Source organism: Caulobacter sp. LARHSG274 (assembly GCF_052871235.1).
On sequence record NZ_JBIXJO010000020.1, the window covers coordinates 1 to 97,947 of the forward strand.

Annotated in this window: 94 protein-coding genes and 1 pseudogene; 52 read left to right on the forward strand and 43 right to left on the reverse strand. The window is 69.3% G+C overall.

The annotated features are described in order from the left end of the window. Nucleotides 1-224 (forward strand): transposase (locus tag ACIPQB_RS22095; RefSeq protein ID WP_446483963.1); only part of this gene is annotated, 224 nt, incomplete at its 5' end. Nucleotides 225-299: 75 nt separating this feature from the next. On the opposite strand, the gene ACIPQB_RS22100 is transcribed toward ACIPQB_RS22095, so the two are convergent. The 7 genes and pseudogenes from ACIPQB_RS22100 to ACIPQB_RS22130 form a co-directional block, all read right to left on the reverse strand. After that, nucleotides 300-785: a hypothetical protein gene (locus ACIPQB_RS22100; protein ID WP_446487402.1), complete on the reverse strand. Its 486-nt coding sequence runs from the start codon at nucleotides 783-785 to the stop codon at nucleotides 300-302. Nucleotides 786-869: 84 nt separating this feature from the next. Next, on the reverse strand, nucleotides 870-1,148 hold the full coding sequence (locus ACIPQB_RS22105; protein WP_446487403.1) for an HU family DNA-binding protein: 279 nt from the start codon (nucleotides 1,146-1,148) through the stop codon (nucleotides 870-872). Nucleotides 1,149-3,041: 1,893 nt separating this feature from the next. Beyond that, nucleotides 3,042-3,245, reverse strand: a pseudogene (locus ACIPQB_RS22110) (patatin-like phospholipase family protein); the annotation flags it as partial. A gap of 70 nt (nucleotides 3,246-3,315) precedes the next feature. After that, nucleotides 3,316-3,735, reverse strand: a complete 420-nt coding sequence (locus tag ACIPQB_RS22115; protein WP_446487404.1) for a response regulator — start codon at nucleotides 3,733-3,735, stop codon at nucleotides 3,316-3,318. Between the two features lie 88 nt (nucleotides 3,736-3,823). Further along, nucleotides 3,824-4,432, reverse strand: coding sequence for a response regulator FixJ (fixJ, locus tag ACIPQB_RS22120; protein WP_446487405.1), 609 nt, complete (start codon nucleotides 4,430-4,432; stop codon nucleotides 3,824-3,826). Continuing rightward, on the reverse strand, nucleotides 4,422-5,906 hold the full coding sequence (locus ACIPQB_RS22125) for a PAS domain S-box protein (RefSeq protein ID WP_446487406.1): 1,485 nt from the start codon (nucleotides 5,904-5,906) through the stop codon (nucleotides 4,422-4,424). The genes fixJ and ACIPQB_RS22125 overlap by 11 nt, the downstream gene beginning before the upstream one ends. Nucleotides 5,907-5,975: 69 nt before the next feature. Further along, nucleotides 5,976-6,635, reverse strand: coding sequence for a helix-turn-helix domain-containing protein (locus tag ACIPQB_RS22130; protein WP_446487407.1), 660 nt, complete (start codon nucleotides 6,633-6,635; stop codon nucleotides 5,976-5,978). A gap of 209 nt (nucleotides 6,636-6,844) precedes the next feature. Here ACIPQB_RS22130 and ACIPQB_RS22135 point away from each other — a divergent pair, with 209 nt between their 5' ends. Further along, nucleotides 6,845-7,255 carry a c-type cytochrome gene (locus ACIPQB_RS22135; RefSeq protein WP_446487408.1) on the forward strand — a complete coding sequence of 137 codons (411 nt, stop codon included), beginning with the start codon at nucleotides 6,845-6,847 and terminating at the stop codon, nucleotides 7,253-7,255. Nucleotides 7,256-7,343: 88 nt separating this feature from the next. After that, on the forward strand, nucleotides 7,344-7,913 hold the full coding sequence (locus ACIPQB_RS22140; protein WP_446487409.1) for a 2'-5' RNA ligase family protein: 570 nt from the start codon (nucleotides 7,344-7,346) through the stop codon (nucleotides 7,911-7,913). Between the two features lies 1 nt (nucleotide 7,914). Here the strand turns inward: ACIPQB_RS22140 and ACIPQB_RS22145 are convergent, their stop codons facing one another. Next, nucleotides 7,915-9,285 carry an aminotransferase-like domain-containing protein gene (locus ACIPQB_RS22145; protein ID WP_446487410.1) on the reverse strand — a complete coding sequence of 457 codons (1,371 nt, stop codon included), beginning with the start codon at nucleotides 9,283-9,285 and terminating at the stop codon, nucleotides 7,915-7,917. 78 nt (nucleotides 9,286-9,363) lie between these two features. On the opposite strand from ACIPQB_RS22145, the gene ACIPQB_RS22150 reads away from it, so the two are divergent. Beyond that, nucleotides 9,364-9,747 carry a DUF983 domain-containing protein gene (locus tag ACIPQB_RS22150; RefSeq protein WP_446487411.1) on the forward strand — a complete coding sequence of 128 codons (384 nt, stop codon included), beginning with the start codon at nucleotides 9,364-9,366 and terminating at the stop codon, nucleotides 9,745-9,747. Between the two features lie 15 nt (nucleotides 9,748-9,762). On the opposite strand, the gene manD is transcribed toward ACIPQB_RS22150, so the two are convergent. From manD to ACIPQB_RS22165, 3 genes are all read right to left on the reverse strand, one after another. After that, the gene (gene manD, locus ACIPQB_RS22155) at nucleotides 9,763-10,974 is read right to left on the reverse strand and encodes a D-mannonate dehydratase ManD (protein ID WP_446487412.1); all 1,212 of its coding nucleotides are present in this window, start codon (nucleotides 10,972-10,974) and stop codon (nucleotides 9,763-9,765) included. A gap of 373 nt (nucleotides 10,975-11,347) precedes the next feature. After that, nucleotides 11,348-11,584: a hypothetical protein gene (locus tag ACIPQB_RS22160; protein ID WP_446487413.1), complete on the reverse strand. Its 237-nt coding sequence runs from the start codon at nucleotides 11,582-11,584 to the stop codon at nucleotides 11,348-11,350. A gap of 9 nt (nucleotides 11,585-11,593) precedes the next feature. Beyond that, entirely contained in the window at nucleotides 11,594-12,334 is a 741-nt protein-coding gene (locus tag ACIPQB_RS22165; RefSeq protein WP_446487414.1) for a DUF899 domain-containing protein, read from the reverse strand. A 76-nt stretch (nucleotides 12,335-12,410) separates the two neighbouring features. On the opposite strand from ACIPQB_RS22165, the gene ACIPQB_RS22170 reads away from it, so the two are divergent. The 14 genes from ACIPQB_RS22170 (at nucleotide 12,411) to der (ending at nucleotide 22,339) form a co-directional block, all read left to right on the forward strand. Further along, complete coding sequence (locus tag ACIPQB_RS22170; RefSeq protein ID WP_446487415.1) at nucleotides 12,411-12,857, forward strand: MarR family winged helix-turn-helix transcriptional regulator; 447 nt, start codon at nucleotides 12,411-12,413, stop codon at nucleotides 12,855-12,857. 107 nt (nucleotides 12,858-12,964) lie between these two features. Then, nucleotides 12,965-13,321, forward strand: coding sequence for an ArsC family reductase (locus tag ACIPQB_RS22175; RefSeq protein ID WP_446487416.1), 357 nt, complete (start codon nucleotides 12,965-12,967; stop codon nucleotides 13,319-13,321). Continuing rightward, nucleotides 13,322-14,017 carry an HAD hydrolase-like protein gene (locus ACIPQB_RS22180; protein WP_446487417.1) on the forward strand — a complete coding sequence of 232 codons (696 nt, stop codon included), beginning with the start codon at nucleotides 13,322-13,324 and terminating at the stop codon, nucleotides 14,015-14,017. A gap of 47 nt (nucleotides 14,018-14,064) precedes the next feature. Then, nucleotides 14,065-14,247, forward strand: coding sequence for a hypothetical protein (locus ACIPQB_RS22185; protein ID WP_446487418.1), 183 nt, complete (start codon nucleotides 14,065-14,067; stop codon nucleotides 14,245-14,247). 48 nt (nucleotides 14,248-14,295) lie between these two features. Next, nucleotides 14,296-14,712: a hypothetical protein gene (locus ACIPQB_RS22190; RefSeq protein WP_446487419.1), complete on the forward strand. Its 417-nt coding sequence runs from the start codon at nucleotides 14,296-14,298 to the stop codon at nucleotides 14,710-14,712. Beyond that, nucleotides 14,712-15,227, forward strand: coding sequence for an RNA polymerase sigma factor (locus ACIPQB_RS22195; protein ID WP_446487420.1), 516 nt, complete (start codon nucleotides 14,712-14,714; stop codon nucleotides 15,225-15,227). Before ACIPQB_RS22190 ends, ACIPQB_RS22195 begins: the two co-directional genes overlap by 1 nt. Continuing rightward, nucleotides 15,224-15,523, forward strand: coding sequence for a hypothetical protein (locus ACIPQB_RS22200; RefSeq protein WP_446487421.1), 300 nt, complete (start codon nucleotides 15,224-15,226; stop codon nucleotides 15,521-15,523). The genes ACIPQB_RS22195 and ACIPQB_RS22200 overlap by 4 nt, the downstream gene beginning before the upstream one ends. 126 nt (nucleotides 15,524-15,649) lie before the next feature. Further along, nucleotides 15,650-16,030, forward strand: a complete 381-nt coding sequence (locus tag ACIPQB_RS22205; protein ID WP_446487422.1) for a DUF6249 domain-containing protein — start codon at nucleotides 15,650-15,652, stop codon at nucleotides 16,028-16,030. Between the two features lie 31 nt (nucleotides 16,031-16,061). After that, nucleotides 16,062-16,649: an RNA polymerase sigma factor gene (locus ACIPQB_RS22210; protein ID WP_446487423.1), complete on the forward strand. Its 588-nt coding sequence runs from the start codon at nucleotides 16,062-16,064 to the stop codon at nucleotides 16,647-16,649. Then, nucleotides 16,642-17,019 (forward strand): hypothetical protein, encoded by a 378-nt coding sequence (locus ACIPQB_RS22215; RefSeq protein WP_446487424.1) that lies wholly within the window; start codon nucleotides 16,642-16,644, stop codon nucleotides 17,017-17,019. The genes ACIPQB_RS22210 and ACIPQB_RS22215 overlap by 8 nt, the downstream gene beginning before the upstream one ends. An 89-nt stretch (nucleotides 17,020-17,108) precedes the next feature. Next, nucleotides 17,109-17,936, forward strand: a complete 828-nt coding sequence (gene panB, locus ACIPQB_RS22220; RefSeq protein ID WP_446487490.1) for a 3-methyl-2-oxobutanoate hydroxymethyltransferase — start codon at nucleotides 17,109-17,111, stop codon at nucleotides 17,934-17,936. 125 nt (nucleotides 17,937-18,061) lie between these two features. Next, nucleotides 18,062-18,982, forward strand: a complete 921-nt coding sequence (locus ACIPQB_RS22225) for a tetratricopeptide repeat protein (RefSeq protein ID WP_446487425.1) — start codon at nucleotides 18,062-18,064, stop codon at nucleotides 18,980-18,982. A gap of 11 nt (nucleotides 18,983-18,993) precedes the next feature. After that, a complete protein-coding gene (locus ACIPQB_RS22230; protein WP_446487426.1) occupies nucleotides 18,994-20,409 on the forward strand; it encodes a PQQ-binding-like beta-propeller repeat protein in 1,416 nt (471 codons plus the stop codon). Nucleotides 20,410-20,530: 121 nt separating this feature from the next. Further along, entirely contained in the window at nucleotides 20,531-22,339 is a 1,809-nt protein-coding gene (gene der / locus ACIPQB_RS22235; protein WP_446487427.1) for a ribosome biogenesis GTPase Der, read from the forward strand. Between the two features lie 35 nt (nucleotides 22,340-22,374). On the opposite strand, the gene ACIPQB_RS22240 is transcribed toward der, so the two are convergent. The 5 genes from ACIPQB_RS22240 to radA all read right to left on the reverse strand — a co-directional run bounded on the left by ACIPQB_RS22240 (nucleotide 22,375) and on the right by radA (nucleotide 27,800). Further along, nucleotides 22,375-23,127, reverse strand: coding sequence for an SDR family NAD(P)-dependent oxidoreductase (locus ACIPQB_RS22240; protein ID WP_446487428.1), 753 nt, complete (start codon nucleotides 23,125-23,127; stop codon nucleotides 22,375-22,377). 40 nt (nucleotides 23,128-23,167) lie between these two features. Beyond that, nucleotides 23,168-24,142, reverse strand: a complete 975-nt coding sequence (locus tag ACIPQB_RS22245) for a bile acid:sodium symporter family protein (protein WP_446487429.1) — start codon at nucleotides 24,140-24,142, stop codon at nucleotides 23,168-23,170. 141 nt (nucleotides 24,143-24,283) lie between these two features. Then, nucleotides 24,284-25,786 carry an amidophosphoribosyltransferase gene (gene purF, locus ACIPQB_RS22250; protein WP_446487430.1) on the reverse strand — a complete coding sequence of 501 codons (1,503 nt, stop codon included), beginning with the start codon at nucleotides 25,784-25,786 and terminating at the stop codon, nucleotides 24,284-24,286. Then, nucleotides 25,783-26,421, reverse strand: coding sequence for a CvpA family protein (locus ACIPQB_RS22255; RefSeq protein ID WP_446487431.1), 639 nt, complete (start codon nucleotides 26,419-26,421; stop codon nucleotides 25,783-25,785). The genes purF and ACIPQB_RS22255 overlap by 4 nt, the downstream gene beginning before the upstream one ends. Then, on the reverse strand, nucleotides 26,418-27,800 hold the full coding sequence (gene radA / locus ACIPQB_RS22260; protein ID WP_446487432.1) for a DNA repair protein RadA: 1,383 nt from the start codon (nucleotides 27,798-27,800) through the stop codon (nucleotides 26,418-26,420). The genes ACIPQB_RS22255 and radA overlap by 4 nt, the downstream gene beginning before the upstream one ends. Before the next feature lie 159 nt (nucleotides 27,801-27,959). Between radA and ACIPQB_RS22265 the strand changes: the two genes are divergently transcribed. Beyond that, nucleotides 27,960-29,147 carry a Yip1 family protein gene (locus tag ACIPQB_RS22265; protein ID WP_446487433.1) on the forward strand — a complete coding sequence of 396 codons (1,188 nt, stop codon included), beginning with the start codon at nucleotides 27,960-27,962 and terminating at the stop codon, nucleotides 29,145-29,147. Nucleotides 29,148-29,209: 62 nt separating this feature from the next. Here the strand turns inward: ACIPQB_RS22265 and ACIPQB_RS22270 are convergent, their stop codons facing one another. Together ACIPQB_RS22270 and ACIPQB_RS22275 are read right to left on the reverse strand one after the other, a co-directional pair. Then, on the reverse strand, nucleotides 29,210-30,208 hold the full coding sequence (locus ACIPQB_RS22270) for a 4-hydroxyproline epimerase (protein ID WP_446487434.1): 999 nt from the start codon (nucleotides 30,206-30,208) through the stop codon (nucleotides 29,210-29,212). A gap of 17 nt (nucleotides 30,209-30,225) precedes the next feature. Further along, the gene (locus ACIPQB_RS22275) at nucleotides 30,226-31,143 is read right to left on the reverse strand and encodes a dihydrodipicolinate synthase family protein (protein WP_446487435.1); all 918 of its coding nucleotides are present in this window, start codon (nucleotides 31,141-31,143) and stop codon (nucleotides 30,226-30,228) included. A gap of 89 nt (nucleotides 31,144-31,232) precedes the next feature. On the opposite strand from ACIPQB_RS22275, the gene ACIPQB_RS22280 reads away from it, so the two are divergent. From ACIPQB_RS22280 to ACIPQB_RS22290, 3 genes are read left to right on the forward strand one after another with little or no spacing between them, the layout of a single operon-like run. Next, on the forward strand, nucleotides 31,233-32,474 hold the full coding sequence (locus ACIPQB_RS22280; protein WP_446487436.1) for an NAD(P)/FAD-dependent oxidoreductase: 1,242 nt from the start codon (nucleotides 31,233-31,235) through the stop codon (nucleotides 32,472-32,474). Further along, nucleotides 32,471-33,679 carry a M24 family metallopeptidase gene (locus tag ACIPQB_RS22285; protein WP_446487437.1) on the forward strand — a complete coding sequence of 403 codons (1,209 nt, stop codon included), beginning with the start codon at nucleotides 32,471-32,473 and terminating at the stop codon, nucleotides 33,677-33,679. The genes ACIPQB_RS22280 and ACIPQB_RS22285 overlap by 4 nt, the downstream gene beginning before the upstream one ends. Before the next feature lie 37 nt (nucleotides 33,680-33,716). Beyond that, nucleotides 33,717-35,168, forward strand: coding sequence for an amino acid permease (locus ACIPQB_RS22290; RefSeq protein WP_446487438.1), 1,452 nt, complete (start codon nucleotides 33,717-33,719; stop codon nucleotides 35,166-35,168). A 7-nt stretch (nucleotides 35,169-35,175) separates the two neighbouring features. On the opposite strand, the gene ACIPQB_RS22295 is transcribed toward ACIPQB_RS22290, so the two are convergent. Next, nucleotides 35,176-35,805 carry a TetR/AcrR family transcriptional regulator gene (locus ACIPQB_RS22295; protein ID WP_446487439.1) on the reverse strand — a complete coding sequence of 210 codons (630 nt, stop codon included), beginning with the start codon at nucleotides 35,803-35,805 and terminating at the stop codon, nucleotides 35,176-35,178. 117 nt (nucleotides 35,806-35,922) lie between these two features. Here ACIPQB_RS22295 and ACIPQB_RS22300 point away from each other — a divergent pair, with 117 nt between their 5' ends. Genes ACIPQB_RS22300 through ACIPQB_RS22315 form a run of 4 tightly spaced genes read left to right on the forward strand, consistent with a single transcriptional unit; the run spans nucleotide 35,923 to nucleotide 39,799 of the window. Then, complete coding sequence (locus ACIPQB_RS22300) at nucleotides 35,923-36,951, forward strand: phosphotransferase family protein (protein WP_446487440.1); 1,029 nt, start codon at nucleotides 35,923-35,925, stop codon at nucleotides 36,949-36,951. A gap of 12 nt (nucleotides 36,952-36,963) precedes the next feature. After that, nucleotides 36,964-38,262, forward strand: coding sequence for an acyl-CoA dehydrogenase family protein (locus ACIPQB_RS22305; RefSeq protein ID WP_446487441.1), 1,299 nt, complete (start codon nucleotides 36,964-36,966; stop codon nucleotides 38,260-38,262). Then, nucleotides 38,259-39,026 carry an SDR family NAD(P)-dependent oxidoreductase gene (locus ACIPQB_RS22310; protein WP_446487442.1) on the forward strand — a complete coding sequence of 256 codons (768 nt, stop codon included), beginning with the start codon at nucleotides 38,259-38,261 and terminating at the stop codon, nucleotides 39,024-39,026. The genes ACIPQB_RS22305 and ACIPQB_RS22310 overlap by 4 nt, the downstream gene beginning before the upstream one ends. Then, nucleotides 39,023-39,799 (forward strand): SDR family NAD(P)-dependent oxidoreductase, encoded by a 777-nt coding sequence (locus tag ACIPQB_RS22315; protein ID WP_446487443.1) that lies wholly within the window; start codon nucleotides 39,023-39,025, stop codon nucleotides 39,797-39,799. The genes ACIPQB_RS22310 and ACIPQB_RS22315 overlap by 4 nt, the downstream gene beginning before the upstream one ends. Here ACIPQB_RS22315 and ACIPQB_RS22320 read toward each other — a convergent pair. Then, complete coding sequence (locus ACIPQB_RS22320) at nucleotides 39,775-40,347, reverse strand: MarR family winged helix-turn-helix transcriptional regulator (RefSeq protein ID WP_446487444.1); 573 nt, start codon at nucleotides 40,345-40,347, stop codon at nucleotides 39,775-39,777. The genes ACIPQB_RS22315 and ACIPQB_RS22320 overlap by 25 nt on opposite strands. Before the next feature lie 186 nt (nucleotides 40,348-40,533). On the opposite strand from ACIPQB_RS22320, the gene ACIPQB_RS22325 reads away from it, so the two are divergent. The 4 genes from ACIPQB_RS22325 to ACIPQB_RS22340 are packed head-to-tail and all read left to right on the forward strand — an operon-like array spanning nucleotide 40,534 to nucleotide 45,735. Continuing rightward, nucleotides 40,534-41,790 carry a hypothetical protein gene (locus tag ACIPQB_RS22325; protein WP_446487445.1) on the forward strand — a complete coding sequence of 419 codons (1,257 nt, stop codon included), beginning with the start codon at nucleotides 40,534-40,536 and terminating at the stop codon, nucleotides 41,788-41,790. Between the two features lie 15 nt (nucleotides 41,791-41,805). Next, nucleotides 41,806-43,044, forward strand: a complete 1,239-nt coding sequence (locus ACIPQB_RS22330; RefSeq protein WP_446487446.1) for a cytochrome P450 — start codon at nucleotides 41,806-41,808, stop codon at nucleotides 43,042-43,044. 5 nt (nucleotides 43,045-43,049) lie between these two features. Beyond that, nucleotides 43,050-44,345, forward strand: a complete 1,296-nt coding sequence (locus ACIPQB_RS22335; protein WP_446487447.1) for a sulfotransferase family protein — start codon at nucleotides 43,050-43,052, stop codon at nucleotides 44,343-44,345. A 10-nt stretch (nucleotides 44,346-44,355) separates the two neighbouring features. Further along, nucleotides 44,356-45,735, forward strand: a complete 1,380-nt coding sequence (locus ACIPQB_RS22340; protein ID WP_446487448.1) for a DUF1254 domain-containing protein — start codon at nucleotides 44,356-44,358, stop codon at nucleotides 45,733-45,735. Between the two features lie 163 nt (nucleotides 45,736-45,898). Here ACIPQB_RS22340 and ACIPQB_RS22345 read toward each other — a convergent pair whose 3' ends face one another. Next, entirely contained in the window at nucleotides 45,899-46,741 is an 843-nt protein-coding gene (locus ACIPQB_RS22345; protein WP_446487449.1) for an oxidoreductase, read from the reverse strand. Nucleotides 46,742-46,984: 243 nt separating this feature from the next. On the opposite strand from ACIPQB_RS22345, the gene ACIPQB_RS22350 reads away from it, so the two are divergent. After that, nucleotides 46,985-49,336, forward strand: coding sequence for a TonB-dependent receptor (locus tag ACIPQB_RS22350; protein ID WP_446487450.1), 2,352 nt, complete (start codon nucleotides 46,985-46,987; stop codon nucleotides 49,334-49,336). Between the two features lie 116 nt (nucleotides 49,337-49,452). Here ACIPQB_RS22350 and ACIPQB_RS22355 read toward each other — a convergent pair whose 3' ends face one another. Genes ACIPQB_RS22355 through ACIPQB_RS22365 form a run of 3 tightly spaced genes read right to left on the reverse strand, consistent with a single transcriptional unit; the run spans nucleotide 49,453 to nucleotide 52,072 of the window. Beyond that, a complete protein-coding gene (locus ACIPQB_RS22355) occupies nucleotides 49,453-50,007 on the reverse strand; it encodes a nuclear transport factor 2 family protein (protein ID WP_446487451.1) in 555 nt (184 codons plus the stop codon). Nucleotides 50,008-50,018: 11 nt separating this feature from the next. Then, entirely contained in the window at nucleotides 50,019-50,882 is an 864-nt protein-coding gene (locus ACIPQB_RS22360) for an SDR family NAD(P)-dependent oxidoreductase (protein WP_446487452.1), read from the reverse strand. Next, entirely contained in the window at nucleotides 50,879-52,072 is a 1,194-nt protein-coding gene (locus ACIPQB_RS22365) for a CaiB/BaiF CoA transferase family protein (RefSeq protein WP_446487453.1), read from the reverse strand. Before ACIPQB_RS22365 ends, ACIPQB_RS22360 begins: the two co-directional genes overlap by 4 nt. A 273-nt stretch (nucleotides 52,073-52,345) precedes the next feature. Here ACIPQB_RS22365 and ACIPQB_RS22370 point away from each other — a divergent pair, with 273 nt between their 5' ends. From ACIPQB_RS22370 to ACIPQB_RS22390, 5 genes are read left to right on the forward strand one after another with little or no spacing between them, the layout of a single operon-like run. Beyond that, entirely contained in the window at nucleotides 52,346-53,515 is a 1,170-nt protein-coding gene (locus ACIPQB_RS22370; RefSeq protein ID WP_446487491.1) for an acyl-CoA dehydrogenase family protein, read from the forward strand. Nucleotides 53,516-53,538: 23 nt separating this feature from the next. Continuing rightward, nucleotides 53,539-54,432 (forward strand): HpcH/HpaI aldolase/citrate lyase family protein, encoded by an 894-nt coding sequence (locus ACIPQB_RS22375; protein ID WP_446487454.1) that lies wholly within the window; start codon nucleotides 53,539-53,541, stop codon nucleotides 54,430-54,432. Continuing rightward, nucleotides 54,429-55,700 (forward strand): acetyl-CoA hydrolase/transferase family protein, encoded by a 1,272-nt coding sequence (locus ACIPQB_RS22380; protein ID WP_446487455.1) that lies wholly within the window; start codon nucleotides 54,429-54,431, stop codon nucleotides 55,698-55,700. The genes ACIPQB_RS22375 and ACIPQB_RS22380 overlap by 4 nt, the downstream gene beginning before the upstream one ends. Next, nucleotides 55,700-56,467 carry an enoyl-CoA hydratase/isomerase family protein gene (locus ACIPQB_RS22385; RefSeq protein WP_446487456.1) on the forward strand — a complete coding sequence of 256 codons (768 nt, stop codon included), beginning with the start codon at nucleotides 55,700-55,702 and terminating at the stop codon, nucleotides 56,465-56,467. Before ACIPQB_RS22380 ends, ACIPQB_RS22385 begins: the two co-directional genes overlap by 1 nt. Nucleotides 56,468-56,526: 59 nt before the next feature. Further along, the gene (locus ACIPQB_RS22390) at nucleotides 56,527-57,888 is read left to right on the forward strand and encodes an aromatic ring-hydroxylating oxygenase subunit alpha (protein ID WP_446487457.1); all 1,362 of its coding nucleotides are present in this window, start codon (nucleotides 56,527-56,529) and stop codon (nucleotides 57,886-57,888) included. A 261-nt stretch (nucleotides 57,889-58,149) separates the two neighbouring features. On the opposite strand, the gene ACIPQB_RS22395 is transcribed toward ACIPQB_RS22390, so the two are convergent. From ACIPQB_RS22395 to ACIPQB_RS22415, 5 genes are all read right to left on the reverse strand, one after another. Next, complete coding sequence (locus ACIPQB_RS22395) at nucleotides 58,150-58,989, reverse strand: TauD/TfdA dioxygenase family protein (RefSeq protein ID WP_446487458.1); 840 nt, start codon at nucleotides 58,987-58,989, stop codon at nucleotides 58,150-58,152. Nucleotides 58,990-59,053: 64 nt separating this feature from the next. Then, entirely contained in the window at nucleotides 59,054-59,656 is a 603-nt protein-coding gene (locus ACIPQB_RS22400; protein ID WP_446487459.1) for a TetR/AcrR family transcriptional regulator, read from the reverse strand. 62 nt (nucleotides 59,657-59,718) lie between these two features. Then, nucleotides 59,719-60,519, reverse strand: coding sequence for an SDR family NAD(P)-dependent oxidoreductase (locus ACIPQB_RS22405; RefSeq protein WP_446487460.1), 801 nt, complete (start codon nucleotides 60,517-60,519; stop codon nucleotides 59,719-59,721). 16 nt (nucleotides 60,520-60,535) lie between these two features. Then, nucleotides 60,536-61,282: an SDR family NAD(P)-dependent oxidoreductase gene (locus tag ACIPQB_RS22410; protein ID WP_446487461.1), complete on the reverse strand. Its 747-nt coding sequence runs from the start codon at nucleotides 61,280-61,282 to the stop codon at nucleotides 60,536-60,538. A 10-nt stretch (nucleotides 61,283-61,292) separates the two neighbouring features. Further along, a complete protein-coding gene (locus ACIPQB_RS22415; RefSeq protein ID WP_446487462.1) occupies nucleotides 61,293-61,682 on the reverse strand; it encodes a hypothetical protein in 390 nt (129 codons plus the stop codon). Between ACIPQB_RS22415 and ACIPQB_RS22420 the strand changes: the two genes are divergently transcribed. Beyond that, nucleotides 61,681-63,147, forward strand: a complete 1,467-nt coding sequence (locus ACIPQB_RS22420; RefSeq protein ID WP_446487463.1) for a carboxylesterase/lipase family protein — start codon at nucleotides 61,681-61,683, stop codon at nucleotides 63,145-63,147. The genes ACIPQB_RS22415 and ACIPQB_RS22420 overlap by 2 nt on opposite strands. A gap of 209 nt (nucleotides 63,148-63,356) precedes the next feature. Here the strand turns inward: ACIPQB_RS22420 and ACIPQB_RS22425 are convergent, their stop codons facing one another. Then, nucleotides 63,357-64,139, reverse strand: a complete 783-nt coding sequence (locus ACIPQB_RS22425) for an SDR family NAD(P)-dependent oxidoreductase (protein WP_446487464.1) — start codon at nucleotides 64,137-64,139, stop codon at nucleotides 63,357-63,359. 205 nt (nucleotides 64,140-64,344) lie between these two features. Between ACIPQB_RS22425 and ACIPQB_RS22430 the strand changes: the two genes are divergently transcribed. Next, nucleotides 64,345-65,256, forward strand: a complete 912-nt coding sequence (locus ACIPQB_RS22430; RefSeq protein ID WP_446487465.1) for an SDR family NAD(P)-dependent oxidoreductase — start codon at nucleotides 64,345-64,347, stop codon at nucleotides 65,254-65,256. A 123-nt stretch (nucleotides 65,257-65,379) separates the two neighbouring features. On the opposite strand, the gene ACIPQB_RS22435 is transcribed toward ACIPQB_RS22430, so the two are convergent. Then, nucleotides 65,380-66,987: an AMP-binding protein gene (locus ACIPQB_RS22435; RefSeq protein WP_446487466.1), complete on the reverse strand. Its 1,608-nt coding sequence runs from the start codon at nucleotides 66,985-66,987 to the stop codon at nucleotides 65,380-65,382. Between the two features lie 286 nt (nucleotides 66,988-67,273). Between ACIPQB_RS22435 and ACIPQB_RS22440 the strand changes: the two genes are divergently transcribed. Continuing rightward, complete coding sequence (locus tag ACIPQB_RS22440) at nucleotides 67,274-70,219, forward strand: TonB-dependent receptor domain-containing protein (RefSeq protein WP_446487467.1); 2,946 nt, start codon at nucleotides 67,274-67,276, stop codon at nucleotides 70,217-70,219. A gap of 588 nt (nucleotides 70,220-70,807) precedes the next feature. Here the strand turns inward: ACIPQB_RS22440 and ACIPQB_RS22445 are convergent. After that, complete coding sequence (locus tag ACIPQB_RS22445; RefSeq protein WP_446487468.1) at nucleotides 70,808-72,709, reverse strand: peptide MFS transporter; 1,902 nt, start codon at nucleotides 72,707-72,709, stop codon at nucleotides 70,808-70,810. 25 nt (nucleotides 72,710-72,734) lie between these two features. Then, entirely contained in the window at nucleotides 72,735-75,494 is a 2,760-nt protein-coding gene (locus ACIPQB_RS22450; protein WP_446487469.1) for a DUF5695 domain-containing protein, read from the reverse strand. A 218-nt stretch (nucleotides 75,495-75,712) separates the two neighbouring features. Here ACIPQB_RS22450 and ACIPQB_RS22455 point away from each other — a divergent pair, with 218 nt between their 5' ends. After that, nucleotides 75,713-78,085, forward strand: a complete 2,373-nt coding sequence (locus tag ACIPQB_RS22455) for a beta-L-arabinofuranosidase domain-containing protein (protein WP_446487470.1) — start codon at nucleotides 75,713-75,715, stop codon at nucleotides 78,083-78,085. Between the two features lie 11 nt (nucleotides 78,086-78,096). Then, nucleotides 78,097-79,857, forward strand: a complete 1,761-nt coding sequence (locus ACIPQB_RS22460) for a DUF885 domain-containing protein (RefSeq protein ID WP_446487471.1) — start codon at nucleotides 78,097-78,099, stop codon at nucleotides 79,855-79,857. Between the two features lie 31 nt (nucleotides 79,858-79,888). Here ACIPQB_RS22460 and ACIPQB_RS22465 read toward each other — a convergent pair whose 3' ends face one another. The 7 genes from ACIPQB_RS22465 to rpsF form a co-directional block, all read right to left on the reverse strand. Beyond that, nucleotides 79,889-80,530 carry a GntR family transcriptional regulator gene (locus ACIPQB_RS22465; protein WP_446487472.1) on the reverse strand — a complete coding sequence of 214 codons (642 nt, stop codon included), beginning with the start codon at nucleotides 80,528-80,530 and terminating at the stop codon, nucleotides 79,889-79,891. Between the two features lie 191 nt (nucleotides 80,531-80,721). Further along, nucleotides 80,722-81,825, reverse strand: a complete 1,104-nt coding sequence (gene alr / locus ACIPQB_RS22470) for an alanine racemase (RefSeq protein ID WP_446487473.1) — start codon at nucleotides 81,823-81,825, stop codon at nucleotides 80,722-80,724. Nucleotides 81,826-81,992: 167 nt separating this feature from the next. After that, nucleotides 81,993-83,510: a replicative DNA helicase gene (locus tag ACIPQB_RS22475; RefSeq protein ID WP_446487474.1), complete on the reverse strand. Its 1,518-nt coding sequence runs from the start codon at nucleotides 83,508-83,510 to the stop codon at nucleotides 81,993-81,995. Between the two features lie 166 nt (nucleotides 83,511-83,676). Further along, nucleotides 83,677-86,094 carry a TonB-dependent receptor plug domain-containing protein gene (locus tag ACIPQB_RS22480; protein ID WP_446487475.1) on the reverse strand — a complete coding sequence of 806 codons (2,418 nt, stop codon included), beginning with the start codon at nucleotides 86,092-86,094 and terminating at the stop codon, nucleotides 83,677-83,679. Nucleotides 86,095-86,268: 174 nt separating this feature from the next. After that, nucleotides 86,269-86,853 (reverse strand): 50S ribosomal protein L9, encoded by a 585-nt coding sequence (gene rplI, locus ACIPQB_RS22485; RefSeq protein WP_446487476.1) that lies wholly within the window; start codon nucleotides 86,851-86,853, stop codon nucleotides 86,269-86,271. 13 nt (nucleotides 86,854-86,866) lie between these two features. After that, entirely contained in the window at nucleotides 86,867-87,139 is a 273-nt protein-coding gene (rpsR, locus tag ACIPQB_RS22490; protein ID WP_446487477.1) for a 30S ribosomal protein S18, read from the reverse strand. A gap of 15 nt (nucleotides 87,140-87,154) precedes the next feature. After that, the gene (rpsF, locus tag ACIPQB_RS22495; protein ID WP_012286543.1) at nucleotides 87,155-87,535 is read right to left on the reverse strand and encodes a 30S ribosomal protein S6; all 381 of its coding nucleotides are present in this window, start codon (nucleotides 87,533-87,535) and stop codon (nucleotides 87,155-87,157) included. Nucleotides 87,536-87,766: 231 nt separating this feature from the next. On the opposite strand from rpsF, the gene ACIPQB_RS22500 reads away from it, so the two are divergent. Both ACIPQB_RS22500 and ACIPQB_RS22505 read left to right on the forward strand, forming a co-directional pair. After that, nucleotides 87,767-88,306, forward strand: a complete 540-nt coding sequence (locus tag ACIPQB_RS22500) for a DUF2059 domain-containing protein (protein WP_446487478.1) — start codon at nucleotides 87,767-87,769, stop codon at nucleotides 88,304-88,306. Nucleotides 88,307-88,362: 56 nt separating this feature from the next. Next, the gene (locus ACIPQB_RS22505; protein ID WP_446487479.1) at nucleotides 88,363-89,019 is read left to right on the forward strand and encodes a hypothetical protein; all 657 of its coding nucleotides are present in this window, start codon (nucleotides 88,363-88,365) and stop codon (nucleotides 89,017-89,019) included. A gap of 37 nt (nucleotides 89,020-89,056) precedes the next feature. On the opposite strand, the gene ACIPQB_RS22510 is transcribed toward ACIPQB_RS22505, so the two are convergent. Beyond that, complete coding sequence (locus ACIPQB_RS22510; protein WP_446487480.1) at nucleotides 89,057-89,602, reverse strand: peroxiredoxin; 546 nt, start codon at nucleotides 89,600-89,602, stop codon at nucleotides 89,057-89,059. A 119-nt stretch (nucleotides 89,603-89,721) separates the two neighbouring features. Between ACIPQB_RS22510 and ACIPQB_RS22515 the strand changes: the two genes are divergently transcribed. The 9 genes from ACIPQB_RS22515 (at nucleotide 89,722) to gmk (ending at nucleotide 97,147) form a co-directional block, all read left to right on the forward strand. After that, nucleotides 89,722-90,201, forward strand: a complete 480-nt coding sequence (locus ACIPQB_RS22515) for a group II truncated hemoglobin (protein ID WP_446487481.1) — start codon at nucleotides 89,722-89,724, stop codon at nucleotides 90,199-90,201. A gap of 69 nt (nucleotides 90,202-90,270) precedes the next feature. After that, on the forward strand, nucleotides 90,271-90,747 hold the full coding sequence (locus tag ACIPQB_RS22520) for a hypothetical protein (RefSeq protein WP_446487482.1): 477 nt from the start codon (nucleotides 90,271-90,273) through the stop codon (nucleotides 90,745-90,747). 66 nt (nucleotides 90,748-90,813) lie between these two features. Then, nucleotides 90,814-91,758, forward strand: a complete 945-nt coding sequence (fabD, locus tag ACIPQB_RS22525; protein WP_446487483.1) for an ACP S-malonyltransferase — start codon at nucleotides 90,814-90,816, stop codon at nucleotides 91,756-91,758. A 142-nt stretch (nucleotides 91,759-91,900) separates the two neighbouring features. Beyond that, the gene (fabG, locus tag ACIPQB_RS22530) at nucleotides 91,901-92,641 is read left to right on the forward strand and encodes a 3-oxoacyl-[acyl-carrier-protein] reductase (protein ID WP_446487484.1); all 741 of its coding nucleotides are present in this window, start codon (nucleotides 91,901-91,903) and stop codon (nucleotides 92,639-92,641) included. A gap of 190 nt (nucleotides 92,642-92,831) precedes the next feature. Beyond that, nucleotides 92,832-93,071 carry an acyl carrier protein gene (locus ACIPQB_RS22535; protein WP_007672577.1) on the forward strand — a complete coding sequence of 80 codons (240 nt, stop codon included), beginning with the start codon at nucleotides 92,832-92,834 and terminating at the stop codon, nucleotides 93,069-93,071. Between the two features lie 174 nt (nucleotides 93,072-93,245). Continuing rightward, nucleotides 93,246-94,526, forward strand: a complete 1,281-nt coding sequence (gene fabF / locus ACIPQB_RS22540; RefSeq protein ID WP_446487485.1) for a beta-ketoacyl-ACP synthase II — start codon at nucleotides 93,246-93,248, stop codon at nucleotides 94,524-94,526. Next, on the forward strand, nucleotides 94,523-95,623 hold the full coding sequence (gene mltG, locus ACIPQB_RS22545) for an endolytic transglycosylase MltG (protein ID WP_446487486.1): 1,101 nt from the start codon (nucleotides 94,523-94,525) through the stop codon (nucleotides 95,621-95,623). Before fabF ends, mltG begins: the two co-directional genes overlap by 4 nt. 2 nt (nucleotides 95,624-95,625) lie before the next feature. After that, complete coding sequence (locus tag ACIPQB_RS22550) at nucleotides 95,626-96,507, forward strand: YicC/YloC family endoribonuclease (RefSeq protein ID WP_446487487.1); 882 nt, start codon at nucleotides 95,626-95,628, stop codon at nucleotides 96,505-96,507. Continuing rightward, complete coding sequence (gmk, locus tag ACIPQB_RS22555; protein WP_446487488.1) at nucleotides 96,497-97,147, forward strand: guanylate kinase; 651 nt, start codon at nucleotides 96,497-96,499, stop codon at nucleotides 97,145-97,147. Before ACIPQB_RS22550 ends, gmk begins: the two co-directional genes overlap by 11 nt. A gap of 106 nt (nucleotides 97,148-97,253) precedes the next feature. Here gmk and ACIPQB_RS22560 read toward each other — a convergent pair whose 3' ends face one another. Together ACIPQB_RS22560 and ACIPQB_RS22565 are read right to left on the reverse strand one after the other, a co-directional pair. Continuing rightward, nucleotides 97,254-97,766: a hypothetical protein gene (locus tag ACIPQB_RS22560; protein WP_446487489.1), complete on the reverse strand. Its 513-nt coding sequence runs from the start codon at nucleotides 97,764-97,766 to the stop codon at nucleotides 97,254-97,256. After that, nucleotides 97,724-97,947: transposase (locus ACIPQB_RS22565; RefSeq protein WP_446483963.1), on the reverse strand; the 224-nt coding region annotated here is incomplete at its 5' end. The genes ACIPQB_RS22560 and ACIPQB_RS22565, both read right to left, overlap by 43 nt.

Here is a 97,947-nt window from a genome sequence, read left to right on the forward strand (position 1 = left end):
GGCTGGCCATCGAGGCCAGGGGCGCCCAGTTGGTCTTCCTGCCGCCCTACTCGCCCGATCTCAACCCCATCGAGATGGCGTTTTCCAAGCTCAAGACCCTGCTGCGCAAGGCCGCCGAACGAACCCGGGACAATCTGTGGGACCGCATCGGGCTGGTCCTCGACGCCTTCACCCCCGACGAATGCGCCAACTATTTTCGGCATGCCGGATATGTGTCAACTTAAGCGACGAATGCTCTAGGCGCGGACTTTATGAGCCGGGCGCAACGGCGCTGAAACGCTTGCGCCCGAAGGCGAGCCCTACCGCGCCGCCGCGAACCGCGCGCGAGCGGCGAATAGGGCGATCGGCAGGCCGACCCCGAACATATGGATCGCCACGCCGCCGAGCAGGATGTCGAGGGCGGGAGGCGGACTGGGGCCGAACCTCAGGGCCAGGACTACATAGTTCATGACTAGGTAGCAGCCGATCCCATAGGCCGGGCCCCACAGCCACGGTCGGCGGTTCAGGGCTGGGAGAAACCGGCTGGCGGCCACATAGACCGCGGCCATGACCACGGCGATGGCCGCGTGCAGCAGGCCGCCCAGGGCCGCCGTCGCCAGACCGCCGTGATAGCTGGCCTTGCCGAGCAGGCCGCTGGCGACCGATTGCAGGATCTTGACGGGGCCGACGCCGCGCAGGCCGAAGGCGATGAAGGCGTAGCTGATGTCCAGCGCCGCGGCGGTGAGGCCTCCGGCGAGGATGGCGGTCAGCGGGCTCAATCTGCGAGAGGAGGCTTGCGGGGTCATGGGGTCTCGCCGCCATGCCGGACGCCGCAGGGGCGGTCCGGGAAGATGAGCGGCCGGCTGGGAGGCCGGCCGCTCGCCTCGGGATCAGCCGTTGACGGCGTCCTTCAGCTGCTTGGCCGGCGTGAAGGCGACCTTCTTGCTGGCGGCGATTTCGATGGTCGCGCCGGTCGACGGGTTGCGGCCGGTGCGGGCCGGCTTGGCCTGAACCTTGAACTTGCCGAAGCCCGGGATCGAGACTTCCTCGCCCTTTACGGCCGCCTCGGTCAGCGACTTGAAGACGCCGTCGATGATGGCCTTGGCCTGAGTCTTGGTCAGCTTGTCGTCGGCGGCCACGGCGGCGTCGACCAGATCAGAAACGTTCATAAGTCAGCTCATCTGCTGGGAATCAAAAGAGAGCCAAGCCTGCCGGGCCGGACGCGCTTTGTCACCTCATGTTGAAGAGGATCGTCGATGCGCCCGATGACGAAACTTTGGCGCGCCTTGGGTCGTTGAAAAGATATGTTCTGTCAAATGCTTATCGCCGCAACCTGACCCGCATGCACGGGTCGCCCGAGGCGCGGCGCCCGAGTTTGCACTGCAGCGCGCCCGAAAGTCCCGAGCCGGAATCCGCGGAATCGACCGATCTCGCCGCCGGCTGACCCGTCAAACGTCAGGCGAAATCCGCAGTCGGCCGCGGGGCTTGGGAAAGCTGATCCGGTGGCGCAGCGGCGGGACGATGTCGGCGGCGCGGCCGTCCAGGGCCGCGAACCGGCGGGCGATCTCCGCCCGGTCGGCCGGCCTGACCCGGTTGGCGTAGCTCTTCACCCGGGGTGCATAGTCGTCGTACCAGGCGCCGAACCCGGGCCAGATGGCGTGCAGCCCCTCCAGGGTGATCTCCATCTGCTCATAGGCGACCAGGGTCCGCCGCCAGCGATGCTCGTCGAAGTCGAAGTCGGCGACGATGGTCCGCCCGGCCTGGCCGCCATAGGCCATCAGCTTGCGCGACACCGCCGGCGGCATGGCCAGGTTGAGGCCGCCCTCGTCGGGCGTCAGGGCGATCCGCACCACCCGCTCGCGCTGGCCGGGCATGGCGCTGAGCATCTGGTCCTGCCAGTCCTTTGCGGCCCCGAACAGGCTGGCGGCGAAGCCGGCCAGGGTGGTGATCGGCTTGACCGGGGTGAAGCTGCCGGCCGAGGCGTTCTGGGGCATGGTCACCCGCTCGGCCCGGTCCTCGGCGATGGCGTCCAGGCTCAGGGCGAAGGTCGGACGGACCGGCAGCAGGGTGTCGAAGAAGTGGATCGGGAAGTTGCTGCTTAGGCCGCCGTCGGAGAACAGCAGCGGCGCGATCGGCGGCGCGGCGCCGGCTTCCAGCTCGCCCCGGGCCCGCGCCCCGACGTCGCGCATGGCCAGCGGGATGGCCTGGATGAGGATCGGGAAGCTCAGGCTCATCCGCACGCAGACCACCACCGGCAGGTCGCGGGCCTCGGGCAGCGCCCGATGGCGGCCGTCCTCGTCGGGGGCGCCGACCGGCGCGCCGGCCGATGTCTCGCCCAGCAGATAGGTCATGACCTGGGCCGGGAACAGGCTTCGCCAGCGGTCCGGGTCGAACAGCAGCGCCATGTCGAAGGTCGGGGCGACATGCGGGCGCGACAGCGACAGGTTGGTGGTCATCATCCGCAGGTCGATCGCCTGGTGGCCGTCGGCGATCTCGGCCGGGCTGAGGCCGATGTCGGCCAGGTCGCCGAAGGTCAGCGGGCGCTGGCGGCCGGCGGGCCCGAAGGCGATGTCCTGCAGCGACTGGTGGATCCAGTCGGTCAGGGCCGGCGGCTCGCCCGCCGCGCTTTCTGCGGAGAGGCCGCTGCACAGGCCGAAGTTCTGCTCGGGCAGGCGCCGGGCGATCAGCGCTGTCAGCCGCAGCGCCAGGCCGGCGGCGGCCGCGACCACCACCGCCAGCAGGGCGCCGGGCAGCAGTGACCACCAGGACGGCCAGGCCGCGCCGTGGAACAGTCCGGCCGGCAGGCCCACCAGCGCCACCGCCAGCAGATAGGCCGCCAGTCCGATCGCGCCGCCCACCGTCAGCGACGGGGTGAAATTGCCCAGGGCGGCCAGGAACCGCAGCGGCCCCTTGTCCTTGGCGGCGACCTGCCGGAGCGCCGTCATCAACGGCTTGAACCCGTCGCTCGGCTGGAACAGTCCGGCCAGGATCGTCGGCAGCTCAGCGCAGCGCCGCTCGAAACGGGTGAAGCCCTCCAGGTCGCCGGCCTGGCGGGCGTATTCGGCGGCGGCCGCGAAGGCCGCGGCGATCGCCCCCGCCGAGGCCCCGCCGATCGAGCGGAACCGGTAGCGCCTGGCCAGCTCCAGTATGGCGTAAGGATAGACCACGCCTGAGGTGATGCCGCCCTTCATCACCAGGTCGCACTCACGGTCGGGCGCCGCGAAATCCGCGGGCCTGAAGGTAGGGTTCGCGCCCGCATCGGCCATGGGGTCTCTCCGTCTTCGAACGGAGCTTGCCCTTAGGTTGTGCGTCAGGCAACTGCGCCTGGGCGCCAGGTCAATGAATCTGCGCCTCGCCCGGACCGCCGTCGCGGCGCGCCAGCAGCCGTCCCAGGACGTTGAACAGCCGCTCGCCCAGCAGCGGCTTCTCGACGATCGTGGCCGCCAGCCGGGCCGCCGCCAGCTGGATCTCGCTTGAGGGGCCGGTGGTGATCAGGATGGCCGGGGAGGCGATCCCCGCCGCGCGCAGCCGATGCAGCAGGGTCAGGCCGGTTTCCCCGGGCATAAGCTGGTCGATCACGAAACAGCCGGTCGCCGCCAGGTCCGCCGCCTTGGGCAGCAGACCCGGACGGGCATAGGCGCGCACCCGGAAGCCCTGGGCCTCCAGGGCGAAGGTCATGGCCTCCCGCAGGGCGTCGTCATCATCGAGCAGGACGATGGTGGCCGGACTGGGGATGGCCAGACTGGGGGAAGACACGTCGACTCCGTGCGGTGGCCGGCGGGGCGTCGCCATGGGTCACCTTGCCCGGCGGCGCGCGCCCGCGCCTTGACCTGGCGCAAACCGGTCAGAGGCCGGCGGCCAGGGCCATGCGAACGAGATCGGCGACCGTGCGGGCCTCGGTCTTGGCCATCAGATTGGCCCGATAGACCTCGACCGTGCGCGGGCTGATGTCGAGGTCGGCGGCGATGGCCTTGTTGGACTTGCCCGCCGCCACGCCCACCAGCACGTCCCGCTCGCGCGGCGACAGTTCGGCGATCCTGCGCTCGGCCTCGACCCGCGCCTGGGCCTGTTCGTCGTCGCCGGGGCGCAGGGCCAGGGCGGCGCGCACGGCGTTCAGGAAGGTCTCGTCCGAGAACGGCTTTTCGATGAAGTCGACGACCCCGGCCTTCATCGCCTCCACGGCTAGGGGCACGTCGCCGTGACCGGTCATGACGATCACCGGATAGCGGACCTTTTGCCGGTTGAGCTGGCGGACCAGGTCCAGGCCCGACAGTCCCGGCATCCGGATGTCGGTGACCAGGCAGCCTTCGACCGGCTCGGGACGGGCCTCCAGGAAGGCCGTGGCGGAGTCGTGCAGGCGGGCGGTGAAACCGTTGACGTCGAGGACGAAGGCCAGGGAGTGGCGCATGGCCTCGTCGTCGTCGACGACATGGACGATCGGCCTAGACGGCATGGTCCTGCTCCGTGCGGGCGAAGGGAAGGGTGAAGGCGAAGGTCGCGCCGCCGCGCGCGTTCGACTGCGCCCAGATGCGGCCGCCATGGGCGTCGACGATGGTCCGGCAGATCGACAGACCGACGCCCAGGCCCGTGTCCTTGCTGCTGATGAACGGCTGGAAAAGCCGTTCGGCGATCTCCGGCGCCAGGCCTGGCCCGGTGTCGGAGACGGTGACCTGGGCCATGTCGTCCGCCGCGGTCGAAATGGCGATCGTCAGTTCCTTGATCGCGCCGCCGCGCATGGCTTCGACGGCGTTGCGGATCAGGTTGAGGGCTACCTGCTGGACCTGCACCCGATCGACGATCACCGGCTCGACGCGCGTAAAGCGCAGCGACACCCGCAGCCCGGCCTCCTTGGCGCCGACCAGGGCCAGGGCGCTGGCCTCCTCCATCAGCTTGCCCAGGTCCTCGATGGTGTGCTCGGTCTCGCCCTTGGCGACGAACTCGCGCAGGCGCTTGATGATCTCGCCGGCCCGCAGCGCCTGGTCGCCGGCCCGGTCGAGGGCGTCGCCGAGCCGGACGAGGTCCGGGTCCTTGGCCTTGAGCAGGGTGACCGAACCCTTCATGTAGTTGGCGATCGCCGACAGCGGCTGGTTGAGCTCGTGGGCCAGGGCCGCGGCCATGCCGCCCATGGCCGTCAGCCGCGAGGCGTGGACCAGCTCGGACTGCAGGGCCTGCAGGCGCAGATCCTGGTCCTGGCGCTCGGTGAGATCGCGGATAAAGCCGGTGAAGAACCGCTCGCGCCCGGCCTGGGCCTCGCCGACGGCCAGCTCCATCGGGAAGGTCGAGCCGTCCTTGCGCTCGCCGACCACGATGCGGCCGATGCCGATGATCCGCCGCTCGCCGGTCGCGGCGTAGCGCGACAGGTAGCCGTCATGCTCCTCGCGATAGGGCGAGGGCATCAGGAACTTGATGTTGCGGCCGACCGCCTCGTCGGCGCTCCAGGCGAACAGCCGCACGGCCGCGGCCGAGAACGAGCGGATGATCCCCTTTTCGTCGATGACGATCATCGCCTCGGGCACGGTGTCGAGGATCGACTGCAGGTGGGACTGCTTGGCCGCCGCCTCTACGCTATTGCGGCGCAGCTGGTCGCCCGCCAGGCCGACGACCGGGCCCAGCAGCAGGAAGAAGGCCGAGTCGATCAGGTTGGCGGGGTTGTCGCGAAACTGCGGCCCCAGCAGCGCCACGCTGGCGACGAAGCACAGGGCCGTGGCCAGCAGGGCCGGCTTCAGCCCGCCCAGGCCGGCCGCCAGCAGCACCGCCGGCACGGCGACGACCAGCAGGGCCCGCTCCTGCAGATAGGGCCGCAGGACCAGCCAGAGGGCCAGCGCCGCCAGCGATCCCAGCACGGCCGCCGCATATCCCGGCGCGGCCGCCAGCAGCGGTCGCGTCCTGGTCCACGGTCCGCCCGCAACACTTCGCTGATCGCGCATCGAGTCGTCACCCGCCTTGCCGGCAGGCTAGCACGCGGCGGGCGACGTTCGGAAAGCACAACCTGCCGGTCAGCAGGCGACCAGCCTGGCCAGGCCGGCCTGCCGGCGGATGTGGAAGCGCCGGTTGCCGAAGAACTCGACCAGGCCCTCGGCCTGCAACTGGGTCAGCATCCGCGAGACGGTCTCGATGGTCAGGCCCAGATAGTCGGCCATGTCCTGGCGGCCCATGGGCAGGACGGTGAGCTCTCCGCGGCCGCGATCGGCCAGGTCGAGCAGGAAGCTGGCGACCTTTTCGCAGGCGGTCTTGCGGCCCAGCAGCAGCAGATGTTCCTGGGTCCGCACCAGTTCCCGCGCCGTCGCTGCCCAGATCAGCCGCTCCAGGGCTAGGCCCTCGTCGCCATAGCGCTTCAGCGTCGCGCGCTTGACCACCAGGATGTCGCTGTCGATCAGGGCCTCGGCGGTGAAGCGGTGGAGCGGGCCGGGTTCGAGGCCGAAAATGTCGCCCTCGTAGTAGAAGTCGCCGATCTGGCGGCGGCCGTCGCTGAGCAGGCGGCTGGTGCGCACCGCGCCGCGGACCACGCGATAGACCAGGTCGCTCGCCTCGTCCTGGGCGAAGATTTCGTCGCCGGGCTCGAAAGCCATGCGCACGCCGATCGGTTGGAAGGGATCCACCGCAGCGCCCGTCGCAGGACGTGCGCTCAGCGGCGAAGCAAAACCCTGCGAGTACATCGGCGATCTCCTGGCCCGAACTTGAGGCAAGGCTAGGCTTGAACGCCAAGGCGCGACATTCGGGAGCGCCGCTTACGATGGGTCCCCTAGGGAACTCTACGGAGGCGCTCGGAGCGCCGCCTTGATCCTGATCGCAGGCTCGCTTGAGCAGGATCAAAGCGGATGGACCGGCGGGGCGCGATGATTGCTGGACCAGAGGGAGGCCGCTGATGGTCCGCATAGGTCGCTGGGTCGCCGTCCTTGGCGCGGCCGCCGTTCTCGCCGTCTCGGCTCCCGGAGCGGACGCTGCGCAAACCCAAGGCCAGGCCCAGGCCGGTCGGCGCCTGGCCCAGCGCCATTGCGGCGGCTGCCACGCTGTCGCAGCGGGGGCGAGCCCCCTGGCCGATGCGCCGCCGTTCCGGGACATCCACCGCCGCTATGGTTCCGACGGCCTGCGCGGCCTGCTGGCCGAAGGCATGATCAAGCCCGACCCCATGCCCGAGGAGGGCTCGGTCCGCACCCATCCCCGCATGCCCATGGCCGAGCTGGGCGAGGACGAGACCGCCGACCTCGTGGCCTATCTGCGCAGCCTGGAGCCGGCGCCGGCCGAAGGCTGTCATGGCGCCGGAGGATGTCGCTGACAGCGCGGCGGACTTGCCAGGATGCGGCCCGACGGGGCTAGGATGGCGAATCTCCGTCGCCCCCAGGGGCCGCTGCCAGGCCCGTATCGTGCCCGATCAATTTTCCCTGTTCGCGCCCGAGCCGGCCACCGACCGGTTGTTCTTCGCGATCTTCCCCGACCCGGCGACCGCCGGCGCCATCGCCGAACAGGCCGGCCGCCTGCGGACCGCCCACCAACTGACCGGCAGGTCGCTGGCGGCCGAGCGTTTCCACATCACCCTGCATCACCTGGGCGACCATGCCGGCCTGCGGCGCGACCTCGTGGCCATGGCCGGGGAGGCGGCCCAGGCGCTGGCGGCGACGCCGTTCCAGGTGACCTTCGACCGGGCGGTCAGCTTCCACAACGGCGGCAACAATCCCCTGGTGCTGCGGGGCGACGCCGGGCTCGAGGCCCTGAAGACCTTCCAGCGGGACCTCGGCCTGGCCATGGCCCGGGCCGGACTTGGCCGGTGGGTGGACAAGGCGTTCACGCCGCATGTGACCCTGCTCTACGACCGGCGCGTCGTCGCCGAAGTCCCGGCGGAGTCCGTGACCTGGACCGTGAACGGCTTCACCCTGGTCCGCAGCCTCCTGGGTCGCACCGAGCACGTGCCGCTCGCCCGCTGGGCGTTGGACTGAGTCAGGCCGGCGGGGCCTCCGCCAGCAGGGCCGCCAACTGGACCAGGGCGCCGCGCAGCACCGGTCGCTGGGTCGGGCCGCCCAGGGAGATGCGCAGGCCGTTGGGATGGTCCGGCCCGGCGGCGAAGGCGTCGGCGGCGACCAGGGCCAGGCCGCGGCTGGCGGCCTGGGCGCGCAACCGGTCGGGATTCCAGCCGACGGGCAGGTCGAGCCAGACATGGACGCCTTCCGCCGCGCCCCGGGCCGCCGGGAGGATCGTCGCGGCCAGGGCCCGGCGGGCCCGCGCCTCCCGCCGCACCCCGCCCAGCACCCGTTCGGCCGCGCCGTCGCGGATCCAGCGGACCGCGATCGCCGTGGTGAGGGGCGAACCCATCAGGGCCGTGGCCCGCAGGCTGGCCGTCACCTGCTCGGCCCACTCGGCGCTCGGCGCGACCAGGAAGGCGGTCCTCAGGCCGGGCGACAGGGTCTTGGACAGGGTGGCGATGTGGAAGGTCCGGTCGGGGGCGAGGGCGGCCAGGGCGGGCGGGGGCGCGTCGAACAGCCGGCTGTAGGGGTCGTCCTCGATCAGCCAGGTCCCGGCGTCGCGAACCACCGTCGCCAGCTCGTCGCGCCGCTGCCGGTCGAGGGTGGCGGCGACCGGATTGGAAGTGGTCGGGACGATATAGATCGCCGCCGGCCGCTGCTGGGCGCACAGCCGCGCCAGGGCCTCGGGCATGAACCCCCGGTCGTCGACCGGGCAGACCAGCAGTTTCAGGTCCAGCCGTCGGGCCAGGGCGATCAGGCCGGGATAGGTGAGGGGCTCGACGACGACGCCGGCGCCGGGGCGGGCGAGGGTGGCCAGCACCGCGGTCAGGGCCGACTGCGCGCCGGGGCAGACCACGATGCGGTCGAGGGCGACCTCGCCCAGGCACGGCTCCAGCCAGGCGGCGCCGGCGGCGCGCTGGCCCGGCGCGCCCGGTCCGGCATGGTAGGCCATCAGGGTGGCCACGTCGGTGCGGTCGAGGATGGCGGCGGTCGTCTCCTTCAGCAGGGCGGCCAGCGACACGTCCTGCGGCGGGGGCGGCAGGTTCATGCTCAGGTCCACCAGGCCGGCCTCGTCCTCGATCGCCCCTCGGCGCACGAAGGTGCCGCGCCCGACCGCGCCCTCGACCAGGCCCCGGGTCCGGGCCGCGCCATAGGCGCGGGTGACGGTGGTGAAGTCGATGTCCAGATGGTCGGCCACGGCCCGCTGTGGCGGCAACTGGTCGCCGGGCTGCAACTCGCCCGCGCGGATGGCGGTTTCCAAGGCGTCGACCAGGGCCAGGTAGATCGGCTGGTCGCCCCGCTGGGCGACGCGCCGCAGCCAGCCGGCGGCGGGTTGGTCACGAGCCATGCTTGCGTCCCTGAGGTCGAATACATACATTTAATGCAGAATGTATGTATCTCAAGTCCGATTGTAGGGAAAGAGCCCATGACCAGCCCCGTCCACGCGCCGTCGAGCCTGCGTTCCGGCCTGCTGTGCCGCTGCCCGCGCTGCGGCGAGGGGCGGCTCTATGCGGGTTTCCTGAGACTGGCCAAACGCTGCGACCGCTGCGGCCTGGACTACAGCTTCGCCGACCCGGCCGACGGCCCGGCCTTCTTCGTGATGACCGGCGTCGGGATCCTGGTCATCGCCGTCTGGGCCTGGGCGGTGGTGGCGGCCCAGCCGCCGCTCTGGCTGCAGTTCGCGACGGTGTTCCCGGCCCTGCTGGCCGGCTGCCTGGGCACGCTGCGGCCGGTCAAGGCCTGGCTGGTGGCCGAGCAGTACATCCACAAGGCCAGCGAGGGCGGGGCGTCGAGCGTCCAGAAATCCTGAGCCAGGCCCGCCGCCTCACCAGTTGAACAGGGTGCCGTCCTCGAGCCGGTTCACCGGCAGGTAGGCGGGGCGGTAGGGGTATTTGGCGGCCAGGGCCTCGTCGATGTCGACCCCGTGGCCGGGGGCCTCGCCGGGGTGCAGCTCGCCGTCCTTGAACGTGTAGGCGTGCGGGAACACCGCATCGGTCTCGGCGGTGTGGCGCATATATTCCTGGATCCCGAAGTTGGGCACCCAGAGGTCGAAGTGCAGGGCCGCGCCCATGCACACCGGCGACAGGTCGGTGGCGCCATGGAAGCCGGTGCGCACGTTGTTGATCTCGGCCAGGGCGGCGATGCGCTTCAGATGCGAGACCCCGCCGGCATGGACGATCGTGGTGCGGATATAGTCGATCAGCTGCTCCTCGATCAGCTGCTTGCAGTCCCAGATCGAGCTGAACACCTCGCCGACCGCCAGGGGGGTGGTGGTGTGCTGGCGGATCAGCCGGAAGCTGGCCTGGTTCTCGGCCGGGGTGACGTCCTCCAGCCAGAACGGGCGGCAGGGCTCCAGGTCCTTGCCCAGGCGGCCGGCCTCGATCGGGGTCAGGCGGTGGTGGCTGTCGTGCAGCAGGTGGACGTCCCAACCCAGGGCCTCGCGGGCGGCGGCGAACAGCTTGGGCACGGTCGGCAGGTACTTGCTGGTCGACCAGACGTTCTCGGTGGGCAGGGCCGCGTCGGCCGGCTCGTAGAACAGCTTGTCCTTGGAGACGCCGTAGGTGCTGGCCAGGCCGGGCACGCCGGTCTGCAGGCGTATGGCCTTGTAGCCCATCGCCTGGTAGCGCAGCGCCTCGTCGACCGTCTCCTCGATGGTCGCGCCGTTGGCGTGGCCATAGACCATCACCCCGGTCCGGCTGGCGCCGCCCAGCAGCTGGTAGAGCGGCAGGCCTGCGACCTTGGCCTTGATGTCCCACAGGGCCATGTCGACCGCGGCGATCGCCGACATGGTCACCGGCCCCCGACGCCAGTAGGCGCCCTTGTACAGGTACTGCCAGATGTCCTCGATCTGGTGGGCGTCGCGGCCGATCAGGCAGGGGACGACGTGGTCGGCCAGATAGCTGACCACCGAAAGCTCGCGGCCGTTCAACGTCGCGTCGCCGATGCCGTAGACGCCGTCCTCCGTGGTGATCTTCAGGGTGACGAAGTTGCGGCCGGGGCAGGTGACGATGACGCGCGCGTCGGTGATCTTCAGCATTCGGGCGTTCCGTGAATCCAATAACTGGCGCGATGGCGGCTGCCGTCGGCCCTGGCGTCGCGCGACTTCGCCAAGGCAAGTGGTCTGGCCAATTGCGATGCTTCCGTTCGACTTGTCAAGGGAGTCCCGAGGCAGTCCCTCGGGTGACCTTTTGGCGACAGGGTTTTGGAGGGGTGCGGCTAATGGAGACCCCGCTTGGATGGGGCCGCGGGTTGAACAGGGTCGACTCAGGGCCACGTGCCATCCGTCTACGTCATAGCGGTAGGCAGATTTATAAGTGGCCAGGCCAATTCCAAAGCCATTCCGGAGCGCCGAAACAGACCGGGGGACGCGAGGGCGGGCGCATTCTACATGGCCACGGACTCAGCCCGGGTCACCCCCGGGGCGCGCCCTTGCAGAGCGGCGCGGCGACGATCTCGGCGATGACCGTGCGGCCATGGGCCTGGGCCCGCTGGCGGTAGTGATCCAGGTGCAGCGGCAGCAGCACCGCCAGGCTCGCCGCCGCCGTGGCGGCGACGGCGAGCGCCGGCCAGGCGCCGAGCAGCGCCCTGAGCCCCCGCGCCGAGGCGCCGGTCATCAGGGCCAGCAGTCCCAGGGCGCAGCACAGCATGGCGCGGCCCTAGGCGGGAACCGGGTCGCCTTGCCGGGCCTGGGCCGGGGCGGCGTCGTCATATTCGTCATGGCGGCGCATCCAGTCGCCCATGCTGGTCTCGTTGCGGCCCAGAGGCGCGCGGTCGAGGAGCATGTAGGTCCCGATCATCTCCTCGCCGCCGCGGCCGTAGCTGGAATAGGTGTGGAACACCTGGCCGGCCTCGTCCTTGTAGAAGGCGCTCAGCCCCGGCAGCTCGGTCGGCTGGCCCTCTACGGGTTCGAAATTGTAGGTCGCGGTTCCGGACGCCAGGATCTCCGGCGTGAACGAGACCCCGTAGTCGTAGTTGAAGTCGCCGCCGAACGACGAGGCCCAGGGGAAGCGCCAGCCCATGCGGACCTTGTAGGCCTCGATCCGCTCCAGCGGCGCGCGCGACACGGCGATCAGGGTGACGTCGTGATGGTTCAGGTGGGGCAGGGTCCCGTCGAGGTGATCGGCCAGGAACGAGCAGCCCGGGCAGCCGGCCTCCCATTCGGGCGGCAGCATGAAGTGATAGACCATCAGCTGGCTGCGGCCGTCGAACAGTTCGGCCAGGCTCTTGCGGCCGTCCGGCGTGTCGAAGCTGTAGGCCTTGTCGACCTTGACCCAGGGCAGGGCCAGGCGCTCGGCGGCGTTGCGGTCGCGCAGACGGGTCTCTTCCTTTTCGTGGGCCAGCAGGGCCTTGCGGGCTTCGAGCCATTCGGCGCGCGAGGCGATCTTGTGGTTCGGCATCGGACTCTCCCTTTGGGTTGTGGCCCCCCGACCTTTGCGGTCTTGACTTTAACGTTGATATCAACACAATCTCAAGATGTCAAAGCCGCCGTCGACGCCTTTCGAGACCACCCTCCTTGTTCGCGACGCCTGCCTCTGCCTGCACGTGCAGCGGGCGGCGCGGGCCCTGGCGCGGCGGTTCGACGAGGCGTTCCGGCCACTGGGGATCACCAGCGGCCAGTTCTCGCTGCTGATGTCGCTCAATCGGCCGGAGCCGCCCGGCATCGGCGCGGTCTCGACCTTGCTGGCCATGGATCGCACCACCCTGACGGCCAATCTGAAACCGCTGGAGCGGCGCGGCCTGGTGACGGTGACCGTCGACCCGAAAGATCGGCGCGGACGGCGGCTGTCCCTGACCGCGGCCGGCCACGCCCTGCTGGCCCACGCGACGCCGATCTGGATGGCGACCCATGAAGCGGTCGAGCGGCGATTGCCGGACGCTAATCCGGACGGCCTGCGGGCCGCGCTGCTCGCCCTGGCCTGAACAGTCGACGACAGGGCGAGGCCGGTCTTTTTTCCAGTTTGCCGCGCGGCGGGCGCGCCTTACGGTGGTGGGACGAGAGAATCTGACCGCCCACGGAGCGTTCGCGCGTGACGACCACGATCTACGGCATCAAGGCCTGCGACACGATAAAGAAGGCGCGGGACTGGCTGGACGGTCACGGCGTCGCCTATGGCTTCCACGATTACAAGACCGCGGGCGTCGATCGCGCCCGCCTGGAAGGCTGGAGCCGCGTCGTGGGCTGGGAAACCCTGCTCAATCGGGCCGGCACGACCTTCCGCAAGCTGCCCGAGGCCGACAAGCAGGACCTTGACGAGGCCAAGGCCATCGCCCTGATGCTGGCCCAACCGTCGATGATCAAGCGTCCGGTGCTCGACCTCGACGGCCGGCTGCTGGTCGGCTTCAAGCCCGACCAGTACCAGCGCGCCGTCGCGGCGGACGGCTAGATGGACGCCCGGCTCACGCCAGCGCCGACCCGGCCGGTCCCCGCGCGGATCGAGCTGGTGATCTTCGACTTCGACGGCACCCTGGCCGACAGCACGGCCTGGGCGATCCGGGCGGTGCGGCCCCTGGCCGAGCGCTTCAAGTTCAAGGCGGTGACCGAGGACGAGATCGCCATGCTGCGCGGCCGCAACAGCCGCGAGATCATGGCCTATCTGGGCCTGCCGTTCTGGAAGGTGCCGCTGGTCGCCGCCCACGGCAAAAAGATGATGGCCGCCGAGGCCCACACCATCTCGCTGTTCGCGGGGGCGGCCGACCTGCTGCGCGGCCTGTCGGCGGCGGGCCTGAAGCTGGCCATCGTCAGCTCCAATTCCGAGGCGACGATCCGGGCGATCCTGGGTCCGGACCTGGCCGAGCTAATCGACCACTACGGCTGCGGCGCGGCGATCTTCGGCAAGGCCGCCAAGTTCCGGGCCGTGGTCAAGGCTGCCCGGATCGCCAAGGACCGGGTGCTGTGCATCGGCGACGAGACCCGCGACATCGAGGCGGCCAACGAGGCGGGCCTGGCCTGCGGCGCGGTCGAATGGGGTTACGCCACCCGCGGGGCCTTGGCCGACCACGGCCCGACGATGATCTTTTCGGCCATGGACGAAATTATTTCGCGGGTCGCCGCATCCAATTGCCGGCTCGGCGCCGACTAGCTTCCAGAAACGGTGCGAAAGCTCGCATCGATCTGGAGACGAGACGGATGGAAGAGCTGTTCCACGCCTACTGGTGGCTGGTGTTTCCCGTGAGCGGGATCGTGGTCGGCGCCTTCCGGAGCTGGCTGGCCTACCAGGCTCGTCGCGACGCCCTTGAGGTGCTGCGGTCCTACGCCGCCGCCGGTCGGGAGCCGCCCGCGGCGCTGATGGCCCGCCTGGACATCGGCTGACCCCGTGACATTCCGGCGCGCGCGGCGCGCCTCTGGAGATTTGTTGTGATGGAAGACCTTTTTCGATCCTTCTGGTGGCTGATCTTTCCGCTGAGCTGGTTCGTGTTCGGCGGCTATCAGAGCTGGTTGTCCTACAAGGCCAATCGCGACACGCTCGACCTGATCAAGTCCTACGCCCAGGCCGGACGGGATCCGCCGCCAGAACTGCTGGCCAGGCTGAACAGGCGTTGGAGCGAGGACGATGCGGAGGACGACGATCGTCACCGCTACCGCCGCCGCCGTCCTCGCGAACGCAGCTGGTACCAGGTGGTGCTGTTCGCCTGCCTGGGCGCCGGCTTCGCCTATGCGGCCGCGACCGATCTTTACCAGGCGGGGTCCGCCTTCGTCATCGTGGCCTTCGTCATGGGCGCCCTGAGCGTGGCGTCCGTGGTGTCGATCCTGGTGGACCGCGGACCTCGGCTCTGATGGACGCGCCGCTTGTCCGGGCGGCGCGGAGCGGATCGCAGTCGGCCTTCGCGCGCCTGGTGGCGACTCACGAGCGGCCCCTGCGCGGGTTCCTGCGCAAGAGCGGCTTCGGCGACGCCGACGACATTGCCCAGGAAGCCTTCCTGGCGGCCTGGTCGGGCCTGGCGCGGTTGAAGGACGACGACGGTTTTCGCGCCTGGCTGTTCGGCGTGGCCTGGCGCAAGGCGATCGACCACGGCCGGACCGCCCGCCGCTCGGCGCGCCGCGACCAGGCCTGGCGACAGGAGCAGGCCGACGACACGCCGCGCGAGGCCGATCCGGCCGACCGGATGGCGCTGCAGGCGGCCCTGGCCGATCTGCCCGCCGACCAGAGGGCCTGCGTCACCCTGTGTCTCGGCCAGGGCTGGTCGCATGGCGAGGCGGCGCAGGCGCTGAACCTGCCGCTGGGCACCGTGAAGTCGCATGTGAACCGCGGACGTGAGAGACTGCTGGTCCTGTTGGGAGACGCCTCATGAGCCCGGAAGATCGTCTGGCCGCTTTCCTGTCTGAGGACGCCGTCCCGGTTCGCCCCTCGGTGGACGCGGTGTTCGTCGCCGAGGTCATGCAAAGGGTGGCGCGGCGCGAATTGTACGCCAAGCTGATGTCCGGGGCCGTGACCGCCGCCGCCGCGGGGGTGGTGCTCTGGGCCTGCGCGCCGGTGCTGAACCTGGCCGTCCAGACCCTGGCCCCGGCCCTGGCGCCGGCCGCGGGCATCCTCTGCCTGGCGGCCGCGGCGACCCTGCTGAGCGGCCAGATGCTGGTCCGTCGCTAAGCTTACGAAAGTTTCATCTGGCCCGGCGCCTCCAAACGCACCGGTTCAGGTCTCTTCCCTACAGAGGTCGGAAGCGTCACGCTTCCCGCCAAGCATTGAGGGGAATGACTCATGAACGAAGAAATTATGGTCCCGTTTTTTTTCTTCGCGATGATCGTCGCTGTCGTCGTCCTGCCGAACTGGCTGAAGAGCCGCGACCGTCGGGAGATGCAGGCGACCGTCCGCGCGGCGATCGAGAAGGGGCAGCCGCTTCCGCCCGAGTTGATCGAGGCGATGACCAAGGGCATCAAGCCGGTCGGCGTCTCGTCGGCGCAGCGTGACCTGCGGATCGGCGTCATCCTGCTGGCCGTCGCCGCGGGCGTCGCCCTGACAGGGGTCGCCCTGGGTCAGATCAACGGCAACGCCATGTTCGGCACCGTCAGCGGCGCGGCGATCCCGGGCATGATCGGCCTGGCCTTCATCATTCTCAGCTTCTTCAACCCCAACAAGACCCCCCCGCAAGCCTAGGCGCGGATAAGGGGAGGAGGGGACCGATCTCATGGGCACTGAACGCCCACCCACCGGCCACGACGTCGAGCTGGCCGCCCTGGCGGCGGCCGGCGACCGCAAGGCCTTCGGCGAGCTGGTGCGCCGGCACGGCTCGGCGGTGCGCGGCCTGCTGCGCCGGCTGGGGGCCGATCCGGCCACCGCCGACGACGTCGCCCAGGACGCCTTCCTGGTCGGCTTCGAGCAGATCGCCGACTATCGCGGCGAGGGGTCTTTCGGCGGCTGGATCAAGAAGACCGCCGCCCGGCTCTATCTGCGCAAGGTCAAGCGCGACTCGCGTTTCGTGCTGAGCGAGAGCGCCGAGGAGTCGGCGCCGATCGCCCTGGACGGCCCGGGCGCGACCGCCGACCGGATGGACCTGGACGAGGCGCTGAAGATCCTGTCGAAGGCCGAGCGCCTGTGCGTATCGCTTTGCTACGGGGCCGACTGGTCGCACACCGAGGCGGCCGAGGCCTTGAACATCCCCCTTGGGACGGTCAAATCCCATGTCAAACGTGGTCTGGATAAACTCAGGGCCCGGATGGCCCCGCCGTCCGCAGGCGCGTCGAACGACTCCGCGAGGAGAGAAAACCATGGCTGATCCGGATTTCGAAACCCAGCTCTCGCGTCTCTACGCCCAGCCGCCGGCGTTCGGCGACGCCGAACCGTTCGCCCAGCGGGTGACCGACCGGCTCGATCGCGGCTGGGCCCTGCGGCGGCTGGTGATCGGGGCGACCGGCGTGGTCGCAGGCCTGGCGGCGGCGGCCCAGCTGATCGGCAGCCGGTTCGCAAGCGAGTTCTCGACCATGTCGCGCGACGGCGCCCAGACGCTGGACCTGGGCCTGGACAAGCTGATGGCCCGCTACGACCAGGTGCTCACCCTGGGCAGCGCCCAGACCCTGTGGCTGGCGGCGGCCCTGGCCGCCGTGGCCCTGGCCTTCGCGGTGACGCGGCTGGTGGACGAGGTCTAGCCGGACCTCGCGCTGGCCTTTCACGGATATGTTGCGGCGCGAGAGGATCTGGCGGAAAACGGCGCACGCCTTCGCCTGGAGCACTCGCCCTGTCCGCCCATCGTGAACAAACGGTCCGCCGCCTGGCCGCCCCCGACATCGCCGCGCGCAAGGGCGGCGAGCCGCTGGTCTGCCTGACCGCCTACACCGCGCCGGTCGCCGCCGCCCTCGACGACGCCTGCGACCTGCTGCTGGTCGGCGACTCGGTGGGCATGGTGGTGCACGGCCTGCCCAACACCGTCGGCGTGACCATGGAGATGATGATCCTGCACGGCCAGGCGGTGATGCGCGGCTCGCGCAAGGCCATGGTGGTGGTCGACATGCCGTTCGGCTCCTACGAGGGCGCGCCGGAGGAGGCCTACGCCAACGCCGTGCGGATCATGAAGGAGACCGGGGCCCAGGGGGTGAAAGTCGAGAGCGGCCCGACCATCCCCGAGACCATCGCCTACATGGTCAAGCGCGGGGTGCCGGTGATGGGCCATGTCGGCCTGCGCCCCCAGGCGGTGCTGGTCGACGGCGGCTTCAAGGCCAAGGGCAAGGACGAGGCCGGCCGAGCCCTGATCCTGGAGGAGGCCCGGGCCACCGCCGAGGCCGGGGCCTTCGCCGTGGTGGTCGAGGGCGTCGCCGAGAGCCTGGCCCGCGAGATCACCGCCGCCATCGCCCCGCCGACCATCGGCATCGGCGCCTCGGCGGGCTGCGACGGCCAGATCCTGGTCACCGACGACATGCTGGGCCTGTTCGACTGGACCCCGAAATTCGTGCGCCGCTACGCCGACCTGAAGGGCGAGATCGAGCGCGCCGCCGCCGACTACGCCCGCGACGTCAAGGCCCGCACCTTCCCCGGCGAGGCCGAAACCTACTACGCCAAGAAGGGGTAGTGGCCTTCGTCGGGCGGCTGGGATCGCGGCCGGCGCGATCGCCATTGAAAAACCGCATCCCCAGCTTGTCGTGACGGGCGATCCGGGTGGACGGACCAAGGCCGGGGCGAGGGGGTTCAACGGGCGTGATCCCGCCCGCGTCCCCGTTGCGGCTGGCCCTGACACGCTATAGGTTCGCCGCCTCGGCGGGTTCGCCCGCCATGGTGTTCATCTCGCGCGTCGGCCTGGAGCGATCCGGGGCCGGCGCTCAGGGCGCAGTTCTCGCCCCTACCGGAGCCTCGTTCGTGGTCGATGTGTTTGACGAGGTCGAAGAGCAGCTGCGCTCCGACCGCTACAAGTCCCTGGCGCTGAAGTCGCTGCCCTGGGTGGGCGCGCTGGCGGTGGCGGCGATTCTCGGCGTCGGCGGCTGGTGGGGCTGGAACGGCTACCAGGAGAGCAAGGCCGACAAGGCCTCCGAAGCTTACCAGGCGGCGCTGGAAAACGCCGGCAAGATCGGCCCGGCCAAGTCGTTCCCGGCCTTCGAGGCGGTGTCCAAGGACAGCACGCCGGCCTACAAGGCGCTGGCCCTGATGCAGATGGGCGGCATCCGCCTGGAAGAGAAGAAAACGGCCGAGGCGGTGGGCTATTTCGACCAGGCGGCCAAGCTTGCGCCCAATCCGGTGCTGGCCGACCTCGCCGGCCTCAATTCCGCCTTGGCGCTCCTCGACACGGCTCCCTACAAGGATGTCGAGGCGAGGCTGACCCCGTTGATGGGCGAGAAGAGTCCCTATCGCGTGCAGGCGAAGGAAGCGCTGGCCTTCGCCAAGCTGCGGGCCGGCGACCTGGCCGGCGCCCGCGGCGACTTCACCGTGCTCGCCAGCTCGCTGGACAATTCCTCGGACGAGGTGCGCGAGCGCGCCCAGGGCGCCATGGCCATGATCGATTCCGGTTCGGCCAAGGACCTGTCGGCCATCATCAAGGCCGCCATGGCCCTGCCGCCGTCCGCCGCCCTGGCGCTTCCCGCCGGCCCGCAAGCCGACGCGTCCGCCCCCAAAACCGCCCAATGAGCCGCCGCCCCATGACTTCAAAGCGTTCCCTGCTTCTCGCCGCGATGCTGACGGCCGCGGTGTCGATGGCCGGCTGCTCGACGCTCTCCCGGGTCAATCCCTTCCACAAGAAGGAGGCCAACAAGACCCTGGCCACCCAGGGACAGCGGATCTCGGTTATCGCCTTCGACCAGAAGGTCGAGCCGGCCGAGGCCCTGAAGGGCGCCGACTTCTTCCTGCCCGAACCCGCCGTCCAGGCCGACTGGCCGCTGCCGGGCGGCAACGTCGAACAGTCGGTGGAGCACGTCGCCGCCGGGGCCAATTTCGACATCGCCTGGCGCAAGGGCTTCGGCCAGAAGGCCAACCGCAAGTACCACGTCACCGCCCCGCCGGTGGCCGCCGACGGCAAGGTGTTCGTGATGGACGGCGAGGCGACCGTGGTCGCCATGGACGCCCGCAGCGGCTCGACCGTCTGGCGCAAGGACCTGCGGCCGGCCAAGGCGCCGGGCAAGAAGCACGGCTTCCTCGGCATCGGCGGCTCCCCCGCCGACCGCACCGGCTTCGGCGGCGGCCTGGCCTACGCCAACGGCAAGCTCTACGTGTCGTCGGGCTTCCGCTTCGTGGCCCAGCTCGACGCCGGCACCGGGGCCGAGGCCTGGCGCCAGCAGACCAGCACCCCGATCCACGCGGCCCCCACCGTCGCGGACGGCCGGGTGTTCGTGACCTCGACCGACAACGAGCTGCTGACCTTCAACGCCGCCGACGGCGCGCCCGGCTGGACCTACCAGGCCCTGATCGAGCCGGCCCGCATCCTGGCCGCCTCGAGCCCGGCGGTCAGCGGCGACACGGTGGTGGCCGGCTTCGCCTCGGGCGAACTGGTCGCCCTGCGCACCAGCAACGGCAACGACCTGTGGAGCGAAGCCCTCAGCCGCGCCAGCCGCACCAACGCCCTGTCGGAAATCCGCGACATCGCCGGCCGGCCGGTGATCTTCAAGGGCGACGTCTTCGCCGTCAGCCACTCGGGGGTTTTCGCCGCCACCGACCTGCGCACCGGCCAGGCCCGCTGGAGCCTGCCGGTCACCGCCATCACCACCCCCTGGGCGGCCGGCGACGTGGTCTATGTGGTCGACAAGGCCGGCCAGGTGATCTGCGTGTCGCGCGAAGCCGGTCAAGTCTATTGGATCCGCGACCTCAACAACACCGACAAGCTGTCCAAGAAGCAGAAGAAGAAGCGCGCCAAGCACCCGCTGCTGTGGTCGTCGCCGATCCTGGCCTCGGGCCGGCTGATCGTGATGTCCAGCGACGGGCAGGCCGTGGCGCTGAACCCCAAGACGGGCGAAACGGTCAAGACGATGAAGATCGGCCAATCGGTCCTGCTGGGCCCGATCGCCATGGGCGACACGGTCTATGCGGTCACCGACGAGGCCGACCTGATCGCCATCCGCTAACGCCGGAGGTCGTCGTTCGGCGGCCTTCGATCCTCAACCACGGTCCCCAAGCCCGGACTGGCGAGAGCCAGGCCGGGCTTGTCGCTTTGCCGGGACCGCAAAAATCGACTACTGCACACCCATGCCTTTGAAACTCGCAATCGTCGGCCGCCCCAATGTGGGCAAGTCGACCCTGTTCAACCGTCTGGCCGGCCGCAAGCTGGCCCTCGTCGACGACCAGCCCGGCGTCACCCGCGACCGCCGGTTCGCCCACGGCCGCCTGGGCGACCTCGACCTGGAGCTGATCGACACCGCCGGGTTCGAGGACGTCACCGACGAAAGCCTGGAGGCGCGGATGCGCGCCCAGACCGAGCTGGCGATCGACGAGGCCGACGTCTCCCTGCTGGTGTTCGACGCCCGCGAGGGCCTGACGCCGCTGGATCGGATCTTCGCCGAGATCCTGCGCAAGCGGAACAAGCCGGTGCTGGTCGCCGCCAACAAGTCCGAGGGCAAGGCCGGCGACCACGGCGCGGCCGAGGCCAACGTGCTGGGCCTGGGCGAGCCGATCCAGATCTCCGGCGAGCACGGCGAGGGCATGGCCGAGCTCTACGCCGCCCTGATCGCCATCGCGCCCGAGGAACTGCAGGGCGAGCACGACGAACTGGACGACGACAAGCCGATCAAGATCGCCATCGTCGGCCGTCCCAACGCCGGCAAGTCGACCCTGATCAACCGCCTGATCGGCGAGCAGCGGCTGCTGACTGGGCCCGAGGCCGGCATCACCCGCGACTCCATCTCGGTCGACTGGGACTGGGGCGGCCGCAAGGTGCGGCTGGTCGACACCGCCGGCCTGCGCAAGAAGGCCAAGGTCAACGAGAAGCTGGAAAAGCTCTCGACCGGCGACACCATCCGCTCGATCACCTTCGCTGAGGTGGTGCTGCTGGTGATGGACGCCACCCATCCGTTCGAGACCCAGGACCTGCAGATCGCCGACCTGGCCGAGCGGGAAGGGCGCTGCGTGGTGTTCGTGCTGGCCAAGTGGGACCTGGTCGAGGACCCCGGCGCCACCCTGAAGGGCTTCGTCGAGCACGCCGAACGCATGCTGCCGCAGCTGCGCGGCACGCCGGTGGTGGCGCTGTCGGGCGAGACCGGCAAGGGCGTCGAGCGGCTGATGCCGGCCGTGCTCAAGAGCCACAAGGACTGGTCGACCAAGGTCAAGACCCGCGACCTCAACGACTGGCTGCAGATGGCGATGCAAAGGCACCCGCCGCCCAGCGTCGGCGGCAAGCGGATCAAGCCGAAATACATGGCACAGACCAAGGCCCGGCCGCCGACCTTCGTGCTGTTCTCCAGCCGCGCCGACCAGATGCCCGAGCAATATCGGCGCTACCTGATCAACAGCCTGCGCGAGAGCTTCGACCTGCCGGGGGTGCCGCTGCGCATCACCATCAAGTCCGGCGCCAACCCCTATGCCGAGGGTGAGGCGAAGGGCCACTCCGGCAAGGGCAAGCGCGAGTTCCAACGCAAGGAACGCGAAGCCGAACGCATTCGCGCCTCGCGCAACACCGTCAAGAAATCGGTCCGCCTGGCCGAAGCCGCGGCGGCCGCCGCCGGCGTCGAGTTCGAACCGGGCCGGACGGAGGCCACCCCGACCAAGGCGGCCGCCAGGATCGCCAAGAAGGCCGGCCCGACCGTCACCCGCACCGCCAAGCCGATCGAGCCGACGGCGGCGCCCGCCGCCGAGCCCGGCAAGGCGGCCGTCAAGTCGGTCAAGAAGCTGGGCCCCAAGGTCCAGAAGAAGTCCGAGACGCCCAGCTACAAGGTCGGCTTCAAGGCCGCCGGCGGCAAGGCTGTGACCGGCAAGTCGGGGTTCAAGTCACCGACGCCGAAGCGTCCGGTGGCCGGCTCGCGCACCGTCCGCGGCAACAAGGCGCCGCCGAAGGGGCGCTGACGCGCCGGGCTCCAGCGGCCGGGGGCGGAGCGCCTTCAGCCCTCGCTCGCCGACTCCTGGCCGCGGTCCTTGAAGCGGACGACGCCCTTGGGCGGCACGCGGTCGGGGCGGACCAGGTCGACGATGAACGGGACGATGGTCTCGGGCGCGGGAACGCTCAACGGATCCTCGCCCGGAAAGGCGCCGGACCGCATCCGGGTGCGCATGGCGCCGGGATCGACGCAGACGGCGCGGACCGTGGTGTTCTCCATCTCGTCGTCATAGCAGGCGACGACGGCCTCCAGCCCGGCCTTGGACGCCGCATAGCCGCCCCAGAAGGCGCGGTGGGTCCGGGCGACGCTGCTGGTCAGGAACACCGCCCGGCCGGCCTCGGCCCGGCGCAGCAGCGGGTCCATCGCCCGGATCAGCCGCCAGTTGGCCGTCAGATTGGTGCTCAGGATCATGTCCCAGCCCTTGGGGTCCAGGTGGCCGACTGGCGTCAGGGCGCCCAGCACCCCGGCCGCCCCGACCAGGATGTCCAGCTTGCCGAACCGCTCGAACAGGGCCGCGCCCAGTTGGTCCAGGCCGTCGGCCTCGCGCAGGTCCAGGGGGACCAGGGTGGCGTGCTCGCCGGTGGCGGCGAAGATCGCGTCGTCCAGGGCTTCCAGCGCCCCCTGGGTGCGGCCCAGGGCGATGACATGGGCGCCGGCCCGGGCCAGGCCGAGGGCGATGGCCTCGCCGATGCCGCGGGTGGCGCCGGTGACGAGGGCGATGCGGCCGGCCAGCGGCGTGTCGGAGTCGGAATTCATGGGCGGGTTCTAGTGACTATGCCGAGGGATGGAAACCCGTTCAGGCCTCGTCGGCCGGCCGCGCCCCGTAGCGCTGGGCCATCACCGAGCAGGCCATCAGCTGGATCTGGTGGAACAGCATCAGCGGCAGCACCAGCACGCCGGCCGTCGCGCCCGGGAACAGGATGCCGGCCATCGGCACGCCGCTGGCCAGGCTCTTCTTGGAGCCGCAGAACACGATGGCCACCTCGTCCGGCTTGGAGAAGCCCAGAGCCCGGGCGCCGAACATCGTCGCGGCCATCACCGCCGCCAGCAGCACGGCGCAGGCGACCAGCAGCAGGCCCAGTTCCGGGATCGAGACGATCTTCCAGATCCCGCCGACCACCGCGGCGCTGAAGGCCGAATAGACCACCAGCAGGATCGAGCCGCGGTCGACCCGGCCGACCAGGGCCTTGTGCTTCTCGATCCAGGGGCGGATCCAGGGGCGGACCAACTGGCCGACGATGAACGGCGCCAGCAGCTGGACGACGATGGAACGGATCGAGTCCCAGCCGCCGACGTTCCCGTGGGCCTGCATCAGCAGGCCGACCAGGACCGGGGTCAGGAAGATGCCCAGCAGGTTCGAGGCCGAGGCCGCGCAGACGGCGGCGGCGATATTGCCGCGGCCGATCGAGGTGAAGGCGATCGACGACTGCACGGTCGAGGGCAGGCAGCACAGGAACAGCATGCCGGTCGACAGGGTCGGCGACAGCAGGCCCGACTTGCTGATCACCAGCCCCAGCAGCGGGAACAGCACGAAGGTGAAGGCCAGGATGGTCAGGTGCAGCCGCCAGTGCGTCATCCCGGCCACCACGGCTTCGCGCGACAGCTTGGCGCCGTGCAGGAAGAACAGCAGGGCGATGGCGATCTTGACCACCCAGCCGAGCACGTTCGCCGCCTCGCCGCGCACCGGCAGGATCGAGGCGAGAACGACCATGCCGACCAGGGCCAGGATGTAGCCGTCGATCTTCAGCTTGGTCAGGAAGTCTTTGAGCATGGGATCACTGCGGCTGGCCGCCCCACCGTCCGCTCATCCCGGCGAAGGCCGGGACCCATGCTGAGTTTCGGGTCGAGCGACGGAGGTGGGTTTCGAGCGCGGCTTGGGTCCCGGCCTTCGTCGGGATGAGCGGAGTTTGGGTCAGGCGCTGACCAGCAGCGACAGCTGCTTTTCGGCCTGGTCGTTGCGGCCTTCGGCGATCTCGCGGTCGGTCAGGCGGGTGGGATAGTCGCCGGTGAAATAGTGGTCGGTGAACTGCGGCCGGGCTGGGTCGCGGGGGCCGGCTTCCAGCGCCTCGTAGAGGCCGTCGACCGACAGGAAGCCCAGGCTGTCGACTTCGAGGAAGCGGGCCATTTCCTCCAGCGACTTGTTGGCGGCCAGCAGCTGGTCGCGCTCGGGCATGTCGATGCCGTAGAAGTCGGGCCACTTGATCGGCGGGCTGGCCGAGCGCAGGTGGACCTCCTTGGCGCCGGCCTCGCGGACCATGCGGACGATCTTCAGCGAGGTGGTGCCGCGGACGATCGAGTCGTCGATCAGCACCACCCGCTTGCCGGCCAGCACGGCGCGGTTGGGGCTGTGCTTCATGCGCACGCCCAGCTCGCGCACGCCCTGGGTCGGCTGGATGAAGGTGCGGCCGACATAGTGGTTGCGGATGATGCCCAGGTCGAAGGGGATGCCGCTGGCCTGGGCGTAGCCGATCGCGGCCGGCACGCCGCTGTCAGGCACCGGCACCACGACGTCCGCCTCGACCCCGGTCTCCTGGGCCAGGCGCTGGCCCATGCGCTTGCGCACGTCATAGACCGAGCGGCCGTTCACCACGCTGTCGGGGCGGGCGAAATAGACATATTCGAACACGCAGGGGCGGGCGGGGACGTTGTTGAATGGCCGCAGCGACTTCACCCCGGTCTCGGAGATCACCACCATCTCGCCGTGCTCGACGTCGCGCACGAAGCGGGCGCCGATCATGTCGAGGGCGCAGGTTTCCGAGGCCAGGACCGGCTTGCCGTCCAGGTCGCCCAGCACCAGCGGGCGGATGCCCAGCGGGTCGCGCACGCCGATCATCTTCTTGTTGGTGATCGCCACCAGGGCGTAGCCGCCCTCGATCTGGGCGACGGCGTCGATGAAGCGGTCGACGATGCGGGCCTTCCGCGAGCGGGCGATCAGGTGGAGGATCACCTCGGAGTCCGAGGTCGACTGGAAGATCGCGCCCTCCTGCACCAGCCGCTCGCGCAGGGTCAGGAAGTTGGTCAGGTTGCCGTTGTGGGCCAGGGCGACGCCGCCGGTCTCGAGATCGGCGAACATCGGCTGGACGTTGCGGATGAAGCTGCCGCCAGCGGTGGAGTAGCGGGTGTGGCCGATCGCCATGCTGCCGGGCAGGCGCTCGACCAGGTCGTTGCCGGTGAAGGCGTCGCCGACATGGCCCATGTGGCGTTCGGTGTGGAAGCGCTGGCCGTCGAAGGCGGCGATGCCGCAGGCCTCCTGGCCGCGGTGCTGCAGGGCGTGCAGGCCCAGGGCGGCGATCGCCGAGGCGTCGCGGACGCCGAACACGCCGAACACCCCGCACTCCAGGCGCAGGGTGTCGTCCTCGGGATCACGCCAGGGCGCGGACGAGTAGCGGTCGGTCGATTGGCCGATGGACGTCATCGCGATTTCTCCACCAGGTCGTCGACGGAGCGACGCTGGTCCTGATCATAGCCTGCTTCGCCCCGCTTGTGGCCGGACGGTTTGTCGCTGGCGCCGTCATCCCTTGTGCCATCGTGGACGGCGTCCTCAATGGCGGGAGCCAGCTTGCCGGCGAGACCCGCGCCCTTGGGCGCGAACACCTTCAGCACCTTGGCGCTGGCGGTGGATAGGGGGTAGAGCGCCGATTTCGAGACCCAGGAGGGCACGCGGTCGGGCGGGGTGGCCATGTTGAACACCAGGTTGAACACCCCCAGCACGATCAGGCCGCGGATCAGGCCGAAGGCCAGGCCCATCAGGCGGTCCAGCGTGCCCAGGGCGCCGTCGGCGTGCAGCGAGCGGGTCAGGGCCGCGCCGGCCAGGCGCAGCAGCACGAAGGCGATGACGAAGGTGACCAGGATGGCGGCCGCGGTGGCCGCCCAGTCCGGGTCCATCAGGCTGCGGAACAGCGGCCCGGTCAGGCGCAGGCCCAGCAGGGCGATGATCGCCGCGCCGATGAACGACACGGCCGAGGTCAGCTCGCGCGAGGCCCCGCGGGCGAATCCGACCAGGCCCGAAACCAGCAGGATCAGGCCGGCGATGATGTCGAACGGCGTCACGTCAGCTGGCCCCAGATCTCGTCGCCGATCCGCCGCACGGCGTCGGCCAGCCGCGCGACGCCGGCCACGGGCAGGGCGCCGCCGCCCTCGGGCAGGCCCGACAGCGGTCCCAGGGCTCGACCAAAGCCGAGTTTCGCGGCCTCTTTCAAACGCGTCTCCATACGGCTCACCGGCCGCACTTCGCCAGACAGGCTCACCTCGCCGAACACCACGCAGTCCTGGGGCAGGGCGATGTCGAGGGCCGAGGAGGCCAGGGCCGCCGCCGCCGCCAGATCCGCAGCCGGCTCGGTGATCCTCAGGCCGCCAGCGACGTTCAGATAGACGTCCTTGTTGCCAAAACCAAGGCCGCATCGGCTCTCTAGCACAGCCAGGACCATGGCCAGGCGCCCGGAATCCCATCCGACCACCGCCCGCCGCGGCGTTCCGTACGCGGAAGGGGCGACCAGGGCCTGGAACTCCACCAGAACGGGCCGCGAACCTTCGATGCCGGCGAACACCGCCGCGCCCGCCGCCCGCTCTCCACCCTCGTTGAGGAACAGGGCCGAGGGGTTCTTGACCTCCCGCAGGCCCGCGTCGCCCATCTCGAACACCCCGATCTCGTCGGTGGCCCCGAAGCGGTTCTTGGCGCCGCGCAGGATGCGGAACGGATAGCCGCGCTCGCCCTCGAAGCTGAGCACCGCGTCGACCAGGTGCTCGACCACCCGCGGGCCGGCGATCTGGCCGTCCTTGGTGACATGGCCGACCAGCAGGATGGCCACGCCCTTCTTCTTGGCCAGGCGCACCAGCTCCTGGGCGCAGGCCCGCACCTGGGTGACGGTGCCGGGCCCGGCCTCGTGGGCGTCGCTCCACATGGTCTGGATCGAATCGATGACCACCAGGTCGAAGTTGTCGCGCTTGAGCCCGTCGAGGATGTCGCGCAGGCTGCTCTCGGCCGCCAGCTTCACCGGCGCCTGGGCGAAACCCATGCGCTCGGCGCGGCCGCGGATCTGGGCCACGGCCTCCTCGCCGGAGATGTAGGCGCAGTTGACGCCCTTCAGGCTGGCCTTGGCCACCACCTCCAGCAGCAGGGTCGACTTGCCCACGCCGGGGTCGCCGCCGATCAGGATCGCCGAGCCGGGGACCACGCCGCCGCCGCACACCCGGTCGAACTCGTCGACGCCGGTGATGATGCGGGGCGGGGCGGGGGTGTCGCTTTCCAGGCCGGTGAACTGCAGGCCGCGCGTGCGGCTGGCCTTGGTGACCGACAGGGCGCCGGGGGCGCGGGCCCCGACCTCCTCGACCAGGCTGTTCCAGCTCTGGCAGGCCGGGCACTGCCCCGACCACTTGGTCTGGACCGCGCCGCAGGACTGGCAGGCGAAGACGGCGCCGTCGCGGGCCATGGATGCTCCTGATTCGAAGATGACGGAAGACTACAGCCTGGCGGGCGCCTGCGCCAAAGCCGGACGCATCCGCCGGCGATTTCACGGAACCATGTTCTCAACTCACCCTCGGCGTGTGTAGATAGGGCAGGGAACTGCTCAGGATCCGTGGAGGACCGCATGACTGTCATCGAACCCGGGGCGGGAACGTCCGACCTCGTCGGCCGCGTCAAACGCCTGCTGCTCACGCCTTCGGCCGAATGGGACCGGATCGACGCCGAGCCGGCGACGATCAAGGGGCTCTATGTCGGCTATGTCTGCATTCTCGCCGCCATCCCGGCCGTGGCCAGCCTGATCGGCGGCCAGATGTTCGGCCACGGCGCCTTCGGCGTCTCGTTCAAGCCGGCCCTGATCCCGTCGATCGTCAGCGCTGTCGTGGTCTACGGCCTGACGCTGCTGTCGGTGTTCGTCCTGGCCCTGATCATCGACGCCCTGGCCCCCAGCTTCGACGGCCAGAAAAGCCAGATCCAGGCCTTCAAGGTGGCGGCCTATACCGGCACCGCCGGCTGGGTGGCCGGGGTGCTGCAGATCTTCCCGCCGCTCGGGGCGCTGGTCATCCTGGCGGTCCTGTACGGCCTCTACCTGCTCTATATCGGCCTGCCCAAGCTGATGAAGGCGCCCAAGGAGAAGGCGCTGGGCTACACCGTGGTGACCATCCTGTGCGCCATCGTGCTGTTCGTGGTGGTCGGCATGGTGGCCGGCGGCATCGCCGGCATGGCGGCGTTCGGGACCTACGGCCATGTCGCCGACGCCGGCAAGCTGTCGGGCTCGGTCAATGTCAACGGCGCCAAGGTCGACCTCGGCAAGGTCGAAGCGGCCTCCAAGCAGCTGGAAGCCGCCGCCGCGGCGGCCGAGGCCGGCAAGAGCGCCCCCGCCGTGCCGGCCGACACCCTCAAGGCCCTGCTGCCGGGCGACGTCGCCGGCTATCAGCGCACCTCGCTGGAAAGCAATTCGGGCGGGGCGGGCGGCATGTCGATGGCCACGGCCTCGGGCGACTACGCCAAGGGCGACGCCAGCTTCACCCTGTCGGTCACCGACATGGGCGGCATGGCGGGTCTGGCGGCCATGGCCGGCGCGGTTGACGCCCAGTCCTCGCACGAGACCGCTTCCGGCTACGAGAAGATGGGCAAGGTCGGCGGCCGGTTGACCAACGAGGAGTGGGACCGCGACGCCAAGTCCGGTCGCTACAGCGTGGTGGTCGGCAACCGCTTCACCGTCGAGGCGCACGGCAACGCCGGCAGCGTCGACGAGCTGAAGATGGCCGTGGCCGCGGTCGATCAGGGCCGGCTGGAGGGGCTGGCGCGGTAGCGCCTGATGCGGAGACGTGGCGCTGGAGCAGGCCGGGCGATTCCCGCATCGCCTGGCTTGCTCTAGATCACCTGGAAGCCGGCCCAGAACGGATCGGCCCGGTCGATCCAGAGGGTGTTGTGGCCCGTGGCGATCGCCGAGCCCTCGATCGAGGGAATGATCGCCGGCCGGCCGCCCAGCTCGACCTGGGCCTCGACGCGGCCGGTGAAGCGGCTGCCGATGATGCTTTCATGCACGAAGGCGTCGCCGACCTTCAGCCGGCCCTTGGCCGCCAGGTGGGCCAGGCGGGCCGAGGTGCCGGTGCCGCAGGGACTGCGGTCGATGGCGCGGTCGCCGTAGAACACCGCGTTGCGGCCGTCGGCGTCGGGGGCGCGGGGCGCGTCGGCCCAGAGCACATGACTGACGCCGCGAATGGTCGGGTCGAGCGGATGGACCGGCTCGACCTTGTCGCGGACCAGGGCCCGGATGATCGGGCTGAGCCGCAGGATCTCGGCCGCGCCCAGGGCGTCGATGCCCGCATAGGCGCCCTGGGGCTCGATGATGGCGTAGAAATTGCCGCCATAAGCCACGTCGATCATCAGCGGGCCCAGGCCCGGCGCGTCGATCCGGACGCCTTCCTCGGCCAGATAGGCCGGGACGTTGCGGATCTTCACGGCCGTGACCCGGTCGCCGGCCGTCCCGTAGGCGATGTCGATGACGCCGGCCGGGACCTCCAGGCGCAGCTTGCCCGGCTCGCGCGGGGTGATCAGGCCGTTCTCCAGGGCGAAGGTGACGATGCCGATCGTGCCGTGGCCGCACATCGGCAGGCAGCCGCTGGTCTCGATGAACAGAATCCCCGCGTCGCAGTCCGGCTGGGTGGGCGGATAGAGGAAGCCGCCCGACATCATGTCGTGGCCGCGCGGCTCGAACATCAGGCCGGTGCGGATCCAGTCGAAGCGGGCAAGGAAGTCCTGGCGCCGCGCGCTCATCGTCTCGCCGCGCAGCAGCGGCGCGCCGCCGGCCACCAGCCGCACCGGATTGCCGGCGGTGTGGCCGTCGATGCAGAAGAACGTGTGACGCATGGACTTCCTCCGGAGCTCTAGGCCGCAGCCGCCGAGCTCGGGAGCGGGCGGGTGGCGGCGGCTTCCTCGACCATGGCGACGACCTGGGCGCGGCGGACGCCGGCCAGGGGCAGGCGGGGCATGCGCACGCGCTCGGAGCCGCGGCCCATGATCTGCTCGGCCAGCTTGATCGACTGCACCAGGTCGTGTTCGGCGTCCAGGTGCAGCAGCGGCATGAACCAGCGATAGATGCGGCGCGCTTCCTCCAGGTCGCCGCGATCGATGGCGGCGACCAGGGCCACCGACTCCTGCGGGAAGGCGCTGGTCAGGCCCGACACCCAGCCCCGGGCGCCGAGCAGCAGGCCCTCGAGCGCGACATCGTCGAGGCCGGCCATCAGGACGAAACGTTCGCCAAAGGCCCGGGCCAGGTCGGTGAAGCGGCGGGTGTCGGGCGCGCTTTCCTTGACCGCCACGATGGTCGGCTCGTCGGCCAGGCGGGCCAGCACGTCCAGGGTGATGGTGGTGCGATAGGCCGGCGGGTTGTTATAGAGCATGATCGGCAGGGCGGAGGCCTGGGCGACAGTGCGGAAATGGGCTTCGAGCTCCGCCCCCGTCGGCACATAGACCATGGCGGGCAGGACCATCAGCGCGTCGGCGCCGATCGTCTCGGCGTCCCTGGCGAAGGCGGCGGCGCGCGGCGTGGTCAGTTCCGAGACTCCGACCACGATCGGGACACGGCCGGCCACGACCTCGACGGCGGCCTGCAGCACCTGGCGCTTTTCGTCTGGTTCGAGGGAATTGTTCTCGCCGCAGGTGCCCAGGACCACCAGGCCGTGCACGCCGTCGCGGACCAGGGCGTCGAGCACCTGCTGGCTGGCGTCGATGTCGATCGACAGGTCGGCGTTGAACTGGGTGGTGGCGGCCGGGAACACGCCCGACCAATTCATGGAACTCATGCGACTTGCACCTCTGGCTGCTTCGTCTACTGTATACGAAATGGCGACGCAGAGGTAAACCCCGGGTGGGACGGACGGCGGGAACATGGGTGATCGGCGGCGGCGTGGTCGGAAAAGCCTGCGCCCTGGCCCTGCGCCGGGCCGGCGAGACGGTGACGCTGCTCGACCGGCAAGGCCCGACGCCGCCCGCTTCCTACGGCAATGCCGGCCACATCGCCACCGAGCAGGTCGAGCCGCTGGCCTCGCCCGCCGCCCTGGCCTCGGCGTTCGGGCGGCTGTTCGCCCTGGGCGGCGCGCTGGATTTCCGCCTAGCGGATGTCGCCGTCTGGGCCCCCTGGGCGGCGCGGTTCATGACGGCGTCGACGCCGGAGGGCGCCGCCCGCGGCCGGCGCGCGTTGGGCGGTCTGCTCGCGGACGCCCTGCCGGCCTGGCGGCGCCTGGCGGGCTCCCTTGATCGCCCCGACCTGTTGATCGAGCGCGGACACCTCGTCGTCTGGGAGAGCCCCGACACCGCCCGCGCCGGCCTTGATGCCTGGCGCGCGGTCGACACCGGCACGGCCAGGCTGCACCCCCTGGCGGACCCACTGGCTCAGCAGCTGAAGTCGTCGATCGACGCGCCGATCGCCGGCGGCGTGCAGTTCGAGAACACCGGCCAGGTCCGCGATCCGGCCCTGGTGCTGAGCTTGCTGGACGAGGCCTTCGCCGCCGCGGGCGGCCAGCGGCGGATCGGCCGCGCCGCGAAGCTGCGAAGCATCGACGGCCGCGTCGAGGTCCTGCTCGACGACGGCGAGCGCCTGGCCCCGGAGCGGGTGCTGGTCGCCGGCGGCGTCGGGTCGGGCCCGCTGATGCGCGACCTGGGCCACGTCGCGCCGGTGATCGCCGAGCGCGGCTATCACCTGGAGGGCGGCGCCGGCCGCTGGGGCGACCTGCCGCCGGTGGTGTTCGAGGACCGCGCGCTGATCCTCACCCGGTTCGGCGACCGGCTGCGGGCGGCCAGCTTCGTCGAGTTCGGCCGCGAATCCTCGCCGCCCGACCCTCGCAAATGGGCGCGGCTGGGCCGTCACCTAGCCGAGCTGGGCGTGCGGCTGGACGGTCCGGTCGCCGAATGGATGGGGGCTCGGCCGACCTTGCCGGACTATCTCCCCGCCATCGGCGCCAGCCGGCTGGTCGGCAATCTGTATTACGCCTTCGGTCACCAGCATCTGGGCTTGACCGTGGCGGCGGTCACCGGCGAGCTGGTCGCGGCCCTGATGGGCGGAACAGCCCCGGCGGCGGACCTGACCCCCTTCGACCTGGACCGGTTTGATCGACAAAAGAGGACTGCGGCATGACCCTGGGCGTCGGCGGCTCGACCATGGACCAGCAACTGGCCGGCCTGTCGCCGCGGCCAGGGCGGCCGCCGCCCATAACCGTCGCCGAGTACGCGGCTCGGCTGGAACGGGCGCGGGTCCTGACCGCGGCCCTCGGCGCCGACGCCCTGCTGGTGGGGGCCGGGGCCAGCCTGCGCTATTTCACCGGCGTGCCGTGGGGCGCGACCGAACGGCTGGTGGCGCTGCTGCTGCCGCGCCGGGGGCGGCCGATCATGATCTGCCCGGCCTTCGAACTGGGTTCGCTGCAGGCCGACCTGAAGATCGAGGCCGATATCCGCCTCTGGCAGGAGCACGAAAGCCCGGCCGTCCTGGTCGGCCGGGCCCTGTCCGAACTCGGCGCCGACGTGCTGGCCCTCGACCCGGCCGCGCCGTTCTCGCTGTTCTGCGCCCTCGACCAGGCCGCGCCGTCCCTGCGGGCGCTGGACGCCACGCCGGTGATCGACGGCTGTCGCGGTCGCAAATCGCCGGCCGAGCTGGCCCTGATGCGCTACGCCAAGGCCGTCACCCTGGACGTCCACCGGCGCGCCGCGGCGGTGCTGGCGCCCGGGATCGCCGCCAGCGCGGTCAAGCGGTTCATCGACACCGCCCACCGCTCGGCCGGCGCAGACGGCGGCTCGACCTTCTGCGCCGTGCAGTTCGGCCGGGCCACCGCCTATCCGCACGGCCTGCCCGGCGATCAGGTGCTGGAGGAGGGCGAGCTGGTGCTGATCGACACCGGCTGTCAGATCGAGGGCTACAACGCCGACATCACCCGCACCTATGTGTTCGGCGAGCCGGGCGACGAGCATCGGCGGATCTGGGACATCGAGCACGAGGCCCAGGCCGCCGCCTTCGCCGCGGTCCGTCCGGGCCTGCCTTGCGAGGCGGTTGATGACGCCGCGCGCCAAGTGCTGCAGCGCTACGGCCTGGGTCCCGACTACGCCCTGCCAGGCCTGCCGCACCGCACCGGTCACGGCATCGGCCTGTCGATCCACGAAGGACCCTATCTGGTCCGCGGCGACAGCACGCCGCTGGCGCCGGGCATGTGCTTTTCCAACGAGCCGATGATCGTCATTCCCGACCGCTTCGGCGTGCGGCTGGAGGATCATTTCCACGTCACCGAGGACGGCGCGGCCTGGTTCACCGAGCCTTCGCCGTCGATCGACGCGCCGTTCGGTCGGTCGTGAGGCTTTCGGGGCAGTTTTTAATCTTGGGGACCGTCGCATGACCTTCTGGACCCGCCGCAAGGCGCTCGACGCGATCGTCGCGGTGGAGGCCGACCGCCGGCTGAAGCCGACCCTGTCCTGGCCGCACCTGCTGGCCTTGGGGATCGGGGCGATCATCGGCACGGGGATCTACACCCTGACCGGCATCGGGGCCGAGCGGGCGGGACCGGCGGTGATCCTGGCCTTCGCCGCCTGCGGCGTCCTCTGCGTGTTCGCCGCCCTGGCCTATGCCGAGGTGGCGACCCTGATCCCGGCCGCCGGCAGCGCCTACACCTACGCCTATGCCGTGCTCGGCGAGGGCCTGGCCTGGATCGTCGGCTGGAGCCTGGTGCTGGAATACGCGGTCACCTGCGCCGCTGTGGCGGTCGGCTGGTCGGGCTACATGGTCGGCCTGCTGCAGAGCGTCGGCGTCCATCTGCCGCCGCAGATCCTGGCGGGACCGCACGCCGGCGGGATCATCAACCTGCCGGCGGTGCTGATCACCGTCGCCGTCACCGCCCTGCTGGCCAAGGGCGCGCGAGAGAGCGCGACCCTGAATATCGGCCTGGTGGTGATCAAGATCGTCGCCCTGGCGGTGTTCGTCGGCCTGACCTTCACCGCCATCAAGGGGCACAACTTCACGCCGTTCATGCCCTACGGCTTCGCCGCCCACACCGAGGCCGGCCATCCGCGCGGGGTGATGGCCGCCGCGGCCATCGTGTTCTTCGCCTTCTTCGGCTTCGACGCCGTCTCGACCTCGGCCGAGGAGGTCAAGAACCCCAAGCGCGACCTGACCATCGGCATTATCGGCTCGATGGTGATCTGCACGGCGATCTACATGCTGGTCGCCGCCTGCGCGGTCGGGGCCTGGCCCTATGCCGAGTTCGCCCGGTCGAGCGAGCCGCTGGCCTTCATCCTGCGCGGCCTGGGCCACCCCGCCGCCGCCTTCGGCATCGCCGCCGCCGCCATCCTCGCCCTGCCCAGCGTCATCCTGGTGATGATGTTCGGCCAGACCCGGGTGTTCTTCGTGATGGCCCGTGACGGGTTGCTGCCGCGCGGCCTGGGCCGGCTGCACGCCCGGAGCGGCGCCCCGGTCATCCTGACCCTGATCACCGGGACGGTGGTGGCGCTGGTCGGCGGCTTCCTGCCCCTGGACCAGATCGCCGAGCTGTCCAACGCCGGCACCCTGCTGGCCTTCATCTGCGTGGCCGTGTGCCTGATGGTGCTGCGCGTGCGCCGGCCCGATCTGCCGCGGCTGTTCCGCTGCCCGGCGGTGTGGATCGTCGGCCCGCTGGCGGTGGTCGGCTGTCTCTATTTCATGATCAGCCTGCCGATGGGCACGCTGCTGCGCTTCCTGGCCTGGAACGCCATCGGCCTGTTGGTCTATCTGGCCTACAGCCGCCGCACGAGCCTGCTGGCCCACGGCGTCGAGGCGCCGCCCCTGCGCGAAGAAGCGGTGGCTTTGGAATAAGGCGCCGTCAAGCCGTCCCGGCGCGCAGGAAGGCCGCCAAGTCTTCGCTGAGGATGGCGACGCCGGCCTCGAGGTCGGCCTCCCAGTCGGCGAAGGCGGCGTGCAGGCAGAACTGCTCGATCTTGAACACCAGCAGGTGGGCGCCCATCCGCCGGCTCCGCCCCGCGGCGTCGGACGCGAAGCGAAAGGCGGCGTGACGGGCGCCGACATCGTCGAACAGGGCGTCGCGCTCGCGGGCGATCTCGGCCAGGAAGGCCGGGTCCGAGCCGATCACCAGGTTGAACAGCGACAAGGCTGCGCGGCGATCGCTGAAGACCTTCATGTAGCGGCGCACCCACCGCGCCAGGTCGGCCAGGGCCGGCCTCGGCCCCAGTTCGGCGAGCCGATGATAGAGCCGCCGATGGGCGCCCATGTCCTCGACCAGCAGGTCGCGGAGCAGGTCCCGCTTGCTGTCGTAGTGCAGATAGAAGGTCGCCCGCGCCACCCCGGACCGCAGCGCGATCTCGTCGATGGTCGCTTCCGTATAGGGGCGTTCCGAGAACAGGGCCCGCGCCCCCTGGCGAAGCCGCTCGCGCGTCAGGGCGCGCTGCGCCTGGCGGAGGGACGGTGTCTTCGGGGCGGGCGCGGAGGCGTTCAAGCGGCGATCCAGAAGAGGCGAGGCGCGGACATCGCTTACTCGATGGATGCTGGACTAGCATATATTCGATAGACTGTCAGTCTTGCTAAGCGGCGAAAGGGCGCTCACCCTCCGGCCATGACCTGCGACGAACAGATCCGGCTGGCCGCCTGGCTCGACATCCATGCTCCAGGCGTGGGTCAGGGACCGGTGCAGGCCCGGGTGCTCAGCGGCGGGGCCAGCAATCTGGTCATGGCGATCCGGCGCGACGGCCCGGAGGTGGTGCTGCGTCGGCCGCCCGAACGGCCGCGTCCCGACAGCGACAAGATCATCGCCCGCGAGGCGAGGGTCCTGGCGGCGCTGTCCGGCACGGACGTGCCCCATCCGCGCTTCATCGCCGCTTGTGACGATCCGTCGGTGATCGGCGCGCGCTTCTATCTGATGGCCCTGGTCGACGGCTGGCTCGGCTTTGGCGAACCGCCGCCCGCGCCGTTCGACCGGCCCGGAAAGAGCCGCCGAGACCTGGGCTTCGCCCTGGTCGACGGCATCGCCCGGCTGGCCAGGGTCGACTACCGGGCCGTGGGCCTGGAAGGGTTCGGCAAGCCCGAGGGGTTCCTGGAGCGGCAGGTCGAGCGCTGGCGCAGCCAGCTTGCCTCCTACGCCGAGACCGAAAACTACGCCGGGCGGGAACTGCCGGGCCTGGCCTATGCGGCCGACTGGCTGGCGGCCAACACGCCCGAGGCCTCGCCGGCCGGGATCATCCACGGCGACTACAGCTTCGCCAACTGCCTGTTCGAGCGCACGGCCCCGGCCCGGGTGGCGGCGATGATCGACTGGGAACTGGCCACGGTCGGCGATCCGCTGCTCGACCTGGGCTGGGTCTGCTACGGCTTCCGCGGGCGGAACGACCCCGACCCGGCCGGTTATTTCGACGCCGCCGACTTCCCCTACCGCGAGGAACTGGCGGATCACTATGCAGAGCGGACAGGGCGGTCGGTCGAGCACCTGACCTATTATATGGTGCTGGCCCAGTACAAGCTGGCGGTCATCATGGAGCGCCACTACGCGCGCTTCAAAAGCGGCCGCCAGGCCAACTCCGCCGATTCCGAGGCCTTCGTGCTGCGCCTGGCCGCCAAGGCCGGGGCGATGGCGCGCGGCCAAGCCTAGGGAGCACGACAGATGGTCGATTTCAGCATCGCGCCGGCCTTCGAGGAAAAGCTCGGCTGGGTCCGCCGCTTCGTCGCCGAGGAGGTCGAGGCGCTCGACCTGGTGTTCGACGAGATGAGCGCGCCCTATGACCGCAGCAACAAGGCGGCGCGGGCGGCCCTGGCGCCCCTCCAGGCCGAGGTCAAGCGGCGCGGCCTGTGGGCGGCGCACCTGCCGGCCCATGACGGCGGGGCCGGCATCGGCCAGGTCAACCTGCTCTATATCAACGAGATCCTCGGCCGCACAGACTGGGGTCCGGTGGTGTTCGGCTGCCAGGGACCCGACAGCGGCAATTCCGAGATCCTGGCCGCGTTCGGCACGTCTGAGCAGAAGGCGCGCTATCTGGAGCCGCTGGTGGCCGGCGAGGCCTATTCCTGCTTTTCGATGACCGAGCCGACCGGCGGGGCCGATCCCACCCGCCTGAAGACCCGCGCCGTGCAGGACGGCGACGACTGGGTGATCACCGGCGACAAATGGTACGCCAGCCACGCCCAATACGCCGACTTCATCATCGTGGCGGCGGTCACCGATCCCGACGCCGAGCCCCACCAGCGCAACACCCTGTTCATCGTCCCCAAGGCAACGCCGGGGCTGGAGATTGTGCGCGAGGTCGGCTTCTTCGGCGAGCCGGAGGGCGTCGGCGGCCATCCCTACATCCGCTTCGACGGGGTGCGCCTGGCCGACAGCGCCCGCCTGGGGGGGCGCGGCCAGGGCTTCGCCGTGGCCCAGGCGCGACTGGGCGGCGGCCGCATCCACCATGCCATGCGGGCGATCGGCCTCTGCCAGCGGATGATCGACATGATGACCGAGCGCGCCGTCAGCCGCGAGGTCGCCGGCGGCCGGCTGATCGACAAGCAGAGCGTGCAGAACGACCTGGCCTCCAGCGCCATCGCCCTGCGCCAATTCCGGCTGCAGGTGCTGCACGCGGCCTGGATGTTCGACGCCGGCCTGGGGCACGGCCGCGAGGGCCGACTGGCGGTGGCCATGGTCAAGGTCGCGACAGCCGACATCACCAAGGACATCGTCTGGAAGGCCATGCACCTGCACGGCGCGCTAGGGGCGTCCAACGAGATGGCGTTCGGCAAGTACCTGGGCCTGGCGGCGATGTTCGGCATCGCCGACGGGCCGACCGAGGTGCACTTGTCGTCCGTGGCCAAGGCCCTGACCCGCGGCGTCGAACCCCATCCCGGCTTCTTTCCCAGCGAGCACCTGCCGACCCGGCGGGCCGCCGCCCGCGCCAAGCTGGCGCCCTATCTGGAGGCGGCGGCGTGAACGGCCTGGACCTGACCGGCAAGGTCGCCCTGATCACCGGCGGCACCCGTGGCCTCGGCCGGGCCATGGCCCTCGGCTTCGCCCGGGCCGGGGCCGACGTCATCGTCTCCAGCCGCAAGGCCCCGGCCTGCGAGGCGATGGCGGCCGAGATCACGGCCCTGGGCCGCCGCGCCGCGGCCCTGCCGTGCAATGTCGGCCGCTGGGACGAGGTCGACGCCCTGGCCGAGGCGGCCTGGACGGCGTTCGGGCGCATCGACGTGCTGGTCAACAACGCCGGCATGTCGCCGGTCGCGCCGTCGAGCCTGGAGACCACTGAGGCGCTGTTCGACAAGGTGGTGGCGGTCAATTTCAAGGGCGCCTTCCGCCTGACGGCGCTGATCGGCGCGCGCATGGCCGAGGGGCGGGGCGGCAGCATCATCAACATCTCGTCGATCGGGGCGCTGAAGCCGGCGCCCTGGATCGCGCCCTATGCCGGCGCCAAGGCGGCGCTGAACGCCATGTCGATCGCTCTGGCCCAGGAGTTCGCCCCCAAGGTGCGGGTCAATGTCATCTCGCCGGGCGGCTTCCTGACCGACATCGCCGGCGAATGGGCCACCGAGGAGGAGGCGCGGCGCAGCACGGCGTTGAACCGCTGGGGCGATCCGGACGAGATCGTCGGCGCGGCGCTCTACCTCGCCTCCGACGCCTCGAGCTACACCACGGGCGCGAACCTTCGCGTCGACGGCGGCTCCTTCTGGGACCGCAAGCCGGGAGCGGAGCCATGAGCCTGGACGGCAAGGTCGCGATCATCACCGGAGCCGCCGGCGGCATCGGCCTGGCCATCGCCCGCCGCTACGCCCGCGACGGCGTCCGCGTGGTGATGACCGACCTGCAGGCGCAACTCGGCGAGCAGGAGGCCGAGGCCATCCAGGCGGACGGCGGCTGGGCCCGCTTCATCGCCTGCGACACCTCGGACGAGGCGGCGGTCGAAACCCTGGTCGCGACGGTAGAGACCGAGGTCGGCCCGATCGATCTGGCCGTCTGCTCGGCCGGGACCAGCAAGGGCGGCCAGCCGTTCTACGACACGCCGCTGGAGGATTTCACCAAGGTCCTGACGGTGAACCTGGTCGGTCCGTTCATCGTCGGCAAGGCCGTGGCGCGGCGGATGATCGCCAACGGCGTGCGGGGCTCGATCATCCACATCTCCTCGGTCGGGGCGGTGCTGGGGGTGGAGACCTCGCCGGCCTATTGCACCAGCAAGGGCGGGCTTTCGATGCTGACCAAGGTCATGGCCCTGGCCATGGCCAGGCACGGGGTGCGGGTCAACGCCATCGGGCCGGGGCCCACCTGGTCGCCGATGACCCAGGCGGCCCTGGACCAGCCGGCCATCGACATGATGCTGTCGCGTACGCCGATGGGCCGCTTCGCCGAGGCCGACGAGATCGCCGGGGTGGCGGCCTTTCTGGCCAGCGAGGATTCCGCCTACATCACTGGCCAGACCCTCTATGCCGACGGCGGCCGCCTGGCCCTGAACTATGTGGTCTCCAAGCCGGCCTGACCGTCGGGCGGGTCGGCGGGAACCGAGGCCAGCAACAGTTCCAGCAGGTCGGGCAGCACGGCCTCGAGCGCGGCCCGGCGCTGGGGATCGAGCCTGGCGATCGCCCAGTATTCAGGCGGGGCCTGGTTCTCGATGATGTCGGTCATCTTGCGATGGCCCTCGGCCGTCAGTTGGACGATGACGGCGCGGCGATCGCCGGGATTGGGCCGGCGGGCGACGTAGCCCAGCGCCTCCAGGCGCGCGATCGGCTTGGCCAGGCCGGGCAAGGTGACCCAGTGGGCGCCCTGGAGCTGACTGGGCGAGGCTTCGAACGGCGGCCCGAACCGCTTCAGCGCCGCCAGCACCGCGACCTCGGCGTGGCTGAGGCCATTGGCGGCGGCGACCCGGTCGATCGAGCGCTGCACCAGCTGGCCCAACTGCAGGAGCTGCCAGCGTACCGTCGCGGCGAAGGGATCCAGCTGCGGCCACACCTCCAGCCCGCCGATCAGCGCCTCGTGGCCGGGAACCTCTTCGACCGTGCGGGGGGAGGGCGGCGCGTCCGGGTTCATGTCTCTCCTTGCCGATGCTGCGGCGCCGCGATCGCAAACGCGATGAGCCGGTCCGGATCGGCGGATGCGGTTCGCCCGGTCCGGCCAAAGATACTACACCGGTTTAGTAATTGGTGGAGGAAACCATGCTCGACCGTTCGATGCGAACCGTCCAAGCGGCGCACGGCGAGGCCTGAGGAGATCGGCATGTCCGCGCCCTCGATCCTCAACGGCCCCGACCAGCGCGCGATCGAGGCGGACGCAGTGCGGCTGTTCGCCCATCCGGCGGTGCAGGCGGCCGTCGAGGCCAAGCGCGCGGCGTTCGAGGCCTCGCCTCTGGCCCACACCCCGGCCGGCCGCGCGACCCTGGCGCTGAATCTCGAGGAGATGGCCTTCAGCGCCGTGGTTTCGGTGGTGGCCATGGACGTCAACCGCCCCGCGGCCTTCTGGACCCTGAACCTGCCGCATGAGCGGCACGGACTGCGGGTTCCGGGCACGCGGCACGGCGTCGACAATCCCGACAACGTCTATCGCGTCATCGCCGTGGACGACGTCAACAGCTTCCGCATCGACGGCCAGGTCAACGCCCGGCCGGGCGCCGACGTCAGCTTCACCCTGTTCAACGCCTATCCGGGATCGGGCGTCGACAGCCAGTCCCAGGGCGTGCTGATTCTCGATCAATTGGCCAAGGACCCCGACGGCCGGTTTCACTTCACCGTCGGTCCCGACGCGGCCGGCGACCGGACCAATCACCTGCAGACCCGCCCCGGCGCCGCGCGGCTGATCTTCGTGCGCGACTCCCTGCAGGACTGGAGCGCCGAAACGCCGGTGTCGCTCAGCGTGACCCGCATCGCCGGGCCGGGCGCGGCCGAGCGCACCGACGACCAGCAGGTCGCCGAGGCGATCACGGCGATCGAGGTCTCCATCGACTACTGGATCCGCCTGATGCCGCACTGGTTCAGCGCGGCGTTCAATGTCGTCGCCCCGGGGCGGGCCAAGAACTTTTCCTACACCCAGCAGGCCACCAGCGAAGCCCGCTTCCGCCTGGCCGCGGACGAGGCCCTGGTCGTCACCGTCGATCCCTGCGGCGCCCGCTATCTGGGGGTGCAGCTGGCCGATCCGTGGGGGGCCTCGATGGACTACGGCGCGCACCTGTCGAGCCTGAACCAGCATCAGGCCCAGCGATCGGCCGACGGAACGATCAGCTATGTGGCCAGCCTGTCCGACCCCGGAGTCCACAACTGGCTGGACCCGGCCGGACTGGAGCAGGGGACCATGCTGCATCGTTGGCAGGGCCTGCCGGAGGGTGCGTTTCCGTCCGAGCGCTCGGTGCGGGCGGCGCGGGTGGTCAGGTTGGACCAACTGGACAGCGTCCTGCCGGCCGACATGCGTCGCGTCACCCCCGCCGAGCGACGTCAGCAATTGTCCGAACGCGCCGCCGGCCTGGCCCGGCGCCTGGCCTGAACACGGAGATCGTCCATGGCATCCGAGACCTCTTTCGATCCCTTCAGCGACGAGGCGCTGGAGAATCCCGGCGCGGTCTACGGCGCGCTTCTCGCCGCCTGTCCGTTTCACCACCAGCCGGCCCAGGCCGACAAACCGGAATTCTACGTCGTCAGCGACCACGAGCGGATCAAGACCGAGATCCTGCAGGACAATCCGATCTGGTCCTTCCGCTTCGGCAACGCGATGAAGGATTCGATCAGCGACGTCGGCTTCAAGTCCGACGGCGCCTTCCACGCCGCCTTCCGCCAGGTGGTCCAGCGCGGCCTGACGGCGCCGGCGGTCAGGGCCTGGCGGTCGCACATCGAGGCCATCGCCGACGAGCTGATCGACCGGATGGTCGCCATGCCGGCCGGCCGCGGCAATTTCCACGAGCTGTTCGCCCTGCCGCTGCCGGCCCGGATGATGTGCCTGATGCTGGGCGCGCCCGAGGCGGACTATCTGAACTACAAGCGCTGGAGCGACGCGCTGCAGTTCCTGACCTTCGGCGATCCCCAGCCCGGTTCGTACGAAACCGTGCTCAACGAGATCTATCCGCACTTCACCACCCTGATCGAGCAGCGCCGGGCCCTGCTGGCGGCGGCGGGCGTCACCGAGCCAGACCTGTCGCACCTGGGCACGGTGTTGCCCGACGACTTCATGTCGCGCGGCCTGGTCTCCAAGGTCGAGGGCCGGGCCCTTACCCACGAGGAGGTCCTCAACATCTGCCTGGCCTTCCTGACCGGCGGGCAGGAGACCACCACCAACCTGATCGGCCACCTGTTCCGCCGGCTGCTGGAGGTTCCCGAGCGCTGGGAGCGGCTGAAGGCCGAGCCCGAACTGATCGACAACGCCGTCGAGGAGTCGCTGCGCTTCGACCCGCCGGTGCTGGCCCACTTCCGCACCAGCCTGACCGCGACCGAGATGGAGGGTCACGAAATCCCTGAGCGCGCCAAGCTGATGTTCTCGATCTGCGGCGCCAATCGCGACCCGGCGGCGTTCGAGGCCCCGGACGAGTTCCGCATCGACCGTCCGCTGCCGGAGGCCCGCCGGCACCTGTCGTTCGGTTCGGGCGCCCACCTGTGTCTCGGCGCGCCGGTCGCCCGGCTTGAGGCGCGGATCGCCCTGGAGCGGATGATCGAACGCCTGCCGAACCTGCGCCTGCTTGGCGTGGAGGGCCGGGTCCGGACCTGGATGTACTGGGGCCACACCGACATCGACGTCGCCTGGAACTGACCGCCATGCTGAGATCCGTACCGCTGCCGCCGGACGCGGCCTTGACCGACCGCGCCCGGGCCCTGGCTTATCCCGAACACACGGCCGCGGGGCAGGCGGCCCTGCAGGCGGCCGTCCCGGCGGCGGCGAACCTGGTCCTGACGCCCGCCAGCTTGAAGGCCGAGGCCGTCCGCCGGGCCGGAGGGCTGGAGGATTTCGGCCCCGCGCCGCTCGACGAGCCCTTGGCCGTGCTCTGTGGTTCGCTCAATGACGAGATCGCCCTGCACGCGCTGGGGCGGGTGCAGGTGTTCAACCAACTGGTCGGCCTGCTGACCACGCGGCTGCGTTTCGAGGCGTTGTGGAAGCGCCATCCGGAGATTCTCGACCTGCCGGTCGAGCGGCCGATCATCGTCATCGGCCTGCCCCGCAGCGGCACGACCATCCTGCACCGATTGCTGTCCTACGATCCCGGCAAGCGCTCGTCGCCGTTCTGGGAGCAGGTGGCGCCGCTGCCCGACGGCGACCCGACCGCCCCCCAGCCCGATCCGGATCCGCGGCTGGTCCGCATGCGCGGCGTCCTCGACATGCTCGACACCGTCGTGCCGGACCTAAAGCTGATGCACGAGCTGAGGGCCGATGAGCCGGACGAGGACATCAGCCTGCTGATCTTCGCCTTCGCCTCGCTGCAGTTCGAGTGGAGCTACCGCGTCCCCAGCTACAGCCGCTGGTACCAGGACTTCGATCACACCGAGGGCTACCGCTACTTCCGCCGCGTGCTGCAGACCTTGCAATGGCTGCGTGGCGGCGAGCGCTGGGTGCTGAAGGCGCCGCAGCACCTGGAGCAACTGAAGCCGCTGCTCAGCGTGTTTCCCGACGCCATCCTGGTGCAGACCCACCGCGATCCGGCGCCGGCGATCATTTCCCTGGCCAGCCTGACCACCTATGGCGGGCGGCGGTACTACGACCATCCCAATCCCCACGCCGTCGGGGCCGACATGGCCGCCATCGTCGAGCGCCTGCTGCGCCGGGGCGTGGAGGACCGGCCGCAGGACGAGCGGCGCTTCGTCGACATCCAGTTCACCGACCTGGTCGCCGATCCGCTGGGCTGCGTGCGGCGCATCTATGCGGCGGCGGGCGACGTGCTGAGCCCCGCGGCGGAGGCGGCCATGCAGGCCTGGATCGACGACAACCGCCAGGGCAAGCATGGCGGCCACGACTATGCCGCCGAGGACTTCGGCCTCGACGTCGCCGATCTGCGCCGCCGCCTGGACTTCTACCGGGAGCGCTTCGCCATTCCCGTCGACCGCCGGTTCGCCGGCTGAGGAGCGCGCCATGACCTCGCCCATCGACCCGGCCCTGTCGGCTGACGAGATCTCGGCCATCGCCCGCGAGGCCTATGTCTACGCGTTCCCGATGATGATCGCCTACGGCTTCTTCCATCGCCAGACCTGCGGGCCGGACACGCCGGAAAAGCAGGCGATCGGGCGGTTCACCCATTTCCGCACCCTGGGCAGCCCGACCTTCAACAACGTGATCCCGTGGATCAACACCGACACCCTCTACTCGGCCGCCTGGCTCGACCTGCGCCGTGAACCGGTCGTGCTGTCGGTCCCCGCGTTCGAGGCGCACCGGTTCCAGAACGTCCAGGCCGCCGACTGGTACACGATGAACTTCTTCACCCGGGGCACGCGGGACGTGGGCAACGGCGCGCGGACCTATCTGCTGGCCGGGCCGGGATGGAGCGGGCCCCGGCCGAGGGGCGTCGACGAGGTGGTGGTCGCCGACAGCTGGATCATCAAGCTGTTCACCCGCATCATCGTCGAGGGACCCGACGACGGGCCGGCGATCCACGCCCTTCAGGACCAGTACGGCCTGACGCCGCTCAGCCAGTTCCTCGGCCAGCCCGCGCCGCCGGCTCCTTCCGAGCCGGAGTTTCCGGCGCCGCCGGCCTCCGGCCTGCGCGGGCGCGGCTTCTTCGAGCAGCCGACGCCGGAGTTCATCGCCACCTTCAACCAGCTGATGACCCAGGCCGCGGTCCATCCCGACGAGGCGGCGCTGTTCGAACGGTTCGCCCGCATCGGCGCCGTCCCCGGCGGGGCGTTCGACGTCGCCGCCCTGACGGCGGAGCAGGCCGCGGCGATCCAGACCGGGATCGACGCCGGCCTGGCCCAGATCGAACACCGGCTGGCCAATCTGGACACGCCGGTCAACGGCTGGGTCTATCCGATGGACCTGCGGGGCGGGCGCGACCGGCTGACCGGCGGCGACGCGGCCTATCTGGCCCGGGCGGTCGCCGCCCGCTACGCCATCTGGGGGCCCGGCGCCGAGGAGGTGGTCTATATGGTCGCCGAGGTCGACGCCGCCGGCGCGCCGCTGGACGGAACCACCGCCGCCTACGAAATCCGCTTCGATCAGGCCCCGCCGGTGGACGGGTTCTGGTCCTACACGATCTACGACGCCGCCAGCCGCCTGCTGGTTCCGCACCCTTCAGGCCGCTATAAGCGCGGCGACCGCGACGCCGACATCCGCCGCAACGCGGACGGCGGTTTCAGCCTGTTGCTGCAGAACGCACCGCCCCCCGCCGGCCGCGAAGGCGACTGGCTGCCGGTTCCGGCCGGACGTTTCCAGGTGGTCGGCCGGCTCTACGGCCCTCACGCGCCCTTGCTGAGTCGGGCCTACGCCCCGCCGCCGCTGGTCCGCGTCGCGCCCTGACGGCTGGAACGTCCATCCTACCCCGTCTCCCCGGCGAAGGCCGGGGCCCAGATCATAGGGCTGTGCGTTTTGGATAAGCGGCCAGCACGACGGCTGAACCGGGGCCCCGGCCTTCGCCGGGGAGACGGCGTGAAGAGGATTTAGCCCTCAAGCACCGGCCTCGTTAGTCCGGATAGGCCGTCGACTCGACCAGGTCGACGTGGAGGTCGTAGTCGGCCAGGCGCGTCTGCAGGGCGTCGAGGACATATTTGCGGCCGTCGGCGCCGAGCGCCATGTGCACGGGCGGCTTGTCCATCGCGGCCAGCGCCAGGATGACGGCCGCGCCGCGGGCCGGGTCGTTGGGAGCCGGAACGACGGGGCGCTCCATCGACTGGCGCATGCGGGCGGTGGTCGCCGCATAGTCGGGCAGGGGGGCTTGGGCCCAGGCCATGCTGGCGGCGCCGAAATTGGTCCGGAAACCGCCCGGCTCGACCACGGTCACCCGGATGCCGAACGGGGCCAGCTCCTTGGCCAGGGCCTGGCTGAGACCGGCCACGGCGAACTTGGAGGCGCAATAGAGGCTCATGCTCGGGAACCCGCGGGCGCCGGCCACCGAGCCGATATTGATGATCGCCCCGCCGCCACGGGCCTTCAGATGCGGAATCGCCGCCTTCACGACCCGGAACACGCCGAAGAAGTTGGTGTCCATCTGCCGTGCGGCCTCGGCCTCGCTCAGTTCCTCGACGGCGCCGACCAGGCCATAGCCGGCGTTGTTGACCACGACGTCCAGCCCTCCGGCCAAGCGCGCCGCGGCGTCGACGGCGGGGCCGACGGCCTCGGCGTCGGTGACGTCGAGAGCCAGGGCATGGGCCCGGCCAGGGGCCAGGGCCTCGAAGGCGGCGAACTGCTCGGCCTTGCGCAGGGTGCCGACGACGACGTGGCCGGCCGCCAGGGCCGCCTCGGCGATCGCGCGGCCCAAACCGCTGGACACGCCGGTGATCAGCCAGACTTGAGGAGAGGATGTCATCGGGACCTCGCTACGCTTCCGGCGCGATGTCCGGAGGTCGCGAACCTTTCCCGCGCGGCCTCGCGCGTCCAGTCGCCGCAGCGGGGCTTTGCCGCATTATCGCGAACGCGATCAGCTGGGCAGATCGATAGGCAGAAACGCGGCCAGGCCTATGCTGCGTCACTAAGAGCCCGCCGGAGAGAGCGGGCCTTGCGTCATCCAGGCGGGTGGCGGCCAGGGACAACATCAGGAAGGGGACGCTTCATGGGCATTCGACGGAATTGGCGGGCGCTGGCAAGCGTCACCACGGCTTTGTGCGGCCTGCCGGCCATTGCGCTTGCGCAGCAGGCTCCGGCGGCGGCGCCGCCCGCCGCGCCGGCCCCCGCCGCAGAGCAGACCATCACCACGGTCGATGACATCATCGTCACCGCCCGCCGCCGCGAAGAACGGCTCCAGGACGTGCCGCTGGCCGTCACCGCCGTCGCGCCCAAGGCCCTGGAACGGGCCAACATCACCAACGTCTCGGGTCTTCGGACCCAGGCTCCGGCCCTGATCATCGTTCCGGGCGCCGGCGCCAACAAGAGCACCCCGACCTTCGCCATCCGCGGCCAGAGCCAGCAGGAGCTGACGATCCTGGCCGACCCGTCGGTCTCGCTCTATATCGGCGACATCGTCGCCCCGCGCTCGCAAGGCGCCAACGGCGGCCTGTTCGACCTGGCCTCGGTCCAGGTGCTCAAGGGCCCGCAGGGCACGCTGTTCGGCCGCAACTCGACCGGCGGCATCGTCCAACTGATCCCCAACGCCCCCACCCATGAAGCCGGCGGCTCGGTCGGCGTCACGGTCGGCAATTTCGGGACCCTGAACACCGAGGCCGTCGTCAACATGCCGCTGGGCGACAAGCTGGCGGCCCGCCTGGCCGTGGTCAGCAACAAGGACGACGGCTACTTCTACGACGTCCTGCTGGGCCGCAATGTCAACTTCACCGACAACCAGGCGCTGCGGTTCTCCCTGAAGTGGGATCCCAGCGAGGCCCTGACCAACACCCTGGTGGTCGACGCCTACCACTCCAACGAGGGCGGCGCCGGCTCCTATATCCGCGCCATCAATCCCAACGGCGTCTTCAATTCCGCGCCGGCCCGGACCCCGCGCAACTATCCGACCCTGCAGCAGATGCTCGCCAATCAGCAGGCGCTCGGCACGCTCAAGACCGCCAGCGGCACGCCGGCCTTCTCCAAGGTCGAAACCGTCACCGTCGCCAACTCGACGGTCTACGAGCTCAGCGACCACGTCTCGATCAAGAACATCCTCGGCTTCCGCAATGTGAAGTCGCACAGCTACGAAGACACCGACGGCCTGCCGATCCCGCTTCTGGAGATCGAGCGGATCTTCGACCAGCACCAGTTTTCCGACGAGTTCCAGATTCTCGGCCAGAGCGGCAATCTGAACTGGATCACCGGCGCCTATTACTTCCGTGAAAAGGGCTCGGACCAGGGCGCCAGCGTCACCGGCGCGGTCGATTTCGGCGACGTGCAGCCCACCAGCGTCTTCGCCTATCCGGGCTGGGCCAACACCTGGGTCAAGGCCAAGAACACCAGCTACGCCGTCTTCGCCCAGGGCACCTACGCCTTCGAAAGCGTGAAAGGGCTGTCGCTGACCGCCGGCGTGCGCGGCAACTGGGACAAGCGCGAGGCCGACATCCTGAGCCGGACGGCGACCGCCTGCCGTTTCACCGTCGACGCCGACAACAATCCGGCCACCGCCGAAACGCGGCCGACCCTGGCCAATTGCGACCTGCCGCTGGCCGTCAAGTACAGCGAGCCGACCTACAACGTCAGCCTCGACTACAAGTTCGGCGACAACAAGCTGGTCTATGTCGCCCACCGCCATGGCTACCGCACCGGCGGCTTCGGCGCCCGCGCCTCGACCGAGGCGGGCCTGCGCCGGACCTTCGAGCCCGAGATCGTCGACGACGTCGAAGTCGGGGTGAAGGCCGATTGGCGCTTCAACGGCGCCTTCCTGCGCACCAACCTGGCCGCCTACAGCAGCCAGTACAAGGACATCCAGCGGCTGCTGCAGGACAACACCGTGATCCCGATCACGACGGTGACCGCCAACGCCCAGAAGGCCCAGGTCCAGGGCGGCGAGTTCGAATTCCTGTTCCGGCCGGTTCCGTCGGTCGAGCTGTCGGGCTTCTGGTCCTATGCCGACGCCAAGTTCAAGAAGTTCATCGATCCGAACGGCGTCGACCTGTCGGCCACCGCCTTCTCGCGGACGCCCAAGAACGTCTACAGCCTGTCGGCCCGCTTCATGCCGACCATCCCGGACAAGATCGGCAGCGAACTGTCGTTTGGCGCCAGCTATTTCCACAGCGACGGCTTCGTCGACAACGACGGCGCGGCGCCGACCCAGGTCACCTACGCCTACGAGCTGGTCAATCTGAACGCCGAACTGCGCAATGTCGGCGGGACCAACGCCACGGTCGGCCTCTATGTCAACAACGCCCTGAATGAGAAGTACGACTTCGCCATGCTCGACGTCTTCTCCTCGCTGGGCTTCAGCGCCCGGACCCCGGGCGATCCCAGGACCTACGGCGTGCGACTGAAGTACGAGTTCTAGGGTCTGTGGACCGTCGAGACGCTCGACCGCCTTGGTCGAGCGTCTCGATCGGCGCGGTTTCGATCTGGAGGCTGGAGGGATCGCCATTGCCGGTCCCGCCAGCCGCCGCGCCGGCTTCAGGACGGAACGTTGGGTTCGCGCAGGTTGGTCAGCGGGCGGCGGTAGGAGATGTCGTCGCGGTCGCGCGAGGCGGCGCCGTTGAGGTGGACGCCCGGCACGTCGCCGAACGGGATCGGCATGGTCGGCAAGACGCCCGACCATTCGATCACGGTGCTGCGCACGGCGATCTTCCACGCGCCGGCGCGGCGCTCGAACCGGTCGAGATAGCGGCCGCCGGCGATCCAGTTGCTGTCGTCGCGATTGCGGGCCGCGAACAGGTAGTAGGTCTCGGTATGGGCGGTGTCGCCGTCGAGGTCGCAACTGTGGTTGAGCAGGGCGTGGTGCGTCGCCGACTGGCCGAGGTCGTGCAGGTTCCGGGCCCAGTCATAGAGGGCGTCCGGCTGGCCGACGAAGGTTCCGGCGGCGATCTCGGCGTCGGGGTGGAAGGCCGACAGGAAGGCGTCGCGGTCGAAGCGGTCCATGCCCCGGCTGAACCGGAGCAGGCTGTCGAAGATGTCCTGCCGGTCCAGCAGTTCCCCCAGGCGGGCGAGCTTGTCGGTGTCGCGGGTCATTGCGCTTCTCCTTAGATCGCTTGCCAGATCGGCGCGCCGCGCTGTTCGCGCAGCGACGGGATCACCTTGCCGTCGACGTCGGTGACGCCGTAGTCCTGGGCCAGTTCGGCGGTGATCAGGGTGGCGCCCGAGCGCTGCATGACCTGCGGATCGCTGGCCAGGGCGACGATCACCCGGCCCGGGAATTCGGGCGAACAGCCGACCAGCGGATTGGTGACGATGCTCTGTTTCATCGCCGGATTGTTGGCGATGTTGCGCTCGGCCCGCTCGGTGAAGGTCAGGCCCTGCCACAGCGAGACCGAGGCGACGCCGTGCGGCTTCAGCTCGATCGCCATGTCGCGCGCCATGCGGTCGACCGCCGACTTGCAGGTCCCGAAGACGATGCCATAGGTGTAGGTGACCCCGACATAGCCCGAGATCGCCACGATCAGCCCGGACTTTTGGGGCGTCATGATCTTGGCCGCATGCCAGGCCGCCACGAAGTTGGAGCGCACGCCGACATCGACCATTTCCCAGTTGGACAGCGGCTTTTCCCAGAACGGCCTGGGCTCGGTCAGGTCCTCGGGCAGGGCGAAGGCGTTGTTGACCAGGATGTCGAGCCGGCCTTGCTCGCGCTCGACCTGGGCGAACAGCGCCGCGACCTGGTCGTCGTCGGCGTGATCGACCTGGACGGCGACGCCCTTGCCGCCGCGGCGATCGCATTCCAGCGCCGTCTCGCCGACCGTGCCGGGCAGGGGATGGGAGCCCGCCGTCACCGTTCGTCCGGTGACATAGACGGTCGCGCCGGCCTCGGCCAGAGCCAGGGCGATGCCCTTGCCGATGCCGCGGCTGGCGCCGGTCACCACGGCGACCTTGCCTGAAAGTACGCCTGTCATGTGTCGCTCCCGGTCAGCAGGGCGGCCGCGCCGATGGCGTCCAGCCCGAATTCTTCGCGCACCTGCTGCGTATGCTCGCCCAGCTCCGGGGCGGGGCCCGCCACCTTGCCCGGCGTCGCCGAGAAGGTCGTTGGGACGCCCGGAAAGCGAACCTTGCCCCGGCGCGTCTCGATCGTCTCGAAGAAGCCGACGGCCTCCAGGTGGGGGTTGCGCAGCAGTTCGTCGGGCGTGCGCAGCGGCGCGGCGGGAATGCCGAGCTTGCGCAGCAGGTCCAGCCATTCCTGGGTCGTGCGGGTCAGGAAGGTTTCCGCCAGCAGGCCGTAGATCCGGTCGATGTGCTGCGCGCGCTGGCCCAGGGTCGCGAACGCCTCGCTGGCCCAGGCCGGCTTCACGGCCTCGACGAACAGCGCCCAGTGCTTGTCGTTGTAGATCAGCGCCGAGACCTGGCCGTCGCGGGTGCGGTAGGGCCTGCGGTTGGCGGCGACCACGCGCGGATAGCAGGCCGGACCGAGGGGGGGATCGAACATCGCGCCGTTGGCGTGCTCGACCAGCATGAACGAGGCCATGGTCTCGAACATGCCGATCTCGACCTCCTGGCCTTGCCCGGTCCGCTCGCGGTGGAACAGGGCCATGGTCGTGGCGTAGAGCGCGGTCAGGCCCGCCACCTTGTCGGCGACGATCGTGCCGACATAGCTGGCCTCGCCGGTCAGCATGCCCTGGACGGCGGTCAGGCCGCATTCGGCCTGGATGGTGTCGTCATAGGCCGGCTGGTCCCGCTCCGGGCCCTTGCGGCCATAGCCGTAGCAGTTGGTGTAGACGATCGAGGGATTGATCGCCGCGACCGCCGCATAGTCGAAGCCCAGCCTGGCGATGGCCTTGGACCGCATCGAATGGATGAAGACGTCGGCCCGTTCCAGCAGGGCCCATAGCGCGGCCTTGCCCTCGGCGCTCTGCAGGTCGAGCACGATGCTGCGCTTGCCGCGGTTGACGTTGACGAACACCCCGGCCATGCCGGGCGTCGGGGCGACCGAAATATAGCGGGTGGCGTCGCCCCCGGGCGGCTCCACCTTGATCACGTCCGCGCCCATGTCCGCCATGATCTGGGTCGCATAGGGCCCGAAGACCATGCTGGTCAGGTCGATGACGCGCACGCCAGACAGGGGACCGGCGCCCCGAGGTTTCTCGTCCATGTACTGCTCCTCGCCGCCCCTTAGCGGCTAGAGCCTGTCGGGATCAGATGGAGTCATCTGATCCCGATGAACAGGCTCTAGATTCAAACATTTAGAGCGCGTTTGGCGGGCGAAACCGCTCACACTTTCGCCCAACGCGCTCTAGGCCAATGGTCGGCCTAAATCCATCGGCTTGCCCTCCGCACGGGCGATATGTGCCGGCCCGGTCGTTGTGGGGCCGTGCTACGACTGCTACCCGCCGAGGCCGTCAACACGCCCGGAACAAGGTCGCAAATCGTGGATTTCTCATTCACTCCAGACCAGCAGAACATCCGCGAGGCGATCCTCAAGCACTGCTCGCAGTTCCCCGACGAGTACTGGCTGGAGCGCGACCAGTCGGGCGTGTTTCCCGAGGATTTCTACCGCTCGCTGGCCGACGCCGGCTGGCTCGGCATCGCCATGCCGGAGGCCTATGGCGGCTCGGGCCTGGGGATCACCGAAGCCTCGATCATGATGCAGGCGATCGCCGAATCCGGCGCGGGCATGAGCGGCGCCTCGGCGGTCCATATCAACATCTTCGGCCTGCAGCCGATCATCCTATTCGGCACGGAAGCGCAGAAGCAGCGGTCGATCCCCGGCATCATCAGCGGCCAGGACAAGGCCTGCTTCGCCGTCACCGAGCCCAATGCCGGCCTCAACACCACGGCCCTGAAGACCCGGGCCGAGCGCAAGGACGGCGGCTACCTGGTCAATGGCGAGAAGATCTGGATCTCGACGGCCCAGGTCGCCAACAAGATGCTGCTGCTGGCCCGCACCACGCCGATCGACCAGGTCAAGCGCAAGACCGAGGGGCTGTCACTGTTCTACACCGACTTCGACCGCAGCAAGATCGACGTGCGCCTGATCCACAAGATGGGCCGCCACGCCATCGACTCGAACATGCTGTTCATCGAGGACCTGTGGATCCCGCAGGAGGATCTGATCGGCAAGGAGGGCGAAGGCTTCAAGCTCATCCTGCACGGGCTCAATCCTGAGCGGGTGCTTCTCGCCTCCGAAGCGGTCGGGCTGGGGCGCGTGGCGATCAAGCGCGCCGCCCGCTACGCCCGCGAGCGGATCGTCTTCGACCGGCCGATCGGCCAGAACCAGGGCATCCAGCATCCGCTCGCCAAGTGCTGGGCGCAGCTGGAGGCGGCCAACCTGATGGCGATGAAGGCCGCGGACCTGTTCGACAAGGGCCTGGACTGCGGCGTCGAGGCCAACGCCGCCAAGTACCTGGCCGGCGAGTTCGGGTTCGAGGCCTGCCACACCGCCATGCTCACCCTGGGCGGCATGGGCTACGCCCAGGAATATCATGTCGAGCGCTATGTCCGCGAAAGCCTGATCCCCAGGACCGCGCCGGTCAGCCCGCACATGATCCTCAACTACCTGGCGGAAAAGGTTCTGGAACTGCCCAAGTCCTATTGAGCGATCCGGATCGGGAAAAGCGAATGACCACGGCCAAAGACACCCCGCTGAAGATGCGCTCCTGGCTCTTTGCGCCGGGCGACAGCGAAAGGAAGATGGACAAGGCGACCGCCGGTCCGGCGGACATCGTGATCTTCGACCTGGAAGACGCCGTGGCGCCCGAGGAGAAGCCGACGGCGCGCCGGATCGTCAGCACATTCCTGGCGCGGCAGCCCGAAGACCGTTCGCGCCTGTGGGTGCGGGTCAATCCGCTGGACGGCCCTCATACCCTGACCGACCTGGCGGCGATCATGCCCGGGCGACCAGGCGGGATCATGCTGCCCAAGGCGCGCGGCCGGGCCGATGTCGAGCGGCTGGACCACTATCTGTCGGCCCTGGAGGTCGCCAACGGCATGGAGCTGGGCGCGACCAAGGTCATCGCCCTGGTCACCGAGACCGCCGAGGGCATGTTCACGACCGGCGACTACGCCAGCGCGCCGCGGCTGGTCGCCATGACTTGGGGCGCCGAGGACCTGGCCGACGCCCTGGGCGCCAGCGAGAACCGCAATCCCGACGGCGGCTACGCCTTCACCTACCAGCTGGCCCGCAGCCTGTGCCTGCTGGGCGCGGCGGCCGCGCGGGTCGCGCCGATCGAGACCATCCAGGGCGACTTCCGTGACCTGGAGACCCTGCGCAAGCGGGCCGATCAGGTGCGTCGCGACGGCTATCGCGGCATGCTGGCGATCCACCCGGCCCAGGTCGAAGTGATCAACGCCGCCTTCAGCCCGACCGCCGAGGAGATCGCCGCCGCCCAGGAGATCGTCGACCTGTTCGCCGCCAACCCGGGCGTCGGCGCGATCGGCTACAAGGGCGGCATGCTCGACCGCCCCTATCTGGCCCGGGCCCAGGCGCTGCTGGCGCTGGCGGAACGGTCGTGACCTTCACCACCGACGCCGCCGGGCTGGACCTCAGCCGCTTCCTGCGGCCGGGCGACCACGTCGCCATCGGCCAGGCCTGCGGCGAGCCGACCACCCTGGTCGAGGCGCTGATCGCCCAGGGCCAGGACATCGGCGACCTGTCGGCGTTCATCGCCACCAGCTTTTCGGGGCTGTTCACGCCGGAAACGGCAGAGAGCTTCGCCCTGTCCAGCATGGGCGCGATCGGCGCGTTGCGGTCGATGACCAAGGCCGGCAAGCTGGGGATCGTTCCCGCCCATGTCAGCCAGATCGGGCCGATGATCGCCCAGGGCCTGATCGGCTGCGACGTCGCCTTCGTCCAGGTCAGCCCGGCCGACGCCGACGGCCAGCACAGCTTCGGCCTGATCAGCGACCATGTGCGGGCGATGATCGACAAGGCCCGCGTGGTGATCGCCGAGATCAACGACCAGGTCCCCTATAGCTTCGGCGAACGGCTGCCGGCGGCGCGGATCGACTGCGCCGTCCAGGTCTCCCGACCGCCGGTGGAGGTCGCGCCGGCCAAGATCGGCGAGACCGACGCGGCGATCGCCCGCCACGCCGCCGGCTATATCGGCGACGGGGCGGTGATCCAGACCGGCGTCGGCGCCGTGCCGGACGCGATCCTGCGCCTGCTGCACGACCGCAAGGACCTGGGCGTCCATTCGGGCATGCTCGGCGACGGCCTGGTCGAGCTGGTCGAGGCCGGCGTCGTCACCAACGCCCGCAAGGCCATCGACGCCGGCGTCTCGATCAACGGCGCCCTGATCGGCACCCGCAAGCTCTATGACTTCGCCCGCTGCAATCCGGCGATCCGCATGTGCGCTACAAGCTACACGCACGACGCGGCGGTATTGGCGCGACTGGAGCGGCTGGTGACGATCAATTCGGCGCTGGAAGTCGACCTGACCGGCCAGGTCAACGCCGAACAGAGCGGGGCCGCCTATCTGGGCGGGACCGGCGGCCAGGTCGACTTCGTTCGGGCCGGGGCCCGCTCGCCCGGCGGTCGCGCGATTATCGCGCTGCCCGCCACCGCCAAGGACGGGACGATCAGCCGGATCGTGCCGACGCTGTCCGGGCCCGTGACGACGGCCCGCAGCGACGTCGACGTCATCGTCACCGAGTTCGGCGCGGCCGAGCTGAAGGGCCAGTCGCTGGCCGAGCGCACCCGCCGCCTGATCGCCGTCGCTCATCCGGACTTCCGCGAAGCGCTCGACCGCGCGGCCCACACCATCCAGCAGAGGGGCTTCTGATGAGCGACGCTGTCCTGTTCGAAGCCCGCGACGACGGCGTCGCCGTCATCACGTTGAACCGGCCCGAGCAACGCAACGCCTTGGGCCAGGACATCCGCGACGGCCTGTTCGCCGCCTGGGACCGGTTCGAGCGCGACCCGGCCCTGCGCGTCGCCATCCTGACCGGGGCGGGGGACAAGGCGTTCTGCGCCGGCGGCGACCTGAAGGAAATGGTCGAGCGCGGCCTGCAGGTCCCGCCGCGCGACATGTTCCCGGTCCCCGGCGACAATATGGAGCTGTCCAAGCCGACGATCGCCGCCGTCAACGGCGTGGCCTTCGCCGGTGGCTGGATGATCGCCCAGGCCTGCGACCTGTGCGTGGCCAGCACCGTGGCCCGGTTCGCCATCACCGAGGTCAAGGTCGGGCGCAGCTCGCCCTGGGCCGCGCCGCTGATCCACATGATCCCGCAGCGGATCATGATGGAGATCATCCTGACCGGTAAGCCGATCACCGCCCAGCGCGCCTATGAGATCGGCCTGGTCAACCGGCTGGCCGAGCCCGAGGCGCTGATGGACAAGGCGATCGAGCTGGCCCAGGAGATCCTCGACGGCGCGCCACTGTCGGTGAAGGCCGGCCGCGAGACCGTGATGCTGGCGACCGAGATGGGCCGCGCCGCCGCCTTGCAGGCCGCCCGGCATGCGTCCGAATACGCCTACCGCAGCCAGGACGCCCAGGAAGGTCCCCGGGCCTTCGCCGAGAAGCGTCGGCCGGACTGGAAATCGCGGTAGCGATACGGGCCTCGGCGGGGCGGTGCTATCAAATGGCCGTTGCAGCAGGTGAGACCGCGATGACCAGGATGGGCAAGATCGCCGAGACTCCCGAGGACCTGGTCGGACCCGTCACCGTTCCCGCCGAAGCCTATGTCTCCAGGGACTATGCGCGCGCCGAACAGGACCGGCTGTGGCGCAAGACCTGGCTGCAGGCCGGGCGCATCGAGGAAATCCCCGAGGTCGGCAGCTTCATCACCTACGACATCGGCGTCGACTCGGTGATCATCACCCGCACCGGCCCCGACGAGATCCGCGCCTATCACAATGTCTGCCCGCATCGCGGCCGTCGGCTGATCGACACGCCGCCGGGCCAGCATCACGCCAGCGGCAAGCGGATGAGCTTCGTCTGCGGCTTCCACGCCTGGACCTTCAACCTCGAAGGCCGCTGCACCTATATCGAACACAAGGACGACTGGCAGGGCGCCCTGACCGACAGCCGCACCAGCCTGGGCAAGGTCCAGGTCGACACCTGGGGCGGGTGGATCTGGATCAATCTCGATCCTGACGCCGCGCCGCTCGGCGCCTATCTCGATCCGATTCCGGCGATGCTGGATCCGTTCCAGACCCAGAACATGCGGTACCGCTGGCGCAAGTGGATCGTCTTCAACTGCAACTGGAAGGTGGCGATGGAGGCGTTCGCCGAGACCTATCACGTCTCCAGCACGCACCCGGAGTTCATGGAGTTCGGCCAGTTCCGCGGTTGGGCCCGCAACCACGGCCTGCACACCAATATCGGCTATGACGCGCCCAAGGACATGGAGGAGGACGCCGCCAAGCTCCGCCTGGGAACCGGCGGCGATCCGCGCATCACCACGGCCGAGCTGCAGAACTACACCTGGGAAAACGCCAACACCAACACCACCCGGACCCTGGTCGACGCCGCCAACCGGCTGAAGGACGAGCTGCCCGAGGGCACGCCCGCGCCGGTGGTTTTCCAGCACTGGCTGAAGTCGGCGCGCGAGCATGACGCGGCGCGCGGCGTGGTCTGGCCGGTGGTCGAGCCCTCGCACACGGCCAAGGCCGGCACCGCCTGGCAGGTGTTCCCGAACTTCCAGATCGGCCAGGCCGTCAACAACATGCTCTGCTACAGCGCCAAGCCCTATGGCGACGACCCGGACATGTGCATCTTCGAGGCGGCGGTTTACGAGCTGTTCCCGCAGGGCGAGGCGCCCGAGACGGCGTGGGAATACACCAGGGCCGAGGACTGGCCGCCGGTGCTGCAGCAGGACTTCAACAACATGGCCGCCGTCCAGCAGGGCATGAAGAACGTCGGCTTCCGCGGGACCCAGCCCAATCCCTACATGGAACGTTCGATCGCCAGCCTGCACTACAATCTGGCCCGCTACATGGGGACCGGCGCGCCGCGTTCGATCGCCTAGATGGCCGCAGCGGACCACGGCGCCATGCGGCCAGCGTCATCCACATCTACGGTCCTCTTTCATCCGTCTCCCCGGCGAAGGCCGGGGCCCAGATTCAGCCGTCGTATGGGACGATGATCCGAAACACTCCGCTCTACGACCTGGGTCGCGGCCTTCGCTGGGAAAACGGCTTGCGGGTGTACTCGCGTCGGCGGCCGGAAAACGGGCTCGACGCCGTCAGCGTCGAGCCCGCTTCGGATCGCTTTGGTCGAAACCCGCCGCCTATTCGAAGGGCTCTTCGCCCTGCAGCTTGGTGCGGTGCATCATGCGATTGCACTTGGGGTCATAGGCCTCGGCGCGGTGCATGGTGCCGGTGTTGTCCCAGATGACCAGGTCGCCGACCTTCCATTCGTGGCTGTAGCTGAACTCTTCCTGGGTCGCCCATTCGCGCAGGCCGACCAGGATTTCGGCGCTCCAGGCGGCGTCGACATTGACGACCCGGTGGGCGGTGCAGCCGAGGACCAGCGACTTGCGGCCCGAGGCGTGCTTCCACACCAGCGGCAGTTCGTTCTCGCCGATCGCCTGCATGCCCTTCAGCTTGGCCAGGCTGGGTTCGGGCTCGTAGTAGAACACCGAGGCCCAGACCGAGTGGGCCACGCGCAGCGTCTCGTATTCGGCCTTCTGCTCGGCGGAGAGGGCCTCATAGGCGGCGTAGGTGTTGCAGAAGCCGGTGTTGCCGCCCCAGGTGGCCGGCACCCGGCACGACAGCAGCGAGGCCAGGATCGGCACGTCGTTCATGGTGCCGTCGATGTGCCAGTAGAGCGAGCCCTTCAGATATTCCGCGGCCGCCGGGTTCTCCTTGGCGTCCAGCGTGATCTTGGTGATCTCCTCGCCGCCGCGATGCTCCGGCGCGAACGTGCCCAGCGTCTTGGTGAAGGCGATCTGCTCCTCGTCGGTGAACTTGATCTCGGGGAACACCAGGACGCCGCGCTCTTCGAGCAGCGCGCGCAGTTCCTTGCCGATCGCGCCCGACAGCAGCTCTTCCTTGGTGTTCAGCACCCGGCTGCCGATCTTCGGCTTGATCGCTTCCTGCGACACGCGGGTCAAAACATCGACGGACATAACGCGTCTCCCCAATCCATTTTTCATTTGCTGAACACATGTTCAGCATGGATGGTCGGCGGCGTCAAGTCCCGCCCGGCGCGGGGGGCGGCGACAGCAGCTGGTCGAGCCAGGCCTCGACGAAGGCGCGGGCGTCCGCATGGCCCGAGCGCACGCCAAGCTCGCTTTCCATGACCAGGGCCCGGCCGATGCCGGCCAGCACCAGGCTGAAACCGGCCGGCGTGCCGCTGCCCGAGGCCGCCAGCTTTTCGCCGATCAGTTGCTCCAGCGCCGCGACCTGGCGGGCGCGCATGGCCTCGCTGTGGCGGGCGATCTCGGCGCCGATCACCTTGCGATGGTTGGCCAGGGCCACGAACTCGAAGGCCAGGGTGGTCCGACTGGTGTCGGCGAAGAAGCGCCAGAGGGCGCGCAACGGATCGTCGCTCGACAGGGCCTGCTCGATCATCGCGTCGCTCTGGGCCGCGCCGCGCTTGAAGACGGCCAGGAACAGGTCGTCGGTGGTGGGGAAATAGTAGTGGACCAGCGACGGCTTCAGTCCGGCGCGGATCGCCACCCGTCGGGTGCTGGCGGCGGCGTAGCCTTCCTCGCGGATGACCAGTTCGGCCGTATCGACGATCAGGGCTCTGGTTTCCGAGCTCTCGTTACCAATTCGACGTTTTGCGGTCATGGCCGGAGCATAGGCGGCGTCGGACCGCGCGCAAGCTTGGTCGGCCGGAGACGCGGCGGCGGTCACGTCGCGAAGGCCTGGACCGAGATCCCGCTCATCGCCGTCCAGCCGGCGTCGTTGTCGAACACCGCCCCGGTGGCGAAGCTGGCTTCGTCGCTGGCGAGGAACAGCGCCATCATCGCCATCTCCTCAGGCTGGGCCATCCGCCCCAGCACGCCCATCCGGTCGATCAGCTCGTTGGAGGTCGGCAGGCCCTTCTTCTGCATCTCGATCCGCTGCTCGCGGGCCATGGGCGTCTCGGTCGCGCCGGGGCACAGGGCGTTGGCGCGAATCCCGTGCTTGCCCAGCTCGACCGCCGTCACCTTGGTCAGGGCGATGACTCCGGCCTTGGAGGCGCAATAGCCGGCCGAGCTGGCGACGATATGGGCGGCGATCGAGGCGGTGTTGACGATCGACCCGCCGCCCGCCGCGATCATCTGCGGCGCGACATGCTTGGTCATCAGCCAGGCGCCCTTCAGATTGACCTCGACGCAGCGGTCGAAGGCCTCTTCGGAGATGTCGAGGATCGAGCGCTTGCCCTCGGTGTCGACCCCGGCGTTGTTGAACAGGATGTTGGGCAGGCCAAGCTCGGCCACGGTGCGGTCGACGATGCGCCGCACGTCCGCGGTCTTGCTGATGTCCGCGCCGATGGCGATCGCTGCGCCCCCGGCGGCGCGGATCGCCTCGACCACCGGCGCGACCCTGGCCTCGTCCAGGTCGACGGCGGCGACCTTGGCGCCTTCGCGCGCGAAGATCAGCGCCGAGGCTTGCCCCATGCCGCCCGCCGCCCCGGTGATGATCGCGATCTTTCCCGCCAGGCGCATGGCCGCGTCTCCCGGCTCAGGCCGATCCCATGTAGCGGCCGCCGTTGGTGCTGATCGTCTGGCCGGTGACGTAGCCGGCTTCCTCCGACGCCAGATAGGCGCAGGCGGCGGCGATGTCCTCGGGCTGGCCGATCCGCTTCATCGGCAGGGTCTTGGCGAAGGCTTCGGCGTCGACCGGCGAGGCGCGCAGCATCGGGGTGTCGATGAAACCCGGCGGCACCATGTTCACGGTGATGCCGGTCGGCGCATATTCCAGCGCCAGGGCCTTGGTCAGGCCCAGCAGACCGCCCTTGGACGAGACGTAGTGCGCCTGGGCGAACGAGCCGGACTGCACCGACGAGGAGGTGATGTTGATGATGCGGCCCCAGCCGGCGGCGAGCATGTCGGGAATGACCTCGCGGCAGCACAGGTGCGGGCCCTTGAGGTTGATCGCGATGGTGCGGTCCCAGACCTCTTCGGTGATGTCCATGTAGGGCACGAAGGTCGCGATGCCGGCGTTGTTCACCAGGATGGTGATCGGGCCCCATTCGGCGCGGATCTGGGCGCCGGCCGCCTTGATCGCGGCCTCGCTGGCGCAGTCGACGGTCAGGGCCATGGCCTTGCCGCCGGCGTCGGTGATCATCTTGGCGGTCTCGGCGGCGCCGTCGCCGTTGAGGTCCAGGACGGCGATGGCCGCCTCGTCGCGCGCCAAGCGAACGGCGATGGCGCGGCCGATCCCGGATCCCGCGCCGGTGACGATGGCCACCTTTCCCTTCAACGACATTCTGGCTCTCCTAATGATGTTGTCTTGTGGCGGGCGGATTGGTCAGCGCCGCTTTCGCTTCGATCCTGGGTCGCCGGCCATTGGCGTCGCGGGGGCGCCCGCCTGCAACCGGAAAGACGTCCGCACCCGTCTGCATGACGCCGTCATGCCGAACAGCGGTTGAGATCAACCCTGTCGATGGCCATGCATCCCGCACCGTGACTGAACGACTGTTCAGGGTTTGAACAGGATGGCGGGGCGGCAAGTCAATCGTCGGCGACGGCTGCATCGCCGGGGCGGATTCTGGGCGTTCGTCGCCGGCCGCCATCGCCGTGTCGATGGATGGGCGGGACCGGTCGCTTACCGGATGATCGAAGGCCCGGCCCATGAAAGCCTGCCGGCAATCATTGGGGCGGATCATGAGCCAATTGACCATCAACACCGTGGCCGGCGCCGTGCGAGGGACCGTGGTCGACGGCGTCCGGCGCTGGCTGGGCGTGCCCTACGCCCGGCAGGCGCGGTTCGCCGCGCCGGGGCCGGTTGAACCGTGGAGCGGCGTTCGCGACGCCACGGCGATCGGGGCGAAATGCCCCCAGATGTACGGCAATGCGGCCAAGCGCGCGATGCTGAAGGCGCCGGAATTCGCCGAGGACTGCCTGGACCTCAACATCTACGCGCCCGAAGACGGGGAGGATGTGGGGCGCAAGCCCGTCTATGTCTGGATCCACGGCGGCGCCTTCGTAGTCGGCAACGGCGGTTCCTATGACGGCTCGGCGATGGCCAAGGCGGGCGACGTCATCGTCGTCACCATCAATTACCGGGTCGGGGTGCTGGGCTTCGTCAATTTCGGCGAGGTGCTGGGCCTGCCGAACATGCCCTCCAACCTTGGCCTGCGCGACCAGATCGCCGCCCTGGAATGGGTGCGGGACAATATCGCGGCCTTCGGCGGCGATCCCGACCGGGTGACGATCGGCGGCCAGTCGGCGGGGTCGATGTCGGTGTCGCTGCTGCTCCACGCCCGCTCGGCCTGGCCGCTGTTTCGCGGCGCGATCATGCAGAGCGGGGCGCTGAGCCTGATCCACAGCCGCGAGAAGAGCCGCAAGATCGCCCGGCGGTTCGCCCAGGTGCTGGGCGTCAACCAGGGCGACCTGGAGGCTATGCGGCGCATGGACCTGTATCGGCTGTTCGAGGCCCAGGCCACGGTCGGGGCGGAAAATCCCGGGACCATTCCGGCCTCGCCCTGGTTCGACGGCGACCTGCTGCCCGGATCGCTGGACGACGCGCAGACGCAGGCCGCGGCGCCCGTGCCGCTGATCGCCGGGGCGGCCCGCGACGAGATCCGGCTGTTCGAGTTGATGCCGGGCGACATCCTGCCCACGACATGGCCGCAGCTCGAAGCCCTGCTCGTCGGCCAGCTTGGCGACGCCCACGCCTCCCGCATCCTGGCCGCCTATCCGCGCACCACGGCCGGGCGGCGGGCCCTGGCCACGGATCTCACCTTCGCGATGCCGACGCGCAACTTCGCCGAACGCCAGGCGGGCCACAGCCCGACCTGGTTCTATCGCTTCGACTACAGCCATCCGATCGCCGGGGCGACGCATGGACTGGACCTGACCCTGACCTGGCCGATGCGGAACTTCCGCGCGGCCCTGGCGCGCGGCGGGCCGTTTCGCGGCAAGCGGGCGGCGCTGGGCCAGCGGATGATCGGCCATTACGCCCATTTCGTCCGCCACCTGACGCCGGCGCCCGGCTGGCCCGCCTATACGGCTGCGGAGCGGTCGGTGATGGTGTTCAATTACGACGACCGGATCGAGGCCAATCCCCACGGCGCGCGCCTGGCGGCCTGGGGCGGCCGCGAGGCGGGGGCGGGACTGGTCGGCGTGTAGGGCGCATTTGTTTCAAGTTGAATCGCGCATTTCAAATCCCCGTCTCCCCGGCGAAGGCCGGGGCCCAGGTGAAACCCACGAGCCGCTCAGGATGAATCTGGGTCCCGGCCTTCGCCTGGAAGAGGGAAGAAGGGAGAGCGCCGGGATGAGGACTATCGTAGCTCACCGCACATGGGCTTCGCGAGGATGAGCCCGCTCGGCCCGGCGGCCTATTCCGCGTCCGGCTCGACCCACGTCGTGCGCAGCGCCCGATCGGACATGTGCTTGGTCGTCGTCCAGCCGCCGTCCACGACGATGGTCTGGCCGTTGATGAAGCCCGCGCCCGGCGAGCAGAGGAAGGCGATGGTGCTGGCGATGTCCTCGACCTCGCCCAGGCGAGGGAAGGGGGTCGTCTCGAAGTTCACGCGCTTGAACATCTCGTCGTCGAACCGGTGGCGAACCATGTCGGTCATGGTCACGCCCGGCGCGACGCAGTTGGCGCGGATCCCCCTGGGCCCGTAGTCGCAGGCGATGTGTTCGGTCAGCGAGGTCAGGCCGCCCTTGGCCGCCGAATAGGCCCCGCCGCGCCGGCCGCCGATCACCGCATAGGTCGAGGTGACATTGACGATGCCGCAGCCTGGACCCATGTGGCCGATGGCCTCGCGGCAGAGCCGGAAGGGCGCGCGCAGCATCACGTCCAGGAAGCCGTCCAGCGTCGCGTCGTCGGTCTCGTGCAGCGGTTTGGGGCTGCCGGCGCCGGCGTTGTTGATCAGGAAATCGAGGCGGCCGAAACGCTCGAGCGCCAGGGCGACGATCTTCTGCGGCGCGTCGTCGGCGGTCACGTCGATCGACAGGACGGCCAGGCGGTCCGGGTCGTCGAGCGTGGACGCCAGGGTCGCCAGCTTCTCGGCGTCGCGGCCGACGCCGACGATCGCCATGCCCGCGTCGTGGAGCATCTTGGCCGTGCCCAGGCCGATGCCGCTGCCCGCGCCGGTGATGATGGCTACCTGCATGATCCGCTGTCCCTTCGGCTTTTCGCCAGCTCCTGCTGCGCCGCATTTGGCCGGGGCCTGTCAAGACATCGGCCCCGGACGGGCGGCATTCATCGCCGTGCCGGATTATCGCCCCGGGCCGGTTCCTGCGTGTTTTCGGTCGGTTACGGCGGCGATTCCGCCGTGTTACGCCGGTCGCCACGCTTACGAGGCGAAGGATGTCCGCATGACCGAACTCAGATTCGACGGCCGCGTCGCCGTCATCACCGGCGCCGGGCGGGGACTGGGCCGGGCCTATGCCCTGCTGCTGGCCGCCAAGGGCGCCAAGGTGGTGGTCAACGATCCCGGCGCCAGCATGAAGGGCGGCGACGCCGACACCGGCGTGGCCGAGGAAGTGGTCCAGGAGATCAGGGCCGCGGGCGGCGAGGCCGTCGCCTCCACCGCCTCGGTCGCCACCCCCGAGGGCGGCAAGGCCATCATCCAGACGGCGATCGACGCCTATGGCAAGGTCGACATCCTGATCCACAACGCCGGCAACGTCCGCGGCGCGCCGCTGAAGGAGATGAGCCAGGAGGACTTCGACGCCGTCCTCGACGTCCACCTGCGCGGCGCCTTCCACGTGGTGCGGCCGGCCTATGCGCTGATGTGCGAGGCCGGCTACGGCCGCATCGTGCTGACCTCGTCGATCGGCGGCCTGTACGGCAGCCGCAACCAGGCCAACTACGCGGTCTCCAAGGCCGGGGCCTTCGCTCTGTCGCATGTCGCCGCCATCGAGGGCGCCGAGTTCGGCGTCAAGAGCAACGCCATCGTGCCCGCCGCGGTGACGCGCATGGCCGACGGGCTCGACACCTCGATCTATCCGCCGATGGAGCCGGACCTCGTCGCGCCGTCGGTGGCCTGGCTGGCGCACGAGTCCTGTTCGATCACCGGCGAACTGCTGGTCTCGATCGCCGGGCGAGTGGCCAAGGCCTATGTCGCCGAGACTAGAGGCGTCTACCAGCCGTCCTGGACGATCGACGAGGTCGCCGCGCGGATGGGCGAGATCGGCGACCGGACCGACCCGGTGGTCTTCGAACCGGTCCCCAGCGGCCACGCCGAACATATCGGCTACAGCTTCGGCATGACGAAGGGCGGCTGACGCCCTGCGTCCTTCGAGGCCCGCTTCGCGGGCGCCTCAGGATGAGGAAATCAGCCAGGGCGTCCTCATCCTGAGGTGCGAGCCGACGGGCGAGCCTCGAAGGACGCACCGCGCCGCAATCGGCTATTTCCCCGTCAGCGTCGCCCGGATGCCCTGCTTGAGGACCTTGCCGGCGTCGTTCTTCGGCAGCGCCGTCCACAGCGCCACCGCTTCGGGATATTTGAACCGCGCCACGCCCAGGCCGGCCAGGAAGTCGGCGAGGCTGGGAACGTCGGGCGCGGCGCCCGCACGGGGCACGATCACCGCCACCGCCCGCTCGCCGGTCCTGGCGTCGGGCACCCCGACGATGGCGATCTCGGCGACGCCGGGATGGCCGATCAGCAGGTCCTCGATCTCCTTGGGCGAGATGTTCTCGCCGTTGCGGATGATCAGGTCCTTGATCCGGCCGGTGACGACCAGGTGGTCGCCGTCCACCAGTCGGCCCTGGTCGCCGGTGCGATAATAGCCGTCGGCGTCGAAGGCGCCGGCCTCGTCCTCGGCGTGGACATAGCCGACCAGCATCTGCGGCCCGCGGGCGCGGATCTCGCCGTCGTCGGCGATCCGGATGATGGCGAGGCCCGGGCGGCCGTCGGTCTCCGCCGCATGGCGCGCGTCGCCGCGGTCGATAACCCCGACCGTGGTGACCGGAACCTCGGTCGAGCCGTAGACCCGGCTGACGATGGCCCGCTCGAAATAGCCGGCGGCCTCATGAATGAGGCTTGGGGGCACCGAGGCGCCGCCGCAGATGAACAGCTTCAGGTCGGGCAGGCGGGTGCCGGCCTTGCGCGCCGCCGCCAGCAGGTGCTGCAGGAACGGCGTGGCGCCGGCCATGTGCGTGCAGCCCTCGCGCACCATGATCTCGACCGCGGCGTCCGGGTCCCAGCTCTCCATCAGGATCGCGGTCGCGCCGAGCAGCAGCGGGGTCTCGAACGCGTAGATCGAGCCGCCGATATGGCTGATCGGCGACGGCACCAGGAAGCGGTCGCCGGGTTCGACCCGCCAGCAGCGGCCGATCTGGCGGATCAGGGCGTTGATCGAGTTGTGGGTGTGCATCACCCCCTTGGGACGGCCCGTCGTGCCGCTGGTGTACATGACCATGCGCACATCGTCGGGGTCCAGGGCCGGCAGGGGCGTGGCCAGGGCGTTGTCGAGCAGGCTCGAAAAGGCGGTGTGCGGGCCCGCCTCGCCGCGGACGACGACGACCTCCGGCGGCGTTTCCAGCGCCTCGGCCACCCGGCTCAGCATGGCCGCGCAGTCATGGCCGCGAAAGGCGCTGGGCGCGAAGATCATGCGGCTGCCGATGTCGGCGAGCATGAAGCGCAGGTCGTGGTCGCGCAGCGACGGCAGGATCGGGTGGGCGACCATCCCGGCCAGGGTCGCGGCCATGTAGATCACCGCCGCCTCATGCCAGTTGGGCAGCATGAACGAGACGACGCTGCCGGGCGCGAAGCGGGCCAGCATGGCCCGCGCCAGCCGGCCGGCCTGGTCGTGCAGGTCGGCGGCGCGCAGGCGGGTCGCCCCGTCGATGACGAGGATCCGGTCCGGGTCCTCCGCCGCCAGACGCCGCAGGGCGTCGGCGCAGGTCTCCGGCCGCCACCAGCCGTCGGCATAGGCCTGCTGCGCCAGGGCGGGGTTCCAGCGGATCCGCCACCCCGTCGGGGTCGTGCGTGTCGCGTCATCCGCCTGCGTCATCCGCGCGCCTGTCCTTGTGCCGAGCCGTCGTCGCCGGATTTAGGCCGCTCGGTCGAACAGGGGCAATCGACGCGGGCAATCACCGCCGGGGCGATCAGCGGCGCGGCCGGGGAGACGGAAAATGATGATTCAGCCTGCGGTCACCCACGCCCCGACGCCCTCGAACCGGGCATCGCGAGCGGTACAGCTTGTATATCGTATAACATATTTGACATAAAGTGTATAATCATGCCTCCTGACCTCGAAGCGCGCCTGATCGCAGGCGCTTTGGTGGAGGGGAAATTCCATGCGCAGCAGACAGGGTCGTCTTGAGCTTCTGGCCGGAACCGCGGCCTTTGCGTTCCTGTCCTTGGTCGCCGCGGCTCCGGCCGCCTTCGCAGGCGACGTCGCGACGGCCGACGATGGGCCCGCGACCCTGGACGCGGTGGTGGTGACGGGCTCGCGCATCAAGCGGCCCAACCTGACCTCGGCCAGCCCGATGACCGTGGTCGGCAGCGACGAGTTCAAGTACCAGGGCGCCACCTCGGTCGAGAGCGTGCTCAACCGCCTGCCGCAGTTCACCGCCGACTCCAACGAGAACGGCTCGAACGGTTCGGACGGCACCGCGCGGGTCAACCTGCGCAACATGGGCTCCAGCCGCGTGCTGGTGCTGGTCGACGGCCAGCGGATGCTGCCGGCCGAGACCGCCGACGTGAACTTCATTCCCGGCGCCCTGGTCGACCGCATCGACGTGGTGACCGGCGGCGCCTCGGCGGTCTACGGCTCAGACGCCGTGTCCGGCGTCGTCAACTTCATCCTCAAGAAGGACCTCAACGGCCTGCGGCTGGACGCCCAGTACGGCATCGCCCAGCACACCAACGACAACGACTATTCCCGGTCGCTGATCACCAGCGCCGGCTACAAGCTGCCCGACAAGCACGTCACCGACGGGGCGAAGACCGACATCAACCTGGCCTTCGGGATCAACGCGCCGGACGGCAAGGGCAATGTCACCTTCTATGCCGGCTATCGCGAGCTCAAGCCGGTCACCCAGGACAGCCGCGACTACTCGGCCTGCGGCCTGAACCTGGACGGAGAGCGCAACAACGCCCTGGTCTGCGGCGGCTCCAGCAACAACGAATACGGCCTGTTCACCCTGCTCAGCGGCCCCAACGCCGGCCAGACGCTGAACAACACCAAGGACGGGAACAAGACCTGGGTCCCCTACGACAGCTCGTTCCTCTACAACTACGCGCCCACCAACTACATCCAGCGCTCGGACAGCCGCTACACGGCCGGGGCCTTCGCCCACTACGAGATCAACAAGGCCGCCGAGGTCTACGGCAGCTTCATGTTCATGGACGACCACACCTTCTCGCAGGCGGCGCCGTCCGCTCTGTTTCAGGGGACGACGTTCAAGATCAACTGCAACAATCCGCTGATGTCGGCCTCCCAGGCCGCGACGCTGTGCGGCTCGGCCGCGGGGACCGACGTCAACCAGGACACCTTCATCGGCTATCGCCTGACCGGACCCGGCAGCTCGCCCCGCCGCGACGACCTGCGCCACACCGCCTACCGCATCAATCTCGGCTCGCGCGGCGAGATCGCACCGGGCTGGACCTACGACGCCGGCTTCCTCTACTCCCAGGTCGTGCTCGACGAGAGCTACAAGAACAATGTCGACAACGCCAAGGCCGCCAAGGCCCTGCAGGTGGTCAGCGTCAACGGGACCCCGACCTGCAAGTCGGTGGTCGACGGCACCGACCCGAGCTGCGTGCCGATCGACGTCTTCAAGTACCAGGGCCTCAGCGCGGCGGCCTACAAGTACCTCTACGCGCCGACCTACACCCACGGGGTGCAGCGCGAGAAGGTGCTGAGCGCGACCCTGAATGGGGACCTCGGCCAATACGGGATCAAGAGCCCGTGGGCCAACGAGGGCGCGGCCGTGGCGCTGGGCGCCGAGCATCGCCGCGAGGAGCTGAAGTTCGAGGCCGACGCCCTGGCCCAGGCGGCCGGCACCAAGGAGAACGCCGGCGCCTTCAGCGTCAACGAGGTCTATGGCGAGCTGGACCTGCCGCTGGTCCAGGACGCGCCATTCATCAAGAGCCTGTCGGTCAACGCCGGCTACCGGACCTCGAAGTACGACTATCTCGACGACCGGGTCTCGACCTACAAGGTCGAGCTGCAATACGCCCCGACCTCGGACGTGCGGTTCCGCGCCAGCTACAACCGCGCGGTGCGGGCGGCCAATATCAGCGAGCTGTTCGCGGCCCAGTCGCTGGGCAATGTCTCGGCGGTGGACCCTTGCGCCGGGGCGGCGCCGACGGCCTCGGCCGCAGCCTGCGCCCTGACCGGCGTCACCGCCGCCCAGTATGGCAAGATCCCCGAATGCCCGGCCGAGACCTGCGTGACCCAGGGCGGCGGCAATCCCGACCTGAAGCCGGAAGTGGCCGACACCCGCACCGCCGGCGTCGTGCTGACCCCGCGCTTCCTGCCGGGCTTCTCGATGTCGCTCGACTATTTCGACATCTATGTCGACCAGTACATCGGCTCGGTCGACGCCCCGACCGTGATCAACCAGTGCGTCCAGACCAGCAATCCGTACTTCTGCAGCCTGTTCCACCGCGACCCGACCTCGGGCGTGCTGTTCGGCGACCGCGGCTATATCGTCGCCACCAACCTGAACACCGGCTTCCTGCAGACCTCGGGCCTGGACGTGACCGGCAACTACCGCCTCGACCTGTCGTCCCTGACCAGGACCGGCGACTGGGGCAGCCTCGACTTCAGCTTCGTGGGCACCTACCTCAACAGCCGCAAGATCGAGCAGCTGCCGGGCCTGGGGGCCTATAACTGCAAGGGCCTGTTCGGCCCGACCTGCGGCCAGCCCAATCCGGCCTGGCGTCACCAGATGCGGGTGACCTGGAACCTGCCCTGGGTTCCGGCCACGCTCTCGGCCAACTGGCGCTATTTCGGGGCCACCAACCTGGCGAGCAACGACAGCAATCCGTTCCTGCAGGGCGACTATGTCGAGGTCAATCGCCGCATCAAGGCCTACAGCTATCTGGACCTGGCCGCGACCTGGAAGGTGCGCGAGCAGCTGGCGCTGCGGGCGGGCATGAACAACGCCTTCGACAAGGACCCCCCGGCGATCGCCGCCGGCCTGCTCACCTCGTTCGGCAACGGCAACACCTATCCGGGCGTCTATGACCCCATGGGCCGGACGATGTTCGTGGGCCTGACGATGGACTTCTGAGGGGGCTTTTCTGACCCCTCTCCCGATGGGAGAGGGTCATAGGGTGCTCCATTCCCGCGGTTTGCGGGGATGGACGCTGGTCAGAACCAACGAAATCAACGCCCTACGATTTTCTCACTTTTTTCCGTCCTCACCCTTCCAGGCCGGCCCAATAATGCTCCCACCCAAGAGCACGGGGAGGGCGCACGTACGGCGACCGATGCGGCTTTTGGGGGTGGTCGAGCGGGAAGCGCTCTTCGGTGGTCTTTGGTGACGCCTCGCGGCGGTCCTGGGCAGGTTCCCTGAAACATCGGGACGAAGCCCCGGCGGCGAGGGACCGGCGGCGCAGCAGGCGCGGGCTGAAATCGCCCGCGCGGTCCGGACGGGGTTTCGTCGCCTCTCCGCCCGTCGGGGGCCTCCATCGGAGCGGGTTAAAAATCCGCGACCCGATGGCTTCCGGATAACGGTTCCACGCGAAGCGCCTGCACTTCGTCGAAACGGTAACAACATCAAAGCTATTCCGGGCGAGGCCCGGGCGCTTCGCACCCTCCCCATCGACTCAGCGGAGTTCCGCGTGAGGCGGAAAAGCCGTGTCCGCGGTCAGGCCGCTCAGCCGGCGTTCGTCGCGACATCCACCGGGGCGTGATGGTCGGTTTCGTCCGAGCCGTGCGACCATTTTTTCAGGATCGGCGACAGGGCCAGGAAGCCCAGGCCGATGGCGATCGAGACCGCGCCGATGCCGTTGAACACCGCCAGCGACCGGGCCAGGGCCGCGGCCGGGTCGAGCACCTGGCCGCCGACCGTCTCGGTGGCGGTCAGGCCGGCGACGAAGCCGCCGACCTTGTCGGCGATCGACACGGCCATGAACCACACCGCCATGATGAACGACACCAGGGCCGGCGGCGACAGCTTGGTCATCTGCGACAGGCCGACCGGCGACAGGCACAGCTCGCCGGTGGTGTGCAGCATGTACATCAGCAGCAGGAAGGCCAGCGGCATCCGGAAGGTCCCGTCGACGAACTGCGCGCCCCATTGCAGCAGCAGGAAGCCGGCCCCGACCTGCAGCAGGGCCAGGCCGAACTTGACGACCGGGTTCAGGTCCTTGCCGCGCCGGCCCAGCCACGTCCACAGGAAGGCGAAGACCGGGGCGAAGACCAGCAGCCAGCCCGAGCCCAGGGCCTGGGTCTGGGCGGCGTTGAAGCTGGTGTTGATCCAGAAGGTCGAGGCCCGGTTGATTCCCGCCGCCGCCAGCTGCTCGGGTGCGGCCAGGGTGACGGCGCCGTTCAACAGCCGCACCGGTTCGGCGACCAGGTCGAGCTCGACATTGGTGGCGGCGAACAGGTTCAGGGACGATCCGGCCTGGTCGAACAGGGTCCAGAAGATCACCGCCCCGAAGATCAGGAACACCGCCAGGCCCAGGCGCTCGCGCTCGACCTTGCCGCACTTGGCGAACATGAACCACAGGATATAGCCCAGCGAAGCGGCCATGCCGGCGATCAGGGTCAGGTTGACCGCCCCGGTGCGCCGCACCAGCCAGAACACCGCGCCGACCCCGGCCAGCCCCAGGATGTAGATCAGTCCCTCGCGGTTCAGCGGCCCCAGCAGCGGCCGGGCCAGCCGCTGGGGATCGGGCGGCTCGGCCTTGCCCCGCAACAGCGGCTTGCCCAGCACGAAGACCACGAAACCGGCCACCATGCCCAGCCCCGCCAGGCCGAAACCGGCCCACCAGCCGACCGTCACCCCCAGCAGACCGCACAGGATCGAGGCCCAGAACGAGCCGAGATTGATGCCGTAATAGTAGAGGGTGAAACCCGGGTCCCGGCGCGGGTCGCCCTGCGGATAGAGCTGGCCGACGATGGTCGAGATGTTGGGCTTCAGGAAGCCGACGCCGACGATGATCAGGGCCAGGGCCAGCCAGAGCAGGTTCAGATAGACCGGGTCGCGGCCCGCCACGCCCAGCTGGTACTGCCCTTTGGCCAGGACGGCCGGGATCCGGGCGTCGGCCGGCAGGCCGTCGACGGCGAAGTCGCCGGCCTTGGTGGCGGCCACCGCATAGGGCCGGTCCTCGACCACCAGTCGGGAGACCCGACCCTCGCCGCGGCCCTCGGAGACGAAGTCGTAGGTGCGGCCGGCATAGGTCAGGGTCTGGGTGGCCGGCGCGCCCTCGATCGCCATGGTCAGGTGGCCGGCGATCAGCAGCAGGGCCCCGAAGATCACCGCCTTGCGGGCCCCCAGATAGCGGTCGGCCAGGACGCCGCCGATCAGCGGCAGCAGATAGACCAGCGAGGTGTAGGAGCCGTAGTGGTTGGCCGCCGTCTTCGGGTCGAACAGGAAGTGCTGGGTCAGGTAGAAGATCAGGATGCTGCGCATGCCGTAGTAGGAAAACCGCTCCCACATCTCGGCGAAGAACAGGATCAGCAGGCCCCTCGGGTGGTCCCGCAGCAGCTGCATCAGCACCGGGACGCCGGTCGCCAGCGTGACCAGGATTCCCATGACGATGACGATGTTCATGGGGCGACCTTGCAAGGCTCGTCGATCATGGGGCGGGCCTTTCGAGATTCACGGGGGTCAAGACGATGGTGGTCGGCGTCTCGGCGAGCGGCAGGGTGTAGGCGCCTCGTTCGAGGACCGCGCCGGCCGGGCGATAGGGACGGGCGCCCTTGGTGGTGGCCTCGACCCGCAGCCGAGCCGCCGAGGTGGACGCGTCCCGCGCCGCCAGGGTCAGGGTCAGCTCGCCCGTGGCCGGGGAGTAGGCGGCGGCGTCGATCTTGCCCGCCTCCAGGGTGAGCCAGGCGCCGATCGGGGCCACGAACAGCCGGGTGCGCGCCCCGTCCCTGGGCTCGATCCGCACCACCCCGTTGGCCTGGCCGACATTGCCGCCGAAGCCCAGCCAGCCGAACGTCGGATCGTTGACCAGGTAGGTCGCCGCCGCATAGGCGTGGCCGAAGAAGCCCATGCCGTAGTCGCCGCTGTAGGGGTCCCAGGACATCATGTCCGGGGCCGAGTGGAAGGCCGCCGAGGAGAAGCCTTCCCGGTCGATATTGGTGATCCCGCCCATCAGGCCGCCATAGGCGACGCGCAGCAGGTGCAGGTCGCTCGGATCGGCGCGGTAGGCGTCGAAGAGCGGCACGGCGTTCAGGGTCGAGCCGTAGTGGTGGATCTGCCGCTCGATGCGCGCCACCTTGCCGCCATAGAGAAAGTCCCAGTAGCGCCGGGCGTTGCCGTTATAGCCCCAGCTGGGGAGGGTCGGGTCGTAGGCGAGGATCACCTCGCGGGTCTCGTCGGCCTGCTTCTGGTGGCCGAAGAAGCGCATCCAGGCATAGACCTCGGCCTGGCCCGTCGAGTCCCAGGCCATCTCGCTGCCGAACGGATAGGGCAGGGTCTTCCAGTGGTCGGCCCGGGCCTTCATCAAGGCCTCGAGTTCGTCGGCCTTGGCGGTCAGGCCCTCGCGCCGTAGGTCCTTGAGGATGTCGACGAAGACGTCGCCCTCCATCTGACCGAACTGGGCGTAGTACGGGGCGTCGCGCATCATCGCCACGGCGGTCAGCTGGGCGTGGTCGAGGTACCAGCGCCAGTCGTGGGCCTTGACCAGGCCGTCGTGATTGCGGGCCAGGCGGTAGAGCACCCAGTGGCCGACGGCCACGTGCGGATAGTTGTACGACCGGCCCAGGTCGCCGGCGTCCGTCTTCGACCACGAGGTCCAGGTCTTCCAGTTGGTCTTGGGATCGTAATAGGTCGGGAACGCGTCGGGGGCGTAGTAGAACAGGCTCTTCCTGACCGCCCCGACGTGCTCGCCCTCGGCCACCTGCAGCCCGCCGACGATGGTCTCGTTGACCACCCGTTCGAGCTTGGCCACTTCGCCGGCGTCGGGATTGTCCAGCTGCTTCATGATCGCCGCGACCCAGCTGCCGGCGCCGCCTTCGTCGCTCATGCCCGAGATCCAGACCCGCGGGTCCTGGGTGACGATCTTCTCGGCCTGGCGGTCGTAGGTGAGGATGCCGGGCGACCGCTTGAACGGGTCCGACGGATCCTCAAACCACTGCCTGGTCGTTGAGAACCGGCCGAGGTCGGCCATCGCCTGCTCAAGCGGCTTGGTGATGAAGTAGGAGACGGTCTGGACGCTGTCGTCGGCGTAGGTGATCAACAGCGTCGCCCGGCCCCAGCCCGCTGCCCGGATGGCGTAGCGCGCCCAGCCGGCGCCAGACTTGACCGGCGTGGCGGTCAGCGCGCCGGCCGGATAGCTGTCGATCCTGGCCACCGGCTTGGGCGACTTCAGGAACAGCGTCGCATCCTGATCGGTGGGCACGACATAGCCGGGAATGCCGACCGCGACCGGACGGCCGTTGGCGACCAGGGTGTCCTCGATCGCCCGGATCGAGGGCGAGGTGACCAGGCGCACCCCGATCGTGCGGCTTGTACCCGGCGCCAGGGTGAAGCTGGTGGGCGTGTTCCATTGCTCCTCGGCGGTCTTCCAGTCCTGCTCGGCGAAGCCCTTGCTGGCCACCGTCCAGTCGTAGAAGCCTTCCGAAGTCTGGCCGCGCTTGCTGCGGTCGGTGAAGATGTCGCCGGGCCTGGCGCCGCCGCCGGCCTGCTGGATCGGCCGATAGGCCTCCAGCGGCGTGGCCTGCTCCGGCAGGACCAGCAGGGCCGGGCCCTTGCCGTTGAGCCGGGTGACCTGCAGGTAGCCGGCGTCGCGGCCGATATAGGGATCGACGAAGCTGGCCTGGGCGTGGGCCTCCTCCAGCGAGCGGTCGGTGATGATGTTGTCGAACACCATCGGCAGGCCCAGGCCTCCGACCTCGACGGCCTGCTCGGAGATGTTGGTCAGGACGAAGCGCAGGGCCAGCGCGCCGCCCTCGGCGATCCAGCGGCGTTCGACCCGCAGCGGCGAGCCTTCGCCCAGGGACGCAGTGATGTCGGCCGCCGCCAGGGTCGCGCCGCCGGCCGCCAGGCGACGGATCGGCCGCCGCTGGTGGGCGGAGCTGAAGTCGCGCCAAATCCCGCCCGCTGTCCGCAGGCGCAGATGGATGTCGCCGACATGGACATAGCCGTCGCCAGCGCGTTCGGCCTCGCGGGCGCCAGGAACGAAGTCGAAGCCGGGTTCGGCGGTCGGCGACAGCCGGGCAAGCGTCTGGGTGTCGGTTCGCAGCTCGAGTCGGAACTGGGGCGTGCGATAGGCGGTCCTGGCGATCGGCGCGAAGACCGGCTTGGCCTTGGCCGGCTCCTGGGCGGTCGCGGTCAGGGGCAGGGTCGCCAGCAGCAGGGCCGCCAGGGCCGAGAGGCGACGGTTAGTCATCGGAGCCTCGTCATGTCCCGCCATTGGTCCTGGCCTTGCACAAACCGGTTCCCCCGCGCGTCGTCAAGGAAATTATACGGTATATGATTGGCCGTTGAGTCGTTGAGCTGTTGGCGCATAGACGCGTCGTGTCGATCGCCGCCTTTTGTCTGACGCCAGATTGACGGGCGAGAGGCGCGACTCTAAGATCGTATACGGTATCAAGTGGGATGTGACCGATGGCGACGCGCCGTGACCTGATGCTCGCCGCCGCGGCTTTGGCCGGAACGGCCCGGCCGATCGCCGCCCTGGCCAAGGCCCCCGGCGCCTCGCTGCCCGCCAAGGCCGCGCCCCTGCCGCTGTCGTCGGTGCGCCTGCTGCCGTCGGACTATGCGACCGCCGTCGAGGTCAACCGGGCCTATCTGCTGCGGCTCAATCCCGACCGTTTCCTGCACAATTTCATGACCTTCGCGGGCCTGCCGGCCAAGGGCGAGGTCTATGGCGGCTGGGAGTCCGACACCATCGCCGGCCATAGTCTGGGCCACTACCTGTCGGCCCTGGTGTTGACCTACGAGCAGACCGGCGACGTCGAATGCCGCCGCCGCGCGGACTACATCGTCGGCGAACTGGCCCGGGCCCAGGCCAAGCGCGGCACGGGCTATGTCGGCGCGCTGCAGCGCAAGCGCAAGGACGGGACGGTGGTCGACGGCGAGGAGATCTTCGCCGAGGTGATGAAGGGCGACATCCGCTCCGGCGGCTTCGACCTCAACGGCGCATGGTCGCCGCTCTACACCGTGCACAAGGTCTTCGCGGGCCTGCTCGACGTGCATCGCGCCTGGGGAAACCCGCAGGCGCTGGAGGTGGCGACGGGGCTGGGCGGCTATTTCGAGCGGGTCTTCGCCGCCCTTGACGACGCCCAGATGCAGACCCTGCTGGGCTGCGAATATGGCGGGCTCAACGAGAGCTATGCCGAGCTCTACGCCCAAACCGGCGATCGGCGCTGGCTGGTCGTCGCCGAGCGGCTCTATGACCGCAAGGTCCTCGACCCGCTGGTCGCCCAGCAGGACAAGTTGGCCAACTTCCACGCCAACACCCAGGTCCCCAAGTTGATCGGGCTGGCCCGCCTCTACGACCTGACCGGAAAACCGCAGGACGCGGCCGCCGCGCGGTTCTTCTGGACCACGGTCACCGACCACCACAGCTATGTGATCGGCGGCAACGCCGACCGCGAATACTTCTCGGCTCCGGACACCATCGCCGCCCATGTCAGCGAGCAGACTTGCGAGCACTGCAACACCTACAACATGCTCAAGCTGACCCGGCAGCTCTACGGCTGGCGGCCCGACGGCGCGCTGTTCGACTATTACGAACGCGCCCACCTGAACCATGTGATGGCGGCGCAGAACCCCAAGACCGGCGGCTTCAGCTATATGACACCGCTGCTGACCGGCGCGCCGCGCGAGTTCTCCAATCCGGCCGACGACCCATTCTGGTGCTGCGTCGGCACCGGCATGGAGAGCCACGCCAAGCATGGCGAATCGATCTTCTGGGAAGGCGAGGGGACGCTGCTGGTCAACCTCTACATCCCCGCCGAGGCGCAGTGGAAGGCGCGTGGCGCGACCGTGCGGCTTGAGACCCGCTATCCCTACGAAGCGGAATCGCGGCTGACCCTGACCAGGCTGGTCAAGCCCGGCCGCTTCACGATCGCCCTGCGGACACCGAGCTGGGCGAACGGCCGGGCCAAGGTCACCGTCAACGGCCAGGCCGTCACGCCTGAGACCGTCGGCGGCTACGCCCTGGTCGACCGCCGCTGGCGGGCCGGGGACGTGGTGGCTGTCAGCCTGCCGCTGGACCTGCGCCTCGAAGCCACGCCCGGCGACGCCCAGACGGTGGCGGTGCTGCGCGGGCCGATGGTGCTGGCCGCGGACCTGGGACCGTCCGGCGAACCCTGGAAGGGCGTCGACCCGGCCCTGGTCGGCGAGGCGGTGCTGACCAGCTTCCAGCCGGTGTCGCCGGAAAAGGCGGTCTATGTCGCCCGCGGCGTCGTCCGGCCCGCCGACCTGACCTTCGCGCCGTTCTACAGCCAGTACGAGCGGCGCAGCGCCGTCTATTTCCGGCGCTTCAGCGAAAACGCCTGGAAGGTCGAGGAGGCCGCCTTCCTGGCCGAGCAGGCGCGGCTGAAGGACATCAGCGCCCGTTCGGTCGACATCATGCACCTGGGCGAGATGCAGCCCGAACGCGACCACAACCTGGTCTCGGAACTGTCCTATCCGGTGGCCTATCGCAACCGCAACGGCCGCGACGCCCGCTCCGGCGGCTTCTTCGAATTCGAGATGAAGGTCCGGCCCGGCCCGCTGATCCTGCAGGCGACCTACTGGGGCGAGGAGCGCAGCCGCGACTTCGACATCCTCGTCGACAACGTCAAGGTCGCCAGCCAGCACCTGGAGGCCGACCGGCCCGGCAAATTCTTCGAGGTCGACTATCCGCTGCCGGAAGCGCTGACCAAGGGCAAGGCCAGGGTCAAGGTGCGGTTCGTTCCCCGCGATCGCAGCACGGCCGGTCCGGTGTTCGGCGTCCAGCTGTTCACCGCCCAGCCCGCGCCGACGGCATGAGGCCGCTGATCATGATGTCGCGAAGGACCGGACTTTTCGAGATCGCGATCGTCTGTCTGGCGCTGGCGACCGCGTCCCCGGCCCTGGCCGGCGCGACCGACAAACGCTTCGAGGCGATCTATGGCGAGGAATACGCTTGGCGCCTCAAGCAGGCGGGGCTCAGCGAAGACGGCCCCAAGAGCGACGCCTTCAAGCTTCCTGATGTCGGCCCTTCGGCCCAGGCTGAGCGGCTGGCGCGCTGGACCGCGGTGGCCGGGCGACTGGCCGACCTGCCGGTCGCCCAGCTGTCGAAGGCCAACCAGGTCAACTACGCCGTCTACAAGGGCCAGATCGACGCCCTGCTCGCCGAGCAGCGCTATCGCGACTACGAAAAGCCGCTGAACGCCGACAGCAGCTTCTGGGGCGAGGTCGCCGAGCAGACGCGGGGAACCTTCCGGACCGAAGCCGACTACCGCGCCTACATCGCCATGATGCGCGACATCCCGCGCTATTACGATCAGCAGATCGCCAACATGCGGGCCGGGCTGGCCCGGGGCTTCACGCCGCCGCAGGTGACCCTGCAGGGGCGCGACGCCGGCGTCGCCCTGGCGGCCGACGCCGCCACGCCTGAGGTTTCGCCGTTCTACGCGCCGTTCAGGACCTTGCCGCCCAGCCTGCCGCCGACGGTCCAGGACGCGCTGCGCCGCGAGGCGGCGGACGCCATCGCCCAGGCGGTGACGCCGGCCCACGCCCGCCTGCGGGCCTTCCTGCGCGACGACTACATCCCCGGCGCACGGCGCAGCCTGGCGGCCTACGACCTGCCGGACGGCAAGGCCTATTACCAGTCCAAGATCCGCGAGTTCACCACCACCGACCTGACGCCGGACCAGATCCACCAGATCGGCCTGGCCGAGGTGGCCAAGATCCGCGCCCGGATGCTGGACGTCATGAAGGAGGTGAAGTTCGACGGCGACCTGCCGGCCTTCCTAGCCTATCTGCGGACCGATCCGCGCTTTTACGCCAAGACGCCGCAGGACCTGCTGGACCGGGCCGCCTGGGACGCCAAGAGCTTCGACGGCAAGGCCTCGCAGTGGTTCGGCCACCTGCCGCGCAGCCGCTTCGCCATCCGCCCGGTCCCGGCCGAGATTGCGCCCTTCTACACCGGCGGCCGTGGCGGGCCGGGCGTCTATCTGGTCAACACCTACAACCTGCCGTCCCGGCCGCTCTATTCGCTGATGGCCCTGACCCTGCACGAGAGCGCCCCGGGCCACGCCTTCCAGATGCCGCTGGCCGCCGAGAACAAGGACCTGCCGGCCTTCCGTCGCGACACCTATGTGTCGGCCTATGGCGAGGGCTGGGCGCTCTATTGCGAGGCGCTGGGCGAGGACATGGGCCTCTATGAGACGCCCTATGACCGGTTCGGCATGCTCAGCTACCAGATGTGGCGCGCGGCCCGGCTGGTGGTCGACACCGGCCTCCACGCCCAGGGCTGGAGCCGCCAGCAGGCCCAGCAGTATCTGCACGACAACACCGCCATGGCCGACCACGAGATCGAGACCGAGGTCGACCGCTACATCGCCTGGCCGGGCCAGGCGCTGTCCTACTATCTGGGCATGCTGACCTTCGTCGAGGCGCGCAAGCGGGCCGAGCAGGCGCTCGGTCCCAAGTTCAACATCCGCGCCTTCCATGACGCGGTGCTGCAGCTGGGCTCGGTTCCGCTGCCGGTGATCGACGCCCGCGTCGACCAACTGATCGCCGAGGGCGGCAAGGGTCCGTATCCGGACGAGGAATGAGCCGCTTCAAGACGGAGCGGAAGAACCGCTGTCAGGTCGACAGTTGCTGCTTGAGGTCCGACAGCGTGCCGAGGATGTGATTGACGGTCAGGGCCTCGACGCCCTTGGCGTCCCCCGCCTTCCAGGCGTCGAGAATCTGGCGATGCTCCTGGCTGGCCCGCTCGTCGCGTCCGAACGGCTCCAGATGCACCCGCACATAGCGCTCGGCCAGGATCTGCAGCCGCTCCATCAGCTGGAAGGTGATGTGGCCGCCGGGGCGCACCAGCGCCAGGTGGAAGGCGCGGTTGAAGCTGACATGATCGCCGTCCGGCTTGGCCATCTCGGCTTCGAGCGCCGAGAGGGCGGCCTCGGCGACGGCGTGGTCGGCGGGCGTGGCCTTCAGGCAGGCCTCGGCCACCGCGCCGGGCTCCAGCTTCAGGCGCAGGGCGAAGACCTCGCTGGCCTCGTCGCTGGACAGATTGCGGACCACATAGCCGCGGTTGGGGTAGGAGCTGAGCAGGCCGTCCTGCTCCAGACGGCCCAAAGCCTCGCGCAGCGGGATCTTGCTGACGCCCAGCTCGGCGGCGATGACGTCCTGGCGAACGGCGGTTCCGGGCTGCATCGCGCCCACCAGGATGCGGCGGCGGACGATTTCGTAGGTCTGGTCGGACAGCGTGCGGACGACGATGTTCATAGGCGCAGGCTGAACCTCTTGGCGGACCGTCTTGCGGAACAAGCCCTGATCGATGGTGCGCGCCGAAACGGTTACGGCGCGGAATAGGCGTGATCGTATACCAGATTCCGCCCGCTAGCGCCCGGACTTTTCTAATCCTTTGTTTTGACGTTGTTTTCGCAAGAGTCGGCGACCGCTTTTCCGTGCGACGCCTAACCGCCCTTGATCACGCGCCGCGCCCGGGGCGCGATGCGGGTCAGCAGTTCGTAGGCTGTGGTCCCCGCGGCGGCGGCGGCGTCGTCGACCGGCAGGTCGGGGCCGACGATCTGCATCATCGCGCCGGGCCGGGCGGCGTCGCAGTCGGTGACGTCGACGGCGATCAGGTCCATCGACACCCGGCCCAGCAGCGGCCGCCGGGCCCCGTCGAACCACACCGCGCCGCGCGGATGGGCGGCGCGCGGGACGCCGTCGGCGTAGCCGACCGCCAGGATGGCCACGCGGGTGGTCTGGGTCGCCGTGAACGTCGCGCCATAGCCGATGCTTTCGCCGCGCGGCACGACCCGGGTCTGCAGGATCGGGGCCTCCAGCGTCGCCACCGCCTTGAGGCGGGGGTCGGGCGCATCGAGCGGGCCGCCGCCATAGAGGCTGATCCCCGGCCGGACCTGGTCGAAATGGTAGGCGGGGCCCAGGAATATCCCGCCGGAATTGGCCAGGCTATGCCGGGCGTCCGGGAACAGGGCGGCGGCCTCGGTGAAGCGGGCCAGCTGGCGGGCGTTCAGCGGGTGGTCCGGCTGGCTGGCGCAGGCCAGGTGGCTGACCACCAGGCTGATGTTGAGAAACTTCAGCCGGTCCATGGCCCCGGTCAGCACCACGGCTTCCTCGGGACGCAGACCCAGGCGGTTCATGCCGGTGTCGATATGCAGGGCCGCGTCCAGCGTGCGGCCGCGGGCGTGGCTGTTCCAGGCCTCGACCTGGGGCAGGCTGTTGAGCACCGGGGTCAGGCCCGCGGCCTCGATGGCCGGGGCCGCGCCCGGGGTGACGCCGTCCAGCAGGTAGATGGTCGCGACCCGATCGCCCAGGGCTCGCCGCAGGGCGACCCCCTCCGACAGCCGGGCGACATAGAAGCTCCGCGCGCCCGCATCCCACAGCCGCCCGGCCACCAGGGGCGCGGAAAGGCCGTAGCCGTCGGCCTTGACCGCCGGCGCGACCTCGGCTCCGGCGGCCTCGGCGACGAGCACGGCGTGGTTGGACGCCAGGGCGTCGAGATCCAGGGTCAGCAGGGCGGTGTCGGTCACGACGGCGGCTTTAGCACTCATCCGGGCGAGGGGAGAAGGGCGTTGGCGTGGGACGCCCCCTCCGTCCGCTTCGCGGCCACCTCCCCCGTTTCACAGGGGAGGAGAAGGTCGTTTCCTCCTCACCCGCAAAGCGGGGGAGGTGGCGCGTCGCAAAGCGGCGTGACGGAGGGGGCGTCCAGCAGCGCCAGCTACTCCTCGCCGCCCGATCTGTGCTGGTGGAAATAGTGGTCGCGGGCCAGGTTGCCGAAGCGGGTGGTGTCGCTGTTGAACGACAGCCGCACGGTGCCGATCGGGCCGTGACGCTGCTTGGCGATGATCACCTCGGCCAGGCCCTGCAGGCGGTCCATCTCCTCCTGCCAGGTCAGGTGCTCGGGCGTGCCCTCGCGCGGCTCGGCCCGGCCGACATAGTAGCTCTCGCGATAGACGAACCAGACCATGTCGGCGTCCTGCTCGATCGAGCCCGATTCCCGCAGGTCGGAGAGCTGGGGACGCTTGTCCTCGCGGTTCTCGACCTGGCGCGACAGCTGCGACAGGGCGATGACCGGACAGGCCAGCTCCTTGGCCAGGGCCTTGAGGCCCATGGTGATCTGGCTGACCTCCTGCACGCGGTTGGCGTTGGCGCCGAGGTCCGAGCCGGTGACCAGCTGCAGGTAGTCGACCACCACCAGGTCCAGGCCGACCTGGCGCTTCAGGCGACGGGCCCGGGCGGTCAGCTTGGCGATCGAGATGCCGCCGGTGGCGTCGATATAGAGCGGGGCCTCCTGCAGCTCGATGGCCGCGTCGCGCACCCGGCCGAACTCGCTGGCGTCGATCTCGCCCTTTCGCAGCCGGTCGCCCGACACCCCCGAAGCGTCGGCCAGCATCCGCAGGGCCAGCTGCTCGGCGCTCATTTCCAGCGAATAGAAGGCCACGACGCCGCCGCTGACAGTCTTCTTGGTGCCGTCCGGCTGCGGCTCCCAGGCGTATTTCCTGGCGATGTTGAAGGCGATGTTGGTGGCCAGGGCGGTCTTGCCCATTGACGGGCGGCCGGCCAGAACCACGAGGTCGGAAGGGTGCAGGCCGCCGATCTTCTGGTCGAGGTCGATCAGGTCGGTGGCGACGCCCGACATGCCGCCGTCGCGGCTATAGGCCTCGGCGGTCATCTCGACGGCGCCGCGCAGGGCGTCGCCGAAGCTGACGAAGCCGGAGCTGGCCACGCCGCTTTCGGCCAGGGTGTAGAGCTGCTGCTCGGCCGCCTCGATCTGGTCGCGGGCCGGCAACTGGACGTCGCCATGGCCGTGGGCGGTGGACGAGATCTCGCCGCCGATGCGGATCAGGTCGCGGCGCAGGGCCAGGTCGAACACCGCCCGGGCGTAGTCGCCGACATTGGCGGCGGGCGGCGCGCGGTCGACCAGGTCGGCCAAGTAGCGCAGGCCGCCCAGCTCCTCGAAGGCCGGGTCCTTCTTGAACTCGTCGGCCAGCAGGATCGGCTCGGCCAGCTGGCCCTTGCGGATGTGGGTCTCGATCGCCTGGAACAGCCGGGCGTGGAAGGGCTCGTAGAAATGGCGGCCCTGCAGGCTGTCGGTCAGCCGCTCATAGGCGGCGTTGTCATAGAGCAGCACGCCCAGCAGCGCCTGCTCGGCTTCCAGGTTGTGCGGGGCGACGGCGACGACGATGTCGCCCATCGACGAGGGTGGGCGGAGGTCTAGAGCAGGGACGAGGGACATGGGCGCAAGTTAACGCGGAGCCTCCTCCGGCGCGCGGGTCGGTTCGCCGCAGGCGACAGATGAACGGGGATATTCCGTGTATGTTCTGCCTGGCTGTTGCGACAGGTTCGGACGTATGAAAAAGGCGCGGAGATCGCTCTCCGCGCCATTCCCGTTGCAGGCGAGCCTACCAGCTGTAGCTCAGGCGGCTGTAGAGGAAGCGGCCGTTGAAGCCGAACGGCGAGAAGCTGGAGAAGGCGATCGGGCCGTTGGTGTTGACGGGCGCCGGCGTCCGATTGGGATATTCGTCGAACAGGTTGTTGGCGCCCACGGCCAGGGTCGCCCCATGCCAAGTGTAGCGGGCCTCCAGATCGAAGACCTCCTTATTGCCCGTCCGGTAGTCGAGGGCGGGGTTGGTCTGCGGGGCCAGGACGGAGTCGTAGTACGAGGCCTTCAGGGTCGCGCCCCAGGCGCCGTTGTTCCAGTCGGTGGAGAACACCGCCTTCTTCTTGGGTGTGCCTTCCTCGTAGGTCAGCACATTGACGCGGGCGAACAGCGACGGCGGCACCGGCAGGGACGACAGGGCGCTGGTGGTCGGGACGCGGGTGACCTCGGTCTCGTTGTAGTTGCCCGCCAGGGTGAAGTCGAAGCGGCCGGCCTCTTCGGCGTCGAGGCGATAGCGGGCGATCACGTCGACGCCCTTGGTGGTGGTGCTGACGCCGTTGATGAAGAACCGGGCCGCCGAGACGCCGAACGGCTGCAGCAGGGCGTAGATGGCTCGGGCGGTGGCGTCGCCGGTCGGGCTGCCCTGGATGTTCTCCGACAGCACGATGCGGTCGTCGATCTTGATCTGGTAGGCGTCGACTGTCAGCTCGAACGGACCCTTGTGATAGACCAAGCCCGCTGAATAGTTGTCGGACTTCTCGGCCTGCAGCTGGGTTCCGCCCAGCACCCTGGCCGTGGGGCTGGTGGCCGGGAAGGTGCCGACCTCGACCGGAATCCCGTTGATGAAGTTGGTCGAGGTGGCGGTGAAGAACTGCTGCTGCAGGGACGGGGCGCGGAAGCCCGTCGAGGCCGCGCCGCGCAGGGCCAGGCTGTCGGTGAAGTCATAGCGCGCGGCGATCTTGCCGGTCGTGGTCGAGCCGAAGTCGGAATAGTCCTCGTAGCGGGCGGCCAGGTCGACCTCGAACTTCTCGGTGATCTGGTTGTCGAGGTCGACATAGAGGCTGCCGGAGTGGCGATGCTTGTCGACCTCGTTGGTGGGCCGGAAGCCGGGGAAGCCCTGGGCGCCGGCCGCCAGGCCGTTGCCGCCGTTGCCCCAGGAATAGGGATCGCCGGCCCCGATCTGGTAGGTCTCGTTGCGGTACTCGCCGCCGAAGGCCAGGGTCGAGGGCTTGGCGAAGCTGAACAGCTCCAGCGGCTTGGTGACGTCGAGCGAGGCGACGAACTGGCCGTATTCCATGGTCCCGGCGTCGAAGCGGGTAGGGGAGGACGCGCCATAGGAGGCGTTGATCGAGTCGATCACCCCGTAATGGACCTTGTTGTCGCCATAGGTCAGGGCGGCGTCGACCGTGAAGCCGCCGACCTCGCCCTTGGTCCCGAAGGCGAAGTTGTAGTCGTCGATGTCGGTGGTGATCTTGGGCAGGAAGCCTTGGGGATAGACCGAGGGAATGTTGGCGGCGTTGTCGGCCAGGCGCGGATTGGCGGCGCTGTTGCTCTTGCGGTTCTGGTAGCCGGCCCAGCCGTACAGGCTCCAGGTCTCGTTGATCGGCAGGCCGGCGTTGGCGTAGATCGTCTTGCTGTCGACCTGCGGGTCGCCATAGCGCGAGGTCACGTGGCGGGTGGCGGCCGGGCGCGGGTCGATGTCGCCGCGGTTGGTCGGGTTGCGGTAGCTGTACTCGCCGCTGACCGTCAGGAAGCCGTCGTTGGGCAGGGCGAAGCCTTGCCAGGCCGAGACGGTGTAGCTGACGCCGTCGTGGGCCTTGCGGCCGTCGGTGTCGCGGGCGGTCTTCACCGTGGTGTCGTAGAGGCCGTAGTTGAGGCTGGCGCCGCCGCCTTCGCGGGCGTTGCGCAGGCGCAGGTTGATGACCCCGGCGATGGCGTCCGAACCGTACTGGGCGGCCGCGCCCTCGCGCAGCACCTCGACCCGGTCCAGGGCGACGATCGGCAGGGTGTTGAGGTCGAAGGCCGCCGAGCCGCGGCCGATCGAGCCGTTGACATTGACCAGGGCCGAGGCGTGGCCGCGGCGGCCGTTGATCAGCACCAGGGTCTGGTCGGGGGCCAGGCCGCGCAGCGTGGCGGGGCGCACCGAATCGGTGCCGTCGGTGATGGCCGGGCGCGGGAAGTCGATCGACGGCGCCAGGTTCGACAGGGCCTGGCCCAGCTCGGGCGTGGATTGCTGGCTCAGGGCCTTGCTGTTGATGACGTCGACCGGGGCGATGGTGTCCAGCCGGGTGCGGCCGGCCGTGCGGGTGCCGGTGACGACAAGTTCCTCGACCTGGGTGTTGTCGGCGGCGGGGGGGGCCTCCTGCGCCTGGGCCAGGCTGGAGGCGACGACGAGCGCGCCGGCCGAGGCGGCGGCCAGGAGGCTGTAACGACTGCGCATGTGGCTTTGATTCCCTCTATTCGCGAGTGCGTTGCTCGCCCCGCGTGTTTTTATCGCCGCCAGAAAGCGCCCGTACGCACCTTTCGTAAATGCAGTTTTTGCGGTTGCGCTCAAAGAAAAACGGCGCGGATTGCTCCGCGCCGTTTCCTGAGATTCCGTAGACGCCGAAGCGAATCAGGCCTCGTAGTGGTCGCCTTCGAACGAACCGGCGCCGCCTTCGGCCATGTCCTGGGCGGCTTCGGCGTCGGCGGCGCGGTCTTCCTCGAACTGGGCGGCGATGACGTTTTCGCCGCGCGCTTGGCGATCGGCTTCGTCCTGGCTGCGCGCGATGTTGAGGGTGACCGTGACGGTCACTTCAGCGTGCAGCCGCACCTTCACTTCGTGGACGCCGAGCGTCTTGATCGGCTTGTCGAGGACGACCATCGAGCGATCGACCTTGCCGCCTTCGGCCTTGATGGCGTCGGCGACGTCGCGGCCCGCGACCGAACCGTACAGCTGGCCGCTTTCGCCGGCTTGACGGATCATCACGTACTGCTTGCCGTCGAGGCCTTCACCGGCCTTGCCGGCGGCTTCGCGGTTCTTGACGTTGCGGGCTTCGATCTCAGCGCGCTGAACTTCGAAGCTCTTGAGGTTGGCCGAGTTGGCGCGCAGGGCCTTGTGGCGGGGCAGCAGGAAGTTACGGGCGAAGCCGTCCTTCACCGTGACCACGTCGCCAAGGACGCCGGTGCCTTCGACGCGTTCGAGCAGAATGACTTTCATCGTGGTGTCTCCCTTACTTCACGACGTAGGGGAGCAGAGCCAGGAAGCGGGCGCGCTTGATGGCCTTGGCCAGTTCGCGTTGCTTCTTGGCCGACACCGCGGTGATGCGCGAGGGCACGATCTTGCCGCGTTCGGAAACGTAGCGTTGCAGGAGCTTGACGTCCTTGTAGTCGATCTTCGGGGCGTTGGCGCCGGAGAACGGGCACACCTTGCGGCGGCGGAAGAACGGACGGCGGGCGCCGCCGCCGGCGGGGGCGCCGGCTTCGGGAGCGGTGGTGTCGGTCATGATCTCTCTTCTCCCTTACGCGGCCGGCGCGAAGTCGTCGCGCGGGCGCTCGGAGCGCTCGCCACGTTCGCGGTCGCGACGGGCCAGAACCGGCGACAGTTCCAGGTCCAGCTCTTCGACGCGGATGGTCATGAAGCGCAGCACGTCTTCATTGATCAGCAGCTGACGTTCCATCTCCTTCACGGCCGCGGCCGGGGCGTCGATGGCGAGCAGGGAGTAGTGGCCCTTGCGGTTCTTCTTGATGCGGTAGGTGAGGTTGCGCAGGCCCCAGTATTCGATCTTGGCGATGTGACCGCCATTTTCTTCCAGGAGAGCCTTGAGCTGCTCATTCAGAGCTTCGGCCTGTTGCGGCGAGATGTCCTGCCGCGCGATGACCACGTGTTCGTAGAACGCCATGTTTTCCTTCTTCCGGCTTGGAAGGCGGCGCGGGCGACGGCGGAAGTCCGTCGACCACGATGGATCCTGCATGCCGAGCGGGAAATCCCGACCCAAAGGGCTGCGTGCAAGACCGCCATCCGTGAGAGGGCGCGCTAATAGCCGAAAGGACGCGGGAAGGCAAGGAAACCCTGGGCTTGCACCTTATGGTAGTTTTTGGCTGACTGCGCTCAAGCCTTGGGGGATTCCATCATGAAACGTTTTGTCGCCGTTGCTTTCACCGCCCTGTGCCTGGTCGCCGGCGCGGCCCAGGCCGCTGAGCCGACTGCCCCGGCCGCCGCCGAGGCCGCGCCGAGCCCGAAGGCCGTGGCCCTGACCCGACGCTATCTGGCGGCCATGCACATGAAGGAAAGCTTCAGGCCGATGATGGACAGCATGATGTCGGGGATGCTCGCCCAGCAGGCCAAGTCCTATCCAGGCCTGACGCCGGAACAGGGCGCGGCGGTCAGCGCCGCCGTCAAGGAGGCCTTCGACGAGAGCCTGAACGCCGGTCTGCTCGACAAGATGATGGAAGCCATGGTCCCGAGCATGGCGCGGGTGTTCTCCGAAGACGAATTGCAGGCGCTGGTGGATTTCTACGAGAGCCCAAAGGGCCAGGCCGTCATCGCCAAGATGCCGGAATTCGGCCGGGTGGCCGGCCTGGAGATGGGCAAGTTCGTGCCCGAAATGCAGGCGGACCTGCAAAAGCGCGTGCAGCAGAAGCTGAGCGCCTTGCACGACAAGGAAAAGTGAGCGGCCGCGCGCCGCACTTAGCTTGCCGTTAGAGTCGTTTGTGCTAGGAAGGCGGCATGGCTGGGAACGGTATCATACGCCTTGTCGCCGCAGGGGCGCTGGCGCTCGGCGCGGCTTGCCCCGCGCTGGCCGGCGACATCGTGCGCAAGCCCGACCTGTCGGTCTGGGGCAATGACGGCCGTTTCCAGGGCTATTCGGCGGCCCTTCCGCTGGATCTGTCCACCGACGCCGAGAACGCCACCTTCGTGGCCAAGGTGGCCGGGGGGCTCGATCGGCCCAGCTATGATTTCAACCTGAACCTGGCGGCCAAGACCGAGCAGGGACCCAGCCCGCGGTCGCTGGCCCTGGGCGCGTCGTGGAACGAGCGTGAGGCGGGCGTGCGCTCGTCGGTGTCGCGGCTGTTCGGCTTCGGCTTCATGCCTCGCACCAACTATGTCAGCGTCTCGGTCGACATGAACGCCGTGGCGCCGGTCGATGTGACCAAGCGCGGCGCGCCGGTCACCCGCGCCAACCTGCGCTCGGCCCTGACCCTGGACGGTCGCCAGATCGGCTCGATCGCCGTCGGCGGCGGCACGATGGGCGAGGAGGGCGTCGACCTCAGCCTGACCCGGCCCTTCGACATCCCCGCCGAGTTCACCGTCAGCCTGCGGGCCGCCGACGACCGGGTGCAGGACGGCCGACTGATGGTCAAGCTGGTCAAGGCCAACTGGTAAGGCCGAGCCCCGACCGAAGTCGGGGCTCTCAAGCGGCCTATTTCACGCCCTTATAGGCCTTGACCGCGTCCATGGTCTTGCTGACGTGGCCGGCGAAGTTGCCGTCGGTATAGGCCATCAGGATCTTGCCGTTCGGGGCGATCACGTAGGAGGTGCGGTTCGACCATTCGGCCTTCTGGGGCAGGACCACGTCATAGGTCTTGACCAGGTCGGCGTTGGCGGCCGCCACCGCGAACTTGTCGCGGCAGTGCTCCTTGGAGAAGTCCTTGATGCGGTCGACATTGCCGGCGGTGACGCCGATCACCGTCGCGCCGAGCTTTTCGAAGGCCGGCGTGGCTTCGGCGAACTCATGGGCCTCGGCCGTGCAGCCCGAGGTGTAGGCGGCCGGGAAGAAGTACAGCACCACCGGCCCCTTCTTCAGCGCCTTGGACAGGGCGAAGTCGAAGTCCTTGCCGGCCAGGGCGGCCGGGGCGGTGAAGTCGGGCGCGGTGTCGCCGACCTTCAGGGCGGCCAGGGCGGGGGAGGCGGCCAGGACGCCGCAGAGGGCGAGACCGGCGGCGAAACCGGCGAAAAGGCGAGACATGCGAGGGCTCCAGCGGAAGGACGGCGCGCGGCCGCTCCGGCTTTGAATAACCCCATTCCGCCATCTTCCAAATGGCGTCGCGCGTCGCTAACTGCGGATGGACACGAGGGAGGCATGTGATGGCGCTCGGCGAGACGGAAGTTCCCACCCTGGCGGCCTGGGCGGGCGGGCCCGAGCGGTTCCGGGCCCTGTTCGAGGCCTTCTACGCCAGGGTCCCCGAAGACCCGATCCTGGCGCCGGTGTTCGCCGGCATGAATCCCCGGCACGCCGAGCACGTGGCCGCCTTCGTCACCGAGGTGTTCGGCGGGCCCAAGGCCTATAGCGAGGCCGGCGGTGGCCACGCCGGGATGATCGGCCATCACCTGGGCCGGCATCTGACCGAGGCCCAGCGCCGGGCCTGGGTGGCTCTGATGCTCGACACCGCCGACGCTGTGGGCCTGCCCGCCGATCCGGAGTTCCGCGCCGCCTTCGTCGGCTATCTGGAATGGGGCACGCGGCTGGCGGTGATCAACTCGGCGCCCGGCGTCGAAGCCCCGACCGACGAGCCGCCGATGCCGGCCTGGGGCTGGGGACCGCCCGGCGGGCCTTGGCAGGGCTAGGCGCGGCGCGCATTGTCGGTTCCGTTCGCGCCGTGGTAGCATCCTGAGCGACGATGCGGAGAGCGCCTGATGCGTGGCCCGGTCCTTGGACTTGCGATCCTGATGGCGTCGAGCGCCGGGGTGAGCCATGCGGGGTCCGCCGCCGGCGCCGCGCCGGCCTTCCGGCCGGTCCGGGTCGCGCCCGCCTATAGTCCGCGCCCCATTCCGCCACGGCCGATCATGGCGCGCATGGTCGCGCCGCGGGTCGCCGTCCCACCGCAGGTCAAGCCGCACTGCCCGCCGCCCTTGACGGTCAGCATGCCAAAGCCGTCGAACCACAGGGCGCGAACCCTGCGGCTGATCCAGCAGAACATCGCCATGCAGGCGGCTCTGCGGACGGTCAGGGAGCCCCGGCCCTGCGACCCGTCCTGGAGCGCCGAGAAGCAGCGACGCAAGCGATGCGCGCCGGCCATGCCCGCGACCTCGGCGCCGATGCTCGAACCCGCCGCGCCCTTGCCGCAAACGACGCTGGCGGCTGTTCAGGAGATCCCGGGCGGTCAAAACTGATCCTTGCCCGTGGCGCGGTGATCCCATAACCCTCCGCCCCTTGGATTTGCAGCGACGGAGCGGGCCATGAGCATCGCCTTCATCTTCCCGGGCCAGGGCAGCCAGACGGTCGGCATGGGCGCCGAGCTGGCCCAGGCCTTCGCCACGGCCCGCGAGGTCTTCCAGGAGATCGATGACGCCCTGGGCCAGAAGCTGTTCAAGCTGATGGCCGAGGGCCCCGAGGGCGACCTGACCCTGACCGAGAACGCCCAGCCGGCCCTGATGGCCGTCAGCCTGGCGGTGACCCGCGTGCTGGAGAAGGAGTTCGGCGTCGGCGTCGACAAGGCCGCCTTCGTCGCCGGCCACAGCCTGGGCGAATATTCGGCCCTGGCCGCCGCCGGCGCGATCACCCTGGCCGACACCGCCCGCCTGCTGAAGCTGCGCGGCCTGGCCATGCAGAGGGCCGTGGCGGTGGGCGAGGGGGCCATGGCCTCGCTGATCGGTCCCAGGACCGATCTGGCCCTGGCCGAGGCCGCCGCCGTCGCCGGCTCGGAAGTCGGCGTCTGCGTCGTGGCCAATGACAACAACCACGGCAATGTGGTGATCTCCGGGACCAAGGCCGCCGTCGACAAGGCCATCGAAAAGGCCAAGGAGCTGGGCGCGCGGGCCATTCCGCTGAACGTCTCGGCCCCGTTCCACTGCCCGCTGATGCAGGCGGCCGCCGACGAGATGGAAGAGGCCCTGGCCCGCACCACCATCATCGCCCCGCGCACGCCGCTGGTGGCCAATGTCACCGCCGCGCCGGTGCACGACCCCGACGTCATCCGCCGACTGCTGGTCGAGCAGATCACCGGCCGCGTGCGCTGGCGCGAGAGCATGACCTGGCTGGCCGGCGAGGGCGGCGTCACCCGCTTCGTCGAGGCCGGGGCCGGCAAGGTGCTGTCGGGGATGGCCAAGCGGATCGCGCCGGACTCAGAGGCCGTTCCCCTGAACAGCCCGGCCGACCTCGAAGCCTTCGCCAAGTCGCTCTAGCGTCAAACACCGTGGCGTCGTCCTCGTCCTTCGACAAGCTCAGGATGAGGACGATGGACGCGGCGGTTCATCTGAAACCCTCATCCTGAGCCTGTCGAAGGACGAGGGGTTCACTCACCATCCTCCGAACGGAGAACCCATAATGTTCGATCTCACCGGCAAGACCGCCCTCGTCACCGGCGCCACGGGCGGCATCGGCGGCGCCATCGCCCGGGCCCTGCACGCCCAGGGCGCCCATGTCGTGCTCTCGGGCACCCGCGAATCGGCCCTGGCCGAACTGAAGGCCGAACTGGGCGAGCGCGTCTCGGCCGTGGCCGCCAACCTCTCGGACGCCCAGGCCGTCGACGGCCTGGTGGCCAGGGCCGAGGAAGCCGCCGGCGCGCCGCTCGACATCGTCGTCGCCAACGCCGGCGTCACCCGCGACGGCCTGATCGTCCGGATGAAGGACGAGGACTGGGACACCGTGATCAAGGTGAACCTGGAAAGCTATTTCCGCCTGGCCCGGGCCGCCGCCAAGGGGATGATGAAGCGCCGCGCCGGCCGCATCATCGGCATCACCTCCGTGGTCGGGGTCACCGGCAATTCCGGCCAGACCAACTACGCCGCCTCCAAGGCCGGAATGATCGGGTTTTCCAAGGCCTTGGCCCAGGAGCTGGCCAGCCGCAACGTCACCGTCAACTGCGTGGCGCCGGGCTTCATCGCCAGCCCGATGACCGACGCCCTCAACGAACAGCAGAAGGCCGGCATCCTGTCGACCATCCCGGCTGGCCGCTTGGGCGAGGGGAGCGATATCGCCGCAGCGTGCGTTTACCTGGCCAGTGACCAGGGCGGCTACGTCACCGGTCAGACCTTGCACGTCAACGGCGGCATGGCCATGATCTGACGAGGCCCTGTTTTTCCAGGGTTCGCCGCCTTTCCGGCTGGAAAGGCGGAACCCCTGATTTCTAAAGAGTACAGCCGCTAGTCACCCGAAAAGGAACGTGATAGGCGGTGGCCCGACAATTCTCGTGGGGGGCGCAGGTTCGCCAGACCGTCCACGGAAACTGCAAGATTCAAAACGAGGGACTAACAGAATGTCCGACATTCTCGAGCGCGTGCGTAAGATCGTCATCGAGCACCTGGATGCCGACCCGGAAAAGGTCACCGAGAAGGCCAGCTTCATCGACGACCTGGGCGCCGACAGCCTCGACAACGTCGAGCTGGTGATGGCGTTCGAAGAGGAATTCGACATCGAAATTCCGGACGACGCCGCCGAACACATCCAGACCGTTGGCGACGCCGTGAAGTTCATCACGGAAAAGACCGGCGCCTAAGGCGTCGGGGTTCGCAAGGATTCGCGAACAGGACTATCAACCGCCGCGTCGCACGGGCTCTTGCCATCGTGCGCGCGGCGGTTTTCGTATGTGGCCGAGATTCGCGGCCCCGGGGGGCGTGTCGATGTCGTCGGGCTCCCCATATGTCCGCGATACGAAGGTTGGGAGTGATCCATGCGTAGAGTCGTCGTCACCGGACTTGGCCTCCTGACCCCGCTGGGCCAGGGCGTCGACGTGACCTGGAAGAACATCCTGGCCGGCAAGTCCGGCGCCAACAGGATCTCGGCCTTTGATCCGACCGACTATGCCTGCCAGGTGGCGTGCGAAGTGCCGCGCGTCGACGGCCGCGGCGGCGGCGGTCCCGAGGTCGAGGGCGCGTTCAATCCCGACCTGACCATGAGCCCGCGCGACCAGAAGCGGGTCGACGACTTCATCCTCTACGGCATCGCCGCCGCCGACGAGGCGGTGAAGGATTCCGGCTGGGTCCCGCAGACCGAGGAAGACCGCTACCGCACCGGGGTGATCCTCGGCTCGGGCATCGGCGGCCTGTCGACCATCGCCGACACCGCCCTGGAGCTGGAGGCCAAGGGCCCGCGCCGGGTCAGCCCGTTCTTCATCTCCTCGGCCCTGATCAACCTGATCTCGGGCCAGGTTTCGATCCGCTACGGCTTCAAGGGCCCCAACCACGCGGTGGTCACCGCCTGCGCCACCGGGGCCCACGCGATCGGCGACGCCTGCCGGCTGATCAAGTACGGCGACGCCGACGTGATGGTGGCCGGCGGGGCCGAGGCGGCCGTCTGCAAGGTCGGCATCGCCGGCTTCATCGCCTGCCGCGCGGTGTCCACCGACTTCAACGCCACGCCCGAAAAGGCCTCGCGCCCCTATGACAAGGACCGCGACGGCTTCGTGATGGGCGAGGGCGCCGGCGCCCTGGTGCTGGAGGAGTACGAGCACGCCAAGGCGCGCGGGGCCAAGATCTATGCCGAGGTGATCGGCTATGGCCTGTCCGGCGACGCCTATCACATCACCGCGCCGTCCGAGGACGGCGACGGCGGCTTCCGGGCCCTGTCGGCGGCGGTGAAGGACGCGGGCCTGCGCCCCGACCAGATCGACTATGTCAACGCCCACGGCACCTCGACCATGGCCGACGGCATCGAGGCCAAGGCCGTCGAGCGCTTCCTGGGCGACCACGCCAAGAACGTGGTGATGTCGTCGACCAAGTCGATGACCGGCCACCTGCTAGGCGCGGCCGGGGCGATCGAGGCGGTGTTCTCGATCCTGGCCATCCGCGACCAGGTCGCGCCGCCGACCATCAATCTCGACAATCCTGACGTCGAGGTCGCCATGAACCTGGCCCCCAACAAGGCCGTGCCGATGAAGATCGACGTGGCGGTGTCCAACAGCTTCGGATTCGGCGGCACCAACGCCTCCGTCGTCTTCCGTCGCGCCCCGTGAGCCGCGGGCCCACGCCGAAACGCAAGGCGCCGGCGGGCCGCAAGGCTCCGAGAAAGACGGCGGCCCGCCGGCGCGAGACCGCGCCGATCGGCCGGCGGCTGCTGGCCATGGGCTCAGGGGGGCTGACCGTCCTGGGTCTGGTCGCCCTGGCGGTCGTGCTGGGGGCGGTGTGGCTGTACCAGGGGCCAGGCCCGGCGGCGCGGTCGGGCGAGGTCACCACCGTCGTCCTGCGGCGCGGAGCCAGCCTGCCCGAGATCGCCTCCAGCCTGGAGCAGGCCGGGGCGATCCGCTCGTCCTCGATCTTCGTCACCGCCGCCCAGGTCACCGGCGCGGCCCGCCGGCTGAAGGCCGGCGAATATGAATTCCCGTCCCGCGCCTCGCTGCGCCAGGTGCTGGCCAAGATCCGCGACGGCAAGATCGTTCGCCACCAGGTCACCATCGCCGAGGGCCTGACCTCGGACATGGTGGTCGACATCCTGATGCGCTCGCCGGTCCTGACCGGGACCGTGCCGACCCCGCCGGAAGGCTCGGTCCTGCCCGAGACCTACCAGGTGCAGCGCGGCGAGGACCGGGCGGCGGTGCTGCAGCGGATGATGGACGACCGCGACACCCTGCTCGACGCCCTGTGGGCCAAGCGCCAGCCGGGCCTGCCGTTCCAGACCAAGGACCAGGCCGTGACCCTGGCCTCGATCGTCGAGAAGGAGACGGGCCTCGCCAGCGAGCGCCCGCGCGTGGCGGCGGTGTTCATCAACCGCCTGCGGGCCGGCATGCGGCTGGGCAGCGATCCGACCATCATCTACGGCCTGACCCGCGGCCGGCCGCTGGGCCGGGGCATCCTGCTGTCGGAGCTGCAGCGCCCGACGCCCTACAACACCTATCTGATCGACGGCCTGCCGCCGACCCCGATCGCCAATCCCGGCCGCGCCTCGCTGATCGCCGTGCTCAATCCGCCCAAGACCAGCGAACTCTATTTCGTCGCCGACGGCGGCGGCGGCCACGTCTTCGCCTCGACCTATGAGGAACACGAGCGCAATGTCGCCAAGTGGCGGCAGGTCGAGCGCGCGAAGGCGGCCCGGACCGCCTCGGCGGGAGGCTGAGCATGGCGCTATCGGGCATGACCGGCTTCGCCCGGGTCGAGGGCGCGCACGGGGCCTGGTCGTGGGCGGTGGAGGCGCGCAGCGTCAACGGCCGCAACCTGGAGACCCGCTTCCGCGGCCCGCCCGGCTTCGAGAGCCTGGACCGGGCCGCCCGCGACGGCGCCCAGGCCCGTTTCCAGCGCGGCCAGCTGACCGTCAACCTGCAGGCCAAGCGGCTGGAGGCGACCGGGGCGACCCAGGTCAATGTCGAGGTGCTGGAGCGCTATCTGAAGGCCGGCGCGCCCTATGTCGCCACCGGCATGGTCGCCAAGCCCAGCCTCGACGGGCTGCTGGCCCTGCGCGGCGTCATCGACGCCCGCGAGGAGGAGGACGAGGCCGAGATCCGGGCCGAGGTCGAGGCCGCCATGGCCGCCTCGATCGCCCAGGCCCTGGACGGGCTGAAGGCCGCACGGCTGGAGGAGGGCGGAGCCTTGGCCCCGATCCTGGCCGGCGCCGTCGACCGCATCGAGACCCTGACCATGCTGGCCGCCCGCGAGGCCGCCGCCCAGCCGGCCGTGCTCAAGGAGCGCTACGCCCGCCGCCTGACCGACCTGATCGGCGAGGCGGCCTCGGAGGAGCGCATCGTCCAGGAGGCCGCCGCCCTGGCGGTCAAGGCCGACGTGCGCGAGGAGCTCGACCGCCTGGCCAGCCACGTGACCGCCGCCCGAGCCCTGCTGGGCGGCGAGGCCGCCGCCGGCCGCCGCCTGGACTTCCTGTCTCAGGAGTTCATGCGCGAGGCCAACACCCTTTGCAGCAAGTCGGCGCTGACCGCGCTGACCACCCACGGTCTCGACCTGAAGGCGACGATCGAGCAGTTCCGCGAACAGGTCCAGAATGTCGAATAAGCCTACCGCCCATGGTCCCACCCGCGGTCTGCTGCTGATGGTCGTGGCCCCGTCGGGCGTCGGCAAGACCTCGCTGACCCGCCGCCTGGTCGCCGACCACAACGACCTGCACCTGTCGATCAGCGCCACCACCCGCGCTCCGCGTCCCGGCGAGCACGAGGGCCGCGACTATCACTTCGTCACCCGTCCGGCCTTCGATGACATGGTGGCCCAGGACGCCTTCCTCGAATGGGCCGAGGTCTACGGCAACTGCTACGGCAGCCCGCGCGCGCCGATCATGGAGGCCCTGGCCCGCGGCGAGAGCGTGCTGTTCGACATCGACTTCCAGGGCGCGATGAAGGTCCACGCCCAGGTGCCCGAGGACTCGGTGCTGATCTATGTGCTGCCGCCGTCCCTGGCCGAGATGAGCCGCCGCCTGCACGCCCGCAGCCAGGACAGCGAAGAGGTCATCGCCCAGCGCCTGGCGCGGGCCAAGGACGAGGTCGCCGCCTGGGAGACCTTCGACTACGTGATCCTCAACGACGACTTCGACCGCGCCTATTCCGACCTCGCCCACATCTACCACGCCGAACGCCAGAGGCGCTCGCGCAACCCGTGGATCGGCGGGCTGGTGGCGGACCTGCTGAAGGAAGAGATTTAGGGGCGAAGGGCTGCTGTCGCCTTTTGGCGATCATTGACAAGGTCGACTTGCAGCCAATCAATGGAACGCGGCCGCACGCAGTCTTCAATTCGGAGCGCATGGACGATCAGAAAAGTGGCCAGACCTTCCGTGACAGTAAAGTATTGTCGTCTTGCGTGTAGGTGATGAAGAACTCATAGTGCCCAAATAGGCTGTCTATGCCTCTTCCATATGCCGCTTCTCGGACGAGTTTGGTAAAAATGTGGGACAGCCATCGCACTACAGATAGCGTATAAAATCTTCCGTATTTTTGGGCCCATTTGGTTTGTCCCGTACGTTCTGACGCCGTGGAGATGTCGGACATCATGTTTCCAGTCTCATCGGTGAATAGAACTACGCTGAGCTCGCCCATCATAGCATCGACGATTGCCGCTCGCGCCTTCACTCCCATTTCCGCCTTCTTGTTGCGGTAGTGCTTATCCAGAATTGGCTCGACAACCTCAGACCACCACTTGTTTACGGGTTCATCTTCGACGTGGAAGTTTGGATTGCCGATTGCTTCAAAGTTGGCGTAGCGCCCCCTAGAGCATTCGTCGCTTAAGTTGACACATATCCGGCATGCCGAAAATAGTTGGCGCATTCGTCGGGGGTGAAGGCGTCCAGGACCAGCCCGATGCGGTCCCACAGATTGTCCCGGGTTCGTTCGGCGGCCTTGCGCAGCAGGGTCTTGAGCTTGGAAAACGCCATCTCGATGGGGTTGAGATCGGGCGAGTAGGGCGGCAGGAAGACCAACTGGGCGCCCCTGGCCTCGATGGCCAGCC

Coding starts and splice junctions, on each gene's coding strand:
- ACIPQB_RS22520 (WP_446487482.1), top strand. CDS start 90,271: ATGCGTGGCCCGGTCCTTGGACTTGCGATCCTGATGGCGTCGAGCGCC.
- ACIPQB_RS22435 (WP_446487466.1), bottom strand. CDS start 66,987: ATGACGCAGGCGGATGACGCGACACGCACGACCCCGACGGGGTGGCGG.
- ACIPQB_RS22290 (WP_446487438.1), top strand. CDS start 33,717: ATGACCTTCTGGACCCGCCGCAAGGCGCTCGACGCGATCGTCGCGGTG.
- der (WP_446487427.1), top strand. CDS start 20,531: ATGCCTTTGAAACTCGCAATCGTCGGCCGCCCCAATGTGGGCAAGTCG.
- ACIPQB_RS22445 (WP_446487468.1), bottom strand. CDS start 72,709: ATGAACATCGTCATCGTCATGGGAATCCTGGTCACGCTGGCGACCGGC.
- ACIPQB_RS22430 (WP_446487465.1), top strand. CDS start 64,345: ATGACCGAACTCAGATTCGACGGCCGCGTCGCCGTCATCACCGGCGCC.
- ACIPQB_RS22365 (WP_446487453.1), bottom strand. CDS start 52,072: ATGGACGAGAAACCTCGGGGCGCCGGTCCCCTGTCTGGCGTGCGCGTC.
- ACIPQB_RS22335 (WP_446487447.1), top strand. CDS start 43,050: ATGCTGAGATCCGTACCGCTGCCGCCGGACGCGGCCTTGACCGACCGC.
- ACIPQB_RS22395 (WP_446487458.1), bottom strand. CDS start 58,989: ATGTCCGTCGATGTTTTGACCCGCGTGTCGCAGGAAGCGATCAAGCCG.
- ACIPQB_RS22550 (WP_446487487.1), top strand. CDS start 95,626: ATGGCGCTATCGGGCATGACCGGCTTCGCCCGGGTCGAGGGCGCGCAC.
- ACIPQB_RS22275 (WP_446487435.1), bottom strand. CDS start 31,143: ATGAGTTCCATGAATTGGTCGGGCGTGTTCCCGGCCGCCACCACCCAG.
- purF (WP_446487430.1), bottom strand. CDS start 25,786: ATGACGTCCATCGGCCAATCGACCGACCGCTACTCGTCCGCGCCCTGG.
- ACIPQB_RS22455 (WP_446487470.1), top strand. CDS start 75,713: ATGGCGACGCGCCGTGACCTGATGCTCGCCGCCGCGGCTTTGGCCGGA.
- ACIPQB_RS22515 (WP_446487481.1), top strand. CDS start 89,722: ATGGCGCTCGGCGAGACGGAAGTTCCCACCCTGGCGGCCTGGGCGGGC.
- ACIPQB_RS22440 (WP_446487467.1), top strand. CDS start 67,274: ATGCGCAGCAGACAGGGTCGTCTTGAGCTTCTGGCCGGAACCGCGGCC.
- ACIPQB_RS22195 (WP_446487420.1), top strand. CDS start 14,712: ATGGACGCGCCGCTTGTCCGGGCGGCGCGGAGCGGATCGCAGTCGGCC.
- ACIPQB_RS22270 (WP_446487434.1), bottom strand. CDS start 30,208: ATGCGTCACACGTTCTTCTGCATCGACGGCCACACCGCCGGCAATCCG.
- fabG (WP_446487484.1), top strand. CDS start 91,901: ATGTTCGATCTCACCGGCAAGACCGCCCTCGTCACCGGCGCCACGGGC.
- ACIPQB_RS22350 (WP_446487450.1), top strand. CDS start 46,985: ATGGGCATTCGACGGAATTGGCGGGCGCTGGCAAGCGTCACCACGGCT.
- ACIPQB_RS22510 (WP_446487480.1), bottom strand. CDS start 89,602: ATGTCTCGCCTTTTCGCCGGTTTCGCCGCCGGTCTCGCCCTCTGCGGC.
- ACIPQB_RS22505 (WP_446487479.1), top strand. CDS start 88,363: ATGGCTGGGAACGGTATCATACGCCTTGTCGCCGCAGGGGCGCTGGCG.
- ACIPQB_RS22480 (WP_446487475.1), bottom strand. CDS start 86,094: ATGCGCAGTCGTTACAGCCTCCTGGCCGCCGCCTCGGCCGGCGCGCTC.
- ACIPQB_RS22300 (WP_446487440.1), top strand. CDS start 35,923: ATGACCTGCGACGAACAGATCCGGCTGGCCGCCTGGCTCGACATCCAT.
- alr (WP_446487473.1), bottom strand. CDS start 81,825: ATGAGTGCTAAAGCCGCCGTCGTGACCGACACCGCCCTGCTGACCCTG.
- ACIPQB_RS22180 (WP_446487417.1), top strand. CDS start 13,322: ATGGACGCCCGGCTCACGCCAGCGCCGACCCGGCCGGTCCCCGCGCGG.
- rpsF (WP_012286543.1), bottom strand. CDS start 87,535: ATGGCGTTCTACGAACACGTGGTCATCGCGCGGCAGGACATCTCGCCG.
- ACIPQB_RS22405 (WP_446487460.1), bottom strand. CDS start 60,519: ATGCGCCTGGCGGGAAAGATCGCGATCATCACCGGGGCGGCGGGCGGC.
- ACIPQB_RS22460 (WP_446487471.1), top strand. CDS start 78,097: ATGATGTCGCGAAGGACCGGACTTTTCGAGATCGCGATCGTCTGTCTG.
- ACIPQB_RS22420 (WP_446487463.1), top strand. CDS start 61,681: ATGAGCCAATTGACCATCAACACCGTGGCCGGCGCCGTGCGAGGGACC.
- ACIPQB_RS22160 (WP_446487413.1), bottom strand. CDS start 11,584: ATGCTGTGCTGCGCCCTGGGACTGCTGGCCCTGATGACCGGCGCCTCG.
- ACIPQB_RS22465 (WP_446487472.1), bottom strand. CDS start 80,530: ATGAACATCGTCGTCCGCACGCTGTCCGACCAGACCTACGAAATCGTC.
- ACIPQB_RS22325 (WP_446487445.1), top strand. CDS start 40,534: ATGTCCGCGCCCTCGATCCTCAACGGCCCCGACCAGCGCGCGATCGAG.
- ACIPQB_RS22415 (WP_446487462.1), bottom strand. CDS start 61,682: ATGATCCGCCCCAATGATTGCCGGCAGGCTTTCATGGGCCGGGCCTTC.
- rpsR (WP_446487477.1), bottom strand. CDS start 87,139: ATGACCGACACCACCGCTCCCGAAGCCGGCGCCCCCGCCGGCGGCGGC.
- ACIPQB_RS22345 (WP_446487449.1), bottom strand. CDS start 46,741: ATGACATCCTCTCCTCAAGTCTGGCTGATCACCGGCGTGTCCAGCGGT.
- ACIPQB_RS22305 (WP_446487441.1), top strand. CDS start 36,964: ATGGTCGATTTCAGCATCGCGCCGGCCTTCGAGGAAAAGCTCGGCTGG.
- ACIPQB_RS22105 (WP_446487403.1), bottom strand. CDS start 1,148: ATGAACGTTTCTGATCTGGTCGACGCCGCCGTGGCCGCCGACGACAAG.
- manD (WP_446487412.1), bottom strand. CDS start 10,974: ATGCTGAAGATCACCGACGCGCGCGTCATCGTCACCTGCCCCGGCCGC.
- ACIPQB_RS22265 (WP_446487433.1), top strand. CDS start 27,960: ATGACTGTCATCGAACCCGGGGCGGGAACGTCCGACCTCGTCGGCCGC.
- ACIPQB_RS22560 (WP_446487489.1), bottom strand. CDS start 97,766: ATGCGCCAACTATTTTCGGCATGCCGGATATGTGTCAACTTAAGCGAC.
- ACIPQB_RS22130 (WP_446487407.1), bottom strand. CDS start 6,635: ATGTACTCGCAGGGTTTTGCTTCGCCGCTGAGCGCACGTCCTGCGACG.
- ACIPQB_RS22125 (WP_446487406.1), bottom strand. CDS start 5,906: ATGCGCGATCAGCGAAGTGTTGCGGGCGGACCGTGGACCAGGACGCGA.
- ACIPQB_RS22215 (WP_446487424.1), top strand. CDS start 16,642: ATGGCTGATCCGGATTTCGAAACCCAGCTCTCGCGTCTCTACGCCCAG.
- ACIPQB_RS22100 (WP_446487402.1), bottom strand. CDS start 785: ATGACCCCGCAAGCCTCCTCTCGCAGATTGAGCCCGCTGACCGCCATC.
- ACIPQB_RS22205 (WP_446487422.1), top strand. CDS start 15,650: ATGGTCCCGTTTTTTTTCTTCGCGATGATCGTCGCTGTCGTCGTCCTG.
- radA (WP_446487432.1), bottom strand. CDS start 27,800: ATGGCCCGCGACGGCGCCGTCTTCGCCTGCCAGTCCTGCGGCGCGGTC.
- ACIPQB_RS22500 (WP_446487478.1), top strand. CDS start 87,767: ATGAAACGTTTTGTCGCCGTTGCTTTCACCGCCCTGTGCCTGGTCGCC.
- ACIPQB_RS22170 (WP_446487415.1), top strand. CDS start 12,411: ATGTCAAAGCCGCCGTCGACGCCTTTCGAGACCACCCTCCTTGTTCGC.
- ACIPQB_RS22145 (WP_446487410.1), bottom strand. CDS start 9,285: ATGGCTCGTGACCAACCCGCCGCCGGCTGGCTGCGGCGCGTCGCCCAG.
- ACIPQB_RS22190 (WP_446487419.1), top strand. CDS start 14,296: ATGGAAGACCTTTTTCGATCCTTCTGGTGGCTGATCTTTCCGCTGAGC.
- ACIPQB_RS22450 (WP_446487469.1), bottom strand. CDS start 75,494: ATGACTAACCGTCGCCTCTCGGCCCTGGCGGCCCTGCTGCTGGCGACC.
- ACIPQB_RS22360 (WP_446487452.1), bottom strand. CDS start 50,882: ATGACAGGCGTACTTTCAGGCAAGGTCGCCGTGGTGACCGGCGCCAGC.
- fabD (WP_446487483.1), top strand. CDS start 90,814: ATGAGCATCGCCTTCATCTTCCCGGGCCAGGGCAGCCAGACGGTCGGC.
- ACIPQB_RS22535 (WP_007672577.1), top strand. CDS start 92,832: ATGTCCGACATTCTCGAGCGCGTGCGTAAGATCGTCATCGAGCACCTG.
- ACIPQB_RS22330 (WP_446487446.1), top strand. CDS start 41,806: ATGGCATCCGAGACCTCTTTCGATCCCTTCAGCGACGAGGCGCTGGAG.
- fixJ (WP_446487405.1), bottom strand. CDS start 4,432: ATGCCGTCTAGGCCGATCGTCCATGTCGTCGACGACGACGAGGCCATG.
- ACIPQB_RS22240 (WP_446487428.1), bottom strand. CDS start 23,127: ATGAATTCCGACTCCGACACGCCGCTGGCCGGCCGCATCGCCCTCGTC.
- ACIPQB_RS22230 (WP_446487426.1), top strand. CDS start 18,994: ATGACTTCAAAGCGTTCCCTGCTTCTCGCCGCGATGCTGACGGCCGCG.
- ACIPQB_RS22400 (WP_446487459.1), bottom strand. CDS start 59,656: ATGACCGCAAAACGTCGAATTGGTAACGAGAGCTCGGAAACCAGAGCC.
- ACIPQB_RS22135 (WP_446487408.1), top strand. CDS start 6,845: ATGGTCCGCATAGGTCGCTGGGTCGCCGTCCTTGGCGCGGCCGCCGTT.
- ACIPQB_RS22285 (WP_446487437.1), top strand. CDS start 32,471: ATGACCCTGGGCGTCGGCGGCTCGACCATGGACCAGCAACTGGCCGGC.
- ACIPQB_RS22410 (WP_446487461.1), bottom strand. CDS start 61,282: ATGTCGTTGAAGGGAAAGGTGGCCATCGTCACCGGCGCGGGATCCGGG.
- gmk (WP_446487488.1), top strand. CDS start 96,497: ATGTCGAATAAGCCTACCGCCCATGGTCCCACCCGCGGTCTGCTGCTG.
- ACIPQB_RS22385 (WP_446487456.1), top strand. CDS start 55,700: ATGAGCGACGCTGTCCTGTTCGAAGCCCGCGACGACGGCGTCGCCGTC.
- ACIPQB_RS22320 (WP_446487444.1), bottom strand. CDS start 40,347: ATGAACCCGGACGCGCCGCCCTCCCCCCGCACGGTCGAAGAGGTTCCC.
- ACIPQB_RS22245 (WP_446487429.1), bottom strand. CDS start 24,142: ATGCTCAAAGACTTCCTGACCAAGCTGAAGATCGACGGCTACATCCTG.
- ACIPQB_RS22185 (WP_446487418.1), top strand. CDS start 14,065: ATGGAAGAGCTGTTCCACGCCTACTGGTGGCTGGTGTTTCCCGTGAGC.
- rplI (WP_446487476.1), bottom strand. CDS start 86,853: ATGAAAGTCATTCTGCTCGAACGCGTCGAAGGCACCGGCGTCCTTGGC.
- ACIPQB_RS22475 (WP_446487474.1), bottom strand. CDS start 83,510: ATGTCCCTCGTCCCTGCTCTAGACCTCCGCCCACCCTCGTCGATGGGC.
- ACIPQB_RS22425 (WP_446487464.1), bottom strand. CDS start 64,139: ATGCAGGTAGCCATCATCACCGGCGCGGGCAGCGGCATCGGCCTGGGC.
- ACIPQB_RS22315 (WP_446487443.1), top strand. CDS start 39,023: ATGAGCCTGGACGGCAAGGTCGCGATCATCACCGGAGCCGCCGGCGGC.
- ACIPQB_RS22165 (WP_446487414.1), bottom strand. CDS start 12,334: ATGCCGAACCACAAGATCGCCTCGCGCGCCGAATGGCTCGAAGCCCGC.
- ACIPQB_RS22210 (WP_446487423.1), top strand. CDS start 16,062: ATGGGCACTGAACGCCCACCCACCGGCCACGACGTCGAGCTGGCCGCC.
- ACIPQB_RS22200 (WP_446487421.1), top strand. CDS start 15,224: ATGAGCCCGGAAGATCGTCTGGCCGCTTTCCTGTCTGAGGACGCCGTC.
- fabF (WP_446487485.1), top strand. CDS start 93,246: ATGCGTAGAGTCGTCGTCACCGGACTTGGCCTCCTGACCCCGCTGGGC.
- ACIPQB_RS22375 (WP_446487454.1), top strand. CDS start 53,539: ATGACCACGGCCAAAGACACCCCGCTGAAGATGCGCTCCTGGCTCTTT.
- ACIPQB_RS22390 (WP_446487457.1), top strand. CDS start 56,527: ATGACCAGGATGGGCAAGATCGCCGAGACTCCCGAGGACCTGGTCGGA.
- ACIPQB_RS22355 (WP_446487451.1), bottom strand. CDS start 50,007: ATGACCCGCGACACCGACAAGCTCGCCCGCCTGGGGGAACTGCTGGAC.
- ACIPQB_RS22340 (WP_446487448.1), top strand. CDS start 44,356: ATGACCTCGCCCATCGACCCGGCCCTGTCGGCTGACGAGATCTCGGCC.
- ACIPQB_RS22150 (WP_446487411.1), top strand. CDS start 9,364: ATGACCAGCCCCGTCCACGCGCCGTCGAGCCTGCGTTCCGGCCTGCTG.